The following is a 115,343-nucleotide window of genomic DNA, read 5'->3' as shown; positions in this document are numbered from 1 at the left end:
AAGAGTGCCTCTACTGCAGACAGCCACCCAGGATGATCTCTGTTCCTACGTGCTTCTCGCAGCTTATGCACAATGGGCTGCCCCTTATGGGGGACCAGGCCCGCCGCCACATCCTCCAGCTCCCGAGAAACATTGTCGGACTCCATCATCTTCACCAAGTCCGCCTGGTGCTTAACCGCCCAGCTTTGCCAGGAATGTTCCCCAGGCGTCTGTTCGTCCAACCAGGGAGGCCGCTCATACCCCTTGAATCCCTGGTACCGAGCCTGCAGGTAAGAAATCGTATGATGCCCCAGCTCCTCCTTTCTGGTACTCCTGACGGCCCCTCCCAGGGTGGCACCCAGTGTGACAGGAGATATCGGGATGTCGCTGACTCCCGCCTCGGCGCCGATCTCTTTGGTGGTGCGCGCATACTGCAGCCTGAAGGGTGATGCTCCCCTTGTCAGATCCTTCAGCTTACCGCTCTTGTACCACATCAGCGTCACGCTTTTATTGTAAGTGCCGCCGGCGTTTATACCGACAGGCATCTTTGCCCTGCTGATTGTCGTCGTCAGGGTCAAGCCAAGAAGGCTCTTCAAGAGTTCCATGGTATCACCCTCGCCCAAGGAGACCGTGAGGTCGGCCAGTTGCTCCGGCACAGCCTGCACCAGCTCGAGCGCGGCAGCAGCGGCACCGCTCAGTTCTACAGAGAGGTAAGCTCCGTCATTGTCCGGATTGGCATCGTTATGCACGATCGTCAGCGTTACCCACCCATCAAGCGCTCCGAGGTCGATGTGGGCTGAGGCGTCTGCCGTACCGCCAATCTTGAACTCATGCATTTTGCTCCCGGTGCGTTGGTAGGTGTCCGGGACATTTCTCTTTCTCATGAATAACCTTGGTTCAAACGACACGTCCGCACCGGCGCCAAATAGGCTAAGCACCTTGGCCTCCGCCCCGCCGCCGAACGGAATGCCCACGACGTTCGTTCTCCGCTTCTTGGCCTGCTCACGAATCCATTTATACGCTTCGAGGTCATCCTCCTTTTCCCGCTTCCTGTACCTGCTCCCGGCAAAAGGTGAAAGCAACTTCATTATCTTTGCAGTAAAGTAGGCGGCAAAAGCATAGGGGTTGGTGAAACGCCCTGTGATTGACAGGCCCCCGCCTGCCCACGCCTTGGCGCTGGCTATGGCATTAGCGCCAATACCGGTACTAGCGCCACCGGTCAGATTCAGCTTTAGATTTGCGGCGGTTTTGCCTGTGTCCGTGGCCGAGAGCGTGCCTTTGATTTGCAGCTGGAGCTCGGGGGTTACACTGGCGAGAAGTCCACTTGGCACCGGAATGCCGTGTGCAGCGGCGGTGAATGCCGTCGCAATAACGTCGGCACCGAGTTTGATGGACGCATTGACGCTGTATGAGCTGCCCGGCTCAAACAGGATGGCAAAAGGCCCATGCTCCACGAGCGTCTTGTATGTATTGACAAAGACTTCCTGCCTTTTAAACGGAACGGCTGGTGCTAACGGCTGGTGCTCATCGTTCCTCTCAGCCTCTTCAGTCTCGGTAGGGGCCCATTCCATCTGTCTCATTTCTTCTCCCAGGCCCTCCATTTCCCGTCCGAGGTCATCTATTCCTGCCCCCCATTCAGCCGGTTCTCCCAGGTCCTCCATTTCCTGCCCGAAATCATCTACGCCTGCCCTCCATTCAGCCGATTCTGCCAGGCTCGCCATTTCCGGCCCGAGGTCTTCTAACTGACTAAACAGTTCATAGTCCGGCATGTTCACGCATCTCCTAAAGTAGACTCCCGCTGGTCGCGGAAAATCGAATCCATTTCATCGGCATCAAACACCCGCCCTATCTTGGAATACTCCCGTTGCGTCGCCGCCGACAGGTGGCGCATGGCGACGGCCGTGTCCTCGGCAGCGGCGAGATAAGCGGCGGACAGGGCTATGTTGCGCAGGTAACCGCCGGACAACTGGATGCCGTCGGCCAACAGTTCCAGATCAATATCCCCCGCGCACGGGGTTTGCGGCGGCAGCAGGCGCTGCCAGATGGCCAGGCGCTGGGTTCGGTCGGGCAAGGCGAAGGGCACGATAAAGCGCAGGCGTCTGGCAAAGGCCTCGTCCATATTCTTGGGCAGGTTGGTGGCCAGGATCACCAGCCCTTCGTACTCGTCGATGCGCTGCAGCAGATAGCTGGTTTCCAGGTTGGCGTAACGGTCGTGGGAATCACTGACCTCGGTGCGCTTGCCGAACAGGGCGTCGGCTTCATCGAAAAACAGGATGGCGCTGTTGGCTTCGGCATCATCGAACAGGCGCCCCAGGTGTTTCTCTGTCTCGCCGATATACTTGCTGACCACCTGCGACAGGTCGACCTGGTAGAGATCGAGCCCCAGTTCCGCGGCCAGGACCGCGGCCGCCATGGTCTTGCCGGTGCCGGGCGGCCCGGAAAAGAGCGCGCTGACCCCGCGGCCCAGCATTAATTTCTGCTCGAAGCCCCACTGCGCCATCACCTTGTGCCGGTAGCGCACGTGGTGGCCGAGATCCCGCAGGGTTTCCTTGCGCGCCTCTGGCAGTACCAGGTCGTCCCAGCCAGGTTTCGCCTGGACCCGTTTAGCCAGTGCGGACAAGCCGCCGCTGTGCAGCTGGCGCGCCGCCGCCAGCAGCATACGCCGCGAGACGAACGCCTCTCCGGGCTCGTGCAGCTTCGACATCGCGGCTGCCGCCGGCCCCGCCGCCGCGATGGTGCCCGGCGCCAGCCGCACCGTTGCAGTGAAGGATTCCAGGTCCAGGTCCGGGTCGATCGGCTTGAGCGGCGCCACTGCCTCGCGCCAGCACTGCGCCAGTTGCCCAGCGCGCGGCAGTGACATGGCGATCTCGACGATGGACCGACATCCGACGGAGCAGTGATGCTGCCAGTCGTCGCGGCCGGCCGAAAACAGCCACTGGCCGCCGCAGGACAAGGCACTCTGCACCGCCTGCTGCAGCGCCGGATTGCGTCCGTCCAGCCAGTCGTCCAGCCCCTCCCAGTAGAGGGTGGCGCGCTGCATCATTGCCTCGCGCAGAATGATCAACGGCAGTGCCGGCTCCGCCTGCGCCAGCAGGCCGCGCTCCACCACCAGCAGCGGCCGCCCCAGTTGCGCCACCAGGGTCGTCGCCAGCGTCTCCTTGCCCACTCCGGCCGGCCCGGTCAGGTGCACGATGGCACCCGGGCCCTGCGCCTGCTGTGTACACAGGAAATTGCGCAGCGCGGCAAAGCGCTCTGTCGGAAAGAACAGGTCGCCCGGATCGCGCGCCGCGTTCGACAGCCGCACAAAAGGCACGATGCGTTCGTCCGGCGTATCCTCCCCGAGCAGGAAGGCGACCACACGCGGGTCCGGTTGCAACTGCAGTCGCGGTGCCGGACAGCGCTCACCGGCGCGACCGCTGTATACGCGCAGCAGATGGTGGCGCCGCAGCGGCGCCTGCGCTGCCAGCCGCCGCCGCAGCTGTCCGCGCTCTACATCATTCGGCTCCAGCAGCCGCTCGGCCAGATCCAGCGTCAGCCAGGCGCCGCGATAGTGGGGCTCCAGGTAGCCGAGCAGATCGATAAAACGGCGGTCGATGGTGGGCAGCAGCGACAGCAATAGGAGATCGACATCTTGGGCGGTGAGCTCACAGAAGCGCGTCAACTCTGCCAGCCGCAGGCGGATACCCACCACCTCCCCCGCCCGCGCCGAGCCCGCATTTTCCCGCCGCAGCTTCTCCACCTGTTCGCGCATTTCCTGCAGCTCCGGCGGATCCTCGCGCCACAGCAAACTGTCGGCGAGCAGTGTATCGACAACGCCACCGGAAAGCGTCGCCGCCCCGCGCGCACGCAGAATCCGCATGCGCTCTATGTCCGGCGCCATCTCGACCTCGCGCGCGGCCACCGCGGCGCGCACCAGCTGCTCCACCCGCCATAGCTCGGCAAACAAATGCGCTTCCGACGAGTCGAACTGCGTATCGGCAATCGATTCAACAGTCATAACGCTACACACTCACGCCGGCGCCTGCTGGAAGGACTTCCCGGTGTGTATTGGGATTGCTGCCTGGCTCATCTCCCGGCCCGACCGAATCACCGGCGCGCAGTTCCTGCAATACTGCTAGAGCGCCTTCGATACGCAACAGGGTTTCGGTAAGGCGTGCACGCTTGTTGTCGAGTTCGGCAAGGGTCTGCCGACCCTTTTCTTGTTCCAATCTCAGCGACACCAAACGCTGTTCCAGACAGCTTTCCATGCTTTCCTCCAATTCGAGTTATGAATCAACGGCCAAATGGCATCCAGGAAACAGAAACTGCTGCTTGCCCTGGATTTCCACTCGCGTCACAATCCTGCGATGTGGACACCCTCCAGTACTCCCCCGTCCTCACCGGCATCGTGAACGAGTTTTCATCTACCGCGACCGTATTGCTACCGGCTGTATCTCGATGAACCGATGCAGAGGCCCGGCTTTGCAAGCTGTCGCTGCTACTTCCCGCGGCCCCATTTGCATTCAATTGCTCTTTACCACTGGCCTGAAGCCGCACAACAACGAACCCATCGGTATCTGCCTGGTATACAGTTCCACATAAAAGCAATTCATTTTGTTGTTCACAGACATTTTCCATCATGCTCTCCATAAAGTATTTTTTATACGCTAAATATCGTTTCGGAAAATACAATTCCTACCACACCAAGACCACAATTCAGGATGAATCCAATTTACACCTCCTTAAGCAAAAACACTTCCATTGAATCAGCTTCTATTAATCTGCCGGCACATCCCTGTGTCGCAATGGCCCATTAACCAACCCGGATTCCGGATTAATAATTCCGGACACAAGGAAACCTGAGTTTCTACACATAGAATCAAGCTGGAATTACTGAGCAGCAAACACATCCAACCTTGAACCACAGTCAATTCCCGAAAGGGATCCATTTTACTGTTACTGCCGCGCTACCCGGATTACCGCTCGCGTCACCGTCTTGGCTCGTCGACACTTTCCAATACTCACTTTTCCTAACCGGCATCATGAAAGAGTTTTTATCGACCGCAACGGTATTTGAACCCCCTGTATCCCGATGCACTGAGGCCACCCCCCGTGTTTCCAGATTATTGCTATCTACCCCAGCTTCACCTACGGCACTCAACTGCTCTTTACCAGAGGCCACCAGATAGACAACAATAAAGCCATCACTATTGGCCTGATAGTTATTTCCAACTATGTACGACCCTTGCCCCCAGGCCCCGAGCAAGCTCGATTCACCCGTAAGATTGATCCCTCCCTGTGCGTTCAATGGAATTGCAGAATTGATGTTTACCTCGGTGTCTCTGACAGAGATCAGCTTGGTATTGTTGTTTTCATCCCCGCCCCACACTTCCAGCGGATTACTCAGAGTACCCGAGTTATAGCCATTGCCAATCGACATTTTTCCGTCAGAAGTCACCACCGTGTTTGAAAATGCACGTATCAAGTCCGCCCCTACAACGAGCAGTGCGTTATCAGACTGGCTTGGATCCCAGACCTCCAGCCAATGGCTTCCATTCTCTGGAAAATACTCCTTTCCGATAACCACCTTACCGTTCGGGCTGATATACAAACGATCGTTGCATCCGGCATCATTATCGATATCCGAAACATGGGCATCATCGTAGGTCTGTAATCGCAGGGCCGGTGCGCGTAGGGTGATGGCATCCGGGCCATTGCTGGTATTGGTGTCATTGCTGGCGAAGAGAATCAACTCGGATCGCTCTACATCGTTGTTATTTCCCTGTCCGGCTGGCACCCGGCGAGCGGTAATTACCGGGGGGACATCATTCGGCGTAGCGCTGGCCGGGAAGCTGTATTCGGATGCGGTTGCGACACCGGCAACGGCGACTTCTCCATTTACCGTTAATGTATCCGATACCGTTGCAGTACCAGTTACTGCGAGCCCGCCACTTGCGGTCAATGTATCTGACACGGTTGCGGTGCCAGTCACGGTGAACCCGCCACTTGCGGTTAATATATCCGACACAGTTGCCGTGCCGTAGACTTGAAGTCCGTTACCTCCTGAAACTGCCAGTAGCTGATTGTCGTTTTCGTCGTAGACTTCCAGGGGGTTTGATGGCGCTCCCGAAGACTTCCCGATCGCGAGCTGGCCGCCGGTGTCGATTTGTGTATTCGATACCGAGATTCCACCCTGCGCGTTCACCAGAACTGATATATCTGCTCCGCCGTCTCCCGCCGTAAGCAGTGCGCTGCCGTCCGAGGCTGTAACCTGCAGGGCGGCGCTTTCGCCGTCGCCCTTGATCTCCAGTCGTGCGGCCGGCTCGTCGTCGCCGATACCGATTCCCACATTGCCGCTGGCATGCGCCACCAGCGCATGGATCGCGCTTTCCTGATCGTCACTGCCGGATTGCGGGTCGCCGGTGTTGTTGGTGGTCAGGGTGATCTTATCCTTCGCCAACAGCTCGACACCATTATTTTGCAGCAGGATGCGCTGGCCGTAATCGTGCGCCCAGATATCGCCCGGGCTGTCGAGAAAGATAAGCGCCCCCTTTTCGATCTCGATATTGGTCTCTTCTCCTGTAGACGGCTGCTTGAGAAAGAGTTTTTGGTCGAGGGTTATCCGGTAGTCCGCTTCCGGATAACCGGCATCTCCCGGATAGTAACCCTCAGGATTTTCGTTGATATTCTCAAAGCGAAGCGTGCCCGCATCGCCGCTCTTTCCCGGCAGGCGCAGGCCGGCATATTTCTGGGTCCGGACCCCGGTGGAGAAAGAGTCTGTGTCGATTGCGTCGATCACACCGCCGGCCACGCGCACCCTTGCCAACGGCACTGCACCTTCGCGCAGGGATGCCCCGATGGCGAGCATCGTTTCACCCTGGCCATTCACCGCCTTCGGGTCCTGGGTAAAGCGGGTATCACCTTCACTGCCGGACTGGGGATCAGTCGCTGTCTCAATAAAGAGAAGGTCGACGATATAGTCGCCGTCGCTGGCGTTCTCTGGCAGCTCAACCGTGTAACCCTCAATAGGCGTCCCATTCCCATCCTCATCGCTGAGCAGTACCTGGTTGCCGCTGGCATCCAGTGCGCTGCCGGGGCTGATACTCACCGACGTGTCGCCCGCTTGCGTTACATCGAGCCCTTCGAGAACACCGGGTGCATGCAAGTTGGCTTCGTGGCGTACCTGGCGGTCCACGTGGTAGTTCTGTTCGTCGATAAAGTCCTGGGTCGACAGGAATTCGCCATCGAAATAGCGCAAACGGGACGTCACATAATCCGGACGCGTGTCGGCAGGGCCCTTGTCGTTGGCATTCCTTTTCGATGCGTTAAGGAATGCTTGGGATGTCTCATTTTCAGGGCGTACCTCGGTCAGGTCACTGTCTTTGGAATCATTGCTCATTTTGGCTTTCCGTTTCGATGCGTTGAAGATATCTGCTGCAGCGGAAGCTTCTCGCCGTCCGGCCCCATCTCCGCGTTGCCCAGCGTGGTGTTTCTGCCCACGTAGATCCCTTCGGTCGCGCGGGTTTTGGGGCGTGTGTCCGGGTCTTCATCCAGCAACACCAGGGACGGGTATCGCAGCACCAGGCTGTAGTAGGTGTGGGCGGGTTTCTGTAGTTCGATGGCAGCCTCTACCTTGCGGTAGAGCTGTTGTAAGCTGGTCGGCGTCTGCCGCGTATCGACAACCAGGGTGACGCGAAAATAGTAGGCATACGGCTTGCCGGTTCTGGGATCCACAACCCGGTCATCGACGCGAACATCCGCCGTCTCACCGACACACAGCCGTACCACCTCCGCGATGCCCCTGCGCGTTCCCCGCAGCATGTACAGGGGCACGATGGAGGCCACTAGATTGCGCCGCGTCTGCTCCGACCAATCCCGGCGCAGGTCCACCGCGACCCAGCGCGCCAGCCAGGGCAGAAAATCAGCGGGCGTTTCCTGTGGCTGGAAGTAGTGGGTGATCCGGTCCAGGGTTTCACCCAAGCCCTGCTGCCACTCCGGTTGATCAGCGGCCCCACCCATCTCGCCGAAAGCGGTTACCACACCGCCGGAGAGAATGGCCTCAAATGCGCGCAGGAACTGGCCGATAAAGTGCCCGTCCTGCAGCGGCGCCGGTAGAAACGACAGGTAGCTGCTGACTGCTTCGATTTCGTTGCGATGGTCCGTCATCCGGCCGTTACCTCCGGGTTCCAGCGCACCCACTCACTGCCGTCCTGGCCCACCGAACCGCTCAGTACCATCACCGTCAGGTCTATGGCGTCCCGCCGCAGCTGTGGAAGCTGGTCCCCGTCGAGTGACACCGATTCGCCGCCGGCACCGCCGTTCGCGACGCTGACCTCCTCCACATGAGAAATACCCGCGAGAGTGGCGAGCCGCGCCGTCAACTCGGAGCTGTACACGGTACGACCGAAGGGCCAACCAGTGCCGTCCGCTCCGCCGCGCACCGGGTGCAGGTACTCGAACAGCGCACGCCGCGCTTCGAGTAGCACTTCCCGCGGGCGGGCGTCTCCGTCGATGTAGAGCGTGGCTGCGGCATCCAGCCCGACATAACGCGGGCCGGCGATGCAGACGCGCGTCGTGGCCAGCCTGCGGTTCTCGAAAAAGTCCCCCAGCGCCGCCACCAGTTCACCCGATGGCTGCAGCCAGGGCGAAGGATCGCCGTCGGACCGGACCGGCAGCACCACCAGGCTGATGGCGCCCGGCGAGTCGGCCGGCAGTCCCGCGCTTGTGTCGGTCACGTCCACTTCGGGCAGGCAGGCCAAGCGCTCTATCTGGCTGCTCGCGGCACCCTGCCCGGCCTGCTGCATCGCGGGGAAAGTCGTCAATGCCAGTTGTTCGTAATCGGCGGCGGTGACGGCGCGGTAGCGCCGGCGCAGCGCCAGCAGCACGTCGCGCATCGCCTGCGCCGGCTCGGCGTCGAAGCGCTGATCCAGAGTTTCCTGCAGATCGCCGGCCACCAAGTCCGCAGTACCGCCGCGCAACGCCGACTCGCCGTAACCCATCAACAGCTGCAGAAACGCCTTGTAGGTGCGGGGCTGTATGCGGTTGGTGCGGTACACCAGCATTTCCGTGAGCCAGGCCAGCATTTCCAGCAGGGTGATACCGGGGTCGGACGGGTTGTAGTCGGTCCAGTCAGAGCCGTAACCGGGCAGCGCGGCAATGGCGCCCGAGACCAGTTCCTCGTAGTCGATATCATCGAGGTTGGGCAGTTCGATGGGCATGGCTATAGGCTCCCGGCGGCTTGCACTGTCACGGTGTGATCGCCGGAACAGACCAGGATGACCGTCAGCTTCTGGTCCGCGGTATCCTCGGGCATAGCGCCCGTGCTGCCGGGCGCGGATATCGCCGGCGTGCGGGTAACCGTGAGATCGCTCAGGCTGTCGACGCCGGGCAGCGCGAGCAGATAGCGGGTTAAGTCCGAGTCATAAACCATCTGCCCCAGCGCCCAGCCGCCGCGATCAAAACCTCCGGAAAGGGGATTCAGGAAGCGGCGCAGCGCCTGTTCGACTTCCTTTTTCACTGCGTCTGCGCGATCCATCCGTTTTGCATTCACCGTAACGGTGACATCCACCTGCAGCCAGTCGGGCCCGGAAAGCTTCAATTGCACCGCCGGTGGCATGCGCGCGCGCAGGAAATCGCCAACTTGCTGCAACAGACCGACCGACGGTGCCGGGCGATCCACGTTGTCGCCGGGGACTACGATGACCAGCACATGGCCGGCACTTTCGGGGAGTCCGGGATTTTCCGTCGGGTCAAATACCGGCGTGATCGCACGCACTTTTGCGACCTGCGGAAAGCCCTGTCGGACCAGATCCTCGTAATCCTGCCGGGCGGTGGCGCGGCCGCGGTGGCGCAGGACCTTTGGTCCCCAGTCCATGACCGCGTCGCTGTCTTCACCGTCGGCACCGCCGGACGACGCAATCGCATTGTCGACCGCGGCAACCTGGGTCACGGCCGTCACCAGTTGGTTGATCGCGCCCGCGGGCAGATTGCCGGCGGCGCCGCCGCCGGCGCTGTATCGGGCCATAACGATATTGTTCTCGCCGGCGGGCGGCACCATGCCGTTTTTGCCGTCGCCGAAGGTGACAGTGCCATCCTGGTGATCGAGCGTGTAATGGCGATCCCGCGGGCCCGAGGCGGCAAAACTTCCGACCTGCTTCCAGCGCACCCAGGCCGCGTCCAGGTCGGCCGCAGTCCATGTCTCCGACGTGCCATCGGAACCGGCAACCACCGGCGCCACTGCCAGTGGCTCCGACTCCGCGCGCAATTGCGCCGAGTCGCTGGCGGAGGGCGCGGTCGATTCGCGCACCAGCAGTTCGGCATTGGCAAGGATCGGCGCTTGTGTGAGGCTGAAGGTCTGGCCCGGCGTCTGGCGGCTGGAACCGAGTACTTCGTTGCGGATCAGCCGCGCATTGCTCGCGGCCACACTGTTGGGCAGTAGGCGCCCTCCCCGTGGAGGCACAGAGTAGCTGCCGCTTTTCACTGTTGCGCGCAACCAGTACAGGGGCGCGGACCCGAACTGCGCACTGCGCGCCAGGTCGGCGGGCGCAACGAACTGCAGGAAACCGCTCTGGGTAAAATTGTGCGTACCATCGGCAACCTCGAGCGGCTTCCAGTCTGTATCCGCCGAGGTGCCGCCGGGGACGGCCATATATTGCCACTGGACTTGGGCGGGATTGCCGCCGCCCTGCACTGCACTGAGCGCCGATTGCGTCTCGCCGTCCAACGACAGCGGCCCCACTTCCAGATAGATCGAAACCGTGGTTTGGCCGAGCGACTCGCCAAACGCGAGATAAAACGTGGGTGCTGCGTCCGCGCGCAACAGGAAGGGGGCCACCGGCTGCGCAAAATCCTCCAGCTGCCGCCCCTCGCCGTTATCGATCACGCAGATCGGTGTCGCACTCGGGGTATACGTTGCGCCGAGGCTGATACTTTGCAGTATCGGCGGGCGATAGCCGTCGTCGATGACGCTGCCATCGGATACCGTAATGCCAGTGCCGTAATTACCCGAGGCGAGGCGGATGCGCAGAGAAGGTTGATCGGTGTCTGCGGGGAGCGGAATCTCCGCCGTGCCACTCGCTTTAAGCGCAGATACACTAGCATCTCCCGTACCGGAGGGATCGAACGTGGGGACAGCCGCGTCCCAGCTGTCGCCGCTGCCGACCTCCCAGGAAAGGTTGGGATTGTCGTTTCCACAGGGATCGGGATCTTCGCTTTGCGCCTCGTCGGAAACGGTCACCGTTACGATCAGTCTGCCAGACTCGTCACTCGGCAAAGAGCCGAGCACCAGCGTACAGGCATCGTTGAATGCCGGTTGCCGCCCCAGCGGGTAGTAATCCTTACTGGTGTCGATGGGCACACCGTTGAACAGCACCTGCTCCAGCGCCAACTCCGAGACGTCCACGGATTCCGTGGCGCTGAGCGTTACCCCGCACCAGGCAGGAATAGCAGCGTCCTCCGCAGGGGTATCTGTGTCCTCCGGCCAGGCCGTCAAACGGGCGCGAATCCAGAAAGCGCTGGTCGTTGTCCCGGCGACCGACAGCGAACAGGTGACGATATCCGCCGGGAGAGTGACATTAAATTGAAAATCATCGCCGTCGATGGATACTGAATCCGAGTCGATTGCTAACGACGTCCAGTCGTCAGCACTGGAAGAAAAATACTCCCAGACAATGCAGGGATCTGATTCGGGATCGGAAATGTCCTGCAGGAGGCTCCAGTGCTCGGCGTCGTCTCCCGAGGCGAACGCAATCGACAGCTGAATCGCGTCGCCGCTGCCGACGGCGACAATGACCTCATCCGCGGCCAGATACACCGCGTGCTCCACCGCGGTGTCTGCCGTGAACAGGCTGTAATAACCGGGCTCCAGCCCCGTTGCCACTGCGGTATTTATTGAAACGCAGTCGATGGTGTTGTCGCCCCGCGGCTGATAGGTGATTGCTCGCCATAACACGGGCTCCCGATTGGGCAGCAACTCCAGCGGACCCTGCGTGTAGAAGGTAGTGCTGCTGCCATCCGCATGCTGCCCGCGCACCTGGGTGCCGGCCGGCACCCGCACGCCCTGCGCACCGGCGGCCGCGGTAAAGGTCAAGGGCACCTCGGCTGCGCGCGGCGGCTGCGGCTGCAGGCCCAGCATGCGCAGGTAGGCCAGGAAGTGGCGGTTGGGCATCTGGTTCAGGCGCGATATCACCTGCTGCGCCAAGGTCGCAAAGGCACCGATCAGCGCGGTACCTGCATCGGCTTTATCGCCCGGCGACCAGCCGCTCAGCTGCTCCGCCAGTTGGGCCGTCTGCCGTGCCACGGCTTCGGTATTGCGGGGATCGATAACGGGAGAATCGATACGCTTCATATCAGGCCGGCTCCGGGGGCGTCAGGTAGAAGGGGTAAACCATATTGAAACGGCTGTTGGTTTCGCGGATGAGGTAGTGCACCGCGATAGTCACCGCGCCCGCTATTTCCTGCGACGGCTCGGCGCGCACGCCGAGCAAGTCGATGCGCGGCTCCCAGATTTCCAGGGCCTCGCGCACGGCCTGCTCCATCTGTCCCAGCGTGGCCGCGTTGATCGGGGCAAACACCAGGTCGTGGATGGCGCAGCCGAATTCCGGCCGGCTGACGCGCTCGCCGATGGCGGTGCCGAGAATCAGCCAGATCGATTGGTGGACAACCTGGTCGCCGCCGACTTCGGCGATGCACCCGTCGCCGTCCAGGCCGATACCGATGCCGGCCGGGTGCAGCGGTTGCAGGCTGTAGTTCCAGCCGGTGCCGAGAAATCCCCGCGTGTGTTTGTTCGATGCCATACTCACTGCCCCCGCACCCGGGCTTGTGCCGGCAGTATGTGCACCGGCACACCATTGGGCGTGGTGATGCCGTCGCTGTTGGTCAGTAAAAGGGGCTGGCCCGCGGAGCGCAGGCGCAGTGCGCCCGTCAGCCATGAGGCGGCGAGGCACGGCAGCGGGTTTGATGCTGGCGTGACAAAGGGACACCCCTCGACCAGGTAGGGCGCCGACTGGGTCGCGGTGGGCTCACCGCCCACCCGCACGCGCGCATTCGGCAGCGTCGCCCTGCCCCTGCCCCCGTGGCTGCAGAGCACGGTGTTGGCCGCCGTTACCAGGTAGCTCATCAGGTCACCTCCAGCGCATCTTTATTGATCTTTACGCCCGCCATGCAGTCGATACCCAGACCACTCGCGGCCGACAGGCTTCCGCTGCCATTCGCTTTCACCTCGTAGGACTTTTGCGCCGACAGCGAAAATGTTGCGCATTCGATCGCAATATCACCGTCGCTCTGCAGATCGATCCCCCCGGCCGCCGACAGGTTGATCCGGCCGGACGACTCGATCGAAATCGACTCGCCACTGGCATCGATGACGATTTTGTTTTTCTGCGCGGCGCCGCTGATGGTGATGGTTTCGGCACCCTCGGTATCGTCGAATACCAGCGTGTGGCCGCTGCGCGAGCAGATGACTCGGCGATTGTTGCGGCCGTCGTCGTTGTTGTCCGGCGGCGCGTCGACACCGTTCCACAGCGCACCGACGACATAGGGCTGGTCGATATTGCCGTTGGCGAACATCAGCAGCACCTCGTCGCCGACTTCCGGCAGCATCCAGACACCGCGGCCGGCGCCGGCCATCGGCGTTGCGATCCGGACCCAGCCGCTCTCGTCTTCGGCACTGAGCCATGGAAAAGTGACCTTGACCCGCCCCATGCCGTCCGGGTCGACGTTGTTGGACACTATCCCCACGACCGCACCGTAGAGACGACCGGGCGCCTGGGTGTTTCCCGACCAAAAACCCGCTTCCTGTAGCATCATGTCGCGTTCCTCCGCACCTTGATCGCCGTCTGATATCCGCTTTCGGCAGAGCAGCTGTGCCGCGCCTGTTCGATGTAATAGGGCCCGCTGAAACGGTCGCCGAGGCCGCTCAGCGACACCAGCTTCCCCGCGCGCAGTTGGGCGCTACCGGGGCAGATCCCCTCGCCGAGAATGAACGCCAGGGCGCGGGTGCCGAGCTGGCCCAGGCTGGCGCTGTCGGCCTGGTCCTGAGCGACAATTGGCTGACCGGTGCGCAGGGAATCGCTCGCCCCAAAGGCCTTGTCGGCGATCTCCGCACCCGGGGTGCCGCCCATCGCCACCACCTGCGCGCCGCTGGCAGCACCGAAAATCGCCTGCTTGCCGCCCACATCCCAACCGCTGACCCGCTGGGTGCCGACCTGGCCCTGTGCGGTCATGCGCAGCCCGAAAGTCTTGATGTCGCGCTCGGTGGCCAAAACCAGCGCCGGTTCAGAAGCCGTTGCGTGCGGGCGGAAATACAGCGTCTTGTCCCCCACCACGACCTCGTAGCCGATGGCGGCGGCGCGGGCGCAGAGAAAACCGAGATCGCTTTGGGCGTGCTGCCACACATGCTCGTGGACGACGCGGCTGTCGACGACATCCGGGGTCAGATTGTTGTCGCGGGCGATGGCGGCGGCGATATCGCTATCGGACATGTTTACGAAAGTGCGCGTCTGCTCGCCGCGCAGCAGGCGGTGGCGGCGATCGTAGCCGCGCACCAGCAACTCCGGCGCCTCCCCGCTATCGACGCTGAGCTCCAGGCTGGTAATTTCGCCGACGATGATCGACTCGAGCCGATCCACATAACCGAGCGAAACCTCGACTTCAGCGCCGATCGCAAACAGGCCGCTGTCCACCCAGGTGTAGGACTGGGTCGCCTGGCGCCAGGTGGCCATCCGCAGGCTAAACATCGAGGGTCCGGCGAGATCGTCCAGCACCGCGACCTCGAGCACGTCGAGCATCAGCTCCGTGTCGAGCGCGACGCGATTGACCTTGATCTGGTAATCGGCGATCAGGGGACTGGCGGCCAGAGTCATCGTCGTACCTCCATCCGTCAGTCCCGCAGTTTCGGGATCAGCAGTATCTGTCCCGGTGCCAGTCGCAGCGGATCGTCGAGACCATTGGCCCGGGCGATGGGTCGCCAGCAGCGCGCATCCATGTACATGGTCGAGGCGACCAACATCAGGGTGTCACCCGGCTGCACGGTGTATTTCTTCGCCACATCCGCTGAGTGCAATTCATTCGCGGGACTCAAGTTGCTCTCCCGCGCGGTAAAACTGCAACCAACCGTGGCCCGCACCGGCGTACCGTCCGGCAAAAACAGGGTGACGGTGGTGCGCGCCTCGGTAAGCACCCCGCGGAAGAGGACATTCCGCCCCCAGCGCAGCCTGCAATCCGGGGGCTGGTGTGTTTCCCGATCCGGTCTCGTCAATCGTTCGATTGCACGCGTCCTGTCGAGCACACTGTGCGGCGCATTGCGCCCCTTACGAGAGAATGGCAATAGCGAGTTCGGCCAGCGCACCGAGACTTCGTCGGGCGCATCGTAGGTATCGAAGAACAGGTCGAGTGCCAGGGTGGCCGGTTGGCATCCGGTGAACTCCAACAATGAAAGTCCGTCGGCCCTGGCGGCGCCGGCATTTCTCCAGCCGGCGGCGTGCCGGAAGACGAGCTTGTCCGGATTGAACAGCGCCTCCGACTGCTCGTGCCTGCCGTCGGATTCGTACTCGACGGTGAGTTTTTCCAGTGTCACGACCAGCCTCCGCGGCGCTCGGCGTCGACCGCCAGGCGCTTCATGATCCTGCGCTCGACACGACGGGCCAGCTGAGCCTCGTCAATCAATGGCGGTGATGATGGTGATGGGGATGGGGAAATGTTTTCGGACTGGCCGTCGGCATTCGCTGTCAGCACCGGTACATGCAGCGGAGTAGGCTCCGAATCGCCGCTATGTACATCCGCTTCCCTCGCCACCGCGGCGGCCGCGGATGCCGGATTCGCGGGCTGGATTCTCGCATGCGGAAGCGGCGACAGTTCCGCGCCAGCCGGCGCGCTGATTCCGCTTTTGAAATGATGGTCAGGGATATACGGGCCGACAGTGCCGGATGGTGCTAACGGCTGCATGAGTCTTCCGGACTGCGCCGCAGGCGCGTGGGCCACAGGCGCCCTGTCCGGTAACACTTGCGATACCTGCGTCACAGCGGTTTCCGCTTCGCCTGTCGCGTCCTTGGATCGCGATAAATTCTTCCGCGCGGGCACCGTCAGAAGCGTCGTCGAAGAATCGTCGTTACGCTCGCCGGATCGTATGGACTCGACGCGTCTCACAGACTCCCGCGCGCCGTGTGGCATCGACGGAGGTTGCGCACTAGGGGCGGCAACCATGGCGGCGGTACTTTCTCCGGCTTTACCGATGGACGCTGTGCCGTCTAAATCCTGCACAGGCGACGGCCGCGCTATTGCGTGATGTAGCGTCCCGTGCCCGTCGATAGCGACCGTATGCGACGGTGAGACTGTGACTGACCTGTCGAATTTTTGCGAAGGCGAGCAATTATCGAGCGCGGTATCCGGTGTTGTGCGGGCTTCGACCTCTCCCGCTTTAGCGTCCGCGGAAACTGTTGAGTGTGCAAGATTGAACAGCGTTAATTCCGTTGCGCGAAGCGAAGCGACGGCTTTGCCGGTGTTTTCTGAATAATGCGGATTCGCGTCAATGACCGGGGCGGACTGGTCCCTGCCGGAACGCACCGGACCCCGGACCGGAGGCATAGTCAGTGTTTTCACTGCGTCTTCGGCAATTGCCGATGGCTGTGCCGGCAAATCCACCGGCGGCTCGGAAAGGTACGACGCAGCGGGCGACTGATAATCACCGTTTATATCGGATGCTGTGCCCCCTGCCCCCGGCTGAGCCGGCAATCGCGTAACGATGGGCAACTCCTCCGACGCGGCGAACGTGGGGAAAGCTCTGGTTTCGTCTAGCACGCGAGGTACACTCTCCGCGGCGACAGACACCACCCGCAATTCCGTTGGCGACGCCGGTGCGGGCGCCGAACCCGGAACAATAGACGGAGACGCCTTCTGCCAGTCCACGTGCACCACCTGCGGGCCGGCAATTTCCCGCTCGCTGCGGCTCACGCGATCGAGCAGTGATTTGGCCAGCAACTGGGCGCGGGCGGTAAAATAGTTTGTGCGCCGCTGGATTCTGTCGCCCGGCGCCGGCGAAATAACCGTCGGCCGGCGCCAGAGCCGCGCAACCAGGCCGCGATCCAGGTTTTGTTCCCAAGGCCGCGGCGTGCCCCCGTCTCGACCTGCCACTGTGGCAACCTCCCCGCTTCTCATTGATCGCCATTCCCGAGCGAATCGACTACCGGCTCGACGATCATCTCGCGCCCGGCACGGGCGGCGCCCGCAGCGCGGCTGAGTATTGGCTTGACGATGCCGCGATGGACCAGTTCCAGGCTTTCCACCGCCACCTGTGTCGAGCGCGATGCATCAAAATCCGGACCGCGCCACTTGACCGGCAGTGCCGCCTTCACATTCCACCAGACCACTGGCACATGCCTTCGATCGAGCATCATCACCGTCATGTCGCGACGCTTGAACTCGCCCTCGCAGACGCGCGCATACCAGGCGTACAGGGTGTCGATTTCGGTAATGCCCCGCGTCAGAACCAGGCGCGGATAGTGCACAGATCCGGGGAGCTGGTGGCGGAATTCGTTGACGCCGCCCTCACAGTATTCGGTTACCTGCACCTCGCTCTGCAGGCCGCTCACCGCGCTGAAGCTGCCAACCAGCAAGCCGTCGATCTCGACAAAGAAATTGTTCCCCAGATACGGGTCGAGCCGCGCATCGAGATGCCCTCTGGCAACGGTCAGCGCCGCCGGGATTCCAAGCATCATGGCATGCCCCCTGTATTGATTTTCTCGCTGCCCCGGGTTGCGAAACCCGAGCTGATTCAATGCCGCGCCCGCGGAGCTCAGGCCCTAGCGCTGCACGCGATTGAGTTCTTCGTTCACGGACGCCACCTGCTCGACCCAGCGCCGCCGCTCCAGGTGATCGAGCCGCACCACCTCGTCGTAGGACCAGTGCAAATAGCGGGACAGGTAGGCCACCTCCTCGAACAACCGGTCCGGGGGGTAGCCTATGCCTCCCCCGGCGGCTGCACCTCCACCTCGAACTGTTCCTGGCAGTGCGGGCAGTTCACCGGCAGGCGCGGGTGCCCCTGCTCGTTGAGGCGCCGGTAAAGGTCCTGGAGATAGATAAAGTCCTGGGACATCATTCCCTCCACAACCCGGGTGTTGACCTGCTTCAGCTCGCCCAGCCTGACGATGACGCGAGACAGCAGAACAATCACCAGGTAACCCGGGTTGCCACGCACGCGGGCATCGTTCAGGGGCGCGATTTCGTCGTAGGCCGTCGCCAGCCGCATGACCCCCTCGCGATGCACCCTGCCTTCCTCGTCGGTGTAGCCCGCGGGCAGGGCAAAGGGAAACTCGCCCGCTGTTACCACGTCTGGACCTCGACACCTTCGTGGGTGAGTTCCAGTGCCTCGATCGCAATGGCATCGGCGGTGGCGTCGAAGTTGGGGCCGGTCCAGCGGGCGGGCCAGGCGTTCTGCAGATTCCAGCGGATCTGCTCCTCGCCCTTGTCATTCATCAGGATGATCGACAGGTCGCGCCGCTGCAGGTCACCGGAGGTCACGCTGCTGTGCCAGTCCCACAGCGAATGGTCACTGGTAATTCCCCGGCGCAGCGTGACGTTCGAAACCGATAAGAGCCCCGGCAACTTGCGCTGGCCGAGTGTCGGGTCGGTGCCCTCGCGGTAGGGAACCACTGCAGTCGAGCTGTCCAGGCCACCGCACTCCTTGAATGCCGTGCTGGTAATGCCATCGATCTCGACTTTGAAGTTGTACCCCCGGAAGGGATCTGTCTGGGCCATGGCTGCTTATCCTCCAACCTGTTGAGAAACGGCGAGCTGGTTGTCGCCGATACGAATGTCGATGCTGATAAATTCCGCCGGGGCAACGGCTGCGATTCCGGCCTCTGCGACCACCTGCCCCTGCGCCCGAGCCTGCGGCGAATTGGTATCCCCGTCGCAGCGGACAAAATAGGCGTCCTCGGCCGTAGCTCCGGCAAGTGCGCCGCTGCGGTAGAGCGCGTCGAGTTGGGTGCTGACGATGCGGTTTACGCGCGCCCACAACAGCGGCGAATTGGGCTCGAAAACCACCGGGGCAAGTACTTGTTCGAGGCGGCGCGCCACCGCTTGCAACAGCCGGCGCGCGGTGATGTAAACGAGCGATGGATCATCGCTGAGCGTCCTCGCGCCCCAGACGCGGATGCCGCGTTTGCGAAAACTGCGCAGCCCATTGAAATTCGCGGCGCTCGCCGCCTGCGGGTCGCCGGCTCCCGATCCGACGCCGTCCAGGGCTAAAACCCCGACCACCACATCGTTGGCCGGCGCCGCCCAAATCCCGTTATTGCGATCACTGCGGCTGTAGATTCCGGCCACATGGCCGGATGGCGGCACCAGAACCTGGCCAGCCCCCGCCGCTTCCGCGCTTGCGGATAGAGGCCGCGATCGGGCGACGTTCAACCAGGGGTAATAGCCGGCACCGAACGATGCCACCCCCGATGGCTCGCCGCGCAGCTCGCGCGCCAGCGACTTCCGGTAGTTGTCCAGTTGGTCACTAGTGCGGGGCCCATCGAGAATGGCGAAGCGCAGCCCGTCTTGTGCGCACCACTTCAGTATCCGCTTATGGGCCCGGGCAAGTTGCTCCGGCGGCAGCAACGCCGCCATATCCGGTGCGCACACGAGATCGAAATCGTCGAGCTGCTCCAGTTCGGCCAGATCGGACTCCCCTACCCCTTCCGCGCCGTCACCGCGCGCCGGCAACAGATAGCAACGCTGGCCACCGTTCGCAAAAAATCCCCTGATCGCATAGGCGGCCAGCCCGGTTGCCTTTGCCAGTGTTTTTTCAATATCGCTGCGACCGTCCAGGCAAGTCGCGCGCTCGATACCCCCCACACCGAGGAACACCGGCGTGCCAGTGCGCGGTGGGGCGATTTCTACCGACACAGTACGTGGCGACAGGTAAACACCGGGCATCGTCTGCGCCGCTGCGGAGACGCCGGCGGGCAGGTGAGCCGGGAACTGGTAAACAGGCACGCCGCAGTCCTCAGCTGCTCGTGGAAGGGGTTGCGCTGCCGGACGTCAGGCCCAGCTTGAACACCACGAACTCGGCCGGCTTGGTGATGGCCACACCCACCTCGGTGACCACCTGGCCCGCATTGCGCACGTCTTCGGGATTGGTTTCCGCGTCGCACTTGACGTAGAAGGCCTCCGCCGCGGTAGTGCCGAACAGGCCACCCTCCTGCCACAGCTTGGTGAGGAAGGAGGTAACATTGCGGGTAATCTGCCCCCACAGGGCCGGCGTGTTCGGCTCGAACACCGCCCACTGGGTACCATCTTCGAGCGATTGGCGGATGTAATTGAAGGTGCGCCGGGTACTGACGTATTGGAATTGCCCGTTATCGTCCACATCCACCGTCCGCGCACCCCAGATCAGGATGCCGCCGTTGAGCCGCCGGATGCAGTTGACGTTGATACCGTTTTCGGGATTCTGGAACTTACCGTCGTTCAAGGCCTGCTGCTGCCTGTCGCTGACGTAGACCGGGAGATCGAGTGCACCGTAGATTGATTCGTTGGCCGGCGCCTTGAATACGCCTCTTTCACTATCCACCCGCGCGTAGACGCCGGCGATATGACCGCTGGGCGGCACAGTGAGATTCTCGCCGCCGCCCGCATCCGCAACCTCAATCCAGGGATAGTAGAGGGCCGCATAGTCCGGGTTTTGCACAACTTCATCGGGAACCGGCGGTGTGTTTTGCCAGTCCGCACCGGCGGGCGCATCCAGGATGGCAAAGCAGTTGGGCGCATTCTTCGCGCAATGCTGCACCAGCGCCGACCACTGCTCTGTCCCCGTCAATCCCGGCGCAGCCACCATCGAGATATCATCGTAGGGTTCCAGTAGTGCCAGGGCTGGAGCAATCGACGATGACGACAGTGTGGCCGCCTCAGCACTTTCGAACACTTTGTCTAGCGCCACTTCGAGCCGTTGCAGCAAACTGATCAGGTCTGGGAGAAGAACTTTATCCACCAGTTCGGCGACTTCCTCGGCCACCGCCTTCCAGTTGAGGCTTTGCAGCCAATCCTTAAGCGCCTGCTTGAGCTGCTGCGGATCCGATTCGAGACGCTCCCGGGTTGCGCTCAACAATCCGGAAAGTTTCTGCTTCTGTGTGGCGTTAGGGGCCGGAGCATCATGCGCATTCAGCCAGGATGTGACTTCATCGATAACCCCCTGTCGCCACCGCTTGAACGCTTCGGAATTCCCCGGCTGGGTTTGCGCCGCTTCGCTCGACGCCTCACGGGTGATGTAGCAGCGCGTTCCCCCGTTATTGAAAAAACCGTACACCGCGTAGGCCAGGTATCGGAAGCCGAGGTCCGTGGGCAGACTGCCGTCCGGCGTTTTGAACAGCTCGATAAACGCCCGATAGCCGGTCAGCGCTGTGACAGTCCCGACGTCGGGACCACTCTGGGTGATGCCGATAAATGCCGCGACGCTGGTGCTTGCACCCTGGATCGGCCCCTGGGCTGGAGGCACCTCCTGCACATGCACCCCCGGTGTGTGATAGGCGGCGTTAGCCATGATGATTCTCCTCAGATGAAATTCTGCTCACGAAACGCCCGACAGCCGGGCCATGAATCGGTACCGGAATTCCACGCTCCGGTCCCATCGCCAAACTTCGGAACCAACGATCGGGTCGATGCTTGCGGCTCATGGCGATACCTCCTGCGCGGGCCGCTCCCGGGGCGCTTCCGATCGCAACTGCATCCTGAGCTCGGCCGATTGCACCGGCGGCCCCAGATCCCTGGTCTCTTCCGGCGTAACCCCGATGGTCACCTTGTACTCCAGCGCGGCGCGCGGCTTGCCGCCCAGCGCCAGCCAGAAATCCCCGCGCGGCTCCGCCGGACTCTGGATGGTGGCCGTGGGCAGCGGCATGGACTGCATTTTCATCACGCCCCTGCGCAGGTCATCCGGGACATAGCGGTGCTGCAACAGCAGCTTCAGTGCCCAGCCGAGCAGGCGGTGTTCGGTCTTCTCCGGCGCGGGATCACCGGCCGCGGCCCAGGCGGTCACCAGATAACTGCAGTCCACGCGCACCGGTGCCAGGCCACCGCTGTAGCTGCCATTGCGCTGCTCCACTGTGGGCACTCGGTTGCGCAATTCCTGGTTCTCGGTAACCCGGTACAGGAACAGATTCAACGTGGGCCCCGTCGCGGCGAAGTCGGCGTCCGGCCTGGCGAAACTGATCTCGATCTGGTCCTGCAGCGGCTGCGGGATGCCGGCCACAATCAGTGCTTCGACTGTCTCGTCCAGGCTATCGAACACTGCCGCCCCTCCGGACCGAGTGGTAATGTCGTTGCACTGCCGCCCCCCTCAACAAGCGGGCGGGAACGCTTTTCATGCACCTGTTCTGCACAGCCCGCTATCCTCCCTATGAAATATCCGGCCTCTCGCAATGAAGGAGCGCGATGCAGCGAGAGCTTTCCTTCGCGCCGTCATCACTTCCCGGCAATTGGTGCCAAATCTATCGGCGGCTCTCTCGACGGGACAGATACAGAACGGACGCCGGCATGCACAAAACGGCCAAGCGGCGGAAATGAACGGACAGAAGAGACGGTGGTGCCAATAAGTCACCTGCCGCTAATCGCAAGTGAGACGGAAGTGCCGCTTAATCTTCCATAACACCGAAGCGGGCCCGGTAGATGCGGTACAGATAGGTGGGATTGTCCAGGCCGACCCGGTTGCCGGCTTCCGCCAGGGTCCGGCAGCGGCCCTCGCTGATCAGCTTGCGTACCCGCAGCAGACGCTGCTCGCGCAGCCAGGCCACCGGCGATTGCCCGGTCAATTCAGTCACTTTGCGGCGCAGTTGCCGTTCGGACAGGTAGGCATCTTGCGCCCATTTGCCAACGTTGAAATCGGGGTCCGCCAGCGCCTTCAGCGCCGGCGCCAACAGAACCGGCTCCTCCCCTTCGGAAATGATTCTGTGACCGCTTTCGAAATAGAGACTGGCATTGGGCCAGGCGCGGGACACCGCCGCGAGGAGCGCCTCGAAGCCGAAGGGCTTGATCAGGTAGTCGTCCGCCCCGGCGGCCAGCGCCTCTTCCCGGCGGGCCGATTCCGCCCGCGCCGATATCAGCAGCACGGGCAGCTGCGCAAAGCACCGGTCGGACTTGATATCCCGACACAGGTCAATGCCGCTCCTACCGGGAAGTACGACATCCGTGATCACCATCCCGAACGCTTCCCGTTCCAGCCATGCGAGCGCCTGTTCGGCATCGGCAACCAACTGCACCGGGCAGTATTCCCCCAGGCGATGGCCCAGGTAACTGGCCAGCTCGGGATGGTCCTCCACGATCAGCACCTTTCTCGCGCCCGCCGACCTAGCACTGGCAGTTGGCAGCGAAACCGCGGCCCGCGCCGGTTTGGAATCCAGCTCGTCCAGCGAGACGTGGGCACTGCCCAGTGGCAGCCTGATCCAGAAACAGGCGCCCTCCCCCGGCTTACTGATCGCACCGATATCGCCGCCGTGTAGCTCCACCAGTTCCCGCGCCGTGGCCAGGCCGATACCCAGACCGCCGCGCCCGGCGCGCGGCGTGGACTCGCCCCTGAAAAAACGCCGGAACAGGTCACTGGCAAGGGAAGGCGAAAACCCGGGTCCCGAATCGCTGATCGCGATGCGGACCAGTTCCGTCGGCGTATCGACACTCAGCTGGACCTCGACACTACTGCCGCGCGGTGCGTATTTGCCGGCGTTGTCGAGCAGGTTGTCGAGCACTGTGGTGAGATGGGCGCGATCGGCAAATATCGGCAGGACTTTCGTATCGCTGCGAATCTCGTAGTGGATGTCCGATTTCTCATGCAGGACGCGGAATCCCCGCAGAACTTCCTCTACCAGCTGGCACAGATCAAAGGCAGTAATGCTCAATTTGAGTTGACCCGCCTCGGCCTGTGCCAGGGACAGCAACTGTTCCACCAGCAGCGTCAGCCGATCCATCTGCGAAATCGACAGTGCCAGCCGCTGTTGATCAGTTTCAGGCAGGTTGAGCGACCTCTCCTTTACTTCCTTCAACGGCATGCTGGCCAGCATCAGCGGCGTGCGCAGCTCGTGACTGATATCGGCGAACAGGTGGGTGCGAAATTCGTTGATCCTTTCCAGCCGCGAAGCCTGATCCGCGAGGTGCAGGTTCTTCGTCTCGATGATGTGGTGGCTCTCCGACAGTTGCGTCAGCGCCACCTCGACCTGGCGCTTTTCGAAGTGCAGGTCTCTCGTCCTGGCCTCGACCTGCCGACCCAACTCCTCGGCGCGCTTTCGGGAAGCGTGCACGCGCAGCTGCGCGACGAGGAAAAGCAACCCCGCCAGGCACAACCATAGCGACCACTTGAAATAGGCAGTTTCATACCAGCGCGCCGGCACAGAGAACGCCAGTGTCGCTGGCACGGGCGACCAGACCCCGTCGCTGCCGGCGGCGATCACTTCGAACCGGTAGTCTCCCGGCAGCAGCGAAGCAAAGGATACGGTCCGCTGGTTGCCGGCGCCGATCCAGCGCTCGTCCCTGGGGAAGAGGCGATATCGGAAGCGGACGGCATTCCCCGAGTGCAGGTCCGGGGCGCCGTAGTGAATATTGACCGAGCGGACTCCGGTCGGCAGGGAGTCCTTGTCCGTGACGAGCATCGCGCCCCCGGCCTCCAGACCGTCTATGACCGGCAGCGGTGCCTTTCCCGGGGCGGAAAACCGGCGCGGATCGATGCGGATGATGCCGCGCTGGCTTGGAAACCACATGCGCCCCTGTAGATCGAAAGCGGCTGCCGGTTGCAGGCCGCCATTCCCTTCCAGTTCCGTGACGCCATCCGCCAACCCCAGCGACAGCGGCGTCAGCTTGGGGACCGAACCGGACAGCCACGCCTGCAGGTCATTCGGCGCAATCCTGAAGATGCCCTGATTGCTGTTGACCCATATATTCCCGCTGTCATCCTCGAGCGCCGCGTGGGGGCTATCCGACGGCAGCCCCTCGGCGCGGCCCAGCCTGACGGCCCGAATGCCGGCGGGTGCCGACTCATCGATGCGCACCAGTCCATAGCCTTCGGTACTCGCCCATATCGCGTCGCCGCTATCCTGCAGCAAACCGCGAACCGTCACCTCGCCGATAATATCGGCTGCAACCGCTTCGACGATGCCATCCCGCTGCCGCCACAACCCCTGTTCCGTCCCGTACCAGATGCAATCGTCGGCACCGAACAGTACGGCGTGCACTGCGATGTCCCTGTCCTCGGGCCAGAGCCTGTGCCAGTCACCGCCCTCGCGCCGCCAGACGCCCTTTGTCGTACCAAGCCAGAACCGCCCCTGTCGATCAAAACTGAGCGACCACACCCGGGCCTGCGCCAAAGGGGATGGCAAGGACACTTTTTCAAAGCGGTCGCTGCCCGCATCCTTGCGAAATAATCCGGGGCTAAAGGTGCCGACATAAACTGCGCCGTCCGGCGCCGCCACGACCCCGCGGGGATTCATGCCCGGAAGCCCGCTCTCTAGCCCAAAGTGCCTGATGCTGCCGTCGATTGCTATCGCCTGCACCGGGCCACCCAGGCTGCCGAGCCACATGGTCCCCTTCTCGTCACGCGCGACGGTATATAGATTGTCCGCCAGGAGCCCGTCTGCGAGCCCCAGCATATCTACGCGGGGACGCGACAGGGCATAAAGGCCATCGCGTCGTGTGCTGACCCATGCGGTACCGGCCGTATCGAAATCGACCGCCAAAATCACTCCGGCGGCGTCGAGAACGGGAAAATCCTCCCTGAACAGGCGATGCCCCAGACTCCGCCAGAGAGCACCATCCGGTGCCCGCCAGCTTCTCGACGGATTCCCGTCGCGGACTGCCCCCACCACTCTTCCCGGTTCGGGGCCATGGCGGCCAGCCGAAAAAAGTCCGTTGTCGGTGCCGACCCAGAAGGTACCGTCGCCATCCTGACGAACCTGAACGATGTGCAGGAATTTATCCGGATTTTCCACCAGCCAACGCCAGTGCCCATCGCGCGCAATGTGTACAACACCCTTTTCCAGAGCCACGGCCAGCCCGCCGTCGCGATCCACGATCGCCTTGGGCGGCAGACCGGGCACCCTGTACAAATCCGCATTGTCGAACAGCTGGCGCCGCCGATCGCCCGTCTGCAGCAGTATCCCTTTCCCCGGCACGAGCAACCAGGCACTATCCCCGGCAACGGGGAAAGCCGCCGCCACTTCGAGGCCGGGTTCAAACTGCAGCCGTTGCCCGAAACCGCCGCTCTCCTTCTCACAGAACAAACCCCGCGCTGCGGTAACGCAGAACGGCTTCTCGTGCACAGCGCGTACCCTCGAATCCGTCGCACCCGGGCCGAAAGTGATACGTCGCACACCGTCGGTACCCAGGCGCAGCAGGTCGCCGTCAAACGTCAAAGCATACGAGCGCCCCGCCGCCCCCCGGTAAATATCGACAATCCTGTTGTTTCGTATCGCGGGAGAATTGGAGGTGTTGTAAACCTTGAATTCCCTGCCATCGAAACGCACCGGACCGCCATAGGTTGCCAGCCACAAGAAGCCGTCGCTGCCCTCCTGGGCACCCGCAACGCTGCTTACCGGAAGCCCATCCGTTGACTGGTAGTGACGGACCACGAATTGGTCGGTGGCATATGCGACGTGAGGCAGGGTTGCCAGAAAGGTGATCAATGCGCCTATCCGCGCTATCGCTGTTGCGGCGACATCGCCAACTCGAACCAATCCTGTTTTCTCCACCCTTGATTGAATACCCGCTCGAGCGAGCCGCGAAGATGTGCGACCTCATCGTGACAAGCAAAACCGACGGATCCGGCTTGTTATCGACGCTGCCCGCACTCTCCGCGGAGCGGGCATATTACGTAAAACGCCAGGCAAGCCATACCGTTAATCTCGAGCGCACCCCCCAGATCCACACTTGTTGCACGGGGAAAATTTCGAATTTATTTTATTAACTGCGCAAGACAGATCTATGGAACTGCGTCTGCACACGGAAGGCGGTGACCGGACAACGCTATTTGCGCTGGCCCTACCGTAGGAGGTTATGTCCGATTTCAGGGTATACGGATTTAATGGTTGATCGGGCACCTTCACCCCACCAACCTGATGCCACCCTCAGATGGTTGATAGATCGACCCCGTAGTTGAGTTTCTCTGCGAAGTCTGGTAGTCCGTAACCGATGGTTTTCTTGTAGAACGGTGAGACCTTCGCAGTCGGGGCCTTCTTCTTGTGCTTCGTGGTGTAGAGCATTCGTGCCCGCATCACCTCGAAGGAGTAACCACGCCCTTCACGGTTCTTGTCCTTGGCCAGTCAGTTGATGGACTCCGTGTAAGCGTTGGTGATTGGCATGTCTGTCTCGAAGTAGGTCATGATCTCTTCGCGCCAATTGCCCACTGCCCTGACCAGATCGCTCCAGACTTCCTTCTGGCCCTTCGGAATGGTGGCTATCCAGTCGTCCAGGGCGGCTTCTGCCTGTGTCCGTGTGGTGGCGTCCCAGATGCCGTAAAAGCGTTCCTTGTGTTCGTATGCGGCTAGCAGCTGCGGGAATGCGCCCGTCCATGTTTCCATAATTAACCACTCTCGGTCTGAGACTTCGTAAGCGCGTTTAAGCAGGATTTTCCGGTCTCCTTTGAGGGTTCGGCTCTGTGAGGGCTTAAGCTCCTTTCTGAGCCCCTTGCGCACCTTCTCCAAGGCATCGTTGGCCATGCGCACCACATGGAACTTATCGACCACAATGCGGGCCTGTGGCAGCACGGTCTTGACAGCTGCCCGGTAGGGGTTCCACATGTCCATGCTGACGTTCTCGACCTTCTGCCGGTCTTTCAGCTTCATCAGATAGTTGGTCACCACGTCCTGTCGGCGTGTGGACAGCAGGTCGAGCAGAGTTCGCTCCTCGATGTTGGTCAGGATGCAGCGGTAGCGCTTGTTCAGGTACAGCTCGTCGATGCCCATAATGCGGGGTGTCTCGAAGCGGTGCCAGCTCCCCAGGAACTCGGCGCGGGCGTTGAAGATGTCGCGTACCGTCTTCTCGTCCAGGCCGGTCTGTGCCGCTACGAAGGTGTAGGGGTGGTTGAAGGATTCCTTCTCCACGTATTCATGCAGCCGCAGTGTCATGCGGAAGCCGTCCACCATTTCCGGCAGCTGGGGCCTGAAGGTGGTCTTGCAGGCCCGGCAGGTGTACCGGCGGCGGACCACCCAGAGGGTGACCCGCTTGCCGTGGATGGGCAGATCACGGTAGGGAACATCACGCTTGCCGAACCGCACGAACTCACCCTGCACGCCGCATTCCTCGCAGGCGATAGGATCGGGCGCGTCCACCTGGAAGTGCATTTCGTCGTCGGTGGATTTGTAGCCCAGCACCTGGTACTCAGGCAGGTGCAGGATGTTGTCGGGCATCTCGGTCATGAGTTTGTTGGTTCAATTAGTTGAAATTACTACATTGTCCATTTCTGCAAGTGCTTGTAAAATAATCACCCTATTCCTTCCAATATGAGGTATTTGTCCAATGCGCCATTGATGCCGCCGTTGTTATGACGGCCAGTCTCCACCAGCCCCCAGTAGCAGGGGGAGTTCTTGGCATCTTTGGAATAGAGCATGACGAATACCCATCTCGTACTGAAAAACGTGTCCCACGTTCTGCCAGACGGCAGAACTCTTTTCTCCGACCTTCACGAGCAGTTCGATATGCGCTCAACGGGACTGGTCGGACGCAATGGTGTCGGCAAAACTTTGCTAGCACGCATCTTGGCTGGGTTGTTACAACCAACCACAGGCCAGTGCCAGTGCTCCGGCAGCGTGCATTACCTCGCCCAGCAAGTGGTGCACCCTGATGGTTCTACAGTGGCCGATTTGGCGGGGGTAAAGCACACGCTGGATGCGCTAGCACGTATTGAGTCAGGCAGCACAGCACCGGAGGATTTCGATGCCGTAGGAGATCACTGGGACATACACCAGCGACTCCGCTATGAACTTGAGCGCAATAACTTGAGCCACCTTGAAACAGATACGCCTGCCAGCATCCTGAGCGGCGGTGAGGCGATGCGAATTTCCTTGATTGGTGCCATGCTCTCGGATGCAGACTTCTTGATTCTCGATGAGCCGAGCAACCATCTCGACCGACCGAACCGACAGGCGTTGATCGAACAACTACAACGCTGGCAGCGTGGGCTGATCGTGGTCAGCCATGATAGGCAATTGCTGGAGTCCATGGAGCGCATCGTGGAATTGTCTTCCCTGGGGCTGCAAAGCTATGGAGGCAACTACTCATTTTACGCCGAGGCTAAGGCACACGAACGACAGAACGCCCTACAAAACCTGAGTGAGCGCAAGCTTGAACGCCAACGGCAGGAACAGGCGATGCGGAAGCAGCGTGTACGGCAGGAACAACGGCAAGCGCGCGGTAATCGGCGAGGCAAAGAGGCCAATCAAGCCAAGATCTTGCTGGATCGCCAAAAAGAGCGCAGCGAAACATCGTCAGGCGCGCTGCGCCAGAAACAGGCCTCCAGCCGGGCACAACTCAACCAACGCGTGCGTGAAGCCGCACAGCAAGTTGAAGATGAGTCGCAAATAACACTGCACGAAATACCAATCACGCAGGTCGCAAAGCGTCGCGTGGCAGAACTGAATGACGTAGAGCTACCATACGTATCGGGAGCAACCCGAACCATAAGCTTGCTCCTGGGTGGGCAGCAGCGTATAGGTGTGGTCGGCCCGAACGGTTGTGGTAAATCCACGTTGCTTCGAGTGTTTGCAGGCCAAGTTGCGCCTTTGGCTGGGGTATCCAAGGTGACGCCCGAGAACGCATATCTCGATCAGCGATTAGAAAATCTGGATCCAGAGAAGACGGTACTAGAACAGTTACAATTAGCCAATCGCACCGCTACCGAAGGGGACCTACGCATGCGCTTGGCTCAACTAGGACTTGACGCGCAAAAGATAGCGACACCTAGCGGGTCGCTGAGCGGCGGTGAGCGCCTAAAGGGAGCTCTCGCTTGCATACTCTACGCCGATTCACCACTGCAACTGTTGTTACTTGATGAGCCGAACAACCACCTTGATTTGCCCTCAGTACAGGCATTGGAAATCATGTTGCGTAGTTACCAAGGCACGTTGATCGTGGTGTCGCATGATGACTCATTTCTGGAAAACCTCGGACTAACAGAACGCTTGCTTGCTACTGAACAAGGCTGGAGTTTGGAGCCACTTTGACGGAAATATCGTGTGTCACGATAAACCATATTCTCCGTTGCTCACCTGAGTTCTACTTTTGAACGCTAACGCGCGTATCAACCAGATAATCCGGATACCCCGATTTCAGAGGCACTGCAGCAACCGAAGCGAACGCTGAGAAATCAGAACTTCGATTCCGATCGAATCACGACGGCCGCTGAGTAACTGCGACAGTGAGACTGCGGAGTCAGGCGCCGGGTACGGCGCGAGCCAGCGACGCGCCCGGATCGGCAGGCGGGTCGAGGGCTCGCCCGGATCCCGCATCAAGGCCGGGATGGCGACACGGCAGCCGGTCTCCCCGAACTCACCCTCGTCATACCCGCGCAGACCGGTATCCAGGTCGAAAGCACAGAAGCCTCCCCACACATCCGCAGTTTCCCGCCATCCAACCCCAATTACAGCAACCACCCCCCCCCAAACTGCCAAACTGTAGGAGCCCGATTGCAGGCAGACTCCAAGGCGCGGGAAACCCCATTTGGTTACAAATGAAACCCTCGCCCTGCCCCAAACCAGTGAGTAGGATAGACAACCGCTTTGGCGGCCAAACCATTTGACTCGCAACCGGGCGGCCCAAAGCGATGTAAGGATTAGAGAAGCCAGTGAACGACATGACCATACAGCAGTTCGACGACCTGAACGTCGTCTCCCAGGAAATCCTGATCAGCCCCGAGGAGCTCAAGGCCGAGCTGCCGGTGAGCGATGCCGCCGAGGCCACCGTGGCCGCCGGCCGCGCCGCCGTGCGCGATATCCTCGACCGCAAGGACCACCGCCTGATGGTGGTGATAGGCCCCTGCTCCGTCCACGACGTGGACGCCGCCATCGACTATGCCAAGCGCCTGAAGAAGGTCGCGGACCAGGTGTCCGACACACTGCTGATCGTCATGCGCGTCTATTTCGAGAAGCCGCGCACCACCGTCGGCTGGAAGGGCCTGATCAACGACCCCTTCCTGAACGATTCCTTCAAGATCCAGGACGGCCTGCATATCGGCCGCAAGCTGCTGCTGGACGTGGCCGAACTGGGCCTGCCCACCGCCACCGAGGCGCTGGATCCCATCTCTCCGCAGTATATGCAGGACCTGATCTCCTGGTCCGCCATCGGTGCGCGCACCACCGAATCCCAGACCCACCGCGAGATGGCCAGCGGCCTCTCCGGCGCCGTGGGCTTCAAGAACGGCACCGACGGCAGCCTGGACGTGGCCATCAACGCCCTCCAGTCCACCGCCAACCCGCACCGCTTCCTGGGCATCAACAAGGCGGGCCAGGTAGCCATCATCCACACCGCCGGCAACAAATACGGCCACGTGGTACTGCGCGGCGGTAACGACAAGCCCAACTACGACTCCGTCAGCGTCGCCGTGTGCGAACAGGAACTGCACAAGGCCGGCCTGATCCCCAACATCATGGTCGACTGCAGCCATGCCAACTCCAACAAGAACCACGAACTGCAGCCGCTGGTGGTCGACAACGTCACCCACCAGATACTGGACGGCAACAAGTCCATTATCGGCATCATGGTGGAAAGCAACCTGAAGGCCGGCAACCAGAAGATCCTGGACGACCACAGCCAGATGGAATACGGGGTGTCGGTGACGGACAAGTGTATCGACTGGGAGACGACCGAATCGCTGTTGTTGAAGATGGCGGAGCAGTTGCGGGAGCCGTTGAAGGTGCGCAATTCTTGACCAGCTTGATTTGACTCCCCAACTTAAGGGCCGGCATTGCCGGCCCTTCTTACTTCTGCATAAATAATCACCAATATCCGCGAAATATCGATCGCCGCTATCCAGCGAATTGGCTCTCTCGCTGATGGAAATACGATCGTGGAGCCGGTTATTTCTGTAGCTGCTGGTAAAACAATAATAAATACAGTAAAAACAGATACCTACGTAAGCTACAAAAAACGGGATAGGCGTCTTGACGACCGTTTAGCATGCATCGAACTTTACCGCCTCTCCTCTACAGGCCCCGTCCCCTTTGGCTTGGATTGCTGATTGCGCAAAGTGTACCAACTAAGATAGGGGGCGCGGGATAATTGGCCCTAGGGGCTACGATTCAAATGTTATAGCTCCAAATACCAATGAAGAATCAGAAAACATATTTGCTGTATTGGAGAGAAAATTTTATCGGCCTCTTTCATCAGCGTATTACTGATGTAGGCGGTATAGCTGGCACATGGGAGCCTTCGGATAGTAGCGCTTGCGTTGAATTTGAAAGAGTAGCCTCAAAAATTGCTGAGAAACGGTTGGACTGGCGAAGCTCCCCTGAGAGCTTCACTAGAGTGATACTAAAGAAGGATGAAAAATCAAGGATAGGCCATGCAATCGTCTGTTCCTATGGTAAAAAAACGATACTAGACGACCCTCGTGAACTGCTGCTATTTCGGCATATCACAAAAAGTGACATAGAGTGGCTCAAGAGCAATGTTGAGTAACCGCTATAACCAGGCCAGGCAGTACGCTCCGGCGCTGCGCGCCTCCGCAGGACGGCCTATGCAATGCGCTTCGCGCAAAAAACGCTACGGCCAGCCTCTGCTGGCAACGTTAGCGTAATGAGTAACCCATGCGAAGAAGGCAATTTCTCAATGAATTTTTAATGGCACTAGGTGCCAAGCAGATTCATTGGAAGTCAGAAACCGACACAAGTATTTCTGGGGTTGTTTTTTATGAAGTTAACGATCCGGAGGAGTATCAAGAATTCATCTGGCACGCAAAAGAATCAGAGTCGCCTTCGGCTGAAGTAACGAACCTCGCTCAGCTTATAAAGGAGCACAGTCTACTAAGTATAGATAAAATAAAGGTTTCTCGATGTGATCTCAGAAAGTTGTATAGCAAAAAAATCGGGCGCATAGTTTCAGAATCGGAGTTTTTGGTATATTTAGAAACGTTGTTTTCAATTGAGGTTTCTATGGTAGATGAAGGTTCTGAAACGGATGTCTATTTCATTCATGAGTAGTATGGCTAGCTTTAGATGGCGCATGGGGCTACCTAACCAAAAGTGCGAGGTTCACGCTAACAAAGTGCTGCAAGGGACGTCTTACTTTGTGCACCTTTTGCGCAGTCGCTTCGCTCCTATGTTTGCGCAAAAGGCGCAAAAAGTAAGCCGCCCCTAGGCAGGGCGCTAAGTGAAATCCATGCAAAGAATCACCGCTTTTTTGTTGCTGCTATTTTCATCGATCGCATTCGCAAATGAACCTTTAGTTTCGCTCAGAGATGTCGATAAGCTATGGAAGACTTGGAGCCCTGGTAGCCCGTCAACTCAGTCCTTGACCAAGAAGCTAAAAGTCTCGGAAGGCGTTAGTATTGACTATGAGTTTGAGGTTACTTCTAAGGGCAATGGAGTTCTTAAGATTGGTAATTCTCATATAAGAATTTACGATCGCCATGATGATGGTATATATTTTGAAAACGGGCTTCTCTGGAATAAAGCTGAAGATATAAATGATGATGGCTTCTTGGATGTTGTAGTTTGGGGGAATGCGTTTGTTGAACTGTCGGATCTCGATGAAAGATCGGTCAAAGTGCCAGTTTTGGTTCATTTGATTTTTGCGCCAGGACTTAAAACTTATGTAAAGTCTGTAGCTAGCGAGTACATCTACAGCACATTCAAGGAAAGCACTTAACAAACGCAAGCAGTTTGCTCCGGCCCTTCGGGCCTCCGCGGGACGCCCAACGCTATGCACCTTTTGTGCGGGTCGCTGCGCTCCCAGTTTCGCACAAAAGGTGCATAGCATTGGTCGCCCCTGTTGCGGGCGTTATGTTCAAGGAAAGTAATGACTAAAGAATCTGATGAATACGAATTGCTAGTTCGAGAGCTGCATGAAGCACTCGTTAAAAATGATGGCGTTGAAAATATATGTGTTCTCCATAATGTAAAGATCAAAGGTAAAAGTGGGGCTACCCATCAAATTGATGTTTACTGGGAGTTTAAAATAGCAGGCGTCACTTATAAAACATGCATAGAGTGCAAATGTTTCAAGAGTTCAGTCAAGAAGTCACACATAGCAGCGTTTGCCGCCATTTTAGAAGATATTGGTAATGCAACCGGTATATTTGCAACATCTTTTGGGTATCAGTCTGGCGCTAAGCTCTTTGCCCAAGAGAAAGGAATTCGTTTAGTTCTTGTAAACTATCTGATCAAAACGATAAATATCCAAGGTAAATTCTTAATCCCAAGAACCACAATTACAAACCTTGAATTTGACAAAGAACATGTGAAAGAAATTCTAAAACCAAAAGGCTTAGACGGTTACGAGTACAGCTTAAGAGTATCCGGGGAAGATCCTATATATGATGAGTCAGGATTAGAAATAGATCAGATTGGAAATATTCTCAAAGATATTGGTGGTAAGGTTGGAGATGGAAAGGTAGAGCTTGAAAACTCGTTTTACCCTACCGAAATAGGTAACGTAAGATTGCTATCAATTGAATACAATGTCAGTCATTCAGAAATAGATCATGAGCAAGAAATCACTGTAAATGATACTTCAAACGCTATTCTAGAAGATTTTCTTGAGAATACTTCGTGCTACTTAAATGACGATGGAACTATTACTGAAATAGAAACATAACAAGCGCATGTTGTCGGACTGGTTTTCCGCTGCGTTCCAAATCAGCCGCAAATGCGAGCGTTCAGGGTAAGAACATGATTAGAGCGATAACAATAATTTTGATGCTAGCTAGTGCGGAGGCATTATCATGGGAGCCTCATTTTCATGAACTTGTTGAGTCTAAACTGACGGCAGATCTCGGCCACGATTTAGGGCGAACTTCTGTAGAAATGATCCTGGATAAGCCAAAAGGAAAAATAGAGAGTGTAGTTGTTCGTTCAAACTACGGTGAAACTACACTTGATGCGTCACAATTCATCGGGATTGACATAGTCAGGTTAAGTCAGCTGAGTATTGTTTCTTTTAGCCTCGGTATGGAGGGATTTGAGCCATCATTCTCGGCATGTGTGCCGTACGGAAAAGGAAAGTTTGTTGAGAAAGATGGTAAGAAAAAGCTACTAATGCCTGTATTGGGTATCCGTACTACTGCGCAAGGGAGCAATGTATTCAAGCTCCCATTACCTGAAGATGGCACCCGGCGAGAAGATCACGATGGTTGCTTCTACCTATCGGAGCAGTAACTCATAACCAGGCCATGCTGCGGACGGCCTACACAACGCGCTTCGCGCTAAATACGTTACGGCCGTCACAGATGGCGGCGTTAAGCTCATAAGAGAACAACAGAGAAATATATGGAATATAAATTATTTGATATAGAGACGGGATATTACGTATTGTGTTTTGTTGCCGCATTTGTTCTCTTTTTCAAGCTCCACAAAGATGGAGAGCCTCCTTTTGCGGTTTTGGGGTATATCAATCCAAGTGCATCTGAGTCAGCGTTTGGGCGTTTTTTTGAGGCGATTCTTTTTGCAACTTTAGGGGCTCTAATCGGTACAGCATTAACTATTCCGACATCTCCTGCACAAGCAATCGCCGCAGGATTAGGGTGGACAGGCCTCCTGTCTGCAACGAACTCAAGCGGGAGCTGATATGAAAAACGAAGATAATAAAAAGTTAGTTAACCAATACCAGAATATCAGATCTATCCTAAAGTCCTTAGAGAAAGATTCGGAACAAGGCAGTAAAGATTATGAAAACCTTAACAGAATGATAAGAAATTATTATATGCACAACCTTAATTATGGCGACAAAGGAAAGGCCGCTATCACAGCTTCAAATTTTATCAATAACTATAAGAGCTCTTTGAAAAGAATTCAGGATATTGAGAAACGTGAAAACCGATTATTTAACACTACAAGTAATGCGGCGTTATTGACTACTATTGGCGCTGCCATCTCAGCTTCGCTGATTCCTACAATTGTTGGCCCTGCCGCAGCGATAGCTGCAGCCACGGCGCTAGGAGGCTACATTGGGAAGCTTAAATTAGATAGTGACGCTAAAGATGAAGTAAAAGATCTCATCGAAAATATTACTAAGGCTGGCCTGGAAGAACTAAGTGCGGCAAGCTTAACAAGTCAAGCAAGCGGGACACCAAAAAGTGGCACCCCTTCTTGAGGCGTTCAGGCTGTAGAAAAACTCGAGAGATTTTTGGGTGGGTAGATTTTTCGTGCGGAGAGTGCTCTGAAATACTTTCCGGTACCTGAAACAGGACCAGAATTCACGTAGGATCGTGATTTCTGTTCAAAATGCAATCAGTCAGAAGAGGCTGGAGTTTTTCTACAGCCTCGTTCGGCGAGGCAAGCTCCTCAGAGGGGGCACACGTAGATGGAGTTGAATATCTAAATGTCATTCTCGTTATCGATCCCTACTGGCAAACCGCAAGGCACTTTAGTGTTGACGGTAGATGCTGGGCAGATGCTCTTCATCCTTGGTGCAAATGGCACCGGAAAATCGAGCCTTATGCAGGCTTTTGCATCGATTAGCAACGACAAGACCCGGAGAATCACGGCCCATCGCCAAACTTGGTTTAGATCTGGATCGCCAGAGTTCACCGGCAAACAGCGTGCTGACTATGAGCAGAACGTATATCACCATGATCGACAGCCGAACGCACGTTGGATGGACGACTACGCGGAACAGCGCGCTCAGATGGCGATCTTCGATTTAGTCAACTCCGAGAACGTCCGTGCCCGCGAGATCACACGGGCCGTCGACGCAAAAAATACAGACGAAGTCGCCAAACTATCCGCCAAAGACGGAGCATTTGCGATCTTGAACCGGCTCCTGCGCCTAGCCAATCTCGACGTCGTCGTGTCCGTTGAGGCGAATGACGAGATCAAGGCTACCCGGAACGGCAGCAAGCCATATAGCATCGCCAAACTTTCCGACGGAGAGCGCAATGCGATCCTTATTGCCGCCAACGTACTGACCGTTCCAGCGGGAACGCTTCTCCTCATCGATGAGCCGGAGCGACACCTGCATCGTTCAATTGTATCGCCGCTTCTGTCGCTTCTTCTCAAGGAAAGACTAGATTGCGCCTTCATTGTGTCCACGCATGAGCCGTTGCTCCCAGTGGACAATCCAGGCTCAAAAGTCCTGCTGACACGCGCCTGCGTTTATGAGGGCGACAATGTAGCGCATTACGACATTGATTTGCTGGAGAGCACCGATGAAATCGATGATGATCTGAAAAGAACTATCTTGGGCGAGCGCCGGAAAATTGTGTTCGTCGAGGGCGTCGAGCACAGCCTTGACAAACCGTTATACAGCCTCCTATTTCCGAATGCGTCGATCGTGGCCAAGGCCAGTTGCCGTGAGGTTGAGAATGCGGTAGTAGGTATTAAAAGCACGGCTGAACTTAACTGGGTAAAACCGTTCGGTTTAGTGGACAATGATTTTTCCGACCCAGAGCGCATCGCAGATTTGCAGGACAAGGGGGTGATTCCCCTAAACGTATACTCGATTGAATCGATTTATTATCACCCCGAAGTGCAGAAGCTAGCAGGCGATAAACTTACGGCGGTAGTAGGCGGCGATTTGATAGAAAAGCTAAACAAGGCAAATAACGACGCGATTAAAGCGATCCGTGATAACGCCAAGCACCTTAGCGTACGAATCGCTGAGAAATCCGCGCGCGCTATGGTCTTCTCACTTCTACCGAAGAAAGGTGAAGTGGCATCTGGCGGCAAGCGTATCGCTGAGATCGACTTCGCGAAGTGTGCTCAAGAGGAGGTAGCGCATATCGATGCGTTAATCAATGCATCCGACTTCGTCGGTATTCTGCAAAGGTATCCAATTCGAGAATCATCCGCTCTCGATGCCATTGCAAAGGCTCTTAATTTCGCGAACCGATCTCAGTATGAATCGGCTGTTCGTAACCTTCTGGTGACCGATTCGGAAGTAGTAAAGCGTGTCCGAGCCCTGCTCGGATCTTTCCCGCCCGAGCTGATCGAGTAGCTGCCGTGGTGGTCGACGAACCACAAAGGGAACCACAAAGGGGACAGAACTATTTATGGCACGTAGAGTCACCTAAAGTATCATACGCACAAATACGAGCGATGTATGTCACAGCGCGTATAGCGCCTGAACAACATCGATACCATCAAGACCCAGCTTCAGGTGATTGGCCGCATTCTGCAGGAAAATGAACCCAAAAGCGCTATCGAAGCCATTAAGACCATCAAAAAAATGACCAAGATCTACGCCATACGCAATGATGGTTTTGGGTACCAAAGCCTCGACCTCACACTGCTGGACATTGCCCGCTTTGCACCCGAAAACCTGAATCCGGACCAGGTAATGGATTTCAGCCGTCAAAACAGCCGCTTGGCTGGGTGGTGGTAGGCCCCCGAGACGCGCTTTGTTGCCAATGAAGGGGGCGAGGATAAGGGCATCCCGGATATCAGTACCTGGATCGGCGCCAGTCTAGTGTTGTCTCCCAGGGCTTACCGCCATCTCGGCGACACCCTGAAAGAGTCGGGTGAATTACTCCCTGTAATCGTCGGTGATGACACCTTTTATATCTTCAATTGCCTGGCACTGGGAGAAGAGGAACTGGATAATTGTGAGTATGAAATGTTGGGTGATGTACCAGTCCAACGACTCAAGCTGAGATTTAAGAAGTTCGCTCAATCACTCACAGTCTTTAAATCAAACTACGAGACATGCCTCACTGTATTCTGCAATCAACGGCTAAAGGGTGCTGTTGACCAATTCAGGCTGAGCGGTATACTTTTCGACGAAAATCTGGTGGAAAGCTTTTAATTTTAATGAAGCATCGCTACGCGCTCTATGGATAAATTCTATTAACGTTTTATGAGAAATCAAGAATCAAAGTGGAAAATCATCCAGATAATCACACCTTACCCACTACTACAAATGGAACTGTCAAAAGTTTATCAAGGCAATGAACTTCTCGCGCAATAGACGCGCCGGACAGCTTATGCTATGCGCTTCGCGTATCATCAGCTCCAGCCACCGGTTATTACAGCGGTAGCCACCTATGAGTACCAGTTTTGTAGTTCGTAGACGAGTGCGCTTTGGAGACTGCGACCCTGGAGGTGTGCTCTACACTCCTCGAATAGGCTATTTTGTGGTCGAAGCGGTATTGGATTTCCTAACCGACCGTCTAAGCGGGCCCGCCGAGCGTCGCCTTCTCGATCTTGGCATATTTCCTCCTGCGCGTGCGTTTTCCGTCGAATTCCTTAAACCAATGGCATGGGATGATGAGCTTGAGATTCATGTGTGTGTTAAGGAGTTGCGCACGCATGCAATTTGTTTTTCTGTAGATGGTATACTTTCCGGAGAAAAGACATTTGTTGCCGAACTCACCCAAGTGTGTGTTTCTTCCCAAACAAGGCGCCCTGTTGCTATTCCAAGCGCGCTTCGCAACGCACTCGCTGAGGAGAACACAGGAGAGCAACAATAAGGTGTAGCAGAGGCGAATTCAGTCACTCACAGTCTTCACGAGGCTTGCCTCATCGTGTTCTGCAATCAGCGGATAAAGGATGCAGTAGACGAATTTTGTCTGACCGGTGTGTGCTTCGACGATAGCCTGGTGGAAAACTTCTAATCAGGCATCTCTACGGAAAACTCTATTAACGATTTATAACAAATCAAGGATAACAGTGGAAACCATCCAGATAGTCAACTGCACAGGGTACGTTGCCGCACTATTTTCTGCCATTTATTTAGCTATCGCCCTGTCTCGACGAAACTGGCAGAAGACATCTGCCAAGATGGATGAGAGCAAGGTCGACCGGGATGTTTCCGAGAGCCACCACGCATTCATCGGCGAGTATTTTTCATCCGTCAGGAAAGTTAAATCGGTCTCCTACCGACCAATATTGAAATATACCTATGCGGTGGATGGACAGACCTACACTTCTACCAAACTCTATTCGATAAACGTCCTGCCAATACAAGCGCAAGACCTGTTGCCAATCATTTCCGGATCGACTAGAAGTGTCTATTACAAGCCCAGCAACCCGGCGAGATCCTACCTGTTACCCAGCCGTCTATTCACTCCGTGTATCTTTCTGTTGCTGGGCCTTTTTCTGGCCTTTACCACACCCGAGCAATTGAGTGATATATGGAGCTGGGGTGTACAATTCTTGACAACACTGTTAAAGCCGTAATGTCCCGGATCCAGTCGATTGGTCAGTCCTTATAGTCGAAATAGGAAGCGCCGCGCTTTGAATCTTGCCTTGCTGCCAGGAATGGATGGAACCGGCTTGCTGTTTGAACCATTTCTGGTCCATGCACCAGCTAGCTTCAAAGTGACTCCACTGTCGCTGAGACAGGATCCTCACCTGAGCTATGCGGATCAGGCCGAGCATATACTTTCCAAATTGGAAAGCGAGAACACGATCATTGTTGCTGAATCCTATTCCGGCAGGGTCGCTTACGAAATCGCCCAGTTACAGCCAGAACGTATCAAGCACATAGTTTTCGCGGCCAGCTTCCTGAGCAGACCATCGACTTTAGCCGGAATTGCCTCCCTTCTGCCACTGCAGCTTCTTAAGAACGGTTTCACGCCATCCGCCATCATTGGACGCGTCGCATTTTTGCCGCGACAGATCCGGTAGGCTTACTGAGCTTCTTAAGGCGGCATTGCAGCAGGTCGAGAACTCGGTACTGCGCCACAGGCTAAAGCAAATCTCGACTCTTCGGCTACCAACCAAAATGATCGACATCCCGTGCACTTATATTCGGGCCAAAAGCGATAATCTGGTTTCCGAGAAAGCTGTAGAGAGTTTCAAAGATATCTGTTCAAACTTGACGATAAGAGAAGTCGAGGGAAGCCACTTTATCTTGCAGACAAATCCCGTTGACTGTTGGGAAGCTATCCAGAATATCGTGTAGCGATAGGATATCTGTAGGCCGGTCAACTCTATATGTGGCACCTCAGAGACTCCTCGCCTCCCCTACGGAATCGCCTGTTTTTCCTGTCCTTCAGCTTGCCCGATCAATATCGATGGCGACAGAATTTGAGGGAGAACAACCGGATTATCTACACCCTTTTTATACCACAAATACAATGGCACACCTGATCGACCATGCTGTGATAAAAATTCAGTTATCTGGCTATTACCTTTCGTCCAGTCACCAACCATCATTGCAACATTATTATGTTTGAATGCTTCTTTTACTTCTTGTCGATCAATAGAGGTTTTTTCATTCACCTTGCACGTCAAACACCAATCGGCTGTGAAGTATACAAATGCATCTTGCTTACTCAGCACTTTACTCAATGTTTCCTGATTAAACTCAAGAGACTCTGTGCCTTCTTGTTGCTCAAACTGTGAAGCGGAATCATTATCTGGCACCCAGTAGACCACCGCCAGGAAGGGAAGTAGCGTTAACAGGATTGGCGGCCACCACCCTCCTCCAAGTTGCGATCTTTGTCTTAAACCGGCAAACCATAAACCAAAAGTCGACAACATAGTGACTGTAAGCACGGATAAGACAAAATCGTTGTTTGATTGGCGCATCAGGATCCAAATTAAGCCCACTACAGTAATAAACATCGGCAGTGCAAGAATGCGCCTTACAGTAGTCATCCAGGAACCGGGCCTGGGCAGCCGTGTACGTAACGCAGGAATAAAGCCCACCAACAGAAATGGCAGCGACATGCCAAAACCCAAGCCCGCAAAAATCATAAACGCAATACCGACAGGCAATACTAAGGCTGCACCCAGGGCGGTCGCCATAAAGGGACCCGTGCAGGGGGTGGCAATAAATGCAGCTAAAACCCCTGTCCAAAAGTCGCCTATCGGGCCTTTTATATCTTGCAGTCTAGATCCCGAAGTCAGTGTTCCGATTTCAAACAAGCCGGCCAGATTGAATCCAATTGCACTCATCAACACAATCAACGCGGCGATCACCACGGGGCTCTGCAGCTGGAATGCCCAGCCGACCTGATGCCCCAAGGCTCTCAGACCCAAGATGACACCGCCCAACAATACACATACCAGTACCGCACCTAACGTATATGCAACAGAGCCCATCCTCGCGTCTTTCTCTGAACCTTGATGGGAAAGGCTTAGAATCTTTAGGCTCAAGATAGGAAATACACACGGCATGATATTAAGTAGTAAGCCGCCAAGGATCGCGCCAAAAAACGCCACAACTCCAATCAGCCAGGTACTTTGACTGGCAGAACCATTGTTATTCTCCGCTGTGGATGCAAACGCGACATAATCAGTTTTAATAGCCTCAAAGCTCAGCGCAATGCCACTATCCAGAACCAAGACACCTTGAAACAGATCACCTGATTCATCACCCACTTTGGTTTGCATTCTAAGAATATCGCCGTCACGGGTCAGTGTCTGCTTTGCATTATTGACAATCGTATTGTTAATGACGGGATAGATATGGGCGTCACTGATTTCTATTGAACTTGGTAGCGGCAAAGCAAGGATAAACTTTCCGTTCTCAACTGAAAACTGGCCTTCAGAGTCCAATGGTTTGGGTATTATTTTCCTCCATTGATTGAATTTATCTCGGTTGAATTGATGACTTCCACCATCACTTACAACAAATGTGGCTTCAATCGATTGCTGTTCAGGCAGGCAGCTTGTGGGGTTACAAACTAAATAGCTGATGTCTAATTTAACTGGCAACGACGTTCCAGCGGGAATCCCGCCATTAATTGTGATACGAGTTAGCAGAGTATATTCACCGTGATAAATATAATTCATAATATCACTGGTTAATAGCTGACTCGGACTGGGGTACTCCAGCTCTCCTATTGTCACACCTTCAGGAAGGCGCCAATTAAACCTAGCTGGAAATCCCGCATCCCCGGGGTTAAGCCAATAGCCGTGCCAGCCTTTTCGGGGCGTCATAATTAACGCTAAATCTTGAGTGCTCCCGGCGGCGATGTCTTCTGACCCCGTCAACATAGATATAGAAATCAGGCGCTGACTCTCAATTTTTTCATTTGCCATGACTTGCGATGAGCATATCAAGACGACAAACCATGCCATGTATTGAGCAAAGTGTTTCATACAGCGCCTATTCATTCTAATTGATTCGACTCACTTGAAAGTGGAAATGGTATGTAAAGCAGTATCGAAACCATCATCCTGGATCGAGGATTTCAGACTAACTTTACCGTCAGGATCAATTACGGCAATAGTTGGTATTTGGTTAATACCAAATTGCTTAAACAGATCACCATCCTCGTCGAACACGATCGGCATGGTGGTTCCATAGCTCTTGCGGTAATCTTCAAGATCAGAAACTGAGGACCATAAGTTGGTTGAAACCGTCACCCATTGCACATTCGATTCTTTTGACTTGCTCTCCAGCAATTCACGAACTTGTGTACAGGCTTTCGAAGTTTTTGGTTCAGTTTTCTCCAAGTACCACTCGCACCAAGGGCCAAAGAACACCAAGGCTATTTTTTTGCTACTTGGTGTATTGAATTTGAAATTAAGTGACTTTTCATCAATGGTTGAGAAAGAGACATCTGGCACCCTATCCCCAACTGTATAACCAGAGTCTTTGGGGACAAAGGTCGGATTTCTTAACGTTTTCCCAGAAAATTCTTCTGTTACCACCCTATCCAATGCCTTATGAAATTCTTTATCATCCTTATGGCCGAAATAAGCAAACTCACCGTTTTTATCAATTAGCAAATGTTGAGGGGTGACGCGCAATTGAAACGCGCGTGCCAACTTTCCATCATCAATGGCGATTGGCATTGTCATTCCAATTTTTTCACGGAATACAGTTACGGATTTCAGGCTGTCACTGATCCCCGTATTCACGGCGACCACCTGAATTTTATCACCGTACTCTTTATAAATATCTTCAAATCCGGGCATTTGTTCACGGCACGGTACACACCAGGTTGCCCAGAACTTAATATATACTGGTTTTTCACCATAAACTTGAGCAAGGTCGATGGTCGTACCATCAATATCTTCTATCTTCAATTGAGGAGCCGGCGTACCAATCAGGGATTCTCCTGCGGACTTAGCCCTTCGCTCACCCTCGGCAGAATAATCCTCACCGCCTGCATAAATGGTTTGAGAGAATGCAAATAGGCATAAAAACCCAATTAATGGCATTTCTATAAACCCGCTAAAGTTAATCGCCATAGAAACTCTCCTAGTGTATTACTATGTAAATTCAATGATCTTCCTTTAAACAAATAGATATCAGGAAGAGAAGCCAGTGAGGGCTTCCACCGGCCTCAATTCGATTAGCTCAGACCAGCCTTTTTGAGGCCATAGGCTTCATCCAGAGCGCCAGGCTCCATTCCGGAAAGAATCTGCAGACGGTTCCACATATTGATCAAGCCAATCGCAACGGTAATCTCGGAAATCTCTTTTTCCGTAAAATGTTCAGAGACATAACCGTAAAGCTCATCGTCAATCCCATCTCGAGCGATATCTGTAAGTGCCTCGGTGAGGGCGAGGGCCGCTTTTTCCTTCGCGCTAAAGAGTGGTGATTCCCTCCAAACGGGCACATGATATAGGCGAATCTCTTCTTCGCCCTTAATTTTTGCCTGCTTCACGTGCATATCCACACAAAATGTGCACTTATTTAGCTGGGAAGCCCTGATATCGATCAGGTACTTTATCTGCGGGTCGATGGACGTTTTCTCCAGCGCAAGACTCGCAGCTTGAAGTGATTTGATGAGGTCAGGAACGGTTTCAAAATGATTTGCCCTAGTGCCCATTGGAAGTCCTCCACTAAATACTCATTTCATTAACTATAGAAATTGCTTTTGGAACAGCACATTCGCGGGTTAGCGGATCGTGTGTTCCATCAACTCGAACAAAGTTCACATCGGTAATACCAACATATTGAAGCGCGAACTTTATGTAGGGCGTAAACTGGTCATGGCTGACATAGGGGCCGCCTGAAAAGACGCTGCCGCTGGCTACTACAATATAAACCTTTTTGTCTGGAACCAGTCCTACTTTGGTACCCGTATCCGTAAACGCGAAGGTCCGCCCTGCCCTGGTGATATGGTCAAACCAGGCCTTCAGAACAGACGGCAATCCCAGATTCCACATCGGTGACGATATGATCAGAAGGTCGCTGTCGAACAACATATCGACCATTCGATCAGAGAGTATTACGGAATTTTTTTGCCGCTCTGTCCGTTCTTCTGGTTTTGTGAAGAAGGCCTCGATTGTAGATCCATCCAAATGTGGTAGTGGGTCTTGCGATAGATCGATAGTCTTTTCACTGATATCTGGGTATTTCAATTTCAGCCTATCGACGAGATGGTCGGAAACTTCCCTCGACGCAGAAGCACTTATGTTTGGGCTCACTTTGATATGTAAGAGATTCATACTACTCTCCGTTGCGATCCCGGTACCTGTATCCACTGCAAGTGACTAGACAAGCGCGCCTTATCTCAATTTGGATAAATGCCCCTCCTTGATTCACAGCAGTCATCGATCTTTCCAGCAGTCCGGTGATGAATTATAACGCTATATGACATATTCTAATGGTACAAAATCTAGGAATCTGGGTAGGACATAGAATGGGCTACAAGGACATTTATGACCGGTTTTCTGGCGCCATACACAGGGGAGATCTGAAGCCCGGCGAGCGAGTGCCATCCATACGCAATCTGGCCCAGGAACTCGGCGTTGCCAAAAAGACCGTAGAGTCGGCTTATGATATTTTGATTGGCGAAGGTTACCTGGTAAGCCGGGGGCCTAAGGGGACCATCGTCAACCCGGACCTGGTGATTAATTCGGCATCCTGGAGAGGCTTACCAAGCGAGCTCGAAGACAGTGATCTAAATAGAATCGCAGATCTTCGAGATAATCGCGGGCTCTTTCGGCTGGGAATCCCTTCACTGGATGAATTTCCATACAAAAAATGGCTACTTCTTTCTGGGAAGATCACGCGCTCCATGACCGGTGAAGATATGACCCACCCACCTGTAATGGGTCATCTGCCACTTCGACAGGCTATCGCAAGTTACCTGAATATATCCCGGGGTCTAGATTGCTCAGCGGATCAGGTCTACATTACAAGTGGTTATAAATCCAGCCTTAGCTTCATATTTCAGGCCATCGCTTCGAGCAACGACAAAGTAGTATTTGAAGAACCTGGATACTTCTTTGGTCAAAAACTGTTAAAACGGTTGATAAGAAACCTCTATTATGTTCCCGTCGATTCGGAGGGTATCAATGTAGACTATCTGGTATCCCAGCATAGTGATACAAAGTTTGTAATAACCACACCTTCGCATCACAGCCCCCTTACTAGCAGCCTGACCTTACCAAGGAGACATCAATTGTTGAACTGGGCGCAAGAGCGTCAGGCTTGGATAATTGAAGATGATTATGACGGGGAATTTCATTTTTCCAGAAAAAATATTCCGTCATTAAAAAGCCTCGACACCTTTGATCGAGTCATCTATGTCGGGACATTCAGTAAAACCATCATGCCATCACTGCGCATAGCTTATGTGGTTGTACCAAAAGTACTGATCACAAAATTTCACGAGACTGCAGAAATAACAGAAACTGGACTCCCATTGTTGCCGCAGAAGATTCTGGAATCCTTTATTTCATCGGGAACCTTCTACAAGCACCTCAAGCGAATGCGCGCTCTTTACGAGTCCCGGAGAATGATGGTTCACAAAGCACTTATAGAAGTATATGGCGATTACTTCAATTTACCCCTTCAAGATGGCGGTATGCATATTGTCGCTTTCTTGAAGCGCGGAACCAAAGACATAGATCTTTGCAGTATCTGGCAGTCTTACAATTTACAGGTGGCACCACTCTCGATATGGTACGCACAGAATGTTAAGCGCTATGGACTTGTTATCGGCTATACCAATATAAAATCCGAAGAAGAAGCGATTTCTGCACTTCGTCTCCCCTATCAACAGACGATTGAATTGCTTTCATAGCCGCGCAATTCGGAAATGAAGCAGCTCTGGATTGATCTGACAGACAGGGGTTTCAGGTAGTGATCTGACGGATCAAGTTGCACCGCGAAACCTTATCGTTAGGGTGTGAATGCACTTTCTAGTCGATTGTATTGAATTTTTTCCGCGATCTTTGTCGCATACTTCTTGGATGAAAGATTTTCAAGCAGAGCGAATGCAGCTTGGTAGCTGACCGGGCCTCCATTTGAAGTAATTACACCATCATCGACGACATAATTGGTATCAAATTGCACCTTAACTTTGGGATAGTCTCGCTGAAGCTCCTTTTCCCCGCCCGCCCAGGTAGTGGCTTTTTTACCATCCAACACCCCAGCTTCCGCCAGTAGAAAGGCTCCGGAACAGTTACTTGCCATCCACTTTGCAGCTTTGGCCTGATTACGAATAAAACCTATTAAGTTCGAGTTATTGATGAATGGGCCCATCTTGTATGCGCTCGGTACGATTAGAACGTCCAAATCCAGTTCGTCATAAATAGTCTGGTCCGCAACGACGGTCAGCCCCTCCTCTGCAGTGATGGTTTTGTTCTTAGTCGCAGAAATGAGAATTACTTCATAATCAGAAAACCATGCCTCTTTACTAGCCGCACCAAATACCTCCACTGGGGCAGTTACGTCGCTGGTTAGAAATCCGTCGAAAACCACAATTCCAATCTTTTCAGATGCAGCCCAAGAGGACTGCGCTAGAAACAGCAGTATTGTCGCAATCGAATACAAGAATTTGATTCTGAACATGGCTAGATTTCCCGACAAGCAGCAATGGATAAGTTACTGAGCTGACTTCCCAGTGACGAAGCCTGTCACAGCCAGCATCAAGGCTCGCTACAGACTCCCACCCCATTTAGCTTAGTTTAAACTTAAGGTCCCCCACATAATGTGCCATTGATATCGCACTGAGGATTGATTCCGACAGCCCTCTGCTCCGCGTTGAGCCTAATAATCTCGCTATTCGTCTGCGCACTGATATTCGCCTCGGAACAGCCACAGATCTGGCTCGCACAGCAACTGCACCCCGCCAGCTTCTCGACCTGGGTGATCAACTCCAGCCCGTCCAGGTTCTGCACACCATTGCACGCCTGCCCCATAATGCCGAATCGCTCAGCCATGGTGACGCTCCACGGTAGATCCTGCCCGAGGCCAAGCGCTGTGCAGAGAGCCGAGTCACAGGTGTAGCCAACCTGGACTCCCCCGGCGGCGGGATCACCGCTGTAGGCCTCGCAAACTGTCCTGCAGACAGCGCCGTTCGGGTCGACACTGCCACTGCCGGCGGGATACAGCGGGCAGCCGGAGTCCGGTGGGGCGTCGGGGAAACAGGCACCTGCCGGCGGTTGCGGTGTTATCGGGTTGTTGCTTTTGGGGTTGTGCGCCGCCGACCAGACGTTGCGGCCGCCCAGTTCGCACTGCAACTGGTTGCCGCCGCCTTGATCGGCGCCCTGCCCTATCTCGAAGGGCCCCTCGAAGATCGGGCAGCTGCAATCCACCAGCGGCTTGCCGTTGGCGTCTTTCTCCCCGGTGTCGTAACAGGGCGCAGTCATACAGCCGGCGTAGAGCGATTTACAGGGCGTGGAACCGGCGAAGTAATCAAGCTTCTTGACCGGCGAGAAGACGGACACCAGGTCGGCGCCCGGTATCAGCTGATTGCTGTTGATCGAGCTGCATACCGGCGCTTCGATACTCGTGGTGGGCGCGCATTTGGAACCGTCCTCGCCGCAGGCTTCGACGGTTTTCAGATAAATGTCCTTGTTCAGAATTGCGTGTATATCGACGAAATAGGGCACCTTGGGCGGCACCTGGTCGGTGGACAGCTTGTAGCACTTGCAGTTGGCGAGCTTGCCGCTCGGGGACAGGGTGCACGGCAGCGCCGGGTTGTCCGCCGACTGGCCGGTGGGGTCTTCTGGCCCGGAGTAGTAGCAGAGCGCATAGGAAAAATCCCGCCCCTGGGGTGGGCTGCATTCCAGGAAGTTTTCGCCCTCGAGCCAGATGTTGGCCCAGGCCGGGCCGAACAGCGTGGTCATGACGTCGTTGACCTGGAAGATGTCGCTGGTGCGCCTGACCCCACGCAGGATAATGCGCTCGTAGCGCTCGGCATACCACTTGTTCTTGTCGGGGAACCAGCCGTGCCCGAAGGCCTCCTCGAGTTGCCCGGCATTGCCTGCATCCTGCCAGGGGGGAAACCCGGCATGGCTTTCGCCGTCCGGATCGGCAGCCGATATCGCAGGGAAGACGACAGCGAGCACCAGCATGGCCAAGATAGTCCTGATGACGACACGGACTTGCTGCATTACCCACCTCCTGTGGTAGTGACTCCCGGCAAACTGCGTTCCGTATCTCTGAGTGTAAGCCAGGCTGCACCCTGCGGAAGCTCTCGGCGATAAAACGACTCTGGTTTACCCGGTGACATCTCACTCATCGGTGCGCCCGGGATAAAATCTGGTTGCGATAGACTTGGTATCTGTGTCACTAATTGTTGAACCCATAAAGATGCCAGGCCCTGTCGATTCAGACTTCCTGCTTGCCGCGGAACGTACGCTGCTCGCCTGGAACCGCACCAGTATCTCCTTGATGACATTCGGCTTCTTTGTCGAACGCTTTGGGATGTTTCTGGAGATGACACATCGCGAGGAAGTCCGGGAGTTTCAGCGGCATATTTCTTTCTCCATCGGCATATCTTTTGTCTTTCTGGCGTCATTTATTGCCGTGTATTCGGCCTGGCAGTACCGGCGCACCCTGAGGATGGCGAGCCCCTCTGGTGCTCCCCCCGGGTATAACCTGTATTTCTGCATGATCACCAATGGCATTATCGCGCTGCTGGGAGGCGCGCTGATGGTCTATTTACTGCGGGATATTCTGTGAAAGTACAGGCAGGGCCTCAGGCCATAGCCCGCATGGAAATCGCCAAACCTGGAGCGCGAACTCCAGATTGCGTATGACATTGAAGAATCCAGATAGAAAACTGCCGGCGCGCCGACTCGCGCGGCAGTTCCTATTGGTCCCAGTCCTAGCGGTGAGCAGGAGTATAGAACAGGCCCAGACGATACCGATAGCGACGCGCCCGATGGGCCAGTACCGCCAGGGTCAGCAGCAGTGCCATCACTTCGGCGACCGGCGCCGCAAACCAGATACCCCACTCACCAAGCTGTGACGGCAGCGTAAATACCAGAGGTAAAGCAAACAGGTAGGTCTTGGCCAGGCCAAGCAGACCGGCCCTTTTAGCGTCGCCGATACTCTGGAAGAAGATACTGACCATGAACAGGGGCCCGAGCAGGAACAGCGCCAGCAGCGATACCGACAGTATGCGACCGACTTCGGCAATGATTGCGGTATCGTCGACAAACCAGCTTCCGAGACTGTCTTTCAGACTCCACAGCAGCAGCTGGGCCAGGAGGCAGTAAACAAAGGCCCCCCCGATTGCGATCTTGACACTACGGTTGGTGCGCGCATATTCCCCGGCCCCCAGGTTATTGCCGGCTATGCCCTGAAAGGCCAGGCTAAGGCCCAGCAGGGGCAGAAAGATAAAGGTATTGAGCCTGGTAATGATGCCGTAGGCCCCGACCGTCGCTGCATAGGTGCCACCGTCGCTCCACTGCTGCAGGTTATAGAGAATTGCCGCCGACAAGAGCGCAATGCCGATATAGGTCAGGCTGGACGGCGCCCCGAGCGCCAGGAATTCCCGCCAGTAGCGACGACGGCGCGAAAGGCCGATCACCGGCAGGCGCAATTGTGGCTTATGGCTGCGGCGGAAAAGGATCACCATGGCCAGGGCCAATGCCTGGGCGGCAACGGTACCCCAGGCAGAACCGGCAACGCCCCAATGCAACTGGGCAATAAAGATGTAGTTCAGCACCGCATTCAGCAGTACCGAAGACAGGGATACCAGGGCCATAGGCCCCACGTGCCCCTCGCAGCGCAGGCTGTCGCCGTTGATCGCCAGAATAAAATTCAACGGCGAGAAGAATATCAATATCGAAATATACTCATAACTCATACCCGCCAGTGCAGCCACCCCGTTATTGGCCATTGCAGTCACTGGCTTTCCAAACAGGGCAAAAAGCCCGACCAGGACGCCGCAGACCAGTAGCAAAAGGGTTGTGGCCTGGGCGATGGTCTCCCTGGCAGCCTCGCCGTTGCCGGCACCCAGCGTGCGCGCCATCACACTGGCAAAACCCGTGGATACCAGCGTGGACAGTGCAACGATCAGCATAAACGCCGGAAACATGGCGGTCACGGCCGCCAGGGCATCGGCGCCGACATAGATACCGAGGAAATAGGCATCCACCAGGTTGAAGGAGCCGTTCACCAGCATCATCAGGATGATGGGCGCCGCCGTCCTGACGTAGACCGAGGCCAGGGACCCGGACAGATAGATATTCCTGCCTGCGGTGTCAGGCATCGCCCTGCCCTTCGTGCTGCTGACTGATGACATCGAACTTCTCCATGATTAATACCTTGATATCTTCCGGCCAGGATTGAATGGCCGCTGCAAAGCTGACCCGGCTGTTGCGATACAGCGCACGCGTGGCTTCCTCGAAGCCTGGCTCGTCCGCGAAAATCGACATCAGGCCGTAGAGCTGGTTCTGCAGCTCACTGATGCGCTCTTCCGGTGAGGCATTTCGGATCGCCTGCTCTACGAGACGGCGCAGGGTCACGGAAGCGCCGCCGCGCTGGCTGGCGAGCCAGTCCCAGTGACGCGGCAGGAGGGTGACCTCCTTCGCGGTTACTCCCAGCTTCGGCCGCCCCCTCTTCCGCGCCGCGGCCTTGCTGGCAGCTGCGCCCTGTTCGGGCAGGTTGCCCAGCACCGTCTCGACATCCCCGTGCCAGCTGAATTCGATGCGCCTACAGCTGTCCAGCGCCAGCACTATGGGCTCTATGGATACATCGATGGCCTTGGTCTCGCGCACGATGGTTTCCAGGTCGCCGCGGGCGAGGAGTTGCTTGTCGTGTATCGCCACATACTCGGTTGTCATAGTGATTGGCCTCTTTTAATCCAGATAATTTATTATTACCCTGGTTTTAATGATCGTCAATATACCCGGATAAAAATAAACGAATATCCGAATGATGGAGTCCGGCGATGCGGGCAGAAGTGAGATGAAGGTACGGATCGGGAGAGGCAGTGCCGGAGTCGGGGTCAGTTCCTAGAACTGCGCCCAGACCTTCTCCAGCACCAGGAACAGAAAAGCCGTCGAGCATCCGAACATCAACAGGCCGTTGATGGCCACCAGCGGCCCCAGCACCCGCCAGGGCGACTGCAGGACCACATCCCCGTAGCCCAGCGCGGTAATCGAACTGCTGGAAAAGTAGATACCCTCGGTCAGGCTGCTCACCAGCTTCTTGCGCCTGAGGAACAGACCCCAGACAAAGGCCTCGATCATATGAGTCAGGAAGAGGACGAAGAAGCAGACCGGTACCAGGATCCGGCCGGCATTCGCCGCGCCATATTCGCGGGTCAGCCAGCTGTGCGCCCCCGACAGGTGGCGGGCCACCTCCAACAGCACCGCGGTATGAAAAAGGAATACGCCGGCGGCCAGCAGCAGGGCGACACCGAACACCCGGCGCCAGCGGCGCCTGCCGATCTGCCGGTCGGCTTGCGATGTCATTTGCCACTCTCCGGTGCCGGGGCCGCCGGGGGCGCCTCGAAATTGCCGCCGAGCGCCAGGTGCAGACGGATGCGGTTGGCGACCTGGGCGTTGCGCAGCTGGATCACATTGGCCTCCACGAGAATCTGCTCTGCCTGCAGCTCCTCCACCCACAACAGGTCCCGCTTGCCCGCCCGATACTGCACGGTCGCGATCTCCACTGCCCTGGTGCGGTCCGCCAGTGCGCGCTGCGCGTACTCCAGCTGCCGCGCCAGCAACGCCTCGCTGGCGAGGGCGTTTTCCACTTCGCGGAAGGCGTTCAGCACCACGCTGCCGTAGTTGGCTACCGCCTCTGCCTGTTCGGCGGTTGCGATATTCAGGTAGGCACAGAGAGCGCCACCTTCGTAGATGGGGATGGTTGCCCCAATCTCCGCAGAGGCGCGATAGGGGCTCAGGCGCAGTACTTTGAGCAAGTGGTCGCCCAGGCGCTCGGCGGTGAGTGACAACCCGAAATCCGGCAACAGCGCCAGCCGCGCCGCCTCCTGCTTGCGGAAAGCCGCCAGCACCAGGTATTCGGCGGCGAGGATATCCGGGCGCCGTTCCAACAGCGTGGCCGGCAAGCCCGCGGCGACCGGTGGCGGTAGAGGCGGATACTGGGCCGCAGAGCGAATCTCCGCCGCCGGGTAGCGCCCGAGCAGCACCTCCAGGGTACGGCGCGCGCGATCGTAATGGATACGCGCCGCCTCCAGTTCGCTCTGGGCGTTTTCCATCCGCGCGCGGGCATCGACCACATCCAGGTCCGAGCTCTTGCCGCTGCTGTTCCTGATCCTGGCCAGTTCCAGCAGCCCGCCGTAGATCTCCACGGCCCGCTCGGCCAGCAACAAGAGTTGATAGGCCTCGGTGGTGATATACCAGTTGAGGGCCACGGTCGCCGCCAGCGACTGCTGGCCGTAGGCGAAGTCAAACACGGCGGCATCGAACTCCGCTTCCGCCGCCGCGCGCTGGCTGCGCAGGCGCCCCCAGACGTCCAGCTCCCAGGCCATGCTGAGGGCAGCGACGGTGTGACTCTGGGTGTGCTTGATAAAATCTTCACTGCCAAAGTCGTGGGTGCGCTTGCCGGCCAGCTTGCCGCCGATCTGGGGCAACAGCTGCGCCCCGACTACCGTCACCATCTGCCGCGCCACTTCCACCTTGTCCGCCGCCTGGCGCAGATCCAGGTTATTGGCGAGCGCCTCGGCCACTATGGCCTCGAGTGTGGGGTCGTTGAAAGAGTTCAGCCAGCCGTCGCTCACCGCTCCCGCATCCCTGCCCGCAACCCAGTCTGCGGGAATGATGGTTTCCGGCGGCAGTGCCTGCTCGAGTATGTCCGTTTGCGTCGGCGCCGACCGCAGGGCACAGCCGACAAACGCAGGGATCAGGACAGCGAATGCGAGGGCCGCGCGTATCATCCGGCGAAGGGATACAGGTAATTGGCCCAGGAATAGGCGCGGATACCGATCTTGCGCAGCACCACAAAACCGCTGGAGGGATCCGTGTAGATGGCCGCGCGCCCCTGGGTGCCGATGGGGAATTTCGACTGGTCGTCGCCATCGAGTTTGATGGCCACCACAAACTGGCCCTGGGGCAGCTCAGTGGGTCTGTAGAAGAAGTCCGGCAGCCTGCCGCTGGGCAGCATCTGCCCCTGCCCCGCCCCGCGCCAGATAGCCTCGACCTTGCCGGTGAAGATCTGGCCGGGGTAGAGATCCAGCGCGACTTCCACCTCCTGCCCCGCCTTCACATGTTTGAGATTCTCCATGAAGTAGTGGGCGAGCAGGTAGCGATCGGAATCGCAGATAAAGGTGGCGATGGCGCCGATACGCAGGGCCCCGGCCACCATGCCCGGGCGCACCTGCAGGTTGATGACATAGCCGTCCTCCGGCGCCACCATCAGGGTGTTGTTGAGGTAGAAGCGTGCCAGTTCCAGCTTTGCCTCTACATTGGCGACCGTCGTGTTTACGCCGTCGATCTGGGAATGGTATTCCAGCTCGGCGCGCTCCACCTCGGCCTGGGCCTCGCGTATGCTGGCCTCATTGGCAGCCACCCGCGCGGCCCATTTCTGAACATCCTCCTCCGGCCCGGCGCCGCGGCTCGCGAGGTTCTCCGAGAGTTTCTCCTCGTAGCGCGCGTAGACCAATTCGGCCTGCAGCTGGATCACCTTCTGCTTCGCGACTTCTACATCGGCCTCGAGTACGTACACGTTCTGTTTGGCCTTGGCCAGCTCCGCCTCCAGCTCCTTCACTTTGTATTCGTAGGGGCGGCGGTCGAACTGGAACAGTGGCTGGCCCTTGCTGACCGGCACGTTGGGCTTTACCAGCACGTCGGTGACTAGGGTCGGCTCATTCAGGCGCGGGGTCAGCTGGATGGTGTGCTGGATCATGCGCGCGTTGGTCGAGTAAGGCGTGACAAAGCGCAGGCCGATCAGAAAGATAAGCAGAATGTGCAGCCCCACCGACACTGAGACAAGGCCCCAGACGATGTTGAACTTCATCCATTTGAACTTGAAGAAGGTCAGCCACACCGCAATGATGTATCCGAACAGAATTACGAACCCCAGGAGCATGTGTGTTTCCCTCAGCTCCCGCTGTCGTCTTCCGGCCGCGACCTATCCGGCGGGTCGTTTTTCTTCTGCGCCTCCTCTCCCCTGAGCCGGCGCATGTCTTCCTCCAGCGCCCGCGCCTCCTCTTCGGGGAAGCGGCGAATGTCCACGGTGTCGGTGGGCTTGAAGGCCCAGATAAAGGCGTTGATCCAGGGCACTACGGCGAGGAATCCCGCGTAACCCATGATTTTTACCGCCTCCGCATCCGGGTGCTTGCGCGAGATGGCAATCTTGCCCGGCAGCCCCGCGATCCACAGCAGAATCAAAAGGATCGAGATACCCGCGGCGATGATCACAAGAAAGGTCAGGTAGTCCCAGTGGTCGAGCTTGAATCCCATTACCGCATCTCCAGATACTGCCCGGCGCTTGAAATTTTGGCCGTGCGCCGCGCCGCTAGGCGGCAGAAAAAATCGCTTCCCGACCTGCTGGCGTTCTGGCCGCCGGCCGCGCCCCGGCTCGAAATCGCCGTGCGAATCGACCGCAGTACACAAAGCGACAGCCGGTGCAAGACAGGCGGTAGCGCAGGAACAGGACATTCACCTTCGGGAAGGCCTGGGGAGGCCGCGAGTGAGGAAAGACAAATGACATGACGTCGAGGGTCTCATCCATATGACACCTCCATAGGGCTGCACAATATCGCTAACGGGCAACCCGGAATTTCCATTGGAAGATTATTGGCACACATACCGTCGCGTTTGCTTCGGGTGGATAGTGCGACGGCTGATGATTTCAATCACGCACCCGAAAGGAACCGCATTTTTCCCCTTGTAACCCGCAAAAAAAATTTCACCGACGCTGGGTATAGTTCAGCGACGAATACATTGCAACGGCGGGAGAGCAACCGGCGCCGCTATCGATTTCAGGCTCGACTAAGATATCCATGTCTTTCTACAGACAGACTATGAGTGAAGCATGACAAGGGTTTTAGTGACAGGATTCGAGGCCTTTGGCAATACGCCCGTAAACCCCGCCGAGTCTGTCGCCCGGGCGCTGCACGGCACCCGGATCGACACTGCGCAGGTCACCGGTATTGTGGTGCCAAATAATTTTTTCGAATGCATCGATGTTGTTCGCGCGGCGATCGGGAATATCGGGCCGCAACTGGTGGTGATGCTGGGTGAGTACGGTGGTCGCGCCGTGATCACCGTTGAGCGCATCGCGCAGAACTTCAATGACTCGACCCGCTACCAGTTGAAAGACAACCGCGGCCTGGCGCTGCAGGGCGAATCCACGGTACCCGATGGCCCCGTGGCCTACCGCAGCACCCTGCCTCTGCGTGCCATGGTCAGGGCCATGCGTGCCGCCGGGATACCGGCGGACATCTCGGATACCGCCGCCACCTTCTGCTGCAACCACCTGATGTACGGCATTCTGCACTATATCGCCACCGGCAACCTGGAGATTCGCGCCGGCTGGATACACCTCCCCCATTTGCCGCAGGTGGCCGCCCTGCCGGATAACCTGGGCGCGCCGAGTATGTGCCACAGTACTGCAACCGAAGGCGTCCGCGCTGCGATTGAAGCTGCCCTGCTGCATCCACGGGATATCGACGAACCCAGCCTGTCGCGCCTGCAGATATAGAGCGCAGCTTTCTTTGGGCGGACCTCTCACGGCCAGATGACGCTTCACCGCAAACATGAGACAGCTCAGCCACTCCAACACCGCGCTTTATCGATCGGGGCCCGCTTTCATCGCAATTTCTACGCGCTGTATCTCAAGCGACTGTCGCACAATCTTTACACAATCCGCCGCCAACCCTATTCTGTCCCGCTGAGCATTCGCGACACAGAACTCGCGACATAATCTTCTACAGGTTCAAAAATTATGAGTATAAAGTTTCGCAATCTGGCCGTTGCAGCCCTGGTGCTTGTCTCCGCGCCCGCGGTGTGGGCGGAGGAGGATCCCTATCTGTGGCTGGAGGAAGTGGATGGCAAGCGCGCTATCGAGTGGGTAAAAGAGCAGAATGCCCAGACCCAGTCCCACCTGGCCGGGGGCAATCTATACAAATCCCTCTACGCCGATGCGCTGGCGGCACTGAGTGCGGAAGACCGCCTGCCGGAGATCACCCAGAAAGGCGACTGGCTGTACGAGAATCACCACAGCAAAGAAAACCCGCGCGGCCTCTACCGCCGTATTTCCGCGGACAAGTTTGACCGCGGCAGCGAGCAGTGGGAAACAGTATTGGATATCGACGCCCTGTCCCACACCGAGGGCAGGAAATGGGTACTGAAGGGTATGAGCTGCCAGGACGACGCCCAGACCCGCTGCCTCGTGGCCCTGTCGGCCGGTGGCGGTGACGCAGTGGAACTGCGCGAGTTCAATGCCCGCGACAAAAAATTTGTGAAAAACGGCTTTTTCTCTCCGATGGCCAAGCAGTCCGCAGAGTGGCTGGATGCCGACCGCCTGCTGATCGCCAGCGCCAGGGGCGACAAGGCCGCAACCAGTTCCGGCTACGCCCGCAGCACCAAGCTGTGGCGGCGCGGCGAGCCGCTGGCCAAGGCCAAAACCCTGCTGGAAGTACCGCAGGAATCCGTGTGGCTGCGCCCCATTGCCATAGGCACCGGCAAACAGCGCGCGATCGTTCTGAATGAGGCACTGGATTTCTGGACCTCGCGCACCTTTGCCTATCGCGATGGCAAGGTGCTGCCGCTGGCCCTGCCGCCGAGCGCCGTGATCGAGGGCGCCCTGGGCGACTCGCTGGTAGTGAAGCTGAACGAGGACTGGAAGGTCGATGGCAATCGCTGGCCGTTGGGCAGCCTGGTACTGGTATCCCTGGACGCACTGGTTAAAGGGAAAGTCGATGTATCCGCGCTGGTAGCACCGGGCAAAAGCGAAGTGGTTGAGTCCGTCGCCGTGTCCGAAGCCGGTGTGCTGGTGACCATGCTGGATGACGTCAAGGGGCGCGCCTACTTCTTCCGCCGCGGCGACAAGGGCTTCGAAAAAACCCCGATTGACTTTCCCGACAACGGCAAGCTGGCCATCACCACCTACAGCGACGAGAGTGGCAACGCCTACCTGACCTGGGAGAATTTCGTCACCCCGCCTACCCTGTACCGCTATAAAGTCGCGGCCGACAAGCTGGATCGCCTGCTGGTGCAGTCACCCACTTTTGACGGCAGCAAGTTCAAGATTGAGCAGTACTTCGCCGAGTCCGCCGATGGCACCAGGGTGCCCTATTTCGCCGTAATGGCAAAGGATATAGAGCTGGACGCGGACAACCCGACCCATATCTTCTCCTACGGTGGCTTCCGCAATGCCCTGCTGCCGTCCTATTCCGGCTCCTACGAGCCGCTGAACGGCGCCTACGGCAAGCTGTGGCTGGAGCGCGGCGGCGTCTATGTGCTGGCGAATATCCGCGGCGGTGCCGAGTATGGCCCCGCCTGGCACGCGGCGGCCCTGCGCGAGAAGCGCATGAAGTCGTATGAGGATTTTGCCGCGGTGGCGGAAGACCTGATCGCGCGCCGCATCACCCGCCCGCAGCGGCTCAGCATCGAGGGCCGCAGCAACGGCGGGCTGCTCGTGGGCGCGAGCATGACCAAGCGCCCGGACCTTTTCAACGCGGTAATCTGCGGTGTGCCCCTGCTGGACATGAAGCGCTACCACAAGCTGCTGGCCGGCGCCTCCTGGATGGGTGAATACGGCAACCCGGACACCGACGACTGGGAATTTATCAAGGAGTATTCGCCCTACCAGAACCTGGCGGCGGATACCGACTACCCGTCAATTTTCTTTTTCACCTCCACCCGGGACGACCGCGTGCACCCGGGCCACGCCCGCAAGATGGCGGCGCGCATGAAGGCCCTGGGGCAGCGGGTGGAATACTTCGAAAACCTCGAGGGCGGCCACAAGGGCAGCGCCACGCACGAGCAGTTGGCGCACCGGGTTGCGCTGATGTATGCGCACCTGTGGACGGCGCTGGAGCAGAATGACCAGCGCGAGGCGCTGAGTGCCGGCGGGCAATAGCCCAATGATTCCATTCCGACCGGGCGCTGCCGGGACCATGCCCTGGCGAGCCGGTCGGAATTGACCTTCCCCATTTCCTTATTCACGCCTTCAGAGTCTCTATCGCGCAGGCCAAAGGTGGCCTATCCGCCGATATCTGCCTCCGCATCGTCCCGCTTCGCCACCTTGTGCTGCTCCTCGCTGAGACCCTTTTTCCAGTAGCTGGAAACATAGCGGTGGCTGCTGGGCAGCTCGCGCTGGCGAAAGTAACTGCGCAGCTGCTGCATTTCGCTGAATTCACAGGCAGCCCATACGGAAACCTGTCCGTCCGGCCAGGCCAGGGTCTCGATATGCTCGAGAATGGCGAACTCGGCTGACTCAGCCCGCGCAGCGACCACCCAGTGGATGTCGATTCCCGGCGGGTGCGCGAGCACCTGAATATCCGCTTCGTCGATAACCGCAATTACGGCACAGCCGCGCGCCGACTCCGGTAGCAATTCCAGGTTCACGCTGATTGCCGGCAACGCGGTCATGTCTCCTGCGAGTAGGAACCAGTCCGCTTCCGGGTTGATCAACTTCCTGGCACCGGGGCCGCCGACCTGGATGCAATCACCCGATTGCGCGCCCCTGGCCCAGGAGGAGGCGGGGCCGGCATGGTCGTGTATCGCAAAATCGATATCTATCTCGCCCGCGCGCTGGCGGCGAATGGTATAGGTGCGCATCAGCGGGCGCGCTTCACCGGGCTGTGGAAACACCAGCTTTACATAGGCGCTCTCCTGCTGCGCCGGAAACCCTTCCATCTCCTCGCCACCCAAAGTGATGCGCAGCATATGCGGAGTCACGTAGGCGGAGTTCAGTACCTTCAGTTCTCTCGTCTTGGGCTTGGCCACGATGTAACTCTCCTATGGCTCAGTTATTCGGGTGTCGGACCGCCGTCCAGGTTCTCTGCCATGACCGTGGCGAGACGGATAAACTCATCCACCTCATCCCGGCTCAGGCCTTTAGTCATGGCGGCGGCCGCCTGCCGCTCAATATTGCGCAATTGCCCCATGATTTCCCGCCCCTTAGCTGTCGGCAGCAGCAATTGACTGCGCCGGTCGGCGGGATTGTCCCGCTTTTCGATCAGGTCGTCCCGAATCAGCTCATTCAGCACCCGGGTAATCTGCGCCTTGTCCCGCTGCATACGCAGGGCGATGGATTGCGCGGTGCACTGGGGATTGCTGCAGACACCTTTCAGGGCGCGGATATGGGTGATTGGCAATCCCAACTGCCTGTCCTGCACCAGCTGTCGCAAACGGGACTTGTAAGCGTGCATCAGTCGGTGCAGGGATTCACTGATGGATGGGGATGGCACAGGGCCCTCCAACTTAGTTGACAGTGTCAACAATAGGCAGTCAAGTTGATACTGTCAACCACTTGCACACCCCGGCCAACCGCGATCCCGCTATAATCGCGCCCATGTCAGAGTTACCCATTCAATCGACCCTACCCGAACTGCGCTCCGCCCTGGACCAGCACAGCAATGTCGTACTGCAGGCGCCCCCCGGCGCCGGCAAGACCACCATGGTGCCGCTGACACTGCTGGACAGCGACTGGCTGGGAAGCAGGAATATCGTTGTGTTGGAGCCGCGACGGCTGGCGGCGCGGAGCGCGGCAGCGCGCATGGCAGAGCTGCTGGGGGAGCCGGTGGGCCAGACAGTGGGCTACCAGATACGCGCCGAGCGCAAGGTCAGCGCCGCCACCCGCATACTGGTCGTGACAGAGGGTATTCTGACCCGCCTGCTGCAGTCTGATCCGGAACTGGCGAAGACGGCACTGGTGATTTTCGACGAGTTCCACGAGCGCAACCTGCAGGGCGATCTCTCCCTGGCCCTGTGCCTGCAGTCCCAGGAGTATTTGCGCGAGGACCTGAAGCTGCTGGTGATGTCCGCCACCCTGGAAACCGAAACCGTGGCCGCACTGCTCGGCGACGCACCGGTGATCACCAGCGAGGGACGCAGCTACCCGGTGCACGTCCACTACCTGCCCCACCAGCAACAGCCCGAAGACAAACGCCAGCTGCCCGCGCTGATGGCGCGCAGGATTGTCGCCTCGATGGATGGGGAGCAAGGCAGCCTGCTGGCCTTCCTGCCCGGCGTCGGCGAGATCAGACAGGTGGAAGCCCTGCTGCGGGAGCAATTGGCGGGGCGCGAAGAGATCACCATTGCCTCCCTCTATGGCGACCTGGGCAAACAGCAGCAGGACGCCGCCATAGCACCCTCCCCGCCCGGCCGGCGCAAGATAGTACTGGCCACCAACGTGGCCGAGACCAGCCTGACCATCGACGGTATCCGTATGGTGGTGGATTCCGGCCTGATGCGGGAATCCCGCTTCGACCCGAACAGCGGCATGAACCGCCTGGTGACCACCCAGGTCTCCCAGGCCTCCGCCACCCAGCGCTGCGGCCGCGCCGGGCGCCTGAGTGAGGGCCTGTGCCTGCGCCTGTGGAGCGAGTCCCGCCAGAACGGCATGGCCGCAAAGAACACGCCCGAAATATTGATCAGTGACCTGGCGCCGCTGATGCTGGAACTGGCACAGTGGGGTGTCAACGACGTGACGGAACTGCGCTGGCTGGACCTGCCGCCGCCGGGCTCGGTGGCACAGGCCCAGCAGTTGTTGCAGCAGCTGGGCGCGCTGGACGAAGCGCTGCGCATCACCACTCACGGCGGCGAGATGCTGGCCCTTGGCGCTCATCCCCGACTCGCGCATATGATGATCCGCAGCCTGGACTGGGACCTGACCCGGGAGGCCTGCCTGCTGGCAGGCCTGCTGTCCGAGCGGGATATTTTTCGCGGCGAGGCGCGCTGGGACAGGGATATCCACAAGCGTATGCAACTGCTCGAGGGCCAGGCGAAAAATTCCGCTGTGGACAGGGGAGCCGTGCAGCGGATTCGCCAGCAGGCCGGGACCTGGCAGCGGCAGCTGGCGAAGGTCCCGCACAGGGGTACCGAGCCAGGACCAACGAAGATCGACCAGCAGGATCGCATAGGCGCGCTGCTGGGACTGGCCTACCCGGACCGCATCGCCCAGAGCCGCCGCGACCGCGAGCGCCGCTTCCTGCTGTCCGGTGGCCGCGGGGCCCACTTTTCCCACGACGACGAGCTGGCACTGGCGGATTTCCTGGTGGTCGCCGACCTGGACGGCCAGGGCCGCGACGCGCGTATCCAGCTGGCCGCGCGCATTTCCGAGGGCGCACTGCGCGAGTGTTTTGCGGAGCACATCGAACAGAAGGAATCCGTGCGCTGGGACGAGGCGGCCGGCCGCGCCGTGGCCAGCCTGAAAACCAGCCTCGGTCGGCTGCTGCTGGACGAGCGGCCGGCGAAGGAGATTTCTCCGCAGTTGCTCAGCCGCGCCCTGCTGGATGCCATCCACCAGAAGGGGCTGGGCACACTGCCCTGGAGCCGGGAGGCCCAGGACCTGCGCGCGCGGGTGCAGTTTCTGCGCGCCAGTGCCGCAGAGTATCCGCAGCTGCTCGCAGATCTGCCGCTGCCGGACTGGAGTGACGCGGCCCTGGAGGCGTCCCTGGAGGACTGGCTGCTGCCGCACCTGCACGGCTGCAACAGACTGGACCAGCTTAAACAGCTGAACCTGCACAGCATTCTCCAGGGCCAGCTCGACTGGCCCAGCCAGCAGAAAATCGACGAGCTGGCCCCGAGCCATTTCACCGTACCCAGCGGCTCGCGCATCCAGGTCGACTACGGTGAAACACCGCCGGTGCTGGCGGTGCGCCTGCAGGAGCTGTTCGGCCTGGCACAGACCCCGGCCATTCTGCAGGGGCAGCTCCCCCTGATGATCCACCTGCTGTCTCCCGCCCGTCGGCCGGTACAGGTCACCCGGGACCTGGCCAGCTTCTGGGCCAACACCTACCAGGAGGTCAAGAAAGAACTGCGCATCAAATACCAGAAACACTACTGGCCGGACGACCCACTGACAGCGCAGGCAACCAGCAAGACCAAAAAGCGCATGAGTGCGCCATAAAGGGGAGACCTTTTTTCTCTCTGTTTTTCTTTTTCTCCCGGTTTGCGGGCGGGTCTATTGCCCGCCGCCGCCATGCTTGCTACTTTTTAGCGCGTTGTATTCTGGCTACTGGAGAAGGATTTTGAAACGTACCCTCGCCGCCCTTTTGTCCCCACTATTGTTTGTCGGTTGCAACCTCGATGAGCTTCCGGAATTCCCCACCGATGTCGTCGTCGACTACAAGCAGGAGATGCGCGACTTTGTCCGGGATATCAGCCGCTATGCCAAGGGTATCGACAGCGAATTCATCGTCATTCCGCAAAATGGAATTGAATTGGTTACCACCAATGGCCGCGATAACGGCCCGCTCGATACCGCTTATGTCGGCGCCGTGGACGGCCTGGCTCAGGAATCCCTTTTCTTTGGCCAGAACGGCATAGACCAGCCCACCCCGCTGTCGGAGCGCCAGCGCCTGCAGCGCTTCCTCGACCTGGCCAAGGACGATGGCGCCGTCATACTGGTCACCGATTTCGCCTTCAGCGAAGTCAACATTGATGACTCCTATCGGGACAACGAAGACGCCGGTTATATTTCCTTCGCGGCCGATCACGAGGAACTGGACAATATTCCCGGCTACCCGCCGGAAGTCCACAACAGCAATTTTGACAATATCGAATTTCTCGACGAGGCGAGCAACTTCCTCAACCTGATCAATCCGCGCCTCTATTCAACCCGGCAGGACCTGGTCGATGCGATCAGCGAAACGGATTACGACGTCGTCATTATCGACTTCTTCTTTAACGGCGAGGAATATACCGCGGAACAGATCGAGCAGCTGAAGGTGAAGAACAACGGCGGTCGCAGGCTGCTGATCGCCTATGTGAGCATCGGTCAGGCCGAGGACGATCGCTTTTACTGGAAGTCCTTCTGGCCCACCAATCCGCCCGCCTGGCTGGAAGAGAGGGTTCCGGGTACGCCCGGCAACTACTATGTGGAGTACTGGAAGCAGGGCTGGCAGGACATCATTTTCGGCAACAACGACTCCTACCTGTTCAGGATTCTGGATGCAGATTTTGACGGTGCTTACCTGGACTACGTCGACGTCTTTGATCATTTCGAGAATCTGGAGCCAGAGGAATCCGAGTAGCGCCCGGGCTGCGACGACCACCTCCCTATTTGGCCACGCCGAGTCGCCGGTCCCTGTACCGGAGACTCGGCCGGCAGTTACCATCCCCTCACCAGCGCTTTATCTGAATCATTTTTTCCTGCCCCATCCCATCAAAAAATTCTGGCGCCGAACGCCCTGACAGGCAGTGCCACTTTGCGATTCCCTCCCTTACTGGGTCGAAGCCGGGGGACAAACAATACAAAAATGCACAGCGGCAACCGGCAGCCCACGGTTTCTGCATTCCCCATCAGCGACGGACGGGCGGATGCGCACCCGGCGCAACGCTGCCCGGCGGCAACCATCACAATAAGGAAAAAAATATGATTAATTCAACGTCTGCGGCAAAACCCCGGGCGCGGCTTTTCGCCGTCGCTTTTCTGGCGGCTTTCGGCCTCGTCGAGGCCAAAGCTGCGGTATTCCAGGCCGAGGACTACGACGCTTACTACGATACGACACCCGGCAATACCGGCGGCGCCTATCGCAGTGACGATGTGGACATCGAGGCGACCCAGGACAACGGTGGCGGCTACAATGTCGGCTGGGTCGCCGCCGGCGAGTGGCTTGCCTATAACAACCTGAATATTCCCACTTCCGGCAACTACAGGATCCGCTTTCGCGTGGCCAGCAACGTCGGCGGTACCCTGTCCAATGACCTGAACGCAGGCTCCATTGTGCTCGGCAGCATCAACGTGCCGAACACCGGCGGCTGGCAGAACTGGCAGACCGTTTCCCATACGGCGCACATCGATGCCGGCACCTACAGCCTCGGGGTCTACGCCAGCAGCGGCGACTGGAACCTGAACTGGATAGAGGTTATTCCCGAAAGCGGCAGTGACCCGGTGGCCAGGGTTTACCAGCACTGCAACTACGGCGGCTGGTCCGCTGGCCTGGACGTGGGCTCCCACAACCTCGCCAGCCTGCAGGCGCTGGGCTTCGTCAACGACGATGCCTCCTCCATCCAGCTTGCCCCGGGCTATCGGGCAACACTCTACGAGCACGACCATTTCTCCGGTGCCTCGGTCACCCTGACCGGCGACGACAGCTGCCTGAACAACGAGAATTTCAATGATAGCGTCTCCTCGATTGTCGTCAGCCCCGTGGCGAGTGGCGGCCTGGTATGGAGCGACGAGTTCGACAGTATCAACAGTGCCAACTGGACCTTCGAAACCGGCGGCGGTGGCTGGGGCAACAACGAGCTGCAGTACTACACCAGCGGCCAGAATGCCTCCATTCAATTCGACGCCCAGGCGGGGAGCAATGTGCTGGTGATAGAGGCGCGTCGCGAGGGCGGCCACAGCTGCTGGTACGGCGCCTGCGAATACACCTCCACGCGCATGATCAGCGCCGGCAAACGGGAGTTCCAGTACGGACGCATAGAGGCGCGCATCAAGCTGCCGCAGACCCAGGGCATCTGGCCCGCCTTCTGGATGCTGGGCAACGATATCGGCAGCGTCGGCTGGCCCAATTCCGGCGAGATCGACATCATGGAGCATGTCGGCTTCGAACCCACCCTCACCCACGGCGCACTGCACGGGCCCGGTTACTCCGGCAATACGCCAATCGCCGGCACCTACAATGTCGGCCAGAATGTGGATGCCAATTACCATGTGTATGCGGTGGAGTGGAACAGCAGCGGTATCAGCTGGTTTGTGGACGGCAATAATTTTTACAATGTGTCCCGCGCCCAAGTGGAACAGTACGGCCCCTGGGTCTACGACCATCCCTTCTTCATCCTGCTGAATGTGGCCGTCGGCGGTAACTGGCCCGGCAGCCCGGATGCTTCCAGTGTTTTCCCACAGCGTATGTACGTGGATTACGTGCGGGTTTACCAGTAGGCAACTGAAAAATAAAAACGCGGGCATTGCCCGCGTTTTGTTTTCGACTTCGCAGGATGGGCAAAGCCAAGCTTGCCCATCCTACACAAATCCCGGGTTCCAAACGCCCATCAATAATAGGCCTGGGATTTATCGGTGTGGTCGGTGATGTCCTTGACTCCGGCCAGCTCCGGGATCTTTTCTTTCAGGGTTTTCTCGACCCCTTCTTTCAGGGTCATATCCACCATGCCGCAGCCCTGGCAGCCGCCACCGAATTTCAGTACCGCGAATTTGTCCTCGGTGACCTCCACCAGGCTCACCTGGCCGCCGTGGGCGGCGAGACCGGGGTTGACTTCGTTGTAGAGCACATAGTTGATGCGGTCCTCGATGGGGCTGTCGTCGGTGATCTTGGGCATGCGCGAATTGGGCGCGCGGATGGTCAACTGGCCGCCCATCTTGTCCGACGAGTAATCGACCCGTGCCTCATCCAGGTAGGGCACGCTGCGCCCCTCGAAGTAGGCCTTGAAGCCGTTCATCTCCATCACCACGTCCTCCTCCTGCTCCTCGCCGGGGCGGCAGTAGGCGATACAGGTCTCCGCATTCGGGGTGCCGGGGTTGGAGACGAACATGCGGATGGCGATGCCCTCGCAGTCCTGTTTCTCCAGCAGCTCGCGCAGGTACTCCTGGGCGGATTCGGTGATGGTGACATTCAATTCAGACATAAGACTTCTCAATAACCGAGTTCCTTTGTCGGGTATTTTACTCTCAGTTGTCCCCGAGTTAAACCACGGCCGACAAAACCGCTGGCGGGCGAACAGCCGCTCCGCCCCGCCGCCTGATCAGGGCTCCTTGACGAAGCCCAGCAGGGTTTCGGCGGTTTCCTCCGACGAGGCCGGATTCTGCCCGGTGACCAGGGCTCCATCGACGACCACGTAGCTCTGCCAGTCGTCGGCGCTGGAGTAATCGCCACCATTGGACTTCAGCATGTCTTCCACCAGGAAGGGCACCACCTCGGTGAGCCCCACGGCGGCCTCCTCCGAATTGCTGAAGCCGGTAACGCTCTTGCCGTGCACCAGCGATTTGCCATCTGCACCCCTGGTGTGGCGGAAGGCCGCCGGCGCGTGGCACACGGCCCCGATGGGCTTGCCCGCGGCACTGAAAGCCTCGATCAAGGCAATCGAGTGCCTGTCCTCTGCAAGGTCCCACAGGGGACCGTGACCGCCCGGGTAGAAGATCGCATCGAAATCCGCTGCCTCCAGGCCCGCGAGCGGCTCTGTGTTTGCCAGCGCCTCCCGGGCTTCGCCATCCTTCTTGAACCTTTCGGTCGCTGCGGTCTGGAAATCCGGCTCGTCACTCTTTGGATCCAGGGGTGGCTGGCCGCCTTTGGGCGAGGCCAGGCTCACTGCCGCGCCGGCATCCCGGAAGACGTAGTAAGGCGCCGCGAACTCCTCCAGCCAGAAACCGGTTTTCTCACCAGTATCGCCCAGCCGGTCATGGGAAGTCAGTACCATCAGAATCTTCATCGTCGCTTTTCCTCATGTGAACATTCAATCGGCCATCAGCGTCGGCGCGCGCGATCGGCTTGCCCTGACTGCTGCTCCCGATAGCCTATATCGGCGTCAAGATTGCCGTGTCCGGCACTCCCAGAGTGTAGGAGGGATGCCGGGGATTGCCGCTCGCACAATTGCCGACTGCTCGTTGCGACCGACTCTCGTGGCAGCTCCGTGCCCCTCCAGGCCATTGGCGTTTCCGCTCACGATTTGACCGGCCGTCTAGAACCATTGGTTTGCGGCTTATGCCCACAGGAGCGGCGGCATACCGGCCCCAGCCTCTGCGCCCGTGTTAATATGGCCGCCCTTTCGACCCCGCTATCGCTTTAAGGAAGTGTCCATGTCCCAGCAGTCCCGCAGCCAACGCCTCGAACAGCTCAGCTCTGCACTCGCCGAGCGCATCCTGATACTGGACGGGGCCATGGGCACCATGATTCAGCGGGAAAAGCTCGGGGAAGGCGACTATCGCGGCCAGCGCTTTGCGGACTTCCACCGGGACCTGAAGGGCAATAACGACCTGTTGAGCCTGACCCAGCAGGCGCTGATCGAGCGGCTGCACCGGGAGTATCTCGAGGCCGGTGCCGATATTATCGAGACCAATACTTTTAACGCGACGCGCCTGTCCCAATCGGATTACGATATGGAAGACCTGGTGCCGGAACTGAACCTGGAGGCGGCTCGCGTCGCCCGTCGCGCAGCGGACGCCCTGTCGACGCCGGACAGGCCGCGATTCGTGGCCGGCGTCATCGGCCCCACGTCGCGCACCGCGAGTATCTCCCCGGACGTGAACGACCCGGGCGCACGCAATGTTACCTTCGACGAACTGGTGCAGAACTATGTCGAGGCCGGCCGCGCGCTGGTCGAGGGCGGCTCCGACCTGATCCTGGTCGAAACCATTTTCGATACGCTGAATGCCAAGGCGGCCATCTACGCACTGCAACAGCTGTTCGAGGAGCTCGGCTTCGAGTTGCCGATCATGATTTCCGGCACCATCACCGATGCCTCCGGCCGCACCCTGTCCGGCCAGACCACCGAGGCTTTCTACTACTCGGTCGCCCACGCCAAACCGCTTTCCGTCGGCCTCAACTGCGCGCTCGGCGCCACTGAGTTGCGCCCCTATGTCGAGGCCCTTTCCGGCGTCTGCGCCGAAAATGTATCCGCCCACCCCAACGCCGGACTGCCCAACGAGTTCGGCGAGTACGACGAGACACCGGAAGAGACCGCGGCAATTGTGGCCGAATTCGCACGCAGCGGCTTTATCAATATTCTCGGCGGCTGCTGTGGCACCACGCCAGAACATATCCGCGCTATCGCCGATGCGGTGGCCGATATAGCGCCGCGCGCGCTGCCAGAGATAAAACCGGCCCTGCGGCTCGCGGGCCTGGAGCCCTTCGTCGTCGACGAGAATTCCCTGTTCGTGAATGTCGGCGAGCGCTGCAACGTAACCGGCTCGGCGCGCTTCAAGCGACTGATCATGGAAGAGGACTACGACACCGCCCTGCAGGTAGCCGCCGCCCAGGTGGAGGACGGGGCCCAGGTGATCGACTTCAATATGGACGAGGCGATGCTGGATTCCGTCGCCGCCATGCGCCGCTTCCTCAACCTGGCCGCCACCGAACCGGATATCGCCAGGGTGCCGTTTATGGTGGACTCCTCCAAGTGGGAGGTCATCGAGGCGGGCCTGCAGTGCATCCAGGGCAAGCCGATCGTCAACTCCATCAGCCTCAAGGAGGGCGAGGCCGATTTCATTGAAAAGGCGCGCCTGTGCCTGCGCTACGGCGCCGCCGTGGTGGTGATGGCCTTCGACGAGCAGGGCCAGGCGGATACCTTTGCGCGCAAGACCGAGATCTGCAAGCGCAGCTACGACATCCTCGTGGACAAGGTCGGCTTCGCACCGAACGATATTGTCTTCGACCCGAATATCTTTGCCGTCGCCACCGGTATCGAGGAACACAACAATTACGCGGTGGATTTTATTGAGGCCGCCCAGTGGATCCGCGAGCAGCTTCCCGGTGCCAATGTATCCGGCGGCGTGTCCAATGTGTCTTTCTCCTTCCGCGGCAACAACCCGGTGCGCGAGGCGATTCACTCGGTTTTCCTGTTTCACGCCATCAGGGCCGGCCTGAATATGGGCATCGTCAACGCCGGTATGCTGGAGGTCTACGACGAACTGCCACAGGAGTTGCGCGAAAAGGTCGAGGACGTAATCCTGAACCGCAGCCCCGACGCGACCGAGGCGCTGCTGGATATCGCCGAGAAATACCGCGGCGACGGCACTACCGCCGAGCGGAAGGAGGACCTGGCCTGGCGCCAGCTGCCGGTGAACAAGCGCCTGGAGCACGCCCTGGTCAAGGGCATCAACAACTTTATCGAGCAGGACACCGAGGAGGCCCGCGCCCAGGCAACACGCCCGCTGGATGTGATCGAAGGCCCGCTGATGGACGGCATGAATGTGGTCGGCGACCTCTTTGGTGCCGGCAAGATGTTCCTGCCCCAGGTGGTGAAATCCGCCCGGGTCATGAAGCAGTCGGTAGCCTACCTGCAACCTTATATCGAGGAGGAAAAGACCGAGGCGAGCAAGCCCAACGGTCGTATCCTGATGGCCACGGTAAAAGGTGACGTGCACGATATCGGCAAGAATATCGTCGGCGTGGTGCTGGCCTGCAACAACTACGAGGTCATCGACCTGGGCGTGATGGTGCCGGCGGAAACCATTCTGCAGACAGCCAGGGAAAAGCAGTGCGATATCATCGGCCTGTCCGGCCTGATCACCCCATCCCTGGACGAGATGGTACATGTGGCCGCGGAGATGGAGCGCCAGGGCTTCGACATTCCACTGCTGATCGGCGGTGCCACCACCTCAAAGGCGCACACCGCCGTAAAGATCGATCCCCAGTTCAAGCGCAACCAGACAGTGTATGTGGCGGATGCCTCCCGCGCGGTGGGCGTGGCCAGCAGCCTGATCTCCGATGAGCTGCGCCCCAATTTTGTCAAAGGCATTCAGGAAGAGTACGAAAAGGTGCGCAAACGTACCGCCAACCGCAAGCGCAACGACACCCGTCTCAGTTACGAAGAGGCGCTGGCGGCGGCGCCGCAGTTCGACTGGCAGAACTACACGGCCGCGGTGCCGAACAAAATCGGCGTAACCGTAATCGACGATTTCCCGCTGGAAAAACTCGTCGACACCATCGACTGGACACCCTTCTTTATCTCCTGGGACCTGGCCGGCAAGTACCCGGCCATCCTCAACGACGAAGTCGTCGGCGAGGCGGCAACCGACCTGTACAAAAATGCGCAGTTGATGCTGCAGCAGATCATTGACAGGAAACTGCTCAGGGCCCGCGCCGTGTTCGGCCTCTGGCCGGCCAACAGCGACGGTGACGATATCATCGTCTACAAGGACGAGCGCCGCAGCGAGGAGTTGACGCGACTGCACCATATGCGCCAGCAGGTGCAGAAGCGCGGCGGCGACGGCCAGTGTCGCTCCCTGGCAGACTTTGTCGCGCCGGTGGACTCTTTCAGGGCTGACGGCTCCCGTGTCGCGGACTATGTGGGCGGCTTCGCGGTAACCACCGGCCTGGGCGCCGATGAGCTGGCGGCGAAGTACGAGGCCAAGCACGACGACTACAATGCGATCATGGTCAAGGCTCTGGCGGATCGGCTGGCGGAGTCCTTCGCCGAATACCTGCACAAGCAGATTCGCGTGGATTACTGGGGCTACGCGCCGGACGAGCAGCTCAGCAATGAGGAGCTGATCAAGGAGGCCTATACCGGTATCCGTCCCGCGCCCGGCTACCCCGCCTGCCCCGACCACACGGAAAAGGCGACCCTGTTCAAACTGCTGGATGCGGAGCAGAATGCCGGGGTGAGCCTGACGGAACACTTCGCCATGCTGCCGGCGGCATCGGTCAGCGGCTGGTACTTCGCCCACCCGCAGGCCAAGTACTTTAACGTGGGTAAAATAGGTCGTGACCAGCTGCAGAGCCTGGCGGAGCGCAAGGGCCTGAGCGAACAGGCACTGGAGCGCTGGCTGCGGCCCAACCTGGAGGAGTGAGCAGATGAGCGAAGAGAGAAACAAAAACGAAAAGCCCTCTTTCGGCCAGGTAGTGCTGAGCACCCTGGCAGCCGCCATCGGCGTGCAGAGCAGCAGAAACCGCGAGCGGGACTTCAAGGGCGGCAGTATCAAGGCCTATATTGCCGCGGGGATAATCTTTACCGGGTTGTTTGTGTTGACGCTGGTGCTGGTGGTGAAGACGGTACTCGGCAATATGGGCTGAGTGCCGGGCCCCACTCTCTCCGCAATACCAGGCTTCGATCGCGGCCATGGGCCGCTCCCGGCCGGACCGCTCCCGGCCGGACCGCTCCTACAAGGCTCACTCGTCATTCCGGCGCAGGCCGGAATCCAGGTGCCACGAAACTGGATACCGGCCTGCGCCGGCATGACGATTACACTGGACAAACAGGCACCTCAGGCACCTGTAGGAGCGGCCCATGGCCGTGATCAATCTAGGCCGATAGCACATCAGCCACCGTATAACAGCAAGAAATCTGGAGAAATAAAGAAAGGAATCCCGCCCGGCACCACCCAGCTCCGGGCTCAGGGAGAGATTACTGGGAGGCCACCCAGTAAATACAGGTCACAACAAATATGGCAACCAGGGCCACAGCGGCAAAGGCGTCCGCCACATTGTCGTCTTCACTGGATACAACTACTTCTTCACTCATCGAAATACTCCGATACCATTATTGTTATGCAAAGTAGCAGGGCCGCTTGGAACGGCTGGTCAAGTAGAGCAAATCCCCGCCGGTGGCGCAAGCGACGCCATCCCGGCAATCTCCGACACTTATAACCATTGGTTACAGAGATAGCGAAAAATATTGTTATTTTTTGCATAAGCCCGCTGGTATGTTATGCGCCATCGGAGACTGCGCAGACTTGCGTCCCTCTCCACGATCAGCGCAAAAAGGCAATGGAATCAAGCTGTTATGTATCGATATGACGACCGGGACCGCGCCATTATTGGCGATCGCGTGGCCCAGTTCCGCGGCCAGACGGAACGCTATCTGTCCGGCGAGCTGAGCGAGGAACAATTTCTGCCGCTGCGCCTGCAGAACGGCCTCTATATCCAGCGCCTGGCGCCGATGCTGCGCATTGCCGTACCCTACGGCCTGCTCAACAGCACCCAGTTGCGCCGCCTGGCACGCATCAGTCGCGATTACGACAAGGGCTACGCCCACTTCACCACCCGCCAGAACCTGCAATTCAACTGGCCGCAGCTGGAGGACATACCGGATATCCTCGCCGAACTGTCGGAAGTGGAGATGCACGCGGTACAGACCAGTGGCAACTGCATCCGCAACACCACCTCCGATCCCTACGCCGGGGTGGCCAGGGACGAGATCGTCGATCCGCGCCCCTACTGCGAGCTGATCCGCCAGTGGTCCACCTTCCACCCGGAGTTCGCCTTCCTGCCGCGCAAGTTCAAGATCGCCGTCAGCGGATCCGAACAGGACCGCGCCGCCATTCGCGTGCACGATATCGGCGTGCAGATAGTGAAACGCGGCGAAGAAATCGGCTACCAGGTGCTGGTCGGCGGCGGCCAGGGCCGCACGCCGGTGATCGCCGAACAGATCCGCGACTTCCTGCCGGAGCGGGACCTGCTCTCCTACCTCGAAGCCATAGTGCGCGTCTACAACCAGCTGGGCCGGCGCGACAACAAGTACAAGGCGCGCATCAAGATACTGGTAAAGGCCATGGGCGCCGAGGAATTCGGCCGCCTGGTGGAAAAGGAATGGGAACAGATCCGGGACGGCGCCGAGCAGCTGACCCCGGAAGCGCTGGCCTGGGCCAAGTCCTTCTTCGCCGATCCCGACTACAGGACCTTCGACGGTGCCGCCAGCGATGCGGCGCTGCAGGCCCAGGCGGAAGATGACAAGGCGTTCAGCCGCTGGCTGGAGCGCAACAGCTTCCCCCACCGGGTGCCGGGCTATCGCGCCATCAAGCTCTCCACCAAACCCACCGGCGTACCCCCGGGTGACGTCACCGACCGCCAACTGGAGGCCATCGCCGAGCTGGCGGACGGATTCAGTTTCGGTGAGGCCCGCGTCACCCACGACCAGAACGTGGTGCTGGCGGACGTCGAACAGGAGCGTCTGTTTGAACTGTGGCAGGCGGCACGCAAGCACGGCTTTGCCACGCCGAATATCGGCACCCTGACCGACATGATCTGCTGCCCGGGCGGCGACTACTGCTCCCTGGCCAATGCCAAGTCCATCCCGGTGGCCGAGGCGATACAACGCCGCTTCGACGACCTGGATTACCTCTACGACCTGGGCGACCTGAACCTGAATATCTCCGGTTGCATGAACGCCTGCGGCCATCACCACGTGGGCCATATCGGCGTTCTCGGTGTGGACAAGAAGGGTGAGGAGTTCTACCAGGTGCAGCTGGGCGGCAGCTCTTCGGAGAGCGCCAGCCTGGCCAAGGTGCTCGGCCCCAGTTTTTCCCGTGCGGAAATGCCGGATGTGATCGGCAAGATCCTGGACCTCTATGTCGAGCAGCGCCAACCGGAAGAGCCCTTTATCGATACCTACAACCGCATCGGCCTGCAGCCCTTCAAGGAGAGAGTCTATGCCCGCGCAAGCTAAGAGGCCAAAGCCAGCCAAGCTGGGGCCGCAACCGGCCAACCCCGCCGAACTGATCATTGACGGCACCCTGGCCAGCAATGAATGGCGACTGCTGCCGCAGAGCGACGAAGAGACAGAAATCACCGCCGCATCCCTGGCACCCGGCAAGGTCATACTGCCCTATGGGATCTGGAAGGCCCTGAAAAGCGACCTCTCGAGCCGCAAGACCGAAATCGGTGTCTGGCTGGACAGTGACGAGGGCGCGGAACTGATCGGCGCGGATGCCGAGGCGCTGCCATTGATCGCCGTGCACTTCCCCGCATTTGCCGACGGCCGCGGCTTCACCACCGGTCGCCAGCTGCGCGAGCGCTACGACTATAAGGGCGAACTGCGCGCAGTGGGCGCTTTTATGCGCGACCAACTCACCTACCTGAGCCGCTGCGGTTTCAATGCCTTCGCCTACGAGGGCGAGCAGTCCTTGTTGGGGCTGCTGGCCTCCCTGAACGACTTCAGCGATAGCTACCAGGCCGGCGTCGACCAACCACTGCCGCTGTTTCGTCGCCGCGGCCTTTCTTAACCCTCCCTCGTCATTCCGGCGCACGGCCTGTGCCGGACTTGATCCGGTACCGGAATCCTGTTCTCCGACCCTTGGACCCCGGCCTGCGCCGGGGTGACGAGTTCCAACTATTCCCCGCCGCCCCATCCAAACGCCGTATCCGCCGCAACTGCTAGACTGCTGGTAAGTCTTCGAATTACCGCAGCAGGCGGCATGTGCATGGCCGGAGCAGTTTATGCCCAAGCACTTCTTCGTCCTCGGGCTGGATCCATTGCGCCAGGCTTATGTCGAGTGTGTTCGCAACGCCGAAGAGTATCGATTTCACCCGCTGCTCGACTTCGAAGAAGTTGTGCTCGCCGATACCTATCCCTACGACGAGTTGCTGCACAAGGCGGAGCGCCAGCTGCGCGAGTTTCCCGAGCCCATTGCCGGTATTCTCGGCCATTGGGATTTCCCCACCAGCGTGCTGCTTGCCCACCTAGGTGAAAAGTTCGGCCTGCGCTCCGCAACTTTGAGGGCAGTGCTCAAATGTGAGCACAAGTACTGGAGCCGCCTCGAGCAGCAGGCGGCATTACCGGGCTGGACGCCGGTATTCTGCGCAATCAACCCGTTTGCAGAGAGCCCCCGGGAACAGTTGACCATCGACTATCCCCTCTGGCTCAAACCCATCAAGGCCCACTCATCCTTTCTCGGATTCCGCATAGAAAACGATGGGGAATTCCTGCGTGCTCTGGAGGCTATCCGCGGGGAAATCCGGCGCTACGGCGATGCGTTTAATCAGGCCCTGGCCCACACCGACGTTCCTGCAAAGGTAGGCGAAGTCGACGGCAACTGGTGTATCGCCGAGGAAATCATCAGCGGCAAACAGTGCGGTATCGAAGGCTCGATGTTGGACGGAAAATATCGGGTACACGGCATCGTTGACACGGTAAAAGACAGCAGAAACTGGAGCTTCACCCGCTACGAATACCCCTCGGTCTGGCCGCGACAGGCACAGCAGAAAATCTGTGATGCAGGGGAAAAGCTGCTGCGCCATATCGGCTTTGACAATTCCCCCTTCGGAATCGAGTTTTTCTGGGACGATCAGAAAAACGCCCTGAAGGTGCTGGAGATCAACACGCGCATTTCTCAGTCCCACAGCGATCAGTTCATCAAGGTTCACGGCGTGTCGAACCACCAGGTGCCACTGGACCTGGCCCTGGGAAGAATGCCGGACCTGAGCGAATGCCACGGGAAATACCGCTGCGCAGCAAAGTTCATGTTGCGGCGCTACAGCGACACCCGGGTGGAGAAGTTGCCCGGCGAAGCAGAAATCCGGGCCGCAGAATCTTCCATACCCGACAGCAAGGTCATCCTCACCATCGACCAGGGGCAGCGTCTATCGGAAAAACTCAACCAGGACAGCTACAGTTTTGAAATCGCCAATATCCTGCTCGGTGCGCAGTCACAGAGCGAACTGTTGGAGAGCTATCACCGATTGGCGGATCGGCTGCACTTCGAGTTTTCCGATGGCGCATCGCCGGAGGAATTCCAGTTCAATCGGGTGCGTTATTAATGAAATTCGTGGAGCATTTCCCCCACAAGGTGAAGATGCACGAGCATGTGGAGATTCCCATGCCCGACGGCTGCCACCTGGCCGCGCGTATCTGGCTGCCGGAAACTGCGGAGCAACAGCCGGTGCCAGCAATCCTGGAATATATCCCCTATCGCAAGCGCGACATGACCCGCCTGCGGGACTCCATCACCCACCCCTATCTGGCCGGGCACGGCTACGCCTGTGTGCGTGTGGACCTGCGCGGCAGCGGCGAGTCCGGCGGCGTGCTGGTGGACCAGTACCGCCAGCAGGAGCTGGATGACGGCGTCGCGGCAATCCGCTGGATCTCGGAGCAGCCCTGGTGCGACGGCAGTGTGGGCATGATGGGCATATCCTGGGGCGGCTTCAACGCACTGCAGATAGCATCCCTGGCACCACCGCAACTGAAGGCGGTGGTGTCCGCCTGCTCCACCGACGATCTCTACCTGGACAATATGCACTACATGGGCGGCTGCCTGCTGACGGATAACCTGTCCGAGGCCACCACCATGTTCTCGGTCAACACCTGCCCGCCGGACCCGGCGCTGGTCGGCGAGCGCTGGCGAGACATGTGGATGGAGCGCCTGCGCGGCAGCGGCCTGTGGCTGGACACCTGGTTGCGTCACCAGTACCGCGATCACTACTGGGAACACGGCTCGGTCAGCCAGCGCTACGAGGCTGTGCAGTGTCCGGTAATGCTGGTGGGGGGCTGGGCGGACGGCTACACGAATTCGATTTTCCGCCTGCTGGAATATCTCCGGGTGCCGCGCCAGGGGCTGATCGGCCCCTGGGGCCACAAGTATCCGCACCTGGGTGCGCCGGGACCGGCCATCGGTTTCCTGCAGGAGACATTGCGCTGGTGGGATCACTGGCTGAAGGAGCTGGATACCGGCGTCATGCAGGAGCCCATGCTGCGCGCCTGGATGCAGGACAGCGTGCCGCCCACCACCCAATACCTGGAGCGGCCCGGGCGCTGGGTCGGAGAGAAGACCTGGCCGGCAGCGGATATTCTCGAGGCCGCCTATCCGCTAGACAGCAGTCGCATCCTGATGGCCGGCGAAGCGCCCTGCCCCGGTGATGAAATGGTGGAGATACAGTCCCCCTTAAGTGTCGGCCTGTTCGCCGGCAAATGGTGCTCCTATACCTATGCGCCAGACCTGCCCCACGACCAGCGCGAGGAGGACGGCGGCGCCCTGGTGTTCGAGAGCGCGCCGCTGGTAAAGGACCTGGAGATTCTCGGCGCTCCCCGCGTGGAACTGGAACTCAGCTGCAGCCAGCCGGTAGCCATGGTCGCCGCGCGCCTGTCGGACGTGGCCCCGGACGGCAAGGCGACCCGCGTCACCTATGGACTCTTCAACCTGACCCACCGCGACAGCCACGCCGAGCCGAAACCGCTGGTACCGGGCAGGCGCTACAAGGTGCGGGTGCCAATGAACAACATCGGCCAGAACTTCCCCGCCGGCCACCGCCTGCGCCTGAGCCTTTCCACCTCCTACTGGGCCCTGGCCTGGCCGCCACCCAGGCCGGTGCGCATGCGTGTCTATCCGGCGGCCAGCCGACTTGTACTGCCCAGGCGCAGGCCGCGGCCGGAGGACGGCAACATCCGCTTTGAACCCCCGCAAGGCGCAAGACCGACTCATGTGAAGATCAAGGAACCCCCGAACCACAACTGGCTGGTGCACCGGGACCTGGCCCTGGACGAATCCGTATTGGAAGTCATCAAGGATGACGGCCTCAAGCATATCGAGGCCATCGATATGGACGTGGCCAACCGCACCTGGAACTGGTATCGCTACCGCGACGACGACTACCTGTCCCTTGAGGGCGAGACACGCACCGAGCGCATCTTCCGCCGCGGCAACTGGTCGGTGCGCACCACAACCCGCACCCTGCTCACCGCCGATACCGAGTATTTCTATATCCACGCCGAGCTGGACGCCTGGGAGGGCGACAAGCGCGTCTACTCGGAGAACTGGCAGCGCCGGATTCCCCGCGACCACCTTTGAACCTGTAGGGTGCGCCGTGCGCACCAATAAGCCTTAAACCCGCATCGGCCTAGGGCTGGTGCGCACGGCGCACCCTAGGGTAGCCCCACTCAGCACTGCCGAAGGACTGGATTTCCCCCCGCCAAAACGTCAATATGCGCCGGTAATTCAATTTGGGGGTAGAACCCCGAACGAGCGAAAGATAAGAGCACATCCATGCAAGTTGAATCCGTAGATTCCCTATTGAAGTCCTCCGGCCGCGAGGGCAGTGAGGCCCGTATACAGGGCTGGATCAGAACCCGCCGCGACTCCAAGGCCGGCCTCTCCTTCCTGGCCGTACACGACGGCAGCTGCTTCGACCCGATCCAGGTGGTGGTCGAGTCCGGTCTCCACAACTACCAGTCCGAAGTGCTGCGCCTGACTACTGGATGCGCGGTCGAAATCGAAGGTACCGTCAAGGCCTCGGAGGGCAAGGGCCAGGCGATCGAACTGCTCGCCAGTGAAGTCCATGTGATCGGCTGGGTCGAAGACCCGGACACCTACCCCATGTCGCCGAAGCGCCACACCATGGAGCACCTGCGCGAGCACGCCCACCTGCGCCCGCGCACCAATGTCAGCGGCGCCGTGGCCCGGGTGCGCAACTGCATTGCCCAGGCGCTGCACCGCTTCTTCCACGAACAGGGCTTCAACTGGGTGCACACGCCGATCCTCACTGCCTCCGACTGCGAGGGCGCCGGCGAGATGTTTCGCGTCAGCACCCTCGACCTGGAAAACCTGCCGCGCACCGACAAGGGCGATATCGATTTCGGCAAAGACTTCTTCGGCGAGGAGAGCTTCCTGACCGTATCCGGCCAGCTGAACGTAGAGAGCTACTGCCTGGCCCTGTCCAAGGTCTACACCTTCGGGCCCACTTTCCGCGCGGAAAATTCCAACACCACCCGCCACCTGGCGGAGTTCTGGATGGTGGAGCCGGAAGTCGCCTTCGCCGACCTGGCGGATATCGCCGACCTGTCCGAGCGGATGCTGAAGTACGTCTTCAAGGCGGTACTCGCAGAGCGCGCCGACGATATGGCCTTCTTCGCCCAGCGCATCGACAAGGAGGCCATCTCGCGCCTGGAAAATATCATCGACAACGACTTCGCCCGCATCAATTACTCAGAGGCGATCGAAATTCTGGAAAAGTGCAAGGAGAAATTCGAGTTCCCGGTGTCCTGGGGTATCGACCTAGCCTCCGAGCACGAGCGTTTCCTGGCCGAGAAACACTTCAAGAAGCCGGTGATCGTCATGAATTACCCGAAGGACATCAAGGCCTTCTATATGCGTATGAATGACGACGCCAGAACCGTGGCGGCCATGGACGTGCTGGCGCCGGGTATCGGCGAGATCATCGGCGGTTCCCAGCGCGAAGAGCGCCTGGAAAAGCTCGACGAGCGCATGGACGAAATGGAGATTCCGAAAGAGCACCTCGACTGGTACCGCGACCTGCGCCGCTACGGCACAGTGCCCCACGCCGGTTTCGGCCTCGGCTTCGACCGCATCGTTTCCTATGTGACCGGTATGGGCAATATCCGCGATGTGATTCCATTTCCGCGCACGCCGAAAAATATCGCCTTTTAATAGAAAGCCCCGCAGATGCGGGGCTTTCTATTACGCTATTCTACGCTGCACTACTTTCGCCATTCTGGCGCAGACCGGAAACCAGCTCTGCCCCGTCGGATTTCGCCAAGCCCATCCCTGGGAGTTGGCCTGTCTTAAATTCTAATTATAGAAATATGTTAGCAACCCGAGACCCATGCTATAGGAATTCTATTAAGTTCAACGGTCCATCTGTCGTCATACCGCTTCATAGCTCCCCTACTATTACACGCTATTACAAATAGCGCACTTTCAACCCTAACCGTGAACTCGATCACACCCTCATTTTTGTCCGGTTTAAAAGCGACTGCTATGATGCGGCGGCTTTTTTGCAGGCGGCGTATGGACTTCGCGCCCCTTAAATGGATTTACATACAAGGATCAAACCATGTCCCCACGAATCCTCATTCCCACACTTCTCACGTCCACTCTACTCGCTGCCTGTGGTGGCGGCGGGGGTGGCAGCAGTGACGGAAACAGTAATAGCGGTGGCAGCGGCGGTACAACCAACTCCCCCCCTTCGTTCACATCCGGAATTTCTACTACCAGCGCAGAAAACAATAGTGCCACCGGCTACACCGCAGCGGCCACCGATGCCGATGGCGATACCCTGACTTTCACCCTTTCGGGCGATGACGGAGCCCTCTTCGAGATTGACAGCGGTACCGGTGCACTCTCATTTGTTTCTGCCCCGGATTTTGAGAATCCGAGCGATGCAGATGCAGACAATGACTATGAGGTGGAGCTGGAAGTCTCCGACGGAAAGGAGGGAACTGATCGGCAGGCTGTCGTGATTTCAGTAACTGACCAGACGCAGCTCGTTGCGAAAGTCTCCTACCCGACGCCGAACGCCAATCTCGGCGGGCTTGCCGATCAGACTAGCGTCACCGGCATACTAATCGATGAAGAGGACGATCAGGTCCTGGCCAGCGACATAAACACGCTGTCCGTCAACAATAACTTCGCGACCTTTGACCTGGATGAACCCCATCGCTGGCGTGTCCAGGTTGCTGTCGATTCACAGTTTGTCCCGGAGACTCTCAATATCGCGTGGGAGGACGCTTCGGGAAATACCGGGCAGATCTCGCAAGAGATCAACTCCTGGCCTGTCTTCGACAAACCCTATGGCCTCGCACTGGACAGCGCCAACAACCGGGCGCTGGTTGCCGATGAGGGTCTCGACTCACTGGTGTCGGTCGATCTCGACACCGGCAGGCGCACCATCCTCTCCGGCGGTAACACCGGTAGTGGAGCGGCTTTCGACGATCCTCGCGGTGTTGCGCTGGATAGCGCCAATAGCCGCGCGCTGGTTACTGATACCGGTTTGGGCGCACTGCTGGCGGTGGACCTCTCCAACGGCGATCGCACCACGCTCTCAGACCGAGGTACTGGCAAGGGTACGGGGCTTACATTTCCAATATCCCTGGCACTGGACATCGCCAACCACCGGGCACTGGTCATCGATTCTGGCTCGGGCGCACTGGTGGCGGTGAATCTCGACAGTGGCGACCGCACTGTCCTGTCTGACAGCGGCACCGGCAGCGGCCCGGCTTTAAGTACCCCCCAAGCCCTTGTGCTCGACAGCGCCGGAAACCGGGCATTGGTTATCGACGCCCTTTTGAGAGCGCTGGTGGCGATCGACCTCGAATCCGGCAACCGCACCATCCTCTCTGACGACAGTACCGGCGCCGGTACAGGCTTTTCGTCGCCCAGATCCCTGGTGCTGGACAGCGCCAATAACCGGGTGCTAATTACCGGACACTATTCCAACAGACTGACTGCGGTCGATCTCGACACCGGCGACCGCACCACCTTTTCCAACTCCAGCACCGGTACTGGTACGGCACTTGGCAGGCCCCACGCCATTACACTGGATATTGCCAACAACCGCGCGCTGGTCACCAATACATTGAAGGGGCTACTCCTGTCCGTCGATCTGGATAGCGGTAATCGCACTGCCCTGCCAGCCGACAGAACAGGCAGCGGCGCGGCTTTTGAATATCCGTTAGCGGTTGCCCTGGACAGTGGCAATAACCGTGCGCTGGTCGCCAGTGATGCCCTAGACGCACTGGTGGCAGTCGATCTCGACAGCGGCGACCGCGCGCCCATCTCCGACCGGAATACCGGCACCGGTACGACCTTCCGTTCGATCAGCGGCATTGCGCTGGACAGTGTCAACAATCGCGCGCTGGTCATCGACGATGGGTGGCGGGCACTGGCGGCGGTGGATCTCGATAGCGGCAATCGCACTATTCTCTCCGACGATAGTACCGGTACGGGCACGGCTTTCAGTCGGCCTTTTGACCTTGCGCTGGACAGCGGCAACAACCGCGTCCTGGTAACCGACCAGAGCTTGGACGCGCTGGTCGCGGTAGACCTCGATACCGGCGACCGCACCATCCTCTCCGGTGATGGTGCCGGCACCGGCCCAGCTTTTTTTGCTCCGCTCGGCCTGGCGATAGACAGCACCAACAAACGCGCGCTGGTTAGCGATGTCAGCATGGGTGCGCTGGTAGCGGTGGATCTCGACACCGGCAATCGCATCATCCTGTCGGACCGCAGCACTGGCGCCGGTGCGCTATTTGGTGACCCCGTCGACGTTGTGCTGGACAGCTCCAGCAATCGGGCGCTGGTTACTGATGAAGATCTGCGTTCCCTGGTGGCTGTGGATCTGGCTAGCGGCAACCGCACCATTTTCACCGGCGAAGACACCGGCAGCGGCCCGGACTTCAGGGACCCGCAAGGCCTTGCGATGGACAGCGCCAACGAGCGAGTGCTGGTGGCCGACCTTGGGCTGGACGCGCTCGTCGTCGTTGAACTGGAAACCGGAGAGCGGGCGATAAGCTCCCGATAATTTCTGCGCGTGCGCTCCGCACGCGGAAGAACATCACCCTCGATTCCGAGCCCCGCACTGCGGGGCTTTTTCATGCCCCCTGTAGGAGCAGCTCTCCACTGTCACTGTCCACCACCGAACACCACCATAAGTGCAATCAGGCCAATCCACAGCAACACCAAAAACCACTGCACCGACTGGCCAGCACCTTCGGTTGCTGCCTTTCCCTCCCCCGCGCTTTTTGCTTTTATTTTCTGGTAGTCGAAGGTGTGCCGGGTCAATGCCTCGCCCTGGTAGACCAGCGCCTCCCGCGCCCCTGCCCCGAGTACCAGTTCGCGGAAGGCGCGCATCTCTATCGCGGTCAGGCCGCCCTGGGTCTTTTCCATCGGCTGCAACACGACAATCGGCGAGGGGGTGAATAGTGTGTCTCCGCAAAGCTTGCGGAAAATATGCTGCAGCAGTTTTTCCGCGGCGGCGAAGTCGCGAATCAGGGAACGGGGATGGGAGAAGGGATTGACCACTTCGATGCTTTTGCCGGATACCGAAGCGGCGCGATTGCCCACCGCGGCGACGGAGATACGCCGCCCCTTTCCGGGCTCCAGCGCCACCAGCGGCGACTCATCGAAAATCTTGCCGCTGTCGATGTCGGTCACCCTGATGCGCTTTTCCCAGATCTGCACATACAGGGTGTTTCCCAGCCTGTCGGTAATTTTATTGAGCATGCGCAGATTCCGGTGTGGGAACGCAGATCATATTTTCTCAAGCAGGTCCATGGTGCGCCGATATTGATGTGCTCCAGCTCCATGTCCACCCCGGCCATTGGCCAATTGCAGAGTCACACGGTTCCGCTCTGCTTCAGCTTTGCAACTTCGGCTTCGCTCTTGCCCAACAACTCCCGCAGCACCTGCTCGGTGTGCTGCCCCAGTTGCGGTGGCCCCTGCTCATATTCGAGGGATGTCTCGGAAAAGATCACCGGGTTGCGCACCGTCTTGACCACACCCGCCTGCGAGTGCGACTGCTCCAGCACCATGCCCCGCGCCTGCACCTGCTCATCGGCGAATACCTGCTCCAGGGTATTGATTGGTCCGCAGGGCACATGGGCGTCGCTGAGCTTCTCCAGCCACCAGGCAGAGTCCCGCTTGCGCGTGGCCTCCTCGATCAGCGGCACCAGTTGCTCCCGCGCCACTACCCGTGCGGCATTGGTGGCGTAGGCCGGATCCCCGGCGATGTCACCGATACCGGCGATATCGCAGAAGCGCTTGAACTGGTCGTCGTTGCCCACTGCCAGCATGAAATAGCCGTCTTCCGACGGCACCGCCTGGTAGGGAACGATATTCGGGTGGGCAGTACCCTGGCGCCCGGGGCTCACACCGGAGGTGAGATAGTTTTGCGCCTGGTTGGCCAGCCAGGCCACCTGGGTATCCAGTAGCGCCAGGTCGATTTGTTGCCCCTGACCTGTTCTGTCCCGGTGAATCACCGCCGCCAGCACCGCGGAAACAGCGTACATACCGGTCATCAGGTCGGCCACCGCCACACCGACTTTCTGCGGGCCGGCGCCGGGCTGCCCTTCCGGCACACCGGTAATACTCATCAGGCCCCCCATGCCCTGGATCATGGCGTCGTAGCCGGCGCGGTTACTATAGGGTCCCGTCTGGCCGAAGCCGGTGATGGAGCAGTAGATGATGCCCGGGTTGATCGCTTTAATGGCGTCATAGTCGAGGCCGTATTTTTTCAGCCCGCCCACCTTGTAGTTCTCCAGCAGGATATCGCAGCGCTCGGCCAGCTCCCGGATCACTCGCTGCCCGGCCTCGGACGTGATATCCACAGTGACGGATTTCTTGCCGCGGTTGGCGGACAGGTAGTAGGCGGCATCCGCGGTGTCGTCACCCTGTGCATCCTTCAGGTAGGGAGGCCCCCAGTGGCGGGTGTCATCGCCCCGCTCGGGGCGCTCAATCTTGATGACTTCGGCACCGAAATCGGCGAACACCTGGCTGGCCCAGGGGCCGGCCAGGATACGGCTGAGATCGAGAACTTTCAGATGCGCGAGGGGACCTGCCATAAATTCCTCTTTGTAGCTGCCCTATCCCGAGGGGAGAAAAAATTTGCGGCAGCCTACCAGATTTGACCGGCCGGTGCCCGACTTGGACGCGCCGGAAATTGCCCGTAAACTGGCACAAATACTAGAACAATAAGGAGCAGTGCATGACTACCGCACAGCAGAGAAAATTTGAATCCTTCGGCGACTTCTATCCCTTCTACCTGGAAGAGCACCGCAACCTCACCTGCCGCCGGCTGCACTTCATCGGCACCAGCCTGGTAATCGCCCTGGTCGCCACCGCGCTGATCAGCGGTAATTACCTGTTGTTCGTCGCGGTACCCTTGGCCGGCTATGGTTTCGCCTGGGTCGGGCATTTCTTTTTCGAACACAACCGCCCGGCCACCTTCAAGAACCCTTTCTACAGCCTGTGGGGGGACTTTGTGATGTTCAAGGATATGCTGTTGGGGCGAATTGAGCGCTGAAGGCAAATCCCCGCTCAGGCAAACCCAGCCCCCCTTGAAAATCGAATCCAGGTGTCGAATCTAGGATTCGGGTCTGGCGAGTCCGTATTTACGCAATTTATTGGCCACTGCGGTGTGGGAGATGCCGAGCCGTTTCGCCAGCTCCCGCGTTGAAGGCTGTTCAGCCACCAGGTCCCCGAACAGCGCCCTCTCGAACTGCTCCATCATTTCCCGGTAGCTGAGTCCGCGGCTCCAATCGCGCCAGGGGTGTCGACCGCACGCAGCCAGGTCGGGCAGGTCCTCCGGCTCGATTTTCCCTGCGCCACGCGCGCGAGCCTTCCGTGCCGCCGCATTCAGGTAATCCCGGAGACCATTGAAGTTATCCGGCCAGTCGTGCCGCGCCATCAGCGCCAGGGCATCGCCGTGGATCTCTGGCACCTCCCCCTCACGATTATCCTGCCGCAGCATTGTGGCAGCAAACCGCCCCAGTGCCGGGCGCATATTCCGCAGCGGCGGCAGCACTACGGCGAGGGAAGAGAAGAACTGCGCCAGTGCGGGCTCCAGCCTGCCGGTCGCTGCGCAGGTACCGACCGGACGTATCTGTGGCGGCAGATACTGCAGGCGGCGCACCAGTGCCAGCTGCGCCTGGGCGGAGAGCCTGTGCAGATCTTCCAGGATCAGCGTACCGGTACTTCCCAGGCGCTCCGGCAACGGCAGCTCGCCATCCCGCGGCAGGAAGCGCCGGCAGTCGCCGTCCGCAGCCAGTGGCGACAGGTAGTGTAACGCCGCAGCGAAGGTGCTCTTGCCGCTGCCCCGCTCGCCGGCGATCAGCAGCGGTGCGTCGTAGGCGGCCAGCTCCTGCAGTTGCAGGCAACTGTCGCGGCGCCGGTCAAAATCCCACAGCGCCACCGGTCGCGGCAGATCGGCGACCGACAGATCCACATCCCACTGCTGCAGTGTCAGCACGGCACCGGCCAGTGAGTCTACCGATCCGGCACCCTCCCGCTGTGTAGCGGAGCCGTCCGCCAGTGCTATCGGCGACCACTCCATACGATAGGCCCGGCCGCGCACCGTCACCGGCAGGCCGTAACGCGGTACCGCGAAGTCCCGCAGCAGTTCGGCCACCTGCATCAGCGGCAGGAAGCGCTGCAGCTGCAGACCCGGCACCTTGTCCAGGCTGACACCGAAGGCCCGCGCCGCGGCCAGGTTGGCCGCCACCACCCCGCCCTCCCGATCCACCGACAGTACCGGATCGGCCACATGGCGCAGCAATGTGTCCAGCTCAAAGTGGCGCCGCTCCGATGGAATCAATGCGATGCGCCGCACCCGCTGCACGCCCGGCACCCTGAGCAGGGACCTCTCGATGGTCTGGTACTGGGTGGCGAGCATACTGGGGGCCGACAGGTAGACCTTGTCCCCGCTGTCGCCACCCAACTCACCAGAAGTTACATTTATTCGATACTCACCGAATATCTGCATTATTTCGTGCAATATACCGACACGATTTGCGCAGGTTATCTCTACTCTCATCGCCCACCTGTAAAGAAATATTTACAAAAAGTGTAACGCCAGCACAGTTGGCACCACAAGAGCGCCCCTCGCGCCCTCCCCGGTGACGGCTCCGCTGACTAAAAATAGGGAAACAGAGATAACAACAAAGACAGTGCGGCGAATCGGCCCGGCCCCGTCAGGGAGGCCCGGCCGGCGACCGCGGGAGCACAGAGTTATGAAGAAAGACGCGAAAAAGCCCAGCAAGTACGTGGCGCGCCAGCCCGACGAGCAGGGATTTATCCAGTACTCCGATATAGAGCACCAGACCTGGCAGCGCCTGATCGAACGGCAGCTGAAGGTGGTGCCCGGTCGCGCCTGTGACGAATACCTGCACGGCCTGGAGCTACTGGACCTGCCCCACGACCGCATCCCCCAGCTGGAGGAAGTCAGCAGTGTGCTGCGCCGGGAGACCGGCTGGGAGGTGGCGCGGGTGCCGGCGCTGATCGGCTTCGAGACCTTTTTCGGCCTGCTCGCCGATCGCAAGTTCCCGGTAGCCACTTTCATCCGCACCCCAGAGGAGTTCGACTACCTGCAGGAACCGGACATCTTCCACGAGATCTTCGGTCACTGCGCCATGCTGACCAATCCGGCCTTCGCCAATTTCACGCAGAAATACGGCCAGCTGGGCCTGAATGCGACACCCAAGGAGCGCGCCTACCTGGCTCGCCTCTACTGGTTCACAGTGGAGTTCGGCCTGATCAATACCGCGGACGGCCTGCGTATCTACGGCGGCGGCATCCTGTCTTCACCGAAGGAAACCCTCTACGCCCTCGGCCACGAGCCGGAGCGCTATGACTTCGACGCATTGGATGCGCTGCGCACCCCCTACCGCATCGATATAGTGCAGCCGATCTACTACGTGCTGAACGACCTGCAGCAGCTGCAGGAACTCACCGAGATCGACCTGATGGCCCAGGCACACAAGGCCATGGAGCTGGGCCTGTTCGAGCCGCGCTTTCCGCCGAAAGATGCAGCCTAACAGGGCCTTCCTGTAAGGAGCGGAGGGCCGCCCCGCCGCTCCTACACACGCCCCCCGAATTCCAACAACCCACACTGAAACATTTCGCTACCGGCGCGGCCAATCGGAGCCTATCGTTACGTCAGTAGGTGCAGTGTGAGCCCAACTATCCCGCGAGGCGGGAAACTCCACTACACTCAATGCGTCGGACAAACTCAGCGGTAGCCGCGCCATTGATGGCGCACAAATCGTCGCTCAGGGATACACGGCCCCGCGGTACTGGGAGCTTTGTAGAATCATGTCCTCACTCGATGCGATTGATCGACAACTTCTTGCCATTCTCCAGAATGACGTAAGCCTCTCCATTGAGGAGCTGGCGGAACGCGTGGGCCTCACCAAAACCCCCTGCTGGCGGCGGGTCCAGAAGCTGGAGAAAAGCGGCATCATCCGCCGCAAGGTTGCACTGCTGAACGCAGAGATTCTCGGGCTGCCGGTTTCGGTGTTCGCCCAGGTCAAGACCGACCAGCACACACCGGAGTGGGACGAGGCCTTCGCCGCGCATATGGCGGAGCTGCCGGAGGTGGTGGCCTGCTATCGCATGGCCGGCGACTACGACTACCTGCTCCGCGTCGTGGTCAGCGATATCGCCGCCTACGACCGCTTCTACAAGGAGCTGATCCGCCGCGTCGGCATCAGCGATATCATTTCCAACTTCGCCCTGGAGCAGATCAAGAGCACCACGGAGCTGCCCATTCCGCCCGGGGAATAGCGGCAGAAGAGCCCCCAATCTTTCTCCGTAGGGTGCGCGCCGTGCGCACCGGCATTTTCGAGTGGTGCGCGCGGCGCACCCTACGAGACCTCCATCGGCGTTTATACGGCGGTTTCAGCCGTACCAACTTCCATGGATAATGGGACACATTGCCGAGCCAGCAAGGATGTCCAGTGGCGGATCACTCTCTCTTCCAGTCGTTTTTCCTGATTTTCAGTGGTGCGGCCATAGTGGCCTCACTGGCGCTGTTCGGGCGCCAGCCATTGTTGGTGGCCTATATCGCCCTGGGCATACTGCTCGGCCCCTCGGGCCTCGCAGTTGTCGACAATGTGCAACTGCTGGCGGAAATGTCCAACGTCGGCATCATCTTCCTGCTGTTCCTGCTCGGCCTCGACATGCAGCCACAGGCGCTGCTGTCAGTACTGCGTAAGGCCACCTTTGTCGGACTGATCAGCTGTGCGGTTTTCCTCGGTGTTGGTTTCGGCATAGGGCAGCTGTTCGGTTTTACCGACACCGAATCCTGGGTGATCGGCATGGCGCTGATGTTTTCCAGCACCATTATCGGTATCAAACTACTGCCCACCACCGTGCTGCACCACAAGCATCTGGGTGAGATGATGGTGGGCCTGTTGCTGTTCCAGGACTTCGTCGCCATCACCTGCCTGATGATCCTGCTCTCCGGCAGCACCGGCGAAGTGGACCTGGCGCAACTGGGCTTATCCTTTGCCGCCCTCCCCCTGTTGGTGTTTTTCGCCTGGGTGGCAGTGAAATACCTGCTGCTGCCCCTGTTCACCCGCTTCGACCGCTTTCACGAATACGTCTTCCTGCTGGCTTTGGGCTGGTGTATGGGACTGGCGGAACTGGCGGAAATACTCGGGCTGTCGCGGGAGATCGGCGCCTTTATCGCCGGCATCACCCTGGCCACCAGCCCAATTTCCCAGTACATAGCCCTGAGCCTGAAACCGCTGCGGGACTTTTTCCTGATCCTTTTCTTCTTCAGCCTCGGCGCCCAGTTCAAGCTGTCGATGGTGCCGGAAATTGCCCTGCCCGCCCTGCTCACCGCGGCGGCGGTGCTGGCGATCAAGCCGGTGGTGTTCCGCTACCTGCTCGGCAACCAGAGCGAGCACAAGATTCTGGCCTGGGATATCGGCTTCCGTCTCGGGCAGATCAGCGAGTTCTCGCTGCTGATCGCCTTCCTCGCCTTTAACCAGCAACTAATCGGCAGTGGCGCGTCGCACCTGATCCAGGCCACGGCCATCCTGACCTTCCTGGTGTCGTCCTATATCGTGGTGATGAATTTCCCCAACCCGATTGCGATCAAGGACGAACTGCGCCGGGACTGATGCGGACAAATCTGTCAGGAACAGATTTGGAGCCGAAGGCTGCCCGCGAAGCGGGAGAGGCACAGGGATGTGCCTCATCAATGCGGAATGCGGAATGCGGAATGCGGAATGCGGAATGCGGACAACATTGTAGGGCCGAAGGCGCCGTGAATACCTGGAGCGGCCGAACTGGGCAATGCGTAGCGCACCCATCAAACCCGATGACGGGCACGTCGCTGCGCTCCTTTGCCCATCCTACTCTTTGGCAACCTTGCGGCTGTTTTTCAGCATGCCGAAGAAGTGCGGAATATCCCTGGCGAACATCAGGTACAGGCAGGGTACCAGCAGCAGTGAGATGGCGGTCGCGGCGAGAATACCGTAGCCGAGGGAAATGGCCATCGGGATCATAAAGCGCGCCTGCACCGAGGTCTCGAAGATCATTGGCATCAGGCCGCAGAAGGTGGTCACGGTAGTCAGGATGATCGGGCGGAAGCGGCGCGCGGCGGCCTGCTTGATCGCATCGGTGATATCGGTTCCCTGTTCCCGCAGACGGTTGCCGTACTCGATCATCACCAGGGTATCGTTGATCACCACGCCGGCCAGCGCCACCATACCCAGCAGGCTGACCATACTGAGGCCGTAGCCCATGATCAGGTGCCCGAGCAGCGCGCCGATAACACCGAAGGGTATCGCCACCATCACCGTCAGCGGCTGGATATAGCTCTTCAAGGGAATCGCCAGCAGCAGGTAGAGGGCCGCCATCGTCAGGGAGAAAGTCAGCCCCAACGAGGCCAGCCCCTCCCGCTCCTCCGCCTGGCGCCCCTCGTAGGAGACACTGAGGCCGGCAAATTCCGCCTGTAACTGCGGCACCACACTGCGATTCAGCTCGTTGATCACCAGCGCCGCCTGGTCCGGCGGATCCACATTGGCGCTGACCGTCATCACCCGGCGCCCCTCGCGGCGATTGATGGTCGCGTAGGCGCGCCCCTTGTCCACCTCCACCAGGTCCGGCAGCGGCAACCACAGGCCGTTGCCGGCACGGATCATGATGCTGGAGACATCATCCAGGGACACCCGCTCCTGCTCCGGCAGGCGCACCATCACTTTTACCTGGTCGCGCCCGCGCTGCTGGCGCATGGCTTCGGCGCCGTACAGGGAGGCGCGCAGTTGCCGACCTATATCCTCCGCCGAGAGACCGAGACTCTTGGCCGTCTCGGTCAGGGTCAGGTCCAGCTGCTGTTTGCCGAGGGAAATACCCGCATCGATATCGCTGACGGAAGGAAATGCCTCCAGCTCCCGTGCCAGCCGCTGCGCCGCCCCCTCGAGGGTTTCAGTATCCGTGTGGCGCAGCTCCACCGTCAGGGCTGCGCCGGCGCCGGGGCCGCCGCGATCGGCGGCGAAGCTGGAACTCAGCGCCCCCGGCACCGGTCCCACCTCGCGGCGCCAGTTGCGCACGAATTCCCCGGTGGTGAAACTGCGCTGGTCCGACGGCACCAGGTAGACATCCACCTGCACATCGCTATCGCGCACCAGTCCGCGCATGCCGAGAAAGACTTTGTCCTTGTCCGTCTCCGCCAGCACCCGGTCCGCCGCGGACATTATCTGGCGACGCGCCTTCTCCAGCTGAGATTCCGCGGTGCCGGGCGGAAAGGTCACCTGCACGCGCCCCGAGTCCCGCTCGACCTTCGGCATCAGGGTAAAACCCATGCGCCCGCTGGCCGCGTAGCCGCCGACCACCAGCAGCGTGGCGATGGCCACGGCAATGGTTGTGTAGCGGTGGCGCACGCACAGATCCAGCAGTGGCTTGAAACGCACCTCGACAAACCGGTCCAGGCTGCGCGCGATCATTTTCTGCCGCGCGGCCAGGCGCCGCGCCCAGCCATTCTTGTAGCCGCGCCGGGAGTGCGCCAGGTGCGACGGCAGGATAAACAGCGCCTCCACCCAGGAGATCACAAACACAGAGCCGACCACGAAGGGAATTATGCCGAAGATCTTGCCCATAAATCCGGGCAGGTGCATCAATGGAATAAAGGCGACGATATTGGTCAGGATGGCAAAGGTCAGCGGTACCGCCACCTGGCGCGCGCCGGCGATGGCCGCCTCCAGGTTGCTGTAGCCGAGCCGGCGCCACTCGTGAATATTTTCCCCGGCGATAATTGCATCGTCGACCACGATACCCAGGGCGATAATAAAGGCGAACATGCTGACCATATTCACCGAGATATCCAGTGCCGGCAGGAACAGCAGCGCGCCGAGAAAACTGGTGGGAATACCCAGGGTCACCCAGAAGGCCAGCCGCAGTTCCAGGAAGGCACCCAGCACGATAAATACCAGCAGCAGGCCGATAAAACCGTTCTTCAGCAGCAGCGACAAACGCTCCTTGAAAATTTCCGAGTCGTCGTCGCGGATACTGATATGCACCCCGGGCGGCAGCGTACCCTCGAGCTCCGCCAGTACTTCCCGCGCCGCCTCGCTGACACTCATCGGCGTCTGGTCACCGATACGGAAGATATCGATACCCACCGCCGGCTCGCCGTTGTAGAGCATATTGCGCGTCTCATCCACCAGGGCATCGCTGATGCTGGCGATATCGCGCAGATAGACGTTGCCTCCGCCGCTGCCCCGCACCACCACGATATTGCCGAACTCCCGCGCCCAATCGCGCCGCTCGGTGACCCGCACCAGAATTTCACCGGCTTCAGACTTGACACCACCCGCGGGTACATCCACCGCGGCATTGCGCACCAATTGTGCGACATCCGCCAGCGACAGGCCGTAACGGCGCAGGTCGTCGCGCTGCACCTCCACAGCCACTTCGAAATCGCGGATGCCGGAGGTCTCCAGCTGGGTGATGTCCGGGTGCGCCTCCAGCTTGTCGTAGATCTGCATGGCGATATCGCGCAGGGTGCGATCGTCCAGGTCACCATGAATCACCAGATCCATCACATCCCGCTGGCGCTCCGCCAGGCTGACCTGGGGCCGCTCTATATCGGAGGGAAAGGTGGTGACGCGGTCTATGGCCTGCTGCACATCCTGGTAGACCTGGTTGGCATTGGCGTCCTCGTCCAGCTCCAGGGTCAGGGTGGCGCTGCCCTCGGACGCGGCGCCGCGCATCTCCTTGATACCGACGATCCCCTGCACCGCCTGCTCCGCCGCCACCAGCACGCCGCGCTCCACTTCCGCCGGGCTGGCGCCGGGGTAGGAGATCTGCACGGAGATCATGTCGAGGCTGAATTCGGGGAAGACTTCCTTCTTAACCGTCAGCGAAAAAATCAGGCCGCCGACGATAAACACCAGCATCAGCAGGTTGGCCGTCACATGGTTGTGGGCCATCCAGGCGATGGCGCCGCGACGGGTATCCACTGCCGGCCGCCGTGATTTGCCGAGACTCATCCCCGCTCTCCCTGCGACGGCAGTGGCGACGCATCATCTCCCGACCTATTTTCGCCCCCTTTTTTCCGCGGCCCCCGCTGCGGCTGAACCTCCACCTCATCGGCAACCTGCACCGGCATACCGTCGGTCACTGTGGTCAGTCGCGTGGTCACCAGCCTCTCCCCCCCGCTCAGGCCGCTTTCCAGCACTGCGTAATCCCCACTCAGGTAGGCAATTTCTATCGGGCGGACAACTATACGGTTGTCGCGCACCTGCCAGACACGGTCGCCGTCCTGCACCGCGGTCAGCGGCACCCGCACCCGCTCTCGCGCTGCGCGGCCGGTAATTTCCACCCGCGCCAGGTCGTTCAATAGCAGCTGCGGCTGACCGGCATCCTCAATCGCCAGTGGGTCCGTCAATTCCACCAGTACCCGCGCCAGCCGACCCTGCTCCTCAAGTACCGGAATCACGCGTACAAATTCGCCGCGGCGGTACTTCCCCTCGGGCCACTGGCTGCCACGGATGCGCACTTCCGCATTCGGGCTGTTCAGCCGCTCCAACTGCGAGGCCGGCACTTCCACCTCGATCTGGAAGCGCTCGGCGCCGGCCAGGGTGTAGAGCACACTGCCCGGCGCAACGCGATCGCCGATATCGACGTTGCGGCTGACCAGCAAGGCTGTTATTGGCGAGCGAATCTGTGTCAGGCGCAGGTCTCTCTGCGCCAGGCCGACCTGCGCTTCGGCCGCATCCACCCTCGCCTCGGCCGCTGCCAATTGCGGTTCCCGCAGCACCAGCGCGCGGTCCGCCTGGGGCAGCGATGTGCCGAGCAGCTCGTACTCCTCCTCGGCCACCAGGCGCTGGCCCCGCTCCTGCTGCAGTTCCGCGCGCCGCTCCGCCAGGGTGCTGCGCGCCGTCTGCAGCGCCAGCTGGTAGGGCTCTGCTTCAATGCGCAGCAGCAACTGGTCGCTTTGCAGTGTCGATCCGGGGCCCAGGTCGTAATCGATCCACTCGACTCGCCCCTCCACCTGCGGCTGAAGATCCACTGTTTCGCGGGCGGTGACCCGGCCCAGAGCCCGGACCCTGAGCGGAAACTGGCCACGCTCGGCCACCACCACATCGACCGTCGGCGCCGGCGCCCGGCGCTCACCGCGGCTCAGGGTGGGCTTCTCCCGCATCAGCCAGCTGGATATCAGCAGCGCCAGCAGGATCAGCGCTATCGGAATCACAAAATTCCAGTTGAGCTTCTTCAACATCAAGTGTTCCCCTCCCGGTACAACTCCAGTTCAACCGGCGCCACTCCGGGCAGGTCTTCCTGTGGAAGCCCCCCGGACAGTGCGCGGTAGAGGCCCACCCGGTTCTCGATCAGTTCGCGCTGCGCGCTCAGTATCTGTCGCGCCAGGCTCTGTTGTTCATTGGTAGCCGTCAGCACATTGAGAAAATCCACCGCGCCGCGGACGTAGGCGCGCCTCTGGCGCACGACAATCAGGTCGGATAGCCGCTCGCGCTCGTGCAGGTGACCCAGGCGCTCCAGTACGGCGCGCTCGCGGATCAGTGCCTGCTCTACTTCGGACAGCGCCTGAATGACGGTGCCGCGATAGAGAGCCCAGCGCTCCTGCAGCACCGCGTCCGCCTGGTCCTGTGCCGAGGCCAGCTGGCCGCCATCGAAGATGACGCCCTCAGCAGCGGCGGTGATGGTCAGCAGCCAGTCCCTGGTGATATCACTGATGGAGGAACCGCCGCCGCTGGCGATGGCGCCCAGGCTCAGCACCGGCAGCCGATCCGCCCAGGCCTGGTCCGCCAGGTAGTAGCCCTGCAGCAGCTCGCGCTGCGCCCGTTGCACGTCCGGGCGCCGCAGCAGCAACTGGGCCGGCACGCCGGTCTCAGGCAGCGCCGGCAGCATCGGCAGCCCGGCATCGACCTGCAGATGCCCCGCCAATGCCTGCTCACTGATACCCAGCAGCGCGGCCAGCTGCACCTTGAACGTCTCTATATCCGCCTCCGCCTGCTGCAGCTCCTGTTCCGACTGCTGTACCAGCTGGCGCTGCTGCAGGACATCGGCGGCGGCACTGACACCGCCGCCAAAGCGCAGTTCGAGTACCCGCAAAGTTTTGCGATTGGTCTCCAGCTGCTGCAACAGCAGGTCCCGCTGGCCCCACTGCTCGCGCAGCTGCAACCAGGCGATGGCGACCTCGGCGGCCAGGCTGAGCGCGGCTGCCTGCAGGTCCTGTTCCTGCGCCAGGCGCCCCGCCTCTGCAGCGCGGGCACCGGCACGCACCCGGCCCCAGAGATCTATCTCATAACTGGCCGCCAGCTGCCCGCTCCAGCTGTTGCCCTCGTTCTCGCCACCGGAGAAGTCGAAGCCATCATCGGACGAGCGGCGCTGCTCGGTGTTCTCCAGCCCGGCGGTGAGGCGCGGCCAGAAACCCGATCGCGCGCCCCTGGCCGCGGCATCCGCCTGCTGCAAGCGCCACAGGGTAGCCTGCAGATCGGGACTATCCTTCAAGGCCAGCTGCACCAGCTGGTCCATCTGCGGATCGCCGAAACTCCGCCACCAGCGGATCTGGGCACTTTCGCTTCCCGAGGCGCGAAATGCGTCCGGAAGGCCCAGACTCTCCTGGGCCAGATCCGGCGGCAGTGTCTGGGTCGCGCAGGCGGTGAGCAGTGGCAAACAAATTGCTACGACACGGGAAAAACGCAAGGAAATATCACCAGAGTGTCTGTAATTGAGTGAAAGTTAGAAAATTATTGCGCCCATTATGGAATTCGCGTTTGTGGCCGCAAGGCAATTTACGGTTGTTTACTCTTAACCAGTAAATATAGGGGGATAATTGCCCGCACCGGGAGTGCTCCCGCGCCCCTACTTAGGTATGATGCGCCACACTAAACTGGACGGTCATCGGACCGGATTCCGGGCCGCGCAAGCGGCATACCCGCAAAGTCAGACCGGCCGGACACGCCGGTCAAATCAATAAAGGAAGTAGACGAGAGAAACCATGAGTAAACATCAGCCCCTCGCCCACTGGGATGACATATTGCTGCTGGACCGCCAACTGACAGACGAAGAGCGCATGGTGCGCGACACCGCGCGCGAATACTGCCAGAGCAAACTGATGCCGCGTGTTCTGGAAGCCAACCGCCATGAGATCTTCGATCGCGACATCATGAGCGAGATGGGCGAGCTGGGCCTGCTGGGCTCCACCATTGAAGGCTATGGTTGCGCCGGCCTGAACTACGTCTCCTATGGCCTGGTGGCCCGCGAGGTGGAGCGCGTGGACTCCGGCTACCGCTCCGCCATGAGCGTGCAGTCCAGCCTGGTGATGTACCCAATCTCCGCCTACGGCAGCGAAGCGCAGAAAGAAAAGTACCTGCCCAAGCTGGCCACCGGTGAGTGGGTGGGCTGTTTCGGCCTGACCGAGCCCGACGCCGGCTCCGATCCCGGCGGCATGAAAGCCCGCGCCAAGAAGGTCGAAGGCGGCTACCGCCTGACCGGCTCCAAGATGTGGATCACCAACAGCCCCATCGCCGACGTATTCGTGGTCTGGGCCAAGGACGACGAGGGCGATATCCGCGGCTTTGTGCTCGACAAGGGTATGGAGGGCCTGTCGGCACCGAAGATCGAGGGCAAGTTCTCCCTGCGCGCCTCCATCACCGGTGAGATAGTGATGGACAATGTGTTCGTGCCGGAGGAAAACAGGTTCCCGGACATCAAAGGCCTGCGCGGCCCCTTCGGCTGCCTGAACCGTGCCCGCTACGGCATCTCCTGGGGCGCCATCGGCGCGGCGGAGTTCTGCTGGCACGCAGCGCGCCAGTACGGCCTGGACCGCAAGCAGTTCGACAAGCCGCTGGCACAGACCCAGCTGTTCCAGAAGAAACTCGCCGACATGCAGACCGAAATCACCCTCGGCTTGCAGGGCTCACTGCGGGTCGGCCGCATCATGGATGAAGACAAGCACTTCGACCCGACCATGATCTCGCTGATGAAGCGCAATAACTGCGGCAAGGCGCTCGACATTGCCCGCGTGGCCCGCGACATGCACGGCGGTAACGGCATCGCCGACGAGTTTCACGTAATCCGCCACGCGATGAACCTGGAGGCGGTGAATACCTACGAGGGCACCCACGATGTGCACGCGCTGATTCTGGGGCGCGCGCAGACCGGGTTGCAGGCGTTCTTTTAAGTCCGGGCCTGCGGCCCGCCGGGCGAACACGAGGTTCGCCCCTACAATTTTGAAAGAACATCGAAGTCCGATACGAAGGCCCTGCTAGCGGGAGCTGTTTGCGGGACTGCCTGTGAGAGGGACCTCGCAGACAAGCCTACAGGGATGTGTTCACAGGGGGGCGCCTAGCCCGTGTCCCGCAAAATGCCACCGGAAGCAGGGCCGCCCCGCACTAGAAATGAACCTATCTCCTCACCCCATCAAAGCTGCCAAGTACAGCTAAAAAGTCATGGAACAACTGCTCTACTGGTTCGATCTGATCGGCATAGTGGTCTTCGCCTTTACCGGCGTGCTGGCGGCGGGCCACAAGCAGATGGACCTGTTCGGGGCCGTGGTGCTGGCCTGTGTGACCGCCACCGGCGGCGGCACCACACGGGACATGATCCTGAATATTCCGGTATTCTGGCTGCAGGACAGCCACTACCTGTGGATCGCCGCCACCACCGGTGTGATCAGTTTCTACCTGATCCGCTACCTGCAGGTGCCCATGCGCCTGCTGATGATCGCCGACGCCATGGGCCTGGCGGTATTCGTGGTGATTGGCACACAGAAGGTGCTGGAACTGGGCCACTCCCCCGCCATCGCCATAGTGATGGGGGTGATGACCGGCACCTTCGGCGGGCTGATCCGCGATATCCTCGCTGGGGATATCCCCCTGCTGCTGCGCCGCGAGATCTACGCCACTGCCGCACTGAGCGGTGCCGCCGTGCTGGTACTGCTCGATGCCAGCGGCAGGGTGCCGGGGGAGATAGTGGTGGCAATCGCCGTGTTGGTGACCCTGTCGATACGCCTGGCGGCGCTGCGCTGGAACCTGTCCGCCCCCATAGCGCGCTTTGGCAACAACTGATCTGTTTCACAGGTATAACACAGTGTGTGAATCCCGCTTTCTGAAAGCCGCCCTACTCCTGCTTTGCACCCTGGTCGCCGCCTGCGACAAGGCGGCCCAGCGGGAGAATGCCGAAAGTCCCACCCGCCTGGTCCCCAAACCCTGCTGGTTCGAGACGGACGACAGCTGGCCGGTGACCCAGTGCTTTATGATGGAAGTGCCGGAAAACTACGCCAAGCCGACCGGGCGCAAGATACAGTTCCCGGTGGTGCGCTTTCTCGCCGCCGAGCCGGATAGCAACAAGCAGCCACTGCTGCACCTGGGTGCCGGCGGACCCGGCGCCAGCCTGGGCCTCGAGCCGGAAAACGCCAGCGAGTGGCTGTGGATCAACTACGCCGCCATGACCGTGGACGACGGCCGCGACCTGATCGTGATGGACCCCCGCGGCACCGGTATGGCACAACCGCGCCTGGCCTGTTCCGAGTTTATCGAGGACGCCCACACCGCTTTCCAACGCAATCTCTCCGCGGACGAGGAAGCCCGCGTATTCACCTTCAGCATGGAGCGCTGTTACAGCCGCCTGAGCAAAGACGCCGACCTGGCCAGCTACAACAGTGCAACCGTGGCACGGGATGTGGAAGCCCTGAGAGAGCTGCTGGGGGTGGAAAAATTCAATCTGTACGGCGTTTCCTACGCGTCGCGCTACGCCCTGACCCTGGCTCGGGACTACCCGCAATCGGTGCGCGCACTGATACTCAACAGCGCCGTGTTTCCCGAGATCATCTACACACAGAAGCTGGCCAAGGACTCCCTGGCCGCATACCAGCGCGGCCTGAAACACTGTATCGAAGACAAGCTGTGCAACAGCCGCTACCCGGATCTGCGCCGACGACTGGAAAACCTGGTGCAGACCCTGGATGAAAACCCGCGCACCATACCGGTCAAGCATCGGTTTTCCGACCAGGAGTACCCCTTCGTACTTTCCGGACAGAGACTGCTGCGGGTTGTATTCCAGGCGTTGTACGACGAGAGCTTCCTGGACGATTTTCCAAAAATGATCGAGTCGCTGGAAAATGACGAGAGTCCGGATCAGCAGGCGACCCAAAAAGCCATTGCCAGCTTTATGGAAATACTGCTCGATCCCTATTTCGGTGACGCCGCCGGCGTCAGCCACTTCTGCTACGAAGAAGCCCCTTTTGTCGACTTTGACAAGGCCCGCGCCAGCGCCGCGGACAGCGGCATACTCGGCGGTGCAGTGCGCGCCGACATCGAGCTGATGCAGGTACAGTGCCGCATCTGGGCCATACCCTCGGCACCGCTGCTGGAATCCCGGGCGATAGCCACGCCGCTACCTGTCATGGTATTGCACGGCGGTCTCGACCCGGTACTCGCCGTCGACGAAGCAGACAGGGCCCGGCGCAAACTACCCAATCACCAGTGGCTGCTGTTCCCGAAACTGGCCCATGACGTCATCTCCGCCAGCAATTGCGCCGAGCAGGCCGCCGCACGCTTCCTGGACAACCCGGAGGAAGACCAGAGCGAGCCGGCCAAGGCCTGCCGCCAGGAAGAAATCGCGAGGGAAATCCCGGCCGGAGGCGAAATGCCGGAGGACAGCCAGTACAGCCAGCAGCACTGAGTGCGGTATAGATGACCAATTCGCGCACATAAACCAGGCACTTTGTTCTCATCGGAAACAGCTATGAGAAAAGCTGACCAATTGTCTGGACAAAGCCCACGCTTGCGCTTAATTTCGCTCCTATAACAACGATAACTGTACCGACACGACGAGCATGAGCGAAAAGGCAGTAATTGAGGTCTCGGAACTGGCACCGGGCGCCGACGTGGTAATCCTGGATTGCCGCTACGACCTGGCCGATACTGAGGCTGGCACCAGGGCATTTGCGGACGGGCATATTCCCGGCGCCCGCTATGCCAGCCTGCACCGGGACCTGTCCGGCCCCCTTGGTCGCTACGGCGGCCGCCACCCCCTCCCCAGCGCGGAAAAATTCCAGCAATTCGCGCGCACAATCGGTATCAATCGGGATTCACTGGTCGTGGTCTACGACGATCAGCGCCTGGCCTTCGCCGCCCGCGCCTGGTTTCTGCTCCACTATTTCGGCCACGACAGAATTGCCGTGCTGAATGGCGGACTCGGGGCCTGGGTCCAGGCCGGGCTGCCGCTGGAAAATGGCGACAGCCTCACTCCGGCGAGGGGCGACTTTATCGCCACCCCCCGGGAGACGCTACTGCTCGATCACCAGCAGGTGTACAGCAACCTGGAAAACCCGCCCTGGCAGCTAATCGACGCCCGCGATAGACAGCGCTTTGCGGGTACCGAAGAGCCACTGGACCCCATCGCCGGCCATATCCCCACCGCCATCAACAAACCCTGGCGGGGCGTGACAAGGGATGACGGCAGGCTCAAGTCGCGGGATGAACTCCTGTTTCACTGGCAGGACATTCCCGCGGACGACCGGTTGGTAAACTACTGCGGCTCCGGCGTCACTGCCTGTGTCAATCTGTTTTCCCTGCACCTGATCGGGCGCACCGACGCCCTGCTCTATCCGGGCAGCTGGAGCGACTGGTGTGCGCATATTATTCATCCGCAGGAAGCGGATGTTGCCGGCTGAAGCGCTCGGGACAGAGCGGAGAAAGGTTTTGCAGCAGCGCCCCATGGCCGCAACGGGATTCGCTGAAAGCCCGGTCACCCATCCCGGCCGTGGCCACTCCAACCAGCGGTAAAATGTCAGCGCAACAGGCAGGCGCCTGTACCGGCCAGGCCGCAGTAGCCATCCGGGTTCTTGGCCAGGTACTGCTGGTGATCCTCTTCCGCATAATAGAAAGTCGGCGCCGGGCCCATCTCGGTCGTGATGCCCCCCAGCCCCTTCTCCTCTAAAGCAGCCTGGAATTGCGCCTCCGTTTGCCGCGCCTCCTCCAGCTGAGCTTCGCCGTAGCAAAAGATACAGGAGCGATACTGGGTGCCCAGGTCGTTGCCCTGGCGCATGCCCTGGGTCGGATCGTGCTCTTCCCAGAAGCGACGCAGCAGCTCCCCATAGGTCACTTTCTTCGGGTCGAAAACCACCAATATCACTTCCGCATGGCCGGTACCGCCGCTGCAGACCTCCCGATAGTTGGGATTGGGTGTGCTGCCGCCGGCGTAGCCCACCGCGGTGCTATAGACGCCGTCTATCTCCCAGAAGAGTCGCTCAGCGCCCCAGAAGCAGCCCATACCGAATACAGCCTTTTCCAAACCCTCGGGAAAGGGTTCCACCATGGTGTGGCCGTTCACAGAATGCACGCCGCTGATCGGCATGGGCTGGTCGCGGCCGGGCAGCGCCTCACCGGCACCGGGGATGGTGAATTTGTCGTACTGCATAATCTTCCTCAGCTGCCGGCTATTTATCGAACTCAATTGGGGCGGCATCCATAATGCAACCGCTGGCTTTCATTGGCCGGGTTACCTGCCAGTTCAGGAACTCGGCGCCCAGTTTCTCATGCGCGCGCACCGCCAGGCGCACAAACGGAGTGCGCCCCGGATCTGCCAAAACCACCCTCTTCACGCCGGACTGCAGCGCGCGGCGGGTGAGATTGTACAGCGGGTTTTCCAATTTATCCCAGAAACAGATATCGGTGCCAATCAGGGCGTCAAACCCGGCCAGATCGGCCTTGGTGACTCTCTCGTAATAGCAACGCCAGGTATCCACTGAGACACCGTTCAGTTCGGCGTGATAGTGCAGAAAGGGAAAGACGCTGGGATCCGCATCCAGCCCGGTCACTTTCGCATCGAATTGCACGGCACAGAAGATACCGCCGAGCCCCCAGCCGCAACCCAGGTCCAGCACCCTGGCACCCTTTTTCAGCGGATGGCGTTTCAGATAATCCATCATCAGGCAGGAGCTCTTCCAGAACTTATTGCCATGCAGGCTGGCATCGCCCGTTTCCCGGCGCAGGCGGCGCATATCCGGGTGTGCATTCTGGCGAACGGTCAGGCCGAACAGGCGACGGCTGAGTTGGGGGGAAGTCATAATGCGGGATCACCTCCAGTTTGACGGACCAGCTGTCGAAATCTGCGCAAGTTTACCGATAAAAATACCTTATTTCAGCCTGCTCCTCCGACCAGACACCTGAGTCGCTATTCAAATCTATTTCGCTGTACTGGGAAACAGGCAGATATTGGGCCGCCACCAGAAAGCGGCGCCCGCCAAAAATGACTCCCTCCCCGGGTCGGGAAACTACGTGGAGGTTTACTGGACTACCTTTTAACTCGACAGCTTAAAAAGTAACCGCAACAGCACCTCAGGGAAGAAGTGATGAGCGCGATGCGTAAGATTATTCCGATTACTTTAGCAGGACTCTCAGCACTGGCTGCGACAGGCGCCCAGGCCCTGCCGGTATATGAATCCAAGGAAGTCGCCCTATACATTCAGGGCTATTTCACCGCCCACCAGATCAATATCATGGGAAGCACCGAGATGATCGATGGCGCCTCGCGCCTCGGCTTCAACCTCGATGTACCGGCCTACAAGCACTGGAATGTTGGATTCAATATCGAGTGGGGACTCTTGTTGGTTTCGCCCAACCGGGAAATCATCATATCCGGTGACCAGCAGGCAGAACCCGGGGAGCAGGCAGACCCGCTATATGTTCGCCAGGGCCACGCCTACGCAAAACACGAGTTCTGGGGCGACTTTGCCGCCGGCAAGCAGTGGGCCGTCTATTACGATGTTGCCGGGATCACCGACTGGTACAACGTGTCCGGCGGCCTGGCCAGCGGCGCCTTCGCCCTCGGCAGTGACGGCGGCATTACCGGCACAGGCCGCGCCGACGCCGCTTTGACCTGGCGCAAGGACTGGAAGGGACTCGGCGGTGAGTTCCAGATAGGGCTGCAGTATGCCGCGCACGCTGCGGATCTGGACATCCAGGCCGAGGGCGCCAGGGGACCCGACACCCTGCTGGTTTGCCCGCCGGAGGACTGTGAGTATGGCCTGGCTCGCGGTGCGTCGCTGACCTACAAACTGGACGTCGGGGACGGGCTGTTTCTCGGCACGGCCTACAACCGGGTCAACCTGGATCTTTTCACCGATAAAGGATTGCTGTTCGACATATCCGACCCCAACTTCCCGATACTGATCCGCGATGACGAAGTGATCAATGCCAGTAGCAACGACTTCGCCTTTATCGGCGGCGTCGCCTACGGCACGGGCGCCTTCCAGAAAGGACTCTACGCCGCCTTCAACTGGCACCGATCACACAATAACGAACTCGCGCCACCCAGTACGACGATGGGCGCCACCAATTTCTTCAACGCCATAGGTTCCGAGAGTTTTGTCAGCTGGACCTGGGGCGCCTTTAACTGCTATTCCGTTTACGGCGGCCACAACCTGCTCAAATCACACGACGATGAAATATTTGAAGAGGCGCTGGTGACCGGGGACAAGTATCGCCTGGGCTATTACTTCGGGGGCTTCAATTTTCAGTGGAACGAACGGGTGCGAATATACCTGGAGGGCGGCAAAGACGACAGCAACGATGTGGCCCAGTCGCCGGGCGACTTTATTGCCGCGGGCATAAGGGTCGACATCTGATAAGCTAGCGGTCCGGAGTATGACAGAGAGGGTTCCCCTTGGGCCGCATTATCCTGCTGATTGCCGTCGGTATCTTTGCCTGGCTGGCATGGCAAAAATTCCAGTCCAGTGCGCCGCAGGACAGGCGCAAACTACTGCTGCAGTGGCTGCTGATCGGCCTGGCCCTGGTGGCCGTACTGCTGGCCATCAGCGGCCGGCTGCACTGGGTGGCCGCTGCCATAGCGCTGGTGCTCCCGGTTCTCGGCCGCACCCTGGGCTGGCTCAGCCGGCACCTGCCCTGGCTGGCGCCGCTGATCGCCAGGCACGCCCAGGCCAGAGAGGAACAGAAGAAGCGGGATGAGCAGCCCGGCGACGCCGACAAGACTCCTCCCCTGACACCCGTCGAGGCGCGCCGGATTCTCGGTGTCAGCGCGGATGCCGGCCGCGAGGAGATCATCGGCGCCCACCGCAAACTGATCCAGAAACTGCACCCGGACCGGGGCGGCAACGATTACCTGGCCTCGCGAATCAATGCAGCCAAGGAGCTGCTGCTGCGCGATATCTAATTGTAGGGCGGGCAAAGTGTCAGCCGCGCCGATCGATGGGCACATCGCTGGGCTCCCTTGCCCACCCTACATGCGGCACAGCAGGTGGATATAGCGCGCCAGCTGCCGGTAGGGATCCACGCGGGAGTATTCCAGTTCCTTTTCCACTATCGCCGTCGCTGGCAGCTTGTCGCGAATGGCGGGCGTCATAAAGTCGTGAAAACAGCGGATGCCACTGTGGGCGACGACAGAGAGCCCCGCCTGCGCGAGCCAGTCCTGCACCCACTCCAGCAACAGCGGATTCTGCGGTGTCAGACTGCCGGGATGACCGCCCCAGTGATCGGATTCGATATTGCGATCCAGTTGGCGAAAGCTGCCGCGCTGCAGCAGGCGGAACTCCAGCGCGCGGCGATTGTAAAAGGTCAGTGACAGGTAGCCGCCGCGCTTGAGCAGACCGCGCAACTGCTCTATCGCCTGCTTGGGCTGCACCAGCCACTCCAGTACCGCGTGGCAGATCACCAGGTCTGCCCCCTGCAATTCTGGCAGTTCCGCCAGCGCCTGCAGCGGCCGGTGCAACAGCGTCACCCGCCCCTGCAACTGACGCTCTTCCACCCGCAACGCGGCCTGCTCCAGCATCTGCGCTGAGATATCGGCCAGGAAGACCCGGTGACCGGCCTGCGCCAGATCCAGCGCAAACTGCCCCTGGCCACCGCCGGCGTCGACAACCTTGAGGCAACCCGCCCTTTCCGCCAGCAGGGGCGCCAGGTCACGACCCAACACTGCCAGACGGATATCCCCTTTCAGGCCACCGTAAATGCGATTGCGGAAGCGGTGCGCCAGGTCATCGAAATTGCGATCTGAGGTCATTCGGGCTACTTACCCGTCTCTGAAGCGGCACAACGGCGGCGGTTTTCCACCATTTTGTCCCGCAGGGCCGCATCCATGTCCACACCGAGGACGGCAGCCAGCTTGAGCAGATACATCTGGATATCCGCCAGCTCGGCCGCCACCTGCCCCGCCGTAGCGGACTGCATCAGCTGTTCGATCTCCCTATCGCTGCGCCACTGTAGGTGACGACACATCTCCGCTACCTCCACCGACAAAGCCATGGCCAGGTTCTTCGGCGTATGCAGCGGTTGCCAGCCGCGCCGCCCGGCAATCTCGTCGAAGGCGGCCAGTATCTCTTTGCTGTCCATCTTATTTCTCCCGGCGCTGCTCCATGGTGCGCCCCTCCGCAGCAAGGATGGACTGCAGTGTGCGCGAGCGGAACTCGCGCAGGTAGAGTACCCAGACCACCATCAGGTAGCCGGCGATAAACAGCAGTGGGTGGATAAACCAGCCCATTACCGCCATCGCAAAGTAATAGGAACGCAGCCCGTAGTTGTAGCTGTGGCCGGCCTGGTCGATGACCTTGGCCGTGCTGATGGCGAAGCGGCGGCGCTCCTCCTCGGAGTATGTGCTGTCCTCCGGTGGCGGCGCGGCCCCCATCAGTACATTGGCAAAGGAATACTGACGCAGTGACCAGGTAAAATTGAAAAACGCAAAGATAAAAATCAGCAGTAACAGCAGCACTTTCACTTCAAACTGCTCGACTGTAGTCTGCGCCGCCAACGGCAGGCTGCTCAACACGTCTATCGCCGTCTTGTGGGCAGTCAGCGCGGTGACCAGGCCCGCCAGGATCAGGATGCTGGTAGAGGCAAAAAAGCCGATCACCCGCTCCAGGTTACCGATGATCGCCGCGTCGGGCATACGCATATCCCGCTCGAGCATACGCAGCATCCACTCGACCCTGTACCACTGCAACGACGAAGACAGGGACCAGGTAACCTTGGCCTTCTTGCGCGCAAAGACGGTGTACCCCGCCCAGGTGATAAAAAAGCCAGTGACGCTGGCGATATCCAACAGGGTCAACTTCTCACTCCGTGTTCGTCTACATTTACTTTCTGGTCGAAGGGGAGAACAGCCCTCGCCTTCCACCTATTCACAGGCCGGGAACTCCCGCAGTTTTTGCGCTGCTGACACCCTTGTCAACAGGCATTTTTCCGCCGCGGCGCTGTTTTTCCGGTGTGGGCAGGCGGTAGAATAGCGTCCAATTGCCGGCGCAGCTCGCCGGACAGAAATTGAATAAACCCAGGGAGCTGTCTTTTGAGCAACTCACATCCCGCTTTCGAACTGGTTACCAGTGCAGAAATTGAATCTCTCGGCGTGCGCGTCGAAGAGTACCGTCATGCGGCTACCGGTGCCCAGCACCTGCATATCGCCGCCGACAACCCGGAGAACGTCTTCCTGGTGGCGCTGCGCACAGTGCCCCAGGACTCCACCGGCGTGGCCCATATCCTCGAACACACGGCACTCTGCGGCAGCGACAAGTACCCGGTGCGGGATCCCTTCTTCATGATGATAAGGCGTTCCCTGAACACCTTTATGAATGCCTTTACCAGCTCCGACTGGACCGCCTACCCCTTCGCCAGCCAGAACCGCAAGGACTTCGACAACCTGCTCGACGTCTACCTCGACGCCGTCTTCTTTGCGCGCCTGGATCCGCTGGACTTCGCCCAGGAGGGCCACAGGCTCGAATTCGCCGAAACCGACAACCCGGACAGCGAGCTGGTGTACAAGGGTGTGGTCTTCAACGAGATGAAGGGCGCCATGAGCTCGGTCAGCTCGCAGCTGTGGCAGTCGCTGAGCAAGTACCTGTTCCCGACCACCACCTATCACTACAACTCCGGCGGCGAGCCTGCAGATATTCCCAAACTCAGTTACGAGCAGCTGAAAGATTTCTACCGCAGCCACTATCACCCGAGCAACGCCATCTTTATGACCTTTGGCGACATTTCCGCCGCAGAACACCAGGCGGTGTTCGAGGAAAAGGCGCTGCACAAGTTCGAGCCTCTGCAAAAGACCATCTCTGTGGGCCGCGAAGATCGCTACCAGGCACCGCTTTCCGTCGAGGAGCACTATCCGCTCAGCGGCGAAGAGAACCTGGCGGAAAAGACCCATATCGTGCTCGGCTGGCTGCTCGGTGATGTCACCGACCTGGAGGAGGCGCTTACTGCCCACCTGCTGGCCGGCGTACTGCTGGATAACAGCGCCTCGCCGCTGATGAAACTGCTGGAAACCACCGATTTGGGCACTTCGCCCTCGCCGCTGGTGGGCCTGGACGACTCCCAGCGCGAACTGGTGTTTGTGTGCGGCATCGAAGGCAGCGAGCGGGACCGCGCCGACGAACTGGAAAAGCAGGTACTCGCGGTCCTGCAAGAGGTCGCCGACAAAGGAGTGCCCTATGAGCAGGTGGCCGCCAGCCTGCACCAGTTGGAACTGCAGCAGCGCGAGATCGGCGGCGACGGCTTCCCCTACGGCCTGCAGCTGATCCTGACCGCACTGACTGGCGCCACCCACCGCGGCGACGCCGTCGGCCTGCTGAATATAGATCCGATCTTGGAAAAACTGCGCGAACAGATCAAGGACCCGCAATTTATCCCCGACCAGGTGCGCAAGCTGCTGCTGGATAACCAGCACCGAGTGCGACTGGTGCTGTCCCCGGATGACATGCTCGCAGAGCGCCGCGAGGCCGAGGAAAAGGCGCAGTTGGCCGAGATCAAGGCAAAGCTCAGCGAAGGCGAGAAGCAGCAGATAGTGCAGACGGCCCACGCACTGGCCGAGCGCCAGCTGCGCGAGGACGACGCATCGATACTGCCCAAGGTGGGCGTCGAGGATATACCGCCGGAGCTGCCCAAAGTAGAGGGCGAGGAAGTCGACCTCGGTAGCCAGAAACTGACCCGCTACGGCGCCGGCACCAATGGCCTCGTCTACCAGCAGATGGTGTGCGCCCTGCCGGAATTCAGCGAGGATGAGAAACAGCTGTTGCCCTACTACTGCCAGGTACTGAGCGAGGTCGGCCTCGGCGACAAGGACTATCTCGAGGTACAGCAGTGGCAGACCCGCGTGGCCGGAGCCTTGCACGGCTTTACCAGCAGCCGCACCGCCACTGACAACTTGCAGCAGCTCTCCGGCCACTTCGTGCTGTCCGGCAAGGCCCTGTCCGCCAACCAGGCCGCCCTGACCGAACTGATGCAGGCAACCATGGAAACCGTGCGCTTCGACGAGCTGCCGCGCATCAAGGAACTGCTGCTGCAGACGCTGGCACGGCGCGAACAGGGGGTAGTCGGCAACGGCCATGCACTGGCGATGGCCGCCGCCAGCGCCGGATATAACCGCGCCGCCTTCGAGAGCCATGCCACCGGCGGCCTCCTGGGCCTGCGCCACCTGAAGGCCCTGGTACACGCTTTTGATGACAAGGCGCGCGATCACGGCGGCGACGAAGGCCTGGAAAAACTCGCCGCGCAATTCCAGAAAATTCACCAGAAGATTCTCGCCGCCGAGCGACAGTTCCTGCTGGTGGGCGAAGAAGACAAGCTGGCGGAATTCAGTGGAGCGCTGGCGCCGCTGGCCGCAGATTCCACCCTGCCGGCTGCCGACCCCTATGCACCTTTCGAGAGTCAGCATATCCAGCAGCTGTGGATCGCCAACAGCCAGGTCAACTTCTGCGCCAAAGCCTATGCCACAGTACCCATGACCCATGCGGACGCCGCGCCGCTGGCGGTGCTTGGCGGATTCCTGCGCAACGGCTTCCTGCACCGCAGTATCCGCGAGCAGGGTGGCGCCTATGGCGGCGGCGCCAGCCACGACAGCAATATCGGTGTCTTCCGTTTCTACTCCTACCGCGACCCACGCATGGCCGAGACGCTCCAGGATTTCGACGCGTCCCTGGACTGGCTGGCGCATGAGAAACACAGAGACGAGCAGGTCGAGGAAGCCATACTCGGCGTCGTCGGCGGACTGGACAAACCCGGCTCCCCCGCCGGCGAAGCCAAGAAAGCCTTCCACTCCGCCCTCTACGGCCGCACCCACGCGGTGCGCCAGGAGTTCCGCCGCCAGGTAACCCAGGTGCGCCTGGAGGACCTGAAACGCGTTGCCGCCACTTACCTCAAGCCGAAGAAGGCCAGTACCGCGGTGGTGACCGGCGCCCAGGGACGCGAGGCGGGGCTGGAGCTGGATCTGCAGGAAGAGAAACTGTAGGAGAGGGGTAAAATGCGGAATGCGGAATGCGGAACAGACTTACTGATATTCCGCATTTCGCATTCCGCACTCCGCGTCATGAGCAAACAAGACAATATCTACGCAAACCCGCTGGGCGACGTAGCCGGCTTCCGGTTCGACCAGTCAGTGGTCGAAGTCTTCCCGGACATGATCCAGCGTTCGGTGCCCGGCTACACCACCATAGTGGTGATGATCGGCACCCTGGCGGAGCGCTATGCCCAGGCCGGCAGCCGCTGCTACGACCTGGGCAGCTCCCTGTGCGCCGCCACCCTGTCAATGCGCCACCGCATTCCTGCGGCGGACTGCGAAATCATCGCCGTGGACAATTCCGAGGCGATGATCGATCAGGCGCGCATGATACTGGCCGCGGACAGCAGCCAGATTCCGGTGCAATTGATCTGCGACGACCTGCAGAATGTGGCCATCGAAAACGCATCGGTGGTGGTACTGAATTTCACCCTGCAGTTTGTTCCCGTCGAGCAGCGACTGGATATCGCCCAGAAAATTTTCGACGGCCTGCGCCCGGGCGGCATTCTGATCATCTCGGAAAAAGTCGACTTCACCGATCCGGACCACCGCGAGCTGATGATTGACCTGCACCACTCCTTCAAACGCGCCAACGGCTACAGCGAATTGGAAATCGCGCAGAAACGCAGTGCGCTGGAAAATGTGCTGATTCCCGAGACCCTGGATACCCACCGCGAGCGACTGAAGGCGGTGGGCTTCGGCAGCGTCGATGTCTGGTTCCAGTGTTTTAATTTTGCCTCACTGATTGCGATCAAAGGCAGGCCCGAGAAACAGCTCAACCCGTGATCGACTACACCCAACTCTACGCCGCCCTGCAGCACATCCCCGCCCTGCGCCCCTGGCTGGCACAACTGCCGGACCAGGTTGCCGAGGGCCTGAGCCCGCACCGCTGGGGTGACCTGCCGGACTGGCGCGCCGCGCTGGACGCACTGCCGGATATAGCGCCATCCAGCATCCAGCTGGAGGACAAAGTGCGTGTCGGCAGCGCTTCCGACGCCTCCCAGGACCAGCTGGCGGAGCTGGAAAAGCAACTGCGCAAGTTGCACCCCTGGCGCAAGGGGCCCTGGGATGTCTTCGATCTGTTTATCGACACCGAGTGGCGTTCGGACTGGAAATGGGAGCGGGTGCTGCCGCACCTGGAACCGCTGCAGAATCGACTGGTGCTGGATGTGGGCTGCGGCAATGGCTACCACTGCTGGCGATCCCTCGGCGCCGGTGCGCGCCGCGTTATCGGCATAGATCCCTCGGCCAAGTTTGTGGCCCAGTTTTATGCGTTGAAAAAATACCTCGGCGAAGAGAAACCGGTGGACCTGCTGCCACTGGGTATCGAGGCACTGCCGCCCGGGCTGCAGGCGTTCGACACCACCTTCTCCATGGGCGTGCTCTACCACCGCCGCTCGCCGATGGACCACCTGCGCGAGCTGCGCGAGACGCTGCGGCCCGGTGGCCAGCTGATACTGGAAACCCTGGTGATCGACGGTGCGCTGGGCGACTGCCTGGTACCCGAGGGGCGCTATGCCAAGATGCGCAACGTCTGGTTTATTCCCAGCTGCGCCACCCTCGAGAGCTGGTTGCGCAAGTGCGGCTTCGACAATCCGCGCACAGTGGACCTGGACACCACCAACTTCGGTGAGCAGCGCCGCACCGACTGGATGCGCTTCGAGTCCCTGGCGGATTTTCTGGACCCAGAGTCACCGGACAAAACCGCCGAAGGTCACCCAGCGCCCAAAAGGGCCGTTCTGGTCGCGAATACGCCGTAGCTTCTATTACAACCGCCCTCTATAAAAACATAAATCCCGACAGAGCCGGCCCGGGCAGAATTTTGTGTGGAATGGTGCCGACCATCTTGAATGTCACCCCTGGATCGGCAAAGTCTGCCCCCAATTGGTGCAACTATTCATTGTGGGAGCGGCCCTTGGCCGCTCCCACAGCGAGACTGGGGTTATAGTGTTTCTATGAGCATTAGCGTATTCGAACTCTTCAAGATAGGCGTAGGCCCGTCCAGCTCCCACACGGTGGGGCCCATGGTCGCGGCGCGCCAATTCGTAGAGGACCTGGCCGGTCGCGACCAGTTGCAGAAGACCGACCGGGTACAGGTACACCTGTACGGCTCCCTGGCCCTGACCGGCGTAGGCCACGGCACCGATATGGCCGTGCTGATGGGCCTGCTCGGCGAGGCGCCGGACACCATCGATGTGGACACCATCGACGGCAAGTTGGCAGCCATAGAGCGGGAACAGAGGCTGCTGCTGAGTGGTGACCACAATATCGAATTCGCTATCGACCGCGACCTGGTATTCCACAACGACGAATTCCTGCCCCAACATGCCAACGGCATGACCTGCCAGGCCTACAGCGGCGATGAGCTGCTTTTCGCGCGCAGTTACTTCTCCATCGGCGGCGGCTTCGTGCTGTCGGAAGAGGACTTTGCCCACCGGGACCAGATAGCCACCCTGCTGCCCTACGATTTCGGCTCCGCCGCGCAATTGATGAAGCTCTGCGACGAGCACGACTGGAGCATTGCCGAGCTGGCAATGGTGAACGAGAAAGCCTTCCGCAGCGAACAGGAAGTGAAGGATCAGCTGTGGCAGATCTGGGAGGTGATGGACGCCTCCATCCAGCGCGGTTGCCGCCAACAGGGCCTGCTGCCCGGCGGCCTGAAAGTGCGCAGGCGCGCGGCGGAACTCTATCGCGAGCTGAGCAAGCAATCCGAAGAGGAGCGCAACCACGGCCTGGCAATTCTCGACTGGGTCAGCCTTTTCGCGCTGGCCGTGAACGAAGAGAATGCGGCCCGCGGACGTATCGTCACCGCGCCCACCAACGGCGCCGCCGGCGTGATTCCGGCGGTCATCGCCTACTATGTGCAGTTCGTGCACGACCCGAAAGAACACGGCGACCTGAAGGACCAGGTAGTGAAATTCCTGCTCACCGCCGGCGCCATCGGCATGCTATTCAAGAAGAACGCCTCCATCTCTGCCGCCGAAGTGGGCTGCCAGGGGGAGATAGGCGTGGCCTGCTCCATGGCCTCCGCAGGTCTCGCCGCCGTCCAGGGCGGCAGCAACCAGCAGATCGAAAACGCCGCGGAAATCGGCATGGAGCACAATCTGGGCCTGACCTGCGATCCGATTGGCGGCCTGGTGCAGGTGCCCTGCATCGAGCGCAATACCATGGGTGCCGTCAAGGCGATCAACGCCGCGCGGCTGGCCCTGCGCGGCGACGGCGCTCACATAGTGCCACTGGACAGCGTTATCGAGACGATGCGCCAGACGGGTATCGATATGCAGAGCAAATACAAGGAAACGTCACTGGGTGGGCTGGCGGTGAACGCGGTCAATTGCTGATCGTGGCCGGTGTGGTCGGCATCCCATCACTGATCACAAACCACTCACCGCTTAAATCACCCGGGCACGCCGTGCTTGGTATAGATATCGAAGCGACCGGATTTTCCCTCCAGTGACAGCGTCGGCTTTTTGTCGGCCAGGAAGGGTGCCAAGCGCGGTCGCTTGACCACAGTGCGGTAGTAGCAGGCGGCGAAGGCCGGCTCCAGCAGTGCATCCGCGTCCTCGTCGCCACCCACCAGTTGATGAAAAGCGGCCATCTCTTTCTTGACCCTGGCACTCTTGCCGCGCTCGGGAAACATCGGATCCAGGTAAACCACCGGCACCGATTCCGCGGCCTGTTCGGCCAGCCACTCCCCCGCGGAAACCTCCCGCTCTTCCAGCGTCAGGCGCATGGCAATTGCGGCCAGTTCCGTGTCTTCCAGGCTGGCCCGCTGCAATCGCTCGAGTCCATCGCGCAGCAGCGCGCGCACTACCGGGTTGCGTTCGAGCATATGCACTTCGCAACCCAGGGATGCCAGCACGAATGCATCCCGCCCCAGTCCTGCGGTCGCATCCACTACACGGGGATAAAAGCCGCCGCGCAGACCCACCGCCTTGGCAACCTGCTGCCCCTTGCCGCCGCCGTACCTGCGCCGGTGCGCCAGTGCGCCGCCGACAAAATCCACGCATACCGGTCCCGGCGCCTTGCGCCCGGTGGCGCAAAGCTGCAGCCGCTCACCCCGCTGCAAGACATAGGCCGACTCACTGACTTCCACCGGGTCCAGGCAACCCAGGCAGGGAAGCTGCAGTTTATCTGCCAGCGCCTGTGCAGCGGGCAGGCGCTCCGCCGCGTCGGCCACTACCGCCAATGCGTAACTCACAATATTTCCGTGAAATCTGTTGAATTTGCGCGATGCTAACCCGGTTCACCGAGCCAATCCAGCGCGCGCTGGAATTCAGCGGAAGCGAAGGGGCGGACTTCAGCACTGACAAAGTGGTCGACCAGCCGCGGCATAATTCCCAGCAGCTTGTGGTCAGATACCACCGCAATTTTATGGATATGTTTCTGGTGGTCGCGCACAAATCGCAAGTGGGCCAGCAGGGCGACAAAGTTATCCCAGCCAGCAAAATGCTGTGCGTTGATCAGCAGACCCGACAGACGACCGCACTCTCTGATCACCGGATCCACCTGGGCCGCCAGTGACTGGAAATCATCTTCCGTCAGGGGCCCGATGGGCCTTACTTCGAGTACCCGGTGCTCCAGGTACCAGTTGTGGTCAATCATTGTTGCACATAAAGCAGAAGCCGCCCTGTAAATGCGGCCTCTGTTTTAGCTGGAAAACTTTTGGAATCAGTTCTGCGGTTCATCCTCACTGCCGGAGTCCTCACCGCGCAACTTGTCAGCGGCATCTTCCGCAGCCTTCTTGGCCGCATCTCCGGCATCCTCGACCGCCTCACCGGCTTTTTCAGCGGCGTCCTCGACGGCTTCGCCAGTCTTTTTCGCTGCATCACCGACAGTGTCGCCTACGTCACGGGCGGCATCCTCCGCCCTGTCCATCACACCGGAGCTATCGGAAGATCCCGGAGGGGTCGTGTCTGTCTCGTCGGATTCCTCTGGCATCTGGGTGTCCGGCGTACCCATACCATCCGGCGGCGTCGTGTCGTCCGGAGGTGTTGTCGTATCGTCGGGCGGCGTGGTTTCCTCTATGGATTCTTCAATGATGGTTTCACTATCGGGCTTGTCAAGTGAATCGTAGGCATCCTTGGCCTCGCGGTCGCCGCCGCGCGACATGAAATAGCCGATTATCAGCAGCAATATGATCAGTGGAATCAGTAGCTTTTTCATAAACCCACCTCTGGACCCCTGGCTGTTGCGTAAATGGAGACATACCAGGCAAGGCTTACTGTGTTGCACCGAACCGGGAGGGATTCAATATCTGGCCTCTGTCCGGCGGCCTGCTGGCAACAATATGCCCTACTCTAGCCACTTGGCGCCAAGCCATTCTCTACAACCAGCTGCGTGGCGGAAGAAGTTGACGCCAATATTGATAAGAATAACTCGCCATTGGGGTTCTTCAAGGAACTTTGTTCCTCTGGGACAGTTCGGATTGCTGTAAAAAAAGGGGGGGTTACAACCGGGGGTTTTATGAGTGATCAGTACAGGTAGAAACGGGCAGCGAATTACCAGCCACCACCCGATAACCACTAGTGGGCCGTGCGGGAAGTTCGGTAACAAAAGAGCACAGCCAAAGCGTTCAGATCAAGGCGAGAAAGCGCAGGAATAGCAGCGTTATTTCAAGCTTTCTCAACGCAGAGCTGGGCGCTTTGGCGACGCGAACTGTTACACAACTTTCCGCA

At 59.4% G+C, this 115,343-nt stretch carries 96 protein-coding genes and 1 pseudogene (1 of these 97 running past the window's edge); 42 read left to right on the top strand and 55 right to left on the bottom strand.

Translation table 11 applies throughout. The features are described from left to right. The 24 genes and pseudogenes from IG627_RS14415 to IG627_RS21115 all read right to left on the bottom strand — a co-directional run. On the bottom strand, positions 1-1,748 hold the 5' portion of the coding sequence (locus IG627_RS14415) for a hypothetical protein (protein WP_193193076.1). Its footprint begins 313 nt before the window's first position; the window shows 1,748 of its 2,061 coding nt (coding positions 1-1,748); its start codon is at positions 1,746-1,748; its stop codon lies off the left edge, out of view. A 2-nt stretch (positions 1,749-1,750) separates the two neighbouring features. Continuing rightward, positions 1,751-3,976: an ATP-binding protein gene (locus IG627_RS14410; protein WP_193193075.1), complete on the bottom strand. Its 2,226-nt coding sequence runs from the start codon at positions 3,974-3,976 to the stop codon at positions 1,751-1,753. A gap of 4 nt (positions 3,977-3,980) precedes the next feature. After that, a complete protein-coding gene (locus IG627_RS14405) occupies positions 3,981-4,226 on the bottom strand; it encodes a hypothetical protein (protein ID WP_193193074.1) in 246 nt (81 codons plus the stop codon). Between the two features lie 25 nt (positions 4,227-4,251). Beyond that, positions 4,252-4,596, bottom strand: a complete 345-nt coding sequence (locus IG627_RS14400; RefSeq protein ID WP_226865149.1) for a hypothetical protein — start codon at positions 4,594-4,596, stop codon at positions 4,252-4,254. A gap of 289 nt (positions 4,597-4,885) precedes the next feature. Next, positions 4,886-7,357: a hypothetical protein gene (locus tag IG627_RS14395; RefSeq protein ID WP_193193072.1), complete on the bottom strand. Its 2,472-nt coding sequence runs from the start codon at positions 7,355-7,357 to the stop codon at positions 4,886-4,888. Continuing rightward, on the bottom strand, positions 7,354-8,124 hold the full coding sequence (locus tag IG627_RS14390) for a phage tail protein I (RefSeq protein ID WP_193193071.1): 771 nt from the start codon (positions 8,122-8,124) through the stop codon (positions 7,354-7,356). The genes IG627_RS14395 and IG627_RS14390 overlap by 4 nt, the downstream gene beginning before the upstream one ends. Continuing rightward, positions 8,121-9,176, bottom strand: a complete 1,056-nt coding sequence (locus IG627_RS14385) for a baseplate J/gp47 family protein (protein ID WP_193193070.1) — start codon at positions 9,174-9,176, stop codon at positions 8,121-8,123. Before IG627_RS14385 ends, IG627_RS14390 begins: the two co-directional genes overlap by 4 nt. Before the next feature lie 2 nt (positions 9,177-9,178). Further along, on the bottom strand, positions 9,179-12,304 hold the full coding sequence (locus IG627_RS14380; RefSeq protein ID WP_193193069.1) for a putative baseplate assembly protein: 3,126 nt from the start codon (positions 12,302-12,304) through the stop codon (positions 9,179-9,181). Between the two features lies 1 nt (position 12,305). Continuing rightward, positions 12,306-12,752: a GPW/gp25 family protein gene (locus IG627_RS14375; protein ID WP_193193068.1), complete on the bottom strand. Its 447-nt coding sequence runs from the start codon at positions 12,750-12,752 to the stop codon at positions 12,306-12,308. A 2-nt stretch (positions 12,753-12,754) separates the two neighbouring features. Next, positions 12,755-13,075, bottom strand: coding sequence for a hypothetical protein (locus tag IG627_RS14370; protein ID WP_193193067.1), 321 nt, complete (start codon positions 13,073-13,075; stop codon positions 12,755-12,757). After that, positions 13,075-13,764 carry a phage baseplate assembly protein V gene (locus tag IG627_RS14365; RefSeq protein WP_226865148.1) on the bottom strand — a complete coding sequence of 230 codons (690 nt, stop codon included), beginning with the start codon at positions 13,762-13,764 and terminating at the stop codon, positions 13,075-13,077. Before IG627_RS14365 ends, IG627_RS14370 begins: the two co-directional genes overlap by 1 nt. Then, positions 13,761-14,819 (bottom strand): phage late control D family protein, encoded by a 1,059-nt coding sequence (locus IG627_RS14360; protein ID WP_193193066.1) that lies wholly within the window; start codon positions 14,817-14,819, stop codon positions 13,761-13,763. Before IG627_RS14360 ends, IG627_RS14365 begins: the two co-directional genes overlap by 4 nt. 17 nt (positions 14,820-14,836) lie before the next feature. Next, positions 14,837-15,532 (bottom strand): CIS tube protein, encoded by a 696-nt coding sequence (locus IG627_RS14355; protein ID WP_193193065.1) that lies wholly within the window; start codon positions 15,530-15,532, stop codon positions 14,837-14,839. Further along, positions 15,529-17,085, bottom strand: coding sequence for a hypothetical protein (locus IG627_RS14350; RefSeq protein ID WP_193193064.1), 1,557 nt, complete (start codon positions 17,083-17,085; stop codon positions 15,529-15,531). Before IG627_RS14350 ends, IG627_RS14355 begins: the two co-directional genes overlap by 4 nt. 20 nt (positions 17,086-17,105) lie before the next feature. Beyond that, positions 17,106-17,669, bottom strand: a complete 564-nt coding sequence (locus IG627_RS14345; protein ID WP_226865146.1) for a phage tail protein — start codon at positions 17,667-17,669, stop codon at positions 17,106-17,108. 84 nt (positions 17,670-17,753) lie between these two features. Then, positions 17,754-17,894 carry a DUF6760 family protein gene (locus tag IG627_RS21120; RefSeq protein ID WP_193193093.1) on the bottom strand — a complete coding sequence of 47 codons (141 nt, stop codon included), beginning with the start codon at positions 17,892-17,894 and terminating at the stop codon, positions 17,754-17,756. Positions 17,895-17,911: 17 nt separating this feature from the next. Further along, positions 17,912-18,280, bottom strand: a complete 369-nt coding sequence (locus tag IG627_RS14335) for a phage tail assembly protein (protein WP_193193063.1) — start codon at positions 18,278-18,280, stop codon at positions 17,912-17,914. Then, the gene (locus IG627_RS14330) at positions 18,274-18,708 is read right to left on the bottom strand and encodes a phage tail protein (protein WP_193193062.1); all 435 of its coding nucleotides are present in this window, start codon (positions 18,706-18,708) and stop codon (positions 18,274-18,276) included. The genes IG627_RS14335 and IG627_RS14330 overlap by 7 nt, the downstream gene beginning before the upstream one ends. 6 nt (positions 18,709-18,714) lie before the next feature. Beyond that, complete coding sequence (locus tag IG627_RS14325) at positions 18,715-19,935, bottom strand: phage tail sheath family protein (protein ID WP_193193061.1); 1,221 nt, start codon at positions 19,933-19,935, stop codon at positions 18,715-18,717. 10 nt (positions 19,936-19,945) lie between these two features. Next, positions 19,946-21,475 carry a phage tail sheath family protein gene (locus IG627_RS14320; RefSeq protein ID WP_193193060.1) on the bottom strand — a complete coding sequence of 510 codons (1,530 nt, stop codon included), beginning with the start codon at positions 21,473-21,475 and terminating at the stop codon, positions 19,946-19,948. A 129-nt stretch (positions 21,476-21,604) separates the two neighbouring features. After that, positions 21,605-22,219, bottom strand: coding sequence for a Pvc16 family protein (locus IG627_RS14315; protein ID WP_193193059.1), 615 nt, complete (start codon positions 22,217-22,219; stop codon positions 21,605-21,607). A gap of 343 nt (positions 22,220-22,562) precedes the next feature. Then, positions 22,563-26,591, bottom strand: coding sequence for an ATP-binding protein (locus IG627_RS14310; RefSeq protein ID WP_193193058.1), 4,029 nt, complete (start codon positions 26,589-26,591; stop codon positions 22,563-22,565). 441 nt (positions 26,592-27,032) lie between these two features. Further along, a pseudogene (locus tag IG627_RS14305) lies at positions 27,033-28,322 on the bottom strand (ISL3 family transposase). Positions 28,323-28,387: 65 nt separating this feature from the next. Continuing rightward, positions 28,388-28,513, bottom strand: a complete 126-nt coding sequence (locus IG627_RS21115) for a hypothetical protein (protein WP_264300013.1) — start codon at positions 28,511-28,513, stop codon at positions 28,388-28,390. On the opposite strand from IG627_RS21115, the gene IG627_RS14300 reads away from it, so the two are divergent. From IG627_RS14300 to IG627_RS14255, 10 genes are all read left to right on the top strand, one after another. Further along, the gene (locus tag IG627_RS14300; RefSeq protein ID WP_193193057.1) at positions 28,512-30,125 is read left to right on the top strand and encodes an ABC-F family ATP-binding cassette domain-containing protein; all 1,614 of its coding nucleotides are present in this window, start codon (positions 28,512-28,514) and stop codon (positions 30,123-30,125) included. The genes IG627_RS21115 and IG627_RS14300 overlap by 2 nt on opposite strands. A gap of 629 nt (positions 30,126-30,754) precedes the next feature. Beyond that, on the top strand, positions 30,755-31,828 hold the full coding sequence (locus IG627_RS14295) for a 3-deoxy-7-phosphoheptulonate synthase (protein ID WP_193193090.1): 1,074 nt from the start codon (positions 30,755-30,757) through the stop codon (positions 31,826-31,828). A 395-nt stretch (positions 31,829-32,223) separates the two neighbouring features. After that, the gene (locus tag IG627_RS14290) at positions 32,224-32,577 is read left to right on the top strand and encodes a hypothetical protein (RefSeq protein ID WP_193193056.1); all 354 of its coding nucleotides are present in this window, start codon (positions 32,224-32,226) and stop codon (positions 32,575-32,577) included. A gap of 128 nt (positions 32,578-32,705) precedes the next feature. Then, a complete protein-coding gene (locus IG627_RS14285; protein WP_193193055.1) occupies positions 32,706-33,098 on the top strand; it encodes a hypothetical protein in 393 nt (130 codons plus the stop codon). 178 nt (positions 33,099-33,276) lie between these two features. Next, positions 33,277-33,765, top strand: a complete 489-nt coding sequence (locus tag IG627_RS14280; protein ID WP_193193054.1) for a hypothetical protein — start codon at positions 33,277-33,279, stop codon at positions 33,763-33,765. 150 nt (positions 33,766-33,915) lie between these two features. Beyond that, positions 33,916-34,713 carry a restriction endonuclease gene (locus tag IG627_RS14275; protein ID WP_193193053.1) on the top strand — a complete coding sequence of 266 codons (798 nt, stop codon included), beginning with the start codon at positions 33,916-33,918 and terminating at the stop codon, positions 34,711-34,713. A gap of 74 nt (positions 34,714-34,787) precedes the next feature. Further along, the gene (locus IG627_RS14270) at positions 34,788-35,273 is read left to right on the top strand and encodes a hypothetical protein (protein WP_193193052.1); all 486 of its coding nucleotides are present in this window, start codon (positions 34,788-34,790) and stop codon (positions 35,271-35,273) included. A gap of 111 nt (positions 35,274-35,384) precedes the next feature. Next, positions 35,385-35,681, top strand: coding sequence for a hypothetical protein (locus IG627_RS14265; RefSeq protein WP_193193051.1), 297 nt, complete (start codon positions 35,385-35,387; stop codon positions 35,679-35,681). 1 nt (position 35,682) lies between these two features. Then, a complete protein-coding gene (locus IG627_RS14260) occupies positions 35,683-36,207 on the top strand; it encodes a hypothetical protein (RefSeq protein ID WP_193193050.1) in 525 nt (174 codons plus the stop codon). A gap of 276 nt (positions 36,208-36,483) precedes the next feature. After that, the gene (locus IG627_RS14255) at positions 36,484-38,049 is read left to right on the top strand and encodes an AAA family ATPase (protein ID WP_193193049.1); all 1,566 of its coding nucleotides are present in this window, start codon (positions 36,484-36,486) and stop codon (positions 38,047-38,049) included. A gap of 108 nt (positions 38,050-38,157) precedes the next feature. Here IG627_RS14255 and IG627_RS14250 read toward each other — a convergent pair whose 3' ends face one another. Continuing rightward, positions 38,158-38,409: a hypothetical protein gene (locus tag IG627_RS14250; RefSeq protein WP_193193048.1), complete on the bottom strand. Its 252-nt coding sequence runs from the start codon at positions 38,407-38,409 to the stop codon at positions 38,158-38,160. Positions 38,410-39,094: 685 nt separating this feature from the next. Between IG627_RS14250 and IG627_RS14245 the strand changes: the two genes are divergently transcribed. From IG627_RS14245 to IG627_RS14235, 3 genes are all read left to right on the top strand, one after another. Further along, on the top strand, positions 39,095-39,520 hold the full coding sequence (locus IG627_RS14245) for an acyl-CoA thioesterase (protein ID WP_193193047.1): 426 nt from the start codon (positions 39,095-39,097) through the stop codon (positions 39,518-39,520). Between the two features lie 199 nt (positions 39,521-39,719). Continuing rightward, the gene (locus IG627_RS14240) at positions 39,720-40,229 is read left to right on the top strand and encodes a DUF3592 domain-containing protein (RefSeq protein WP_193193046.1); all 510 of its coding nucleotides are present in this window, start codon (positions 39,720-39,722) and stop codon (positions 40,227-40,229) included. A gap of 57 nt (positions 40,230-40,286) precedes the next feature. Next, positions 40,287-40,679 carry an alpha/beta fold hydrolase gene (locus IG627_RS14235; protein WP_193193045.1) on the top strand — a complete coding sequence of 131 codons (393 nt, stop codon included), beginning with the start codon at positions 40,287-40,289 and terminating at the stop codon, positions 40,677-40,679. A gap of 339 nt (positions 40,680-41,018) precedes the next feature. Here the strand turns inward: IG627_RS14235 and IG627_RS14230 are convergent, their stop codons facing one another. The 4 genes from IG627_RS14230 to IG627_RS14215 form a co-directional block, all read right to left on the bottom strand. Next, positions 41,019-43,103, bottom strand: a complete 2,085-nt coding sequence (locus IG627_RS14230; protein ID WP_193193044.1) for a protein-disulfide reductase DsbD family protein — start codon at positions 43,101-43,103, stop codon at positions 41,019-41,021. A 30-nt stretch (positions 43,104-43,133) separates the two neighbouring features. Then, positions 43,134-44,201, bottom strand: a complete 1,068-nt coding sequence (locus IG627_RS14225) for a TlpA family protein disulfide reductase (RefSeq protein WP_193193043.1) — start codon at positions 44,199-44,201, stop codon at positions 43,134-43,136. Positions 44,202-44,305: 104 nt separating this feature from the next. Continuing rightward, entirely contained in the window at positions 44,306-44,785 is a 480-nt protein-coding gene (locus IG627_RS14220) for a carboxymuconolactone decarboxylase family protein (protein ID WP_193193042.1), read from the bottom strand. Positions 44,786-44,798: 13 nt separating this feature from the next. Continuing rightward, positions 44,799-45,407: an FMN-dependent NADH-azoreductase gene (locus IG627_RS14215; protein ID WP_193193041.1), complete on the bottom strand. Its 609-nt coding sequence runs from the start codon at positions 45,405-45,407 to the stop codon at positions 44,799-44,801. Between the two features lie 194 nt (positions 45,408-45,601). On the opposite strand from IG627_RS14215, the gene pdxR reads away from it, so the two are divergent. Next, entirely contained in the window at positions 45,602-46,990 is a 1,389-nt protein-coding gene (gene pdxR, locus IG627_RS14210) for a MocR-like pyridoxine biosynthesis transcription factor PdxR (protein ID WP_193193040.1), read from the top strand. Positions 46,991-47,088: 98 nt separating this feature from the next. Here pdxR and IG627_RS14205 read toward each other — a convergent pair whose 3' ends face one another. Further along, positions 47,089-47,760: a DJ-1/PfpI family protein gene (locus IG627_RS14205; protein ID WP_193193039.1), complete on the bottom strand. Its 672-nt coding sequence runs from the start codon at positions 47,758-47,760 to the stop codon at positions 47,089-47,091. A 122-nt stretch (positions 47,761-47,882) separates the two neighbouring features. Further along, the gene (locus tag IG627_RS14200; protein WP_193193038.1) at positions 47,883-49,307 is read right to left on the bottom strand and encodes a hypothetical protein; all 1,425 of its coding nucleotides are present in this window, start codon (positions 49,305-49,307) and stop codon (positions 47,883-47,885) included. A 172-nt stretch (positions 49,308-49,479) separates the two neighbouring features. On the opposite strand from IG627_RS14200, the gene IG627_RS14195 reads away from it, so the two are divergent. Next, positions 49,480-49,878, top strand: coding sequence for a YidH family protein (locus tag IG627_RS14195; RefSeq protein WP_319024575.1), 399 nt, complete (start codon positions 49,480-49,482; stop codon positions 49,876-49,878). A 145-nt stretch (positions 49,879-50,023) separates the two neighbouring features. On the opposite strand, the gene IG627_RS14190 is transcribed toward IG627_RS14195, so the two are convergent. The 6 genes from IG627_RS14190 to IG627_RS14165 all read right to left on the bottom strand — a co-directional run bounded on the left by IG627_RS14190 (position 50,024) and on the right by IG627_RS14165 (position 55,574). Then, the gene (locus tag IG627_RS14190; protein ID WP_193193037.1) at positions 50,024-51,415 is read right to left on the bottom strand and encodes an MATE family efflux transporter; all 1,392 of its coding nucleotides are present in this window, start codon (positions 51,413-51,415) and stop codon (positions 50,024-50,026) included. Then, positions 51,408-51,989 (bottom strand): DUF2239 family protein, encoded by a 582-nt coding sequence (locus tag IG627_RS14185; protein ID WP_193193036.1) that lies wholly within the window; start codon positions 51,987-51,989, stop codon positions 51,408-51,410. The genes IG627_RS14190 and IG627_RS14185 overlap by 8 nt, the downstream gene beginning before the upstream one ends. A 171-nt stretch (positions 51,990-52,160) precedes the next feature. Next, on the bottom strand, positions 52,161-52,622 hold the full coding sequence (locus IG627_RS14180; RefSeq protein ID WP_193193035.1) for a two pore domain potassium channel family protein: 462 nt from the start codon (positions 52,620-52,622) through the stop codon (positions 52,161-52,163). Then, positions 52,619-54,049, bottom strand: coding sequence for an efflux transporter outer membrane subunit (locus IG627_RS14175; RefSeq protein WP_193193034.1), 1,431 nt, complete (start codon positions 54,047-54,049; stop codon positions 52,619-52,621). The genes IG627_RS14180 and IG627_RS14175 overlap by 4 nt, the downstream gene beginning before the upstream one ends. Further along, positions 54,046-55,200, bottom strand: coding sequence for an HlyD family secretion protein (locus IG627_RS14170; protein WP_193193033.1), 1,155 nt, complete (start codon positions 55,198-55,200; stop codon positions 54,046-54,048). Before IG627_RS14170 ends, IG627_RS14175 begins: the two co-directional genes overlap by 4 nt. Before the next feature lie 11 nt (positions 55,201-55,211). Next, the gene (locus IG627_RS14165) at positions 55,212-55,574 is read right to left on the bottom strand and encodes a superinfection immunity protein (protein ID WP_193193032.1); all 363 of its coding nucleotides are present in this window, start codon (positions 55,572-55,574) and stop codon (positions 55,212-55,214) included. Positions 55,575-56,148: 574 nt separating this feature from the next. On the opposite strand from IG627_RS14165, the gene pcp reads away from it, so the two are divergent. Together pcp and IG627_RS14155 are read left to right on the top strand one after the other, a co-directional pair. Further along, positions 56,149-56,817 (top strand): pyroglutamyl-peptidase I, encoded by a 669-nt coding sequence (pcp, locus tag IG627_RS14160; RefSeq protein WP_193193031.1) that lies wholly within the window; start codon positions 56,149-56,151, stop codon positions 56,815-56,817. A 243-nt stretch (positions 56,818-57,060) separates the two neighbouring features. Then, positions 57,061-59,199 (top strand): prolyl oligopeptidase family serine peptidase, encoded by a 2,139-nt coding sequence (locus IG627_RS14155; RefSeq protein ID WP_193193030.1) that lies wholly within the window; start codon positions 57,061-57,063, stop codon positions 59,197-59,199. Between the two features lie 122 nt (positions 59,200-59,321). Here the strand turns inward: IG627_RS14155 and IG627_RS14150 are convergent, their stop codons facing one another. Together IG627_RS14150 and IG627_RS14145 are read right to left on the bottom strand one after the other, a co-directional pair. Then, entirely contained in the window at positions 59,322-60,068 is a 747-nt protein-coding gene (locus tag IG627_RS14150) for a siderophore-interacting protein (protein WP_193193029.1), read from the bottom strand. A 23-nt stretch (positions 60,069-60,091) separates the two neighbouring features. Further along, complete coding sequence (locus IG627_RS14145) at positions 60,092-60,532, bottom strand: MarR family winged helix-turn-helix transcriptional regulator (protein ID WP_193193028.1); 441 nt, start codon at positions 60,530-60,532, stop codon at positions 60,092-60,094. 104 nt (positions 60,533-60,636) lie between these two features. On the opposite strand from IG627_RS14145, the gene hrpB reads away from it, so the two are divergent. The 3 genes from hrpB to IG627_RS14130 all read left to right on the top strand — a co-directional run bounded on the left by hrpB (position 60,637) and on the right by IG627_RS14130 (position 66,177). Beyond that, positions 60,637-63,195 carry an ATP-dependent helicase HrpB gene (gene hrpB, locus IG627_RS14140; protein WP_193193027.1) on the top strand — a complete coding sequence of 853 codons (2,559 nt, stop codon included), beginning with the start codon at positions 60,637-60,639 and terminating at the stop codon, positions 63,193-63,195. A gap of 121 nt (positions 63,196-63,316) precedes the next feature. Beyond that, complete coding sequence (locus tag IG627_RS14135) at positions 63,317-64,321, top strand: endo alpha-1,4 polygalactosaminidase (protein WP_193193026.1); 1,005 nt, start codon at positions 63,317-63,319, stop codon at positions 64,319-64,321. Between the two features lie 341 nt (positions 64,322-64,662). After that, complete coding sequence (locus IG627_RS14130; RefSeq protein WP_193193025.1) at positions 64,663-66,177, top strand: family 16 glycosylhydrolase; 1,515 nt, start codon at positions 64,663-64,665, stop codon at positions 66,175-66,177. A gap of 110 nt (positions 66,178-66,287) precedes the next feature. Here the strand turns inward: IG627_RS14130 and nfuA are convergent, their stop codons facing one another. Together nfuA and IG627_RS14120 are read right to left on the bottom strand one after the other, a co-directional pair. After that, the gene (nfuA, locus tag IG627_RS14125) at positions 66,288-66,878 is read right to left on the bottom strand and encodes a Fe-S biogenesis protein NfuA (RefSeq protein ID WP_193193024.1); all 591 of its coding nucleotides are present in this window, start codon (positions 66,876-66,878) and stop codon (positions 66,288-66,290) included. A 117-nt stretch (positions 66,879-66,995) separates the two neighbouring features. After that, on the bottom strand, positions 66,996-67,679 hold the full coding sequence (locus tag IG627_RS14120) for a type 1 glutamine amidotransferase domain-containing protein (protein ID WP_193193023.1): 684 nt from the start codon (positions 67,677-67,679) through the stop codon (positions 66,996-66,998). A gap of 367 nt (positions 67,680-68,046) precedes the next feature. Between IG627_RS14120 and metH the strand changes: the two genes are divergently transcribed. The 8 genes from metH (at position 68,047) to IG627_RS14080 (ending at position 82,936) form a co-directional block, all read left to right on the top strand. Further along, positions 68,047-71,760 (top strand): methionine synthase, encoded by a 3,714-nt coding sequence (metH, locus tag IG627_RS14115; protein WP_193193022.1) that lies wholly within the window; start codon positions 68,047-68,049, stop codon positions 71,758-71,760. A gap of 4 nt (positions 71,761-71,764) precedes the next feature. Next, positions 71,765-71,983 carry a DUF2970 domain-containing protein gene (locus tag IG627_RS14110; RefSeq protein ID WP_193193021.1) on the top strand — a complete coding sequence of 73 codons (219 nt, stop codon included), beginning with the start codon at positions 71,765-71,767 and terminating at the stop codon, positions 71,981-71,983. A gap of 709 nt (positions 71,984-72,692) precedes the next feature. Then, positions 72,693-74,354 (top strand): nitrite/sulfite reductase, encoded by a 1,662-nt coding sequence (locus IG627_RS14105; protein WP_193193020.1) that lies wholly within the window; start codon positions 72,693-72,695, stop codon positions 74,352-74,354. Then, entirely contained in the window at positions 74,338-74,910 is a 573-nt protein-coding gene (locus IG627_RS14100) for a DUF934 domain-containing protein (RefSeq protein WP_193193019.1), read from the top strand. The genes IG627_RS14105 and IG627_RS14100 overlap by 17 nt, the downstream gene beginning before the upstream one ends. 214 nt (positions 74,911-75,124) lie before the next feature. Beyond that, positions 75,125-76,444 (top strand): ATP-grasp domain-containing protein, encoded by a 1,320-nt coding sequence (locus IG627_RS14095; protein WP_193193018.1) that lies wholly within the window; start codon positions 75,125-75,127, stop codon positions 76,442-76,444. After that, positions 76,444-78,468: a CocE/NonD family hydrolase gene (locus IG627_RS14090; RefSeq protein ID WP_193193017.1), complete on the top strand. Its 2,025-nt coding sequence runs from the start codon at positions 76,444-76,446 to the stop codon at positions 78,466-78,468. The genes IG627_RS14095 and IG627_RS14090 overlap by 1 nt, the downstream gene beginning before the upstream one ends. A 195-nt stretch (positions 78,469-78,663) precedes the next feature. Beyond that, complete coding sequence (asnS, locus tag IG627_RS14085) at positions 78,664-80,064, top strand: asparagine--tRNA ligase (RefSeq protein WP_193193016.1); 1,401 nt, start codon at positions 78,664-78,666, stop codon at positions 80,062-80,064. 406 nt (positions 80,065-80,470) lie between these two features. Further along, positions 80,471-82,936 (top strand): hypothetical protein, encoded by a 2,466-nt coding sequence (locus IG627_RS14080; RefSeq protein WP_193193015.1) that lies wholly within the window; start codon positions 80,471-80,473, stop codon positions 82,934-82,936. 101 nt (positions 82,937-83,037) lie between these two features. On the opposite strand, the gene IG627_RS14075 is transcribed toward IG627_RS14080, so the two are convergent. Then, the gene (locus IG627_RS14075) at positions 83,038-83,637 is read right to left on the bottom strand and encodes a rod shape-determining protein (protein WP_193193014.1); all 600 of its coding nucleotides are present in this window, start codon (positions 83,635-83,637) and stop codon (positions 83,038-83,040) included. Between the two features lie 113 nt (positions 83,638-83,750). Further along, positions 83,751-84,974, bottom strand: coding sequence for a CaiB/BaiF CoA transferase family protein (locus tag IG627_RS14070; protein ID WP_193193013.1), 1,224 nt, complete (start codon positions 84,972-84,974; stop codon positions 83,751-83,753). A 143-nt stretch (positions 84,975-85,117) separates the two neighbouring features. On the opposite strand from IG627_RS14070, the gene IG627_RS14065 reads away from it, so the two are divergent. Next, positions 85,118-85,435, top strand: coding sequence for a DUF962 domain-containing protein (locus IG627_RS14065; protein WP_193193012.1), 318 nt, complete (start codon positions 85,118-85,120; stop codon positions 85,433-85,435). Between the two features lie 60 nt (positions 85,436-85,495). On the opposite strand, the gene IG627_RS14060 is transcribed toward IG627_RS14065, so the two are convergent. Further along, a complete protein-coding gene (locus IG627_RS14060; RefSeq protein ID WP_193193011.1) occupies positions 85,496-86,893 on the bottom strand; it encodes a TyrR/PhhR family helix-turn-helix DNA-binding protein in 1,398 nt (465 codons plus the stop codon). A gap of 133 nt (positions 86,894-87,026) precedes the next feature. On the opposite strand from IG627_RS14060, the gene phhA reads away from it, so the two are divergent. The 3 genes from phhA (at position 87,027) to IG627_RS14045 (ending at position 90,035) form a co-directional block, all read left to right on the top strand. Then, complete coding sequence (gene phhA, locus IG627_RS14055) at positions 87,027-87,944, top strand: phenylalanine 4-monooxygenase (protein ID WP_404932097.1); 918 nt, start codon at positions 87,027-87,029, stop codon at positions 87,942-87,944. Between the two features lie 277 nt (positions 87,945-88,221). Then, positions 88,222-88,692 (top strand): Lrp/AsnC family transcriptional regulator, encoded by a 471-nt coding sequence (locus IG627_RS14050; protein WP_193193009.1) that lies wholly within the window; start codon positions 88,222-88,224, stop codon positions 88,690-88,692. A 173-nt stretch (positions 88,693-88,865) separates the two neighbouring features. Beyond that, a complete protein-coding gene (locus IG627_RS14045; protein WP_193193008.1) occupies positions 88,866-90,035 on the top strand; it encodes a cation:proton antiporter domain-containing protein in 1,170 nt (389 codons plus the stop codon). A 234-nt stretch (positions 90,036-90,269) separates the two neighbouring features. On the opposite strand, the gene IG627_RS14040 is transcribed toward IG627_RS14045, so the two are convergent. The 3 genes from IG627_RS14040 to IG627_RS14030 are packed head-to-tail and all read right to left on the bottom strand — an operon-like array spanning position 90,270 to position 96,054. Then, the gene (locus IG627_RS14040) at positions 90,270-93,407 is read right to left on the bottom strand and encodes an efflux RND transporter permease subunit (RefSeq protein ID WP_193193007.1); all 3,138 of its coding nucleotides are present in this window, start codon (positions 93,405-93,407) and stop codon (positions 90,270-90,272) included. Then, positions 93,404-94,639 (bottom strand): efflux RND transporter periplasmic adaptor subunit, encoded by a 1,236-nt coding sequence (locus tag IG627_RS14035; RefSeq protein WP_193193006.1) that lies wholly within the window; start codon positions 94,637-94,639, stop codon positions 93,404-93,406. Before IG627_RS14035 ends, IG627_RS14040 begins: the two co-directional genes overlap by 4 nt. Next, entirely contained in the window at positions 94,639-96,054 is a 1,416-nt protein-coding gene (locus IG627_RS14030) for an efflux transporter outer membrane subunit (RefSeq protein WP_226865144.1), read from the bottom strand. The genes IG627_RS14035 and IG627_RS14030 overlap by 1 nt, the downstream gene beginning before the upstream one ends. A 325-nt stretch (positions 96,055-96,379) precedes the next feature. Here IG627_RS14030 and IG627_RS14025 point away from each other — a divergent pair, with 325 nt between their 5' ends. The 4 genes from IG627_RS14025 to IG627_RS14010 all read left to right on the top strand — a co-directional run bounded on the left by IG627_RS14025 (position 96,380) and on the right by IG627_RS14010 (position 101,059). Beyond that, complete coding sequence (locus IG627_RS14025; protein WP_193193004.1) at positions 96,380-97,564, top strand: acyl-CoA dehydrogenase; 1,185 nt, start codon at positions 96,380-96,382, stop codon at positions 97,562-97,564. Positions 97,565-97,832: 268 nt separating this feature from the next. Next, positions 97,833-98,450 (top strand): trimeric intracellular cation channel family protein, encoded by a 618-nt coding sequence (locus tag IG627_RS14020; RefSeq protein WP_193193003.1) that lies wholly within the window; start codon positions 97,833-97,835, stop codon positions 98,448-98,450. A gap of 22 nt (positions 98,451-98,472) precedes the next feature. Further along, complete coding sequence (locus IG627_RS14015; RefSeq protein WP_193193002.1) at positions 98,473-100,065, top strand: alpha/beta fold hydrolase; 1,593 nt, start codon at positions 98,473-98,475, stop codon at positions 100,063-100,065. 154 nt (positions 100,066-100,219) lie between these two features. Continuing rightward, positions 100,220-101,059 (top strand): sulfurtransferase, encoded by an 840-nt coding sequence (locus tag IG627_RS14010; RefSeq protein WP_193193001.1) that lies wholly within the window; start codon positions 100,220-100,222, stop codon positions 101,057-101,059. 116 nt (positions 101,060-101,175) lie between these two features. Here IG627_RS14010 and msrA read toward each other — a convergent pair whose 3' ends face one another. Beyond that, positions 101,176-101,805, bottom strand: a complete 630-nt coding sequence (msrA, locus tag IG627_RS14005) for a peptide-methionine (S)-S-oxide reductase MsrA (protein WP_193193000.1) — start codon at positions 101,803-101,805, stop codon at positions 101,176-101,178. Positions 101,806-101,824: 19 nt separating this feature from the next. Then, positions 101,825-102,454 (bottom strand): class I SAM-dependent methyltransferase, encoded by a 630-nt coding sequence (locus tag IG627_RS14000; protein WP_226865142.1) that lies wholly within the window; start codon positions 102,452-102,454, stop codon positions 101,825-101,827. A gap of 285 nt (positions 102,455-102,739) precedes the next feature. Between IG627_RS14000 and IG627_RS13995 the strand changes: the two genes are divergently transcribed. Beyond that, a complete protein-coding gene (locus IG627_RS13995) occupies positions 102,740-104,014 on the top strand; it encodes a porin (RefSeq protein ID WP_193192999.1) in 1,275 nt (424 codons plus the stop codon). Positions 104,015-104,052: 38 nt separating this feature from the next. Further along, positions 104,053-104,559: a J domain-containing protein gene (locus IG627_RS13990; protein ID WP_193192998.1), complete on the top strand. Its 507-nt coding sequence runs from the start codon at positions 104,053-104,055 to the stop codon at positions 104,557-104,559. Positions 104,560-104,625: 66 nt separating this feature from the next. Here the strand turns inward: IG627_RS13990 and IG627_RS13985 are convergent, their stop codons facing one another. The 3 genes from IG627_RS13985 to IG627_RS13975 are packed head-to-tail and all read right to left on the bottom strand — an operon-like array spanning position 104,626 to position 106,449. Next, on the bottom strand, positions 104,626-105,405 hold the full coding sequence (locus IG627_RS13985; RefSeq protein WP_193192997.1) for a methyltransferase domain-containing protein: 780 nt from the start codon (positions 105,403-105,405) through the stop codon (positions 104,626-104,628). Positions 105,406-105,410: 5 nt separating this feature from the next. Beyond that, positions 105,411-105,734, bottom strand: coding sequence for a nucleotide pyrophosphohydrolase (locus IG627_RS13980; protein WP_193192996.1), 324 nt, complete (start codon positions 105,732-105,734; stop codon positions 105,411-105,413). Position 105,735: 1 nt separating this feature from the next. Then, positions 105,736-106,449: a DUF599 domain-containing protein gene (locus tag IG627_RS13975; RefSeq protein WP_193192995.1), complete on the bottom strand. Its 714-nt coding sequence runs from the start codon at positions 106,447-106,449 to the stop codon at positions 105,736-105,738. A 234-nt stretch (positions 106,450-106,683) separates the two neighbouring features. On the opposite strand from IG627_RS13975, the gene IG627_RS13970 reads away from it, so the two are divergent. From IG627_RS13970 to IG627_RS13955, 4 genes are all read left to right on the top strand, one after another. Next, positions 106,684-109,617 (top strand): insulinase family protein, encoded by a 2,934-nt coding sequence (locus IG627_RS13970; protein WP_193192994.1) that lies wholly within the window; start codon positions 106,684-106,686, stop codon positions 109,615-109,617. Positions 109,618-109,695: 78 nt separating this feature from the next. Beyond that, the gene (cmoA, locus tag IG627_RS13965) at positions 109,696-110,451 is read left to right on the top strand and encodes a carboxy-S-adenosyl-L-methionine synthase CmoA (protein ID WP_193192993.1); all 756 of its coding nucleotides are present in this window, start codon (positions 109,696-109,698) and stop codon (positions 110,449-110,451) included. Then, the gene (cmoB, locus tag IG627_RS13960; protein ID WP_193192992.1) at positions 110,448-111,425 is read left to right on the top strand and encodes a tRNA 5-methoxyuridine(34)/uridine 5-oxyacetic acid(34) synthase CmoB; all 978 of its coding nucleotides are present in this window, start codon (positions 110,448-110,450) and stop codon (positions 111,423-111,425) included. The genes cmoA and cmoB overlap by 4 nt, the downstream gene beginning before the upstream one ends. Positions 111,426-111,620: 195 nt before the next feature. Beyond that, entirely contained in the window at positions 111,621-113,006 is a 1,386-nt protein-coding gene (locus IG627_RS13955; RefSeq protein WP_193192991.1) for an L-serine ammonia-lyase, read from the top strand. Positions 113,007-113,062: 56 nt separating this feature from the next. On the opposite strand, the gene IG627_RS13950 is transcribed toward IG627_RS13955, so the two are convergent. The 3 genes from IG627_RS13950 to IG627_RS13940 all read right to left on the bottom strand — a co-directional run bounded on the left by IG627_RS13950 (position 113,063) and on the right by IG627_RS13940 (position 114,831). After that, a complete protein-coding gene (locus IG627_RS13950; protein ID WP_193192990.1) occupies positions 113,063-113,866 on the bottom strand; it encodes a class I SAM-dependent methyltransferase in 804 nt (267 codons plus the stop codon). A 35-nt stretch (positions 113,867-113,901) separates the two neighbouring features. Then, complete coding sequence (locus IG627_RS13945; protein WP_193192989.1) at positions 113,902-114,270, bottom strand: SpoIIAA family protein; 369 nt, start codon at positions 114,268-114,270, stop codon at positions 113,902-113,904. A gap of 66 nt (positions 114,271-114,336) precedes the next feature. After that, the gene (locus IG627_RS13940) at positions 114,337-114,831 is read right to left on the bottom strand and encodes a hypothetical protein (RefSeq protein WP_193192988.1); all 495 of its coding nucleotides are present in this window, start codon (positions 114,829-114,831) and stop codon (positions 114,337-114,339) included. Positions 114,832-115,343: the final 512 nt, after the last annotated feature.

The sequence above is a fragment of the Microbulbifer taiwanensis genome (assembly GCF_014904815.1).
In the GTDB taxonomy this organism is placed as follows: Bacteria; Pseudomonadota; Gammaproteobacteria; order Pseudomonadales; family Cellvibrionaceae; genus Microbulbifer; species Microbulbifer taiwanensis.
Note: the sequence above shows the minus strand (reverse complement) of the source record. Positions and strands in the feature narration are given on the sequence as shown.

Excerpts from the sequence above, each read along its gene's own strand:
- IG627_RS14010 (WP_193193001.1), top strand. The coding sequence starts at position 100,220 with ATGAGCGAAAAGGCAGTAATTGAGGTCTCGGAACTGGCACCGGGCGCC.
- nfuA (WP_193193024.1), bottom strand. The coding sequence starts at position 66,878 with ATGTCTGAATTGAATGTCACCATCACCGAATCCGCCCAGGAGTACCTG.
- IG627_RS14345 (WP_226865146.1), bottom strand. The coding sequence starts at position 17,669 with ATGATGCTTGGAATCCCGGCGGCGCTGACCGTTGCCAGAGGGCATCTC.
- IG627_RS14020 (WP_193193003.1), top strand. The coding sequence starts at position 97,833 with ATGGAACAACTGCTCTACTGGTTCGATCTGATCGGCATAGTGGTCTTC.
- msrA (WP_193193000.1), bottom strand. The coding sequence starts at position 101,805 with ATGCAGTACGACAAATTCACCATCCCCGGTGCCGGTGAGGCGCTGCCC.
- IG627_RS14155 (WP_193193030.1), top strand. The coding sequence starts at position 57,061 with ATGAGTATAAAGTTTCGCAATCTGGCCGTTGCAGCCCTGGTGCTTGTC.
- IG627_RS14095 (WP_193193018.1), top strand. The coding sequence starts at position 75,125 with ATGCCCAAGCACTTCTTCGTCCTCGGGCTGGATCCATTGCGCCAGGCT.
- IG627_RS14070 (WP_193193013.1), bottom strand. The coding sequence starts at position 84,974 with ATGGCAGGTCCCCTCGCGCATCTGAAAGTTCTCGATCTCAGCCGTATC.
- IG627_RS14025 (WP_193193004.1), top strand. The coding sequence starts at position 96,380 with ATGAGTAAACATCAGCCCCTCGCCCACTGGGATGACATATTGCTGCTG.
- IG627_RS14230 (WP_193193044.1), bottom strand. The coding sequence starts at position 43,103 with ATGAAACACTTTGCTCAATACATGGCATGGTTTGTCGTCTTGATATGC.
- IG627_RS14165 (WP_193193032.1), bottom strand. The coding sequence starts at position 55,574 with ATGGGATTCAAGCTCGACCACTGGGACTACCTGACCTTTCTTGTGATC.
- IG627_RS14260 (WP_193193050.1), top strand. The coding sequence starts at position 35,683 with ATGAAAAACGAAGATAATAAAAAGTTAGTTAACCAATACCAGAATATC.
- IG627_RS14065 (WP_193193012.1), top strand. The coding sequence starts at position 85,118 with ATGACTACCGCACAGCAGAGAAAATTTGAATCCTTCGGCGACTTCTAT.
- IG627_RS14220 (WP_193193042.1), bottom strand. The coding sequence starts at position 44,785 with ATGGGCACTAGGGCAAATCATTTTGAAACCGTTCCTGACCTCATCAAA.
- IG627_RS21115 (WP_264300013.1), bottom strand. The coding sequence starts at position 28,513 with ATGCTCTATTCCAAAGATGCCAAGAACTCCCCCTGCTACTGGGGGCTG.
- IG627_RS14050 (WP_193193009.1), top strand. The coding sequence starts at position 88,222 with ATGTCCTCACTCGATGCGATTGATCGACAACTTCTTGCCATTCTCCAG.
- IG627_RS14245 (WP_193193047.1), top strand. The coding sequence starts at position 39,095 with ATGAGTACCAGTTTTGTAGTTCGTAGACGAGTGCGCTTTGGAGACTGC.
- IG627_RS14290 (WP_193193056.1), top strand. The coding sequence starts at position 32,224 with ATGAAGAATCAGAAAACATATTTGCTGTATTGGAGAGAAAATTTTATC.
- IG627_RS14280 (WP_193193054.1), top strand. The coding sequence starts at position 33,277 with ATGCAAAGAATCACCGCTTTTTTGTTGCTGCTATTTTCATCGATCGCA.
- IG627_RS14320 (WP_193193060.1), bottom strand. The coding sequence starts at position 21,475 with ATGGCTAACGCCGCCTATCACACACCGGGGGTGCATGTGCAGGAGGTG.
- IG627_RS14190 (WP_193193037.1), bottom strand. The coding sequence starts at position 51,415 with ATGCCTGACACCGCAGGCAGGAATATCTATCTGTCCGGGTCCCTGGCC.
- IG627_RS14370 (WP_193193067.1), bottom strand. The coding sequence starts at position 13,075 with ATGAGCTACCTGGTAACGGCGGCCAACACCGTGCTCTGCAGCCACGGG.
- IG627_RS14295 (WP_193193090.1), top strand. The coding sequence starts at position 30,755 with ATGACCATACAGCAGTTCGACGACCTGAACGTCGTCTCCCAGGAAATC.
- IG627_RS14170 (WP_193193033.1), bottom strand. The coding sequence starts at position 55,200 with ATGCTCCTGGGGTTCGTAATTCTGTTCGGATACATCATTGCGGTGTGG.
- IG627_RS14365 (WP_226865148.1), bottom strand. The coding sequence starts at position 13,764 with ATGATGCTACAGGAAGCGGGTTTTTGGTCGGGAAACACCCAGGCGCCC.
- IG627_RS13995 (WP_193192999.1), top strand. The coding sequence starts at position 102,740 with ATGAGCGCGATGCGTAAGATTATTCCGATTACTTTAGCAGGACTCTCA.
- IG627_RS14270 (WP_193193052.1), top strand. The coding sequence starts at position 34,788 with ATGATTAGAGCGATAACAATAATTTTGATGCTAGCTAGTGCGGAGGCA.
- IG627_RS13985 (WP_193192997.1), bottom strand. The coding sequence starts at position 105,405 with ATGACCTCAGATCGCAATTTCGATGACCTGGCGCACCGCTTCCGCAAT.
- IG627_RS14120 (WP_193193023.1), bottom strand. The coding sequence starts at position 67,679 with ATGAAGATTCTGATGGTACTGACTTCCCATGACCGGCTGGGCGATACT.
- IG627_RS14075 (WP_193193014.1), bottom strand. The coding sequence starts at position 83,637 with ATGCTCAATAAAATTACCGACAGGCTGGGAAACACCCTGTATGTGCAG.
- IG627_RS14185 (WP_193193036.1), bottom strand. The coding sequence starts at position 51,989 with ATGACAACCGAGTATGTGGCGATACACGACAAGCAACTCCTCGCCCGC.
- IG627_RS14215 (WP_193193041.1), bottom strand. The coding sequence starts at position 45,407 with ATGAATCTCTTACATATCAAAGTGAGCCCAAACATAAGTGCTTCTGCG.
- asnS (WP_193193016.1), top strand. The coding sequence starts at position 78,664 with ATGCAAGTTGAATCCGTAGATTCCCTATTGAAGTCCTCCGGCCGCGAG.
- IG627_RS14200 (WP_193193038.1), bottom strand. The coding sequence starts at position 49,307 with ATGCAGCAAGTCCGTGTCGTCATCAGGACTATCTTGGCCATGCTGGTG.
- IG627_RS14080 (WP_193193015.1), top strand. The coding sequence starts at position 80,471 with ATGTCCCCACGAATCCTCATTCCCACACTTCTCACGTCCACTCTACTC.
- IG627_RS14405 (WP_193193074.1), bottom strand. The coding sequence starts at position 4,226 with ATGGAAAGCTGTCTGGAACAGCGTTTGGTGTCGCTGAGATTGGAACAA.
- IG627_RS14385 (WP_193193070.1), bottom strand. The coding sequence starts at position 9,176 with ATGCCCATCGAACTGCCCAACCTCGATGATATCGACTACGAGGAACTG.
- IG627_RS14035 (WP_193193006.1), bottom strand. The coding sequence starts at position 94,639 with ATGTTGAAGAAGCTCAACTGGAATTTTGTGATTCCGATAGCGCTGATC.
- IG627_RS14180 (WP_193193035.1), bottom strand. The coding sequence starts at position 52,622 with ATGACATCGCAAGCCGACCGGCAGATCGGCAGGCGCCGCTGGCGCCGG.
- IG627_RS13980 (WP_193192996.1), bottom strand. The coding sequence starts at position 105,734 with ATGGACAGCAAAGAGATACTGGCCGCCTTCGACGAGATTGCCGGGCGG.
- cmoA (WP_193192993.1), top strand. The coding sequence starts at position 109,696 with ATGAGCAAACAAGACAATATCTACGCAAACCCGCTGGGCGACGTAGCC.
- IG627_RS14265 (WP_193193051.1), top strand. The coding sequence starts at position 35,385 with ATGGAATATAAATTATTTGATATAGAGACGGGATATTACGTATTGTGT.
- IG627_RS13945 (WP_193192989.1), bottom strand. The coding sequence starts at position 114,270 with ATGATTGACCACAACTGGTACCTGGAGCACCGGGTACTCGAAGTAAGG.
- metH (WP_193193022.1), top strand. The coding sequence starts at position 68,047 with ATGTCCCAGCAGTCCCGCAGCCAACGCCTCGAACAGCTCAGCTCTGCA.
- IG627_RS13940 (WP_193192988.1), bottom strand. The coding sequence starts at position 114,831 with ATGAAAAAGCTACTGATTCCACTGATCATATTGCTGCTGATAATCGGC.
- IG627_RS14275 (WP_193193053.1), top strand. The coding sequence starts at position 33,916 with ATGACTAAAGAATCTGATGAATACGAATTGCTAGTTCGAGAGCTGCAT.
- pcp (WP_193193031.1), top strand. The coding sequence starts at position 56,149 with ATGACAAGGGTTTTAGTGACAGGATTCGAGGCCTTTGGCAATACGCCC.
- IG627_RS14360 (WP_193193066.1), bottom strand. The coding sequence starts at position 14,819 with ATGACTCTGGCCGCCAGTCCCCTGATCGCCGATTACCAGATCAAGGTC.
- IG627_RS14375 (WP_193193068.1), bottom strand. The coding sequence starts at position 12,752 with ATGGCATCGAACAAACACACGCGGGGATTTCTCGGCACCGGCTGGAAC.
- IG627_RS14175 (WP_193193034.1), bottom strand. The coding sequence starts at position 54,049 with ATGATACGCGCGGCCCTCGCATTCGCTGTCCTGATCCCTGCGTTTGTC.
- IG627_RS14105 (WP_193193020.1), top strand. The coding sequence starts at position 72,693 with ATGTATCGATATGACGACCGGGACCGCGCCATTATTGGCGATCGCGTG.
- IG627_RS14090 (WP_193193017.1), top strand. The coding sequence starts at position 76,444 with ATGAAATTCGTGGAGCATTTCCCCCACAAGGTGAAGATGCACGAGCAT.
- IG627_RS14040 (WP_193193007.1), bottom strand. The coding sequence starts at position 93,407 with ATGAGTCTCGGCAAATCACGGCGGCCGGCAGTGGATACCCGTCGCGGC.
- IG627_RS14390 (WP_193193071.1), bottom strand. The coding sequence starts at position 8,124 with ATGACGGACCATCGCAACGAAATCGAAGCAGTCAGCAGCTACCTGTCG.
- IG627_RS13955 (WP_193192991.1), top strand. The coding sequence starts at position 111,621 with ATGAGCATTAGCGTATTCGAACTCTTCAAGATAGGCGTAGGCCCGTCC.
- IG627_RS14205 (WP_193193039.1), bottom strand. The coding sequence starts at position 47,760 with ATGTTCAGAATCAAATTCTTGTATTCGATTGCGACAATACTGCTGTTT.
- IG627_RS14395 (WP_193193072.1), bottom strand. The coding sequence starts at position 7,357 with ATGAGCAATGATTCCAAAGACAGTGACCTGACCGAGGTACGCCCTGAA.
- IG627_RS14000 (WP_226865142.1), bottom strand. The coding sequence starts at position 102,454 with ATGACTTCCCCCCAACTCAGCCGTCGCCTGTTCGGCCTGACCGTTCGC.
- IG627_RS14225 (WP_193193043.1), bottom strand. The coding sequence starts at position 44,201 with ATGGCGATTAACTTTAGCGGGTTTATAGAAATGCCATTAATTGGGTTT.
- IG627_RS14400 (WP_226865149.1), bottom strand. The coding sequence starts at position 4,596 with ATGGAAAATGTCTGTGAACAACAAAATGAATTGCTTTTATGTGGAACT.
- IG627_RS14410 (WP_193193075.1), bottom strand. The coding sequence starts at position 3,976 with ATGACTGTTGAATCGATTGCCGATACGCAGTTCGACTCGTCGGAAGCG.
- IG627_RS14300 (WP_193193057.1), top strand. The coding sequence starts at position 28,512 with ATGACGAATACCCATCTCGTACTGAAAAACGTGTCCCACGTTCTGCCA.
- IG627_RS14060 (WP_193193011.1), bottom strand. The coding sequence starts at position 86,893 with ATGCAGATATTCGGTGAGTATCGAATAAATGTAACTTCTGGTGAGTTG.
- IG627_RS14100 (WP_193193019.1), top strand. The coding sequence starts at position 74,338 with ATGCCCGCGCAAGCTAAGAGGCCAAAGCCAGCCAAGCTGGGGCCGCAA.
- hrpB (WP_193193027.1), top strand. The coding sequence starts at position 60,637 with ATGTCAGAGTTACCCATTCAATCGACCCTACCCGAACTGCGCTCCGCC.
- IG627_RS14380 (WP_193193069.1), bottom strand. The coding sequence starts at position 12,304 with ATGAAGCGTATCGATTCTCCCGTTATCGATCCCCGCAATACCGAAGCC.
- pdxR (WP_193193040.1), top strand. The coding sequence starts at position 45,602 with ATGGGCTACAAGGACATTTATGACCGGTTTTCTGGCGCCATACACAGG.
- IG627_RS14285 (WP_193193055.1), top strand. The coding sequence starts at position 32,706 with ATGCGAAGAAGGCAATTTCTCAATGAATTTTTAATGGCACTAGGTGCC.
- IG627_RS14330 (WP_193193062.1), bottom strand. The coding sequence starts at position 18,708 with ATGGCCCAGACAGATCCCTTCCGGGGGTACAACTTCAAAGTCGAGATC.
- IG627_RS14110 (WP_193193021.1), top strand. The coding sequence starts at position 71,765 with ATGAGCGAAGAGAGAAACAAAAACGAAAAGCCCTCTTTCGGCCAGGTA.
- IG627_RS14130 (WP_193193025.1), top strand. The coding sequence starts at position 64,663 with ATGATTAATTCAACGTCTGCGGCAAAACCCCGGGCGCGGCTTTTCGCC.